We start from the raw sequence: 115343 nt of genomic DNA on the forward strand, positions 1-115343 counted from the left end.
TCCGTCTCTGCCACGGCTAACATGAAGTCGTCTTTGTTGAGCAGCACGTGGGTCAGCATAATCCATGCGATGAGGCGAATGTCTTGTTCCTTATGGAGACGGCATTCACGCCAAGCTTGTTCTACGTTCTCCGGATAAAAGTATTGAGGGGCCGTTTTCTCCAAAGCGGGAATGATTTCATCCTCCTGAAGGTTTCGATGATCGACGACATAGGCACTGCAAAAGCGCTTTAAATCGTTCTTCGTGGAAATGCTGCGGATAACTTTGTTGAATTTCATGGAGGAGATAGATTATTGTTAGAATAATCGTTCGTGCAGCCTCGTCACTCTAAAAATTAATGAATCTCTGTTAGTTCTGCTGGGGGAGGGGGCGATTAGGAGGAGTTCTCGTGTTTTTCTTAAACACATGAGCCAAGAATTTTGAAAGGGGCGTATTTCTTGGTGACCGAGCACCAGGGCGGAGGCTCGGTTTTGAAATGTCAGCTTTTATTCACAATTCGTCTTGCATGTCGGCCGACCTGAGGCATTCTTTTCTGTGAACACGAAGTAAGTTGATCAACAAGCTAATGATTAAGTTTCCAGCCCACTCTCCATTTTCTCCCGAACAGCAGCAGCAACTCTCGGGAATGTTGTCGTCCTTGAACCCGCCACAGGTCGCGTGGCTGGGTGGTTTTCTGTCCGGTGTGCAATCGGATGCCGCAGCGACCGCTCAACCGGTCGCAGCGAAAAAGCTGACGGTGCTTTACGGCACGGAATCCGGGAACTCGGAGGAGTTGGCGGAGCAGGTTTTCAAGACGGCGAAGAAAAAAGGCTTCAAGGCCCAGATCGTCAATATGTCCGAGACCACCGCGTCCGCGCTGAAAGAGGCCGGCAGCTTGCTGGTGGTGGTCAGCACCTGGGGCGACGGCGATCCGCCGGAGGCTGCGGAAGAATTTTACAAGGACCTGATGTCCGCCGATGTCTCGCTGGACGGGGTGGAATTCTCAGTCTGTGCGCTGGGCGACACCGGCTACGATCAATTTTGCGAAACCGGCAAACAAATCGACGCCCGACTGGAAAAGCTCGGTGCCAAGCGCGTGGCGGATCGGGTCGACTGTGATGTCGACTACGAAGAATCCTTCCAGCAGTGGAGTGATTCCGTCTGGAAAGTGCTCGGTGATGCCGCAGCGGCCGCTGCACCGGCGGTGGCTGATTTCGCTGCCCCAGTGGCCCAAGTTTACGACAAAAAGAACCCGTTCCCAGCGGAAGTCATCGATAACCAGCTGCTCAGCGGCGACCACTCGGCGAAGGAAACCATCCACCTGGAATTCTCGCTCGAGGGATCCGGTTTCGATTATGAGCCTGGCGATGTGCTCGCGGTGATTCCGCGCAATGCCAAGGACGTGGTGGATGCCGTGCTCAAGGCCAGTGGACTGGATGCTGATGCCACCGTGGATGTCAAAGGTGTGGGCAACAAGAAGCTTTCCGCCGCCCTCACCGAGGATCTCGATATCACCGGGCTGTCGCGCAAAATCGTCAGTGCCTGGCAGCAGATTTCCGGCTCGGAGGAGCTGGCCAAACTGCTCGACGATGCCGCCAAGGGGGAGTTCAAGGACTGGAGCTACGGTCGGGAGATCATCGATCTGCTGGAAGAGCACCCGGCAAAATCGGTCACCGCACAGCAGTTTGTAGACATCTTGCGCAAGCTGCCGCCGCGCCTGTATTCCATCGCTTCCAGCCCCAAGGCCCACCCGGGCGAAGTGCATCTCACCGTGGCCGCCGTGCGCTACGAGAGTCATGGTAAGTCCCGCAAGGGCGTGGCCTCCACCTACCTGGCAGACGACGCCAAGAAGGGGACCCCGGTTTCTGTCTACGTGCACAAGAACAAGAACTTCCGCCTGCCGGAAAATGGCGACACCCCGATCATCATGGTCGGCCCCGGCACCGGCATCGCGCCCTTCCGCGCCTTCGTCGAAGAGCGCGCGGAAACGCAAGCCAAGGGGGATAGCTGGTTGTTCTTTGGCGATCAGAAATACAACGAGGACTTCCTCTATCAGCTGGAACTGCAAGACCACCTCAAGAACGGCAGCCTCTCGCGTCTCGATGTCGCCTTCTCGCGGGATCAGCCGGAGAAAGTCTACGTGCAGCACAAGATGTTGGAGAATGCCAAGGAGCTTTGGCAGTGGCTGGAAAAGGGTGCGCATTTCTACGTCTGTGGCGATGCCTCCCGCATGGCCAAGGATGTCCACGATGCGCTGCTGGAAATCATCGCCACGGAAGGTGGCAAGTCGCCCGAAGAAGCCGACGCCTACCTGGCCGCACTGAAGAAGGACAAGCGCTACCAGCGCGATGTGTATTAATCTGGGGAAATAGAAAAAGGAACAAGCAAACCACTTGGCTCTGGCGAGCCGAGAACAATTTTTAAGACAATGAGTGAAGAGAAAAAACTTTCGGCCAACGAGCCACTGAAACTGAACAGCGACTACCTGCGTGGCACACTGGCAGAGGAAATTGCGGACACCAGCAACGGTGCCATTTCCGCCGACAGCCAACAGCTGAGCAAGTTCCACGGCATGTATCTGCAGGACGATCGCGATGTGCGTGCTGGTCGTCGTAAGAAGAAGTTGGACAAGGCCTACAGCTTTCTGATCCGGGTGCGTCTGCCCGGTGGGGTGGCCACGCCCGAGCAGTGGCTGGCGATGGATCGGATCGCCGATCAATACGCCAACGGCACCCTGAAAATCACCACCCGCCAGACCTGGCAGCTGCACGGGGTGATCAAGAACAACCTCAAGGCTTCCATCCAAGAAATGGACAAGGTGGCTGTGGACACTATCGCCGCCTGTGGCGATGTTAACCGCAACGTCATCTGCAACGCCAACCCACACCTCAGCGAGGTGCACTCGGAAGCCGTGCAGCTGGCCAACGACATCAGCTCCCACCTGATGCCACGCACCCGTGCCTACCACGAGATTTTCCTCGATGAAGAAAAGGTCATCAGCAGCGAAGAATTCGAAGAACCGCTCTACGGCAAAACTTACCTGCCGCGGAAATTCAAGATCAACATCGCCATCCCACCGCATAACGATACAGACATCTATGCGCAGTGCCTTTCCTTCATTGCCATCGTCGAAGAGGGGGAAATCGTCGGCTACAACGTCACCGTCGGTGGCGGCATGGGCATGACCCACGGGGTGGAAGAAACCTTCCCACGCACTGCCGATCTGATTGGCTTCTGCACGCCGGAGCAGGCGGTGAATGTGGCCGAGAAGGTGATGCTGGTGCAGCGCGACTTCGGACGCCGCGACGACCGCAAATGGGCCCGTCTCAAATACACCGTCGAGCGTATGACCGCCGATGGCTTTCTCGCCAAGCTCAATGAGTATCTGGGCTATGAACTGGAACCCGCCCGCGACTTCAAATTTGAATCCAATGGCGACCAGTTTGGCTGGGTCACCGATGACAAGGGTAATCACCACCTGACGCTCTTCGTGCCTGGTGGTCGGGTGCTCGATACCCCGTCCTGCCCGATGAAAACCGGCATCGCCGAGATCGCCAAGGTGCTCCAGGGCGAGTTCCGCATGACCGCGAACCAGAACTTGGTTATCTCTAACATCACCGACGAGCAAAAGCCCGAGATTGAGGCCTTGTTGGAAAAATACAAGATCCTCAAGACTCACGAACGGACCGCGCTCAGACTGAACTCGATCGCCTGTGTGGCCCTGCCAACCTGTGGTCTGGCGCTGGCCGAGGCCGAACGCTACCTGCCCACCGTCATCACCAACTTGGAAGAGGTGGTGGAAGAGTGCGGACTGCGTCACGATGCCATCACCATCCGCATGACCGGCTGCCCGAACGGCTGTGGCCGGCCTTACCTCGCGGAGATCGGATTTGTCGGCAAGGGGCCTAACAAATACAACGTCTACCTCGGTGCCGGCTTCCATGGGCAGCGCCTGAACAAGCTCTATCGTGAATCCGTTTCCGGCGACGATATCAAAGCTCTGCTGTCGCCCATCATCCGTGACTATGCCAAGAACCGTCAAGAGGGTGAACGCTTCGGCGATTTCACCATCCGCGCCGGATACGTGGCCGAGACCACAGCTGGAAACAATTTCCACAAAAATATCGCGGCAGAAGCTGCGGTCTAACATTCACCATCTCCCAATGAACGCCATGGCAAAACCGATCCTCAAAGAAAGCGAAGTTGATAAAGTCAATGCAGCCTTCAAGCAAATGTCAGCACCTGCCCGCATCAAGTGGCTGCACGCTGAGTTCGGCTCGCGTCTGGTGCTCAGCAGCAGTTTCGGTCTGCAGGCGGCGATCATGCTGCATCTGGTGAGCGAAAACGCCCCTGAGGTCCCGGTGGTGTGGCTGGATACCGGCTATCTTTTCCCGGAAACCTATCAGTATGCCGAGCAGCTGATCGAGACGCTGAACATCGATGTCAAAGTCTATCAGCCAAAGCTAACAGCAGCTCGCCAAGAGGCACTCTACGGCAAGCTCTGGGAGCAGGGGGAGGAGGGGAACAATCGCTACGGCCTGATCAACAAGGTCGAGCCGATGAACCGCGCCTTGCAAGAGCTCGGCACTGACATCTGGATCAGCGGCTTACGCCGATCGCAATCCAGCACCCGGGCTGACCGCCAGTTTGCCGAGCAGCAGAAGCAGACGCTCAAGGTATATCCCATCCTTGATTGGTCGGATCCGCAAGTCTCCGCCTATTTCTACGATCAGAAGCTTCCCAAGCACCCGCTGGAGTCCGAAGGTTACGCCACGATGGGCGATTGGCATTCCACCCAACCTGTAGGCGAAGGCGAATCGGCCGAGAGCTCAAGGTTCGGAGGCACTAAATACGAATGCGGTCTGCACCTCGATTCCGGCGCCCAGGATTTCCAGATTTAAGCGCTCCGAAAGGGAGGGTTTGTGAGGTGAAGTGCACAAAAAAACCTCGCCGACGTAGCAACGTAGCGGCGAGGTAGGGAAGGATGTTCGTTGATCAGTCCCGTCATTTATCTCAGCACCCAGGTGTAGGAGAAATCCACGACGTAATAGAGATCTCCGTTGGAGTTTCTGTATTTAACCGTTTTTTTCGCTCTGGTTTGGCGGCTGGCAGGTGTCGGCACGGTGATGTTGTAACCACCGATTTCGTCGCTGTTCGATCTGTCGCGGTCGAACAGTCCGACGTGCACTCGGCGGTGACGATCAAAGTTCATGGAAGAGCTGTTGACTGTTAGGTAGGTGCTGTTGCGCGGGCTGTGATCATGTCGGGTCACTGAGGTGCCGATGGTGCGTCCGTTGGATTTCAGCACAGCAAAGACATCGGGGTTACGCGTGTTTCCCAAGCTGGGGTCCCATGGGATACTGCCTGATTTTCTTTTGGGCAATTGATAGATACGGATGCCGGTGATGCGGTAGCTATCGATCTCGTATTTTTTGGGAGTGGGGACAATTCCTCCACCAGGAGGTGTGATTCCTCCGCCGGGAGGTGTGCCGCCACCGGGTGGATAGTACGCGCCCGGAGGCATGTAGCAGCTGGAAAGGGTGAAGGATAGTGACGCGGCTCCGAGGAGTGGGGTGTATTTTTTCATAGCGTTGTGTAGGGTTTGTTTTTTGTGCAGGTAGTAGGGGGTGTGAATGCGATGCCTCGCTCGTTCATTGTTCGAGCAAATGGTCATCTGGACGATATGACGCGAGATAAAGAATTCACATTCGATTAGATTGAAAAAAAAGCGTTTAGACAATCTTGAAATGCCTTTTCTTAGTTCATAACTGATTTAGCCTTGGTCTCATGAACGAGGAGCAAGACACGGCATTACTGGTTCTCGGTCATGGATCGAGCAAGCATCCGGACTCGTCGCAATCGGTTCGAATGCATGCTGAGACGCTCGGTTCCAGTGGTCGATACAAGCAAGTTCAGTGTGCCTTTCTCAAGGAGGAACCGTTCATCGATGCCGAACTCTTGGCGGGCTTGAATGCGGAGACGGTTTGCATTGTTCCGGATTTTCTCGCGGAGGGGTATTTCACCCGGCAGGTGATCCCGGTAAAACTGAAGCTGGCGGAGCAGGGAGGGCAGGTGCGCTACTGTCCACCGGTAGGAACGCATCCTCTGATGGTGGAGCTCATGCAAGCGGCGGCGGAGGATGTGTTAGGCGATTGGTCACCGCAGCAGACGAGCCTGTTAGTGATCGGTCACGGTTCCACCAAAAACACCTGCTCTAAACAGACGCTAAAATCCCACCTCGCCGAACTGCGGGCTCAGAGTGCGTGGAGTCAGGTGGCTGACCTGTGGCTGGAGGAGCCTCCGAAGGTGGACGAGTGGGCCTCCGTGGCGAGCTGCCGGCAGGTGGTAATTCTGCCTTTCCTGCTCAATGACGGTCAGCACGGCGGTTGGGATATACCGGCCGACCTCGGCATCGAACCGGGCGTCGCAGTCCATGGTGTGACCCACGAGCTGAGTGGCCGGCAGGTCCGACTCGCACCCGCGCTGGGCACCTCACCTCGCTTTGCCGAGGCGATTGAGGCGATTGTGCGCATCTGGGGGCAATAAAAAACGGACGCCCCATGTGAGGACGTCCGTTGATTTTAAATCTGGAACCGAAGTTTACTTGGCGATGTGCTCGCCGACGGTTTTCTCAAGCGCCTCGCCGCGCAGGTTGGTGGCGACAATCGTGCCGTCCTTACCGATCAAGAAAGTGGCAGGAATGCTGGTGATGCCATATTCGATGGCAAAGCGATTGCCGGACTGTTCTTCTTCGAAGTGCTGGGGCCAAGGCATCTTTCTCTTTTCAATGAAGGCCTCCAGTTTCGCTCTGTCGCTTTTCTTATCGAGGGAAATGCCGATGACCTCGAACCCTTGCTCGTGGTATTTCTCGTAAGTCTTCATCACGTGCGGCAGCTCGGCGATGCATGGGCCGCACCAAGTTGCCCAGAAATCAATGAGCACAACCTTGCCTTTCATCGCGGCCAAGTCGATCTCCTCGCCCTGCACGCTGGTGAACTTCATCGCCATGGTGTCACCTTTGCCCGGTTTGTTGAGTCGACCCTGCAAAGTTTGGAATGCCTGCTTGAGCTGTGCTTCCTTTGGGTTGCCGGTGGCTTTTTCGATCGCTTGCGCCACCACGGCTCCCGCTTCCTTTTTCATGCCAGCTTTCAGCATCAGATTACACAGGCTGTTGGTGGTGCTGTAGAGTGCCATGGTCGGGACCTCGGCGCCTGATCCCAGGGCATCGAATTTCTCTTGGAAAATGCCGATGCTCTTTTGAGTTTCACCAGTGGTGTTGTAGGAGACCAACAGCGCTTGATGGGCGCGGCTTTTATCCTCGGCGTCGGGGTTTTCCTTCAGGTAGGCCTCAAGCTCTGCGGCAGTGGCTTTGGCGTGTTTGTTGACAATGTCTTGGGCGGGGCCGGCGATGAGCAGACTGCTCAAGGCAAGGCCAAGGCTGGCGTAGAATGATGTTCGTTTCATAAATGCTTAACGCCACCCATAACAGACCGGAGGAGGGAAGCGATTATGAAAGGGAGTTTTTGCGAAAACCCAGAGGCATGAAAATGACCTTGCGGAAACTTCGTCACAAACAACTAACTGTGATCCCGTGAAGAGGCGAGTGGGTAAAAAAAACTGAGCCAGTTAGGGCTCAGTGAGTAATTAAATTTCAGACGGCAAATGGTCTGGAAGATGAAGGAGAGAAAAAAATGGTACACCCGAAGGGATTCGAACCCCTGGCCTCCTGATTCGTAGTCAGGCGCTCTATCCAGCTGAGCTACGGGTGCACTGTTTGCGCTTCATCGGCGCGGGCGCAAAAAGCCATAAAGCGGAGTTAAGGTCAAGACATCTCGGTAAAAAACATGCATTTTTTTCAGATCTCTTGAGTTTGGCCTTATTTTACGTCGATCGGTGAGGTGGACACTGCCGGATAATGGAATTTTTTCCCCTCATAATTACGCAAGGTGATGCCTCCATCATCGTGTTTGACCACATAATCCGGGTTGACCGGGATTTTTCCACCGCCTCCTGGACCATCGATGACGTATTGGGGGATGGCGTAGCCGGAAGTGTGGCCACGCAGCCCTTCGATGATATCGATGCCTTTCTGAATGCTGGTGCGCAAATGCGCCGAGCCCTCGATGAGGTCGCACTGATAGAGATAGTAGGGACGCACACGGCACATCAGAAGTTTATGCACCAGATCTTTCTGGTCCTCCACGGAGTCGTTGACGCCATTGAGCAGCACCGACTGATTACCCATGACAATACCGGCGTCAGCCAGTCGGCCCAATCCGTCACGCACCTCGGAGGTTAGTTCCTTCGGATGGTTCGCGTGAATGGAGATGAACAGCGGGTGATACTTCTTCAGCATATCACAGAGCGCGGGTGTGATGCGTTGAGGGAGGAAAATCGGAATGCGTGAACCGATCCGGACAAATTGAATGTGGGGAATGGCATGAAGGCGCTTGAGCAGCCGTTCCAAGCGGGCGTCCGAGAACAGCAGGGCGTCGCCTCCAGAGATCAGCACGTCGCGGACCTCGGGTGTTTTTTCCAAATATTCAAAAGCAGCTTCCCACTGAGTCTCCAACTTCTGCTCGGACACTCCGGAAACCACACGACTGCGGGTGCAGTAGCGGCAGTAGGAGGCGCAGCGATCGGTCACGAGAAACAGCACGCGGTCCGGGTAGCGGTGCACCAGCCCCGGCACCGGCATGTGAGAATCCTCGCCACAGGGGTCCGACATTTCTGCCGGATCGGTCAAGGTTTCCTCGATCCGTGGGATCACCTGGCGGCGGACCGGGCAGGTGGGATCGTCTGGATCGATCAGATTGAAAAAGTGCGGCGTGATGGACATGGCCAGCTTATTACCAGAGAGCAGAACTCCGGCGCGCTCTTCCTCGGTGAGGTTGAGATGTTTCTCCAGGCCCTCGAGAGAGGTCACCCGGTTCTTTAGCTGCCATACGTGATTGTCCCAGTCGTCCTGATCGGCGTCAGGCCAGTATCCTGGCGTGTGTGATTGAAAAGTGATGTCCGACATCTTGCGATGACTTTAAGGGGGATTGGGCGTTTGTCAAAGGACTGCGTTAGAAAAGCCGGTCGTCGAATAATTATCCAAATGAAGATTGGATTAGCGGCGCAGCCTCAGTAGCATTGGGGCGATGTTTCCCCAGGCCCTTCTCGATGTTTGTAAACCCAGTTACCTCGCGATTATTGGCGAGCTGAAACGCTCCGGAGGCTTGGCCATTCCTGAGTTGAGTAAAATGCTGGAAATGAGTTACATGGGCGTGAAGCAACATTGTGTGAAGCTCGAAGAGCTAGGCTATCTGAAGGTCTGGCGGGTGCCGCGGGTGCAGGTGGGTAGGCCGCAGAAGCTCTATAAGCTGACAGCCAAATGCGATCCGCTCTTCCCCGATGGCGGTGGCGCGCTGGTCTTGGACCTGCTTGAAGGAGTGAAAAACTCCTTTGGCGACTCGGCACCGGAAAAGCTTCTCTTCCACTATTTCGAGAAAGAGCGCGACCACTGGCTCTCGGTGGTGAGTGCCGGGCAGTCGCTGGTGGAAAAAGCCACCCGTTTTGCCGATGCTCGCATCAAGGCCGGCCACTTCTGCCACTGTCAGTATTCCCCTGAAGAGGGATTTGTGATCGAGGAATACCACCATCCCTTGCAGCGGATTTTTCAAGCCTATCCGGGCCTCATCACCCTCGAAACCCGTATGATCGAACAAACCTTGGGGAGCAAAGTGGATCGGGTGGAGAAAAAAGGCAGCCAGGGGGTAAAATGCACCGTCTACCGCATCAGCACCCTGGGCTGAGTGGGCTGGGGTCTATTCAGACGCTTTTATGGGTGAGAACAACTTCGTGGTTGAGGTGAGAAATCACTCATACAAAGGCCGTTTTGCACCATGTTCAAGCAGAGTGAATAGTTAAGTTTTCCGAATCGTGTATTTTTTTGAAACGAAAAAGGTTTTTGTGAAATATTAAGTCCGGTTAAATGTCTGTGAATGCCTAGTTTATAAGCGCTTTTTGATTGGCTTGAAGAATTGGCTCGAATCCCCCTAAATCAAAGGTTTACACAAAATATCATAGTTAACTGATGTTATTTGTTACATGTTAATTTAATATTTATGTAAGCGTATTTTCAAAAGAGCAACAATTTAAGGGCTTTGTGAGCATCCAGTTTAGGCCTTCACAGGGAGGGGAAATCGTTAAGGTGAAGTCGTAATTCACCCCTCCCAAACATGAATACCCAAACAACGACTCCACAACGCGCTGGCAAGCTACTAGCCCTTGCGAGCGCCATCCCCTTCGTCGCGCTACCTTTTAGCGCTCAAGCTCAAAGTGCTTCTGAGCATATCTACGTTGAAGTTTCTTTCGATGAAGTTTCCGCAGGTCTTGATCACGGGACGCTCTTCTCCGGTGATGAATATGCCTCATCCGGCGTTACTTTTTCGGTTGATTCTAACGGCCAGCACAATCAGTTGCTGATTTTCGATACAGACGTGAGTTCAACCCGCGACACTGATCTGGAAAATCCATTCATTGGAGGCAACCTGCAAGGCGTTACCGGTCTTGGGAACGCTCTGATCATCGCTGAGAATGTGATCGATCGTAACGGCGACGGCTTGGTCGATAATCCGGACGACGAGGCCCGTGGAGGCACGATCGGTGTGGTATTTGCCAATGAGCAGGTAACTGATGTGGGTTTCAATCTCTACGACACCCCAGAAAACAGCCGCAGCGATGTCAGCATTGTTTTCAAGGATTCCTCCGGAGCTGAGGTGATCTGGAGAGCTGACGACCTCATTGTCAATGGCAGCAACGTTGAGTTTGGTAATCATTACGGTAACTCATTCACCGACATCACGGCTGCTTCCCTCGGCTTGACCAATATCAAATCGATCGATTTCAACATCGAGAGTGGTGCCGTGGATCATCTGCACTTCTGCGCGGTAGTTCCTGAGCCATCTTCTGTCGCTCTGCTTGGACTGGGTGCCCTCGGCATGCTGTTCCGCCGCAAGCGCGCCTAACAATTTTTTGTTTTCATTGTTTATTGTCCGCCCTGTCGCCTCACTGGTGACAGGGCGGTTGCTTTTATGTTGGGGGGGGGCTTTGTGATGGTTCATGGCCTAGAAGAGTCGCCGAATTGGATGGATTTTCGGCATTCTGGTGATTCCACTTTACCAGTCACAGTCAGCAGCTAATGTGAATCGGCCGAGCGATGCCATGAGGTCGATTCGCTCGCATGACGGCTGCAATTTCACATGCGTATTTCTAACGGATCGAACGGGCGCACGAAGGCTCGACTGGACACCCTGCAAAGCATCGAGCTTGCCGAGGGCGTGGAGATTCAGCTGCGTATCGCCGGGCCTTATGTGCGGGTTCTGGCTTATTTGTTGGATTTGCTGATCCGTGCCGGAATCTGTATCGCGGCTTATCTTTTGCTCATGTTTATCGGCATGATCATTGGGTTCACCGTGGCTCAGGGCTTGAGTATGCTGCTGATGTTTTTCCTGACCTTTTTCTACTACATCGTCTTCGAAGCGGGGAAACGGGGGGCATCACCGGGGAAGAGAGCGATGGGCTTACGGGTGGTGGATACCTCGGGGGCGCCTATTTCCTGGGGGCAGGCATTTATTCGCAACATGCTGCGTTTTGCCGACGGGATGCCGTTCTTCAGCTACGGATTCGGCTTGCTCACCACACTACTCACCAAGCGATTTCAGCGCCTTGGCGATCTGTTAGCTAATACCGTGGTTGTTTATGATCGTCAGCCGAAGCTGCATCTCTCATCGCTGCCGCCGGCGATGACCAGTGTGGCTCCCAGTGCGCCGCTGACGCGTGAGGAACAGGCGGCTATTTTAGGATTCAAAGAACGTGGCGGTATGTGGTCGGAAGCCCGACGGGTGGAACTGGCGAATCACGCCAGTGCACTCACCGGGGCGAGCGGAGAGAAGGGAATGACCAAGCTGCTAGGCGTGGCTCAGTGGTTGGGAGATAAACATTAAGCGGAAGGCGATCGAATGCAGGGAAAAGAATTTGAAGAAAAAAATGCCGAACGCTGGGCTGAGTATGATCAGACCCTGAGTCGACTGGAGAAGAAGCGCGACCCATCGATCGATGTCTCCACGCTGCCGACCCGGTTCCGTGAGATCTGCACGGATTTGGCACTGGCGCGTCACCGGATGTATGGCATGCCGATGAACGAGCACCTCAATGAGCTGGTGATCCGTGGTCACAAGATGATTCATCGCAGAGCGGGAGGCACCTGGGAGATGCTGTTGCGCTTCGTAGCGGTGGATTTCCCCGTGGCTGTTAGGAAAGAGTGGCGTCTGCTCATCGTGGCCACGCTGAGCTTTGTGCTGCCGCTGATAGGCGTGGCCTTGGCGGGGTTCTACTGGCCGGATTTTTCATGGATTCAAGCCGTGTTAGGACCGCAGATGATGCAGCAGCTGGACATGATGTATGGCAGCAGCGACGACCAAATTTCCAACCTGCGCGATGAATACGGGTCGAACTTCATGATGTTCTGCCACTACATCTGGAATAACATCGGGATTGATTTTCGAATTTACGCCGGGGGAATCTTGGCCTGTCTGGGGAGTTTGTTTTTCCTGATCTACAATGGCGTGTTTTTTGGTGCGGTGATCGCTTACATTCACACGGCATGTAGCACCAAGGCCTTTTACACCTTCGTGGCCGGGCACTCGTCGTTCGAGCTGATCGCCATGGTGATCGCAGGTATGGCCGGACTGCGCATCGGTCTGGGCTTGCTCCATCCGGGCCGCAAAACCCGCCGCAAGTCGCTGATGGATGCCGGGAAGAAATCGCTGCCTCTGATACTCGGCGCCGCGCTGATGACTTTTGTGGCGGCGGCGATCGAAGGGTTTTGGTCGGCTCAAGCACTGCCGGAGATGCTGAAATACAGCGTCGGTATTGCGCTGTGGTTTGTCTGTGTGCTCTACCTGGCCTTGGCCGGGCGTGGTGCCCGACAGAGCTCCAGCGCAGTCTTTGGTAAAAAAAGCATAGAGGGAGGTCAGGGTGCAGCTTGAGAATGTCACCGCAGAAATCCGGCCGCGGGCGCCGTGGGAATCGATCGATCTCGGTTGCTCATTGGCGCGCAAGCATATCGGAGACATCTGGAAAGCCTGGGCGTTCACCGTGTTACCACTGTGGCTGGTGCTGGCGGTGGTGCTGCGAAATCATCCCTTCGTGCTGATTTTGTGTATCTGGTGGCTCAAGCCACTTTACGATCGAGTGCCGCTGATGGTGGTGAGTCGGGCGCTTTTCGGATCGGCCCCGAGTGTCCGCGAGGTGGTCAAGGCCTGGCCGAAGATGATGTTCCGGCGGATCTGGTTTGCGCTGGTGCTGGGGCGATTTTCTCCTGCGCGCAACCTCACGCTGCCGGTGGCTGAGCTTGAAGGTTTACGCGGTGCCGCTTACCGACAGCGGGTGAATTTGCTCGAGCGCAACGGTGGTGAAGGCGCCACTATGGCCACACTGGCAGGCATTATTTTGGAAATGGTCACCGCCGCTGGATTAGTGATGTTAGTCATGCTGATGGTGCCGGACCACATCGCCACCCGCTGGATGGAAGGCCTGGGTGAGTTTTTCGAACACGATAACCTTTCCGAGTTTTCCGACGGCTTTTTCTGGCTGGCTGCTGGAGTGCAAATGTTTGCCTACATGGTGATGGAGCCGTTTTACGTCAGTGCCGGTTTTGCCCTGTATATTAATAGTCGAACTCTAACCGAAGGGTGGGACATCGAGCTGGCATTCAAGCGCTTGGGGCAGCGGTTGCAGAAACTCCGTTCCGGTGCCGCCCTGTTGCTAGTCGGTTTCGCAACGGCCATGGCCGTGCCCAATGCCAAGGCCGAAAACTCACCATACCGCGAGAGTGCCGAGCAGGTTCTGGCCGATGAAGATTTCACCATCCACCACCGCACAATTGAGGTGCCGGTGGATGACGGCAGTGACGATAACTCGTTCTTCGAGTGGCTGGCCGATGCCCTCGGCGGCTCCGGGATGCCGGGCTTCATGGGGATGTTGGGAACGATTCTTTTCTACGTGATCCTGGCAGCTGTGATCGCGGGGATCATCTATCTGATTGTTAGAAATCGACACGTTTTCAACGCCAGCGGTAAGGTCGGAAATCTGAGCGAAGGACGGGCGAAAATCGAAGCGGTGATGGGCATGGATGTCCGTCCCGAGTCCTTGCCGGACGACGTGGTGGCCGCCGCGAGGGACGCATGGCGCGATGGCGATAGTCACCTGGCGCTGAGCTTGCTTTACCGGGGTGCCATTGCCTGGCTGGTCCATCGCGAGACGCTGCCGATTGAGGAAAGCGATACCGAAGGCGACTGCTTGAGACGCGTCGAGCTGGTCAACAACACCGAATACGGACCCTATTTTAAAACCCTAACATCGACCTGGATCGACGTTGCCTACGGCCAAAAAGAGCCCGATGGCAATCGCATGATTGAACTCTGCGACCGGTGGCCCTTCGATGCCCTGAATCACTCGAAAAAAGGAAGGAGTGCCCGGTGAAATTACTAAGAATGATTCTCGCAGGCCTCACGCTGTGCCTGCTACTGAGCTCCTGCGGTGAGAAGGAAATCAAGCGCCGCACGGTGGGATACAAGGGGAAGGCCAAGTCCAATCCCTTCCTCGCGGCCGAACGCTTTCTCGCGGAGCAGGGCAAGGACGCTGGATCGGAACACGGACTGGGCCGACTCGATGAGGACACTGGCACCCTGTTCCTGCCACCGACCTCCATCAACACCGTCGGCCGCGCGAAACGTCTGCTCGACTGGGTGGCTGAAGGCGGTCATCTCGTCCTGATGTTAGAAGGTGGTGAAATGGGCGGCAACGACTTCAGCATGACTCCCAGCTTCAACTTCGGCGGCGATGAAACGTCGGCTGGGGTGGATTACATTTTGGACGAACTCGAGGTGGGCTATGAAGGTCCGGAAGCGGTGTCGTTTTCCGGCAGCTCGATGGACATCGATGACTGGGAAGCCATGGACGAAAAAGATCGCGTGCTGCTGGACTCGTCGATCAGCCAAGTGGACCTCGGCCACGGCAAGATGGAGCTGCGCTATTGGACGGGGAATGGCTTGGATTACGATTCGCAATACATGGGCGAATACCTCGGAACCTCGGCGAAAAAGGGCGATGACGCGCTGCGCTTCCTGAGTATGCTCTACGGAAATGGTCGGGTCTCCTTGCTCACCGATGCCCGACCGCTGAGAAACCGCTATCTGGCCTACGCCGATCACGCCGAGTTCCTCGCCACCCTCGTGGAACTCTCGCGCGAAGGGAAGGTGGTCTTTTCCTCAGGTGAGGGCGACGGATTTTTTGCCATGGTCTGGCGTCATTTCAAGATGGCAGTGTTAGGCTTGCTGGCCGTCGTGGTGTTCTGGCTTTGGCGGCACCTGCCACGCTACGGTCCGGAGCAGGACATCGGCGAGGGCAATACCCGCGAGTTCTCTGACCAGTTGCGAGGCATTGGTCGCTTTCTCTGGCATCACAAGCGCGACGACACCCTGCTCGGTGCACTGCGCTCCAATGTGAACCGCGAACTCTCGCTGCAACCCGGCATGAGTCACGAGGGGATCTTTGAACAGCTCGCCACGGCCTCAGGCCTTCCGGTGGAATCGGTGATCGAGGCGATGACGCGCGAGCACATCCACGAGCCCAGTGTGATGGTGCGCGTGACCACCAATCTTCAGAAAATTCTCAAACACATCCAATAATCCAAGACATCATGAACGACCATCAACCACCCTCAGTGAACCCCGCGGGCCAAGATCCGGCGCAGCAGCCTCAGGCTTCTTATCAAGCGGCTCCTTCCGTATCGCGTGCGGCGATGCTTACGCAGCAAATCCATGGTGAGCTGCGCAAGGTATTCTTCGGTCAGGACCACGTGGTGAATCAGGTGCTGGCCGCCTTGCTGGCTGGTGGTCATGTTTTGTTAGAAGGTAAACCCGGTCTGGGGAAAACGCACCTGGTGCTGGCTCTGGCACACAGCTTCGGCGGAGATTTTGGTCGGATCCAATTTACTCCGGATCTGATGCCCACGGATGTGACTGGTTTCACCTTGTTCGATATGAAAAGTCAGACCTTTCAAATGCGCCGAGGTCCGGTGTTCACCAACTTGCTCTTGGCCGATGAGATTAACCGGGCCCCCGCTAAAACCCAGGCTTCGTTGTTAGAGGTGATGCAGGAACAGCAGGTGACGATCGATGGCGAAAGCATCAAGCTGGAAGCTCCCTTCATGACCTTGGCCACTCAGAACCCGATTGAGCAGGAAGGCACCTATCCACTGCCGGAAGCGCAGCTGGACCGATTCCTGATGAAGGTGGTGATCGATTACCCGGATCAGGTGAGCGAGGAGCACGTGGTGGGGCAGGTAACGTCCGTGGCATCGGGCCAAGGGCTGAATGCCAAGACGGTGGATCAGGTCTGCGCCCAAAGCGATATCATCGAAGCACAGCGCGAGTGCGCGGCCATTCGTGCCGTGCCGGAGGTGGTGCGCTACGCCGTGAACATCTGTCGGGCCACTCGCGAAGCCCAAGGGATTAGCCTGGGGGCCGGCACGCGGGGGGCGATCAGTCTTGTGCAAGTGGCCAAGGCCTACGCGCTGATGAGCAACCGCGACTTTGTCACTCCCGATGATATTAAATCGGCGGCTCTGCCGGTGCTGCGCCACCGGGTTCAGCTGGCACCAGAGCTCGCCATTAGTGGCCAGAATATCGACGATGCGGTCACCAACATCGTCAACTCCGTCGAGGCACCTCGCATCTAATCTCTGACAGGCCAAGCCTAGCGATCACCGAAATATGCAGCCGACTCAACGCGTCATCCTCCTCGCCATCCTCTGGGCCTTGCTCGGATTTGGTGCCAGCCTGTGGTCACCGCTGGTGCCTTTCTGGCTCTGGGGCGGTGGGGTAGCGGCGGTGTTTCTGCTGGTGGATGCTCTCTGGGGACGCTGGCAGAAGGTGCCTTCGGTCGACCGCTCACTGCCCGGCCGCTTTGCCATTGGCATCGAACAGTTGGTCCCCATGAAGCTGCACAATCCGGGGAATCTCGCGCTCAAAGTCCGCTGCTACGATGGCTTGCCCGGCGATGCGCTGAGTGATGAAATGCCGTGGACTGGAACAATCCCTGCCGGAGGCCACACGGAGATCAAGTATCCAGTGACCATTGCCGAGCGTGGTCTCAAGCAGTTTGCGCCCGTGCATCTGCGCGTGTTCTCGCCGCTGGGGTTTTGGACACGGAGCTGTCGCAGCGGCCAGGACCAATTTACCCGAGTCTATCCGAACTATGAACCGGTGCTACGCTACGCCTTGTTAGCCATGGCGAATCGCGCCGAGCAAATGGGGATCGTGAAGAAAAACCGCACCGGAATGAGTCGGGAATTCCACCAACTGCGCGACTATCAATTAGGCGATCAACTCTCGAAAATTGATTGGAAAGCCAGCTCGAAGCGACTCTCTCTGATCACTCGCGATTACCAGGAACAGCGCGACCAGACGGTGATTTTAGCGGTCGACTGTGGCAGGCGCATGCGTGCCCTCGATGGCGGCGTGCCCCAGTTCGATCATTGCCTGAATGCCATGCTACTCCTCGCATACACCGCACTGCGGCAGGGAGATCATGTTGGGATTCTCGGTGTCGGTGGCTCCGACCGCTGGCTGCCACCGGTCAAGGGTGTGCAGGCGATGACCACCATTTTAAACCACCTCTACGATTACGAAACCTCTACCTCACCGAGTGATTTTTCCGAAGCGGCGGAGCACCTGTTGACCCGGCAGCGTCGACGCTCCTTGGTGGTGATGCTCAGCAACATCCGCGGTGAAGATGGTCACCAGCTGGTCGAACCATTGCGGATGATTCGCCGGCGCCACGTCACCATTCTCGCCAACCTACGTGAAGCCTCGGTGACTCGACGCATGGAAACCCCGGCCGCTGTGTTAGATGATGCCCTCGAGGTGGGAGCAACTGCCATTTACCTTGAGGAGAGGGCGAGAGTGCTCGGGGAGCTCAGGCAGCACGGCATTTTCACGGTGGATAGCCTCGCCAAAGAGCTTCCGATCGCGCTGGCCAATGCCTACCTCAATGCCCGCGAGCAGGTTTAAGCCACTTCCATCATGAACTTACTGAAGACATTCCACTGGTCAAAACTCACCGTCACCCTGGCGGCGCTGGTGGTGGCGATTTTGGTGAAATCCACACCGGTGATGATTGTCTCGGCCTGTTTTCTCGGCCTGATCGCCTTTGAGCGTCGGCTCGATATTCTGGTGCCACGGGGCCTGGCCTTGGCCTTCATGATTTTCTGCATCTGCTCGCTGGTGCTCGGAAGCTACTACAACTTCTATGAAAAATTCAGCTGGTGGGACGACATGCTGCACGCCTTTTACGGCGGCGCCTTCGCGCTGATCGGTTTCCTTTTCATCCAATACCTTTCCTACAAGCGGGGCGTGGAGAATGATGTCCTGATCATCTGCATGTTTTCCTTCTGCTTCTCGGTCACCTTCGGTGCTATCTGGGAGATCTATGAATACAGCTACGACATCCTCACGGGCGGCAACATGCAGCGCACCGAGGTCGGGCGCGGGGTTGATGATACCATGCACGATATCATCCTCGAGAGCAGCTCCGCGCTGGTGCTGAATATTTTCATCTACATTTACCTCCGAAGCGGCGCACACAATGTGGTGGGGCGCGTTTGGGAATCGTTTCTGGAGCTCAACCCACCTCGTCGTGTGATCCGCGATGAAATCAAGCGGCTGAGGGAGCGCAAGCAGATGAAAAAATCCTACCGAGGACTGCGCTCCGGCCGCAACTCGCGGCGTGGGGATTAGCCGGATATCGGTGTTGCGCGATGGGCTCGTGATGTTCAGACTGCGGGCGGAAATGAACAGCTTTTACAACGCATTCGACCACGAACGGCTTTCTAACTGGGAAGCAAGTGGCGACTTTCGCACGCCTTTTCAAATGGACCGCGATCGGGTGCTGCATACGCCTGCATTTCGTCGGATGCAGAGCAAGACCCAGGTGTTCTGGAGTGGCGAGTATGATTTCTACCGCACCCGCCTGACCCACTCGCTGGAAGTGGCGCAGATTGGTCGATCGATCTGCCACTGGCTGAAACAAGACTCCGAACTGCTGCGCGACGACCACTTCATTGACCCCGAGTTGGTCGAGGTGATCTGCCTGTCGCACGATCTCGGGCATCCACCCTTCGGCCACGCCGGCGAGCGGAGCCTCAATTTCCTGATGAAGGATTACGGCGGCTTCGAGGGCAACGCGCAGACGCTCCGACTGCTCACCGAGCGCATCTTTTCCGTCAAACGAAGCGGCATGGATCCAACCCGCGCCTTTCTCGATGGCGTGCTGAAATACAAAACCCTGTGGAGTGAGTTGAACAAGCAGGGCGAGGCACCCGAAAACCACTTTATCTACGACAGCCAGGCGGCGTATCTCGATTGGGCCATCGGCGGCAATGATTTCCCGGTGGAATACACACCGGGGGACGAGCGCGACAAGTTCAAGTCGATCGAGTGCCAGGTGATGGACTGGGCTGACGACACCGCCTATTCGCTCAACGACCTTGCCGATAGTGTCAGGGCCGGCTTTTTGTCGATCCACCGCATCGAACAATGGGCGGAAAAAACCGGAAACTCCTGCGGTGAGGGATCGCCGCTGGGGGATTTGATCAAGGCGATTCGCGGCAACCGAGTGGAACCGTTTGCTGGGAAAAGAATTGGGAAATACATTCAGTCGGCCCGCCTGGTCGAGGACACGAACTGCATGAGCGCCTTGACCAACCGCTATCGCTATCGACTGGAGGTCGATGCAGATATTCGCGCGGAGTCCGAGGTGTTCAAGAAGCTGGCATTTCAGGTCGTCTTCCTCTCGCCGGAACTGAAGCAACTGGAGCACAAGGGGAACTTCATGTTAGAACGACTCTGGGAGGTGCTGAAAACGCGCTACATCGACGGCCTAAGCATCGGCGGTCAAAATTTTCAAATCCTCCCCAAAGATGATGCCGAGGAAATTGAAGCCCAGGACGACGTCAACGAACGCGCCCGCTTGGTGTGCGATTTTCTGGCCGGCATGACTGATAGCTCGGCGGTGCGTTTGTACAAGCGCCTGTTCATTCCCGACTTCGGCTCGATCGGCGATCTAGTCGGTTAGGGATGGTGGTTAGTTGTTAGTATTCACCAGTGATAAAGAGCACTGGTGGGCGATACATTGCGTGGGTAGATCTAACGTTGATTTCGTAATGTATTGATTATTACTGGGTTCGGTGTTATGGTGCAATGTGAGAGATGTACAATGCACTAGTTGGACAGTGCGTCTGTGGATCTTTCATCCCCGCAGACAATGAACCAGATTTTCAAAGCTACCCGAAGCATGCCCGCACCCCATGTGGTGCGAGCCGAGGGAGTGCGGTTTTTGAAAAATGCTTGGGAGAAGGTTAAGCAGTTTAGTCTCATCGAGCCCACCATCGAGACTCGGCCTCCTCGTATTGGCATTGCTCTCTCATCTGGAGGTGCCAAAAGCTTGGCCCACGTCGGAGTGATCCAGGTGTTAGAGGAGAACGGGATTGAGGTGCACGCCGTTGCTGGCTCGAGCATGGGGGCCTATGTCGGCGCTCTATGGGCCGCAGGCTGCGATGGCGCGCAGCTGTTCAAGCTCGCTGCCGAAATGCAGGACCGCACCGTGCTCAAGCAGCTGGCCGACCCAGCACCGCCCTTTCTCAAGGGCTTTCTGAAAGGGGAGAAAGCCAGAGATCATCTGGGGGCAAGCATCGGGGATGTGTCGTTTGATCAGCTACAGAAACAGCTCATCATCGTGGCCGCCGACCTCGATAGCTACGAACGCATTGTCTTCCGCCACGGTTCCGTTCTTGATGCGGTGCATGCCAGCTGCGCCATGCCCGGCGTGGTGGTTCCGGTCACCGTGGATGGAAAACGCTGCACCGATGGCGGTGTGGTCGAGCCGGTGCCGGTGTCCTCTATGCGGAAATTTTGCGACGTCGATCTCGTCATCGCGGTGAGCACCCTGCCTGATTTCACCCAACTGAACCACAAACGCGAAAGTGAGGACGCGGAAATTCAGCAGGAGATCTCTAGCAGCCTGTGGGGGCGCATGGCCAAGACCATCACCGGGAGTATCAGTCTTACCGCCGAGGGGAACACCATCGACACCCTGCGACGCAGCATCCGCATCGGCCAGATCCGGATCGCCCACGATGCCTGCAAGAATGCGGACGTCGTGATGCATGCCCACACCCACCAGGAGAGTCGCTGGCACGATTATCATAACTTTGAACATTTCATCGAAGTCGGCCGACACGCCGCAGAAGCCCAGCTCCACACCATCCGCGAGCTCATCGAAAACTACCAACCAGAAACTTCTCAACATGAATCTAAAGTTCAAAAATTGGTGGGATAAGGCCTCCCCGGAAGAGGTCGAACGTCATCAGTCGAAGCTCCTGCAAAAACTGATCACCACCCGCGTTGCCCCGTTTTCCAAATATTACCGCGAGATGTTTGAGCGCGAGGGGATCGACCCGGCATCGATCCAGTCCACCGATGATCTGGTGCGACTGCCGTTCACCTTCAAGCGCGACCTCGGCGAGACCAAGGACTTTGTCATCGTGCCGGAAAAAGAGGTGCTGCAAAGACAGTCGGGCACCTTTCTCAAAATGCTGCGTCACGGTCCTCGTGGGGTGAAAAAGGTGCTCGAGGACGAACTGCGTCCCATTTTCATGACCAGCACCACCGGTCGATCTTCCGCGCCCGTGCCCTTCCTTTACACCCAACAAGACATCGCCATTCTCGAAGAGAGCGGACGTCGGCTGATGGAAATGTGTGGCGCCACGCCGGATTTTAAAATCGTCAACGCCTTTCCCTTTGCTCCCCACCTGGCTTTCTGGCAGGCACACTACGCTGGCACCGGAGATAATAAATTCACCCTCTCCACCGGAGGCGGTAAGGTGATGGGGACCTCCGGCAATGTGGAGGTGATTGCCAAAATCCAACCCGACGCCATCATCGCGATGCCGACGTTTTTGTATCACTTGCTGCAAAAAGCCGCCGAGGGGAAGCAGCGCTGGCCGAACTTGAAACGCCTGGTGTTAGGTGGCGAAAAAGTCCCCGAGGGCATGCGCCGCAAGCTGCGCACTTTCTGCGCGGAACTCGGTGCGGACAAGGTGGATATTCTCTCCACCTACGCGTTCACCGAAGCCAAGATGGCCTGGGCGGAATGCGCCGCAGCCGAAGGTGAGGAGTCGGCCGGTTTCCATCTCTATCCCGACCTGAGCATCATCGAAGTGGTCGACCCCAACACGGGCGAACGGGTGCCTGACGGTCACCCCGGTGAGATTGTCTACACGCCACTGCAGAGTCGTGGCTCGATCGTGCTGCGCTACCGCACCGGCGACCTGATCGAGGGCGGCATCGTGCGCGACCTCTGTCCGATCTGTGGTCGCACCTGCCCGCGCTTGGTGGGAAAAATTTCCCGAGTCTCGGATATCCACCGACTGAATATCGGCAAGCTGAAAGGCACCTTGGTCGATTTCAATCAGCTGGAAAACCTGCTCGACGATACCGAAGGCCTGGGTGCCTGGCAGTTGGAGCTGCGTAAGGAGAATGATGATCCGTTAGATCTCGATGAAATCATTATCCACGCGGTGCCAATGGACTGCAAGCAGGCCACCCTGGCGGAAAACATCCGGCAAAAACTCAAGAATGCCACCGAACTGAGCCCGAACGACATCCGTTTCTACGATTGGAAAACCATGCGCAAAATGCAGGGGGTCGGTAAGGAGCTGAAGGAGAAGAAAGTCATCGATAATCGCCCGAAATAATCACCCGAACCCATGACATCATGCAAATCTTAGCCGCCACCCGCACCCCGTTCACTCGCATGGGATCCAGCCTCTCTGCCCTGAGCGCCGCGGAGCTGGGTCGACACGCAGCGTCCGCTCTACTCACCGAGATCGGCATTGACCCCGCCACATTGGACGAGGTGATCATCGGCTGCGTGTGTCAGCCGGTGGACGCTGCCAACATCGCCCGAGTGATCGCGCTGAAATCCGGAGTCCCCATGGCCGTGCCCGCGGTCACCGTGCACCGAAATTGCGCCTCGGGGATGGAGTCCATCACGACGGCGGCCGAACGCATTGCCGCTGGCAGAGGGGGGCTTTATCTGGTCGGTGGCGTCGATAGCATGAGCAACGTGCCTCTGCTCTACCGCAAGTCGGCGGTGCAAAAGTTCACCCGGCTCTCGAAGGCCAAGACCTTCGACCAGCGACTCGGTGTCTTCACTTCGTTTCGGCCTGCGGATTTCTCACCGGTGATCGGATTAAAACTGGGCCTCAGCGATCCGGTTTCCGGACTGAACATGGGGGAGACCGCCGAGCTGCTGGCGCGTGAATTCAACATCAGCCGGGAGGAGCAGGATGCCTTCGCCGTTGCGTCCCAACACAAAGCATCTGCCGGGCGAGAGTTTTTAAATGAGGAAATCTCACCCGCCCATATCCGCGGCCAAGTGGTCGATACCGATGATGGCATCCGCGATGACAGCTCGGTGGAGAAATTGGCCAAGCTGAAGCCGGTGTTTAATCGCACCACCGGCACGGTCACTGCCGGAAATTCATCGCAGATCACCGATGGCGCCGTGATGATGTTAGTGGCGACGGATGAAAAGGCGGCGGAGTTGGGAATCGAGCCGCTGGGTCGACTCACAGGATACGCTTACACCGGCTGCGATCCGAAACGCATGGGTCTTGGGCCCGTCAAAGCCATTGCCGAGGCTAACCGCCTCACCGGATTGAGCCTGGGGGATGCCGATACGATTGAGATCAACGAGGCCTTCGCGGCCCAGGTGTTAGCCTGCTGCAAGGCACTGTCAGACCCCGGCTATGCGTCACGTGCAGGCCTGGAAAATCCCCTCGGTGAGATCCCGGCGGAAAAGCTCAACCCGCACGGTGGCGCCATTGCCTTGGGACATCCGGTCGGGGCGACCGGATCGCGTCTGGTCTACACCGCCTTGCATCAACTTCAGAAAAACGGAGGCAAGCGCGCTCTGACATCTCTCTGCGTCGGCGGAGGGCAGGGGGCTGCACTCTGGTTGGAAACCAATTAACCACTCACCATCATGGCTAACATAAAAAGATCCACCGAAGACCATATCGCCATTCTCACTTTCGACCGGGAGAACAGTGGTGCGAATATTTTTGATCGTGATGTGTTGTTAGAACTCGATGACCACATTGCCACGATCGAGCAAGACTCGGCATTGCAGGGCTTGCTCATCAACTCGGCCAAACGATCCATCTTTATTGCCGGAGCGGACATCAAGACCTTATTCAGTGCCCCGAAGGATGAGTTGGCGCAGTTGTTGGAGCTGGGGCAGCGTGTGTTTGATCGTCTGGCGGCGCTGAAAATCACCACCGTCGCGGCGATTCACGGTGCCTGCGCCGGAGGTGGCTGTGAGCTGGCCTTAGCCTGCGATTGGCGCGTGCTCTCGGATGCGTCCGCCACCCGGATAGGTCTGCCGGAGACGCAGTTGGGGATTTTACCGGCTTGGGGTGGCTCGACCCGGCTCCCGAACATGATCGGGCTACCTGACGCTCTCGGCCTGATCCTTGCCGGTAAACTGCTCAAAGCCGGTGCCGCCAAACACAAGGGGCTGGCTGATGCTGTCTGTCCACCCGAGGACCTCAAAGATTACGCCAAAACATTTCTGCAACGAGGGAAACGGAAATACGATTCCCACTCCATGCTGCACAACCGCCTCAGCGTTTCGATGATTCGGAAGAAGGCCGAGGCCAATGTGATGAAGAAAACGCGCGGACTGTATCCCGCCGCGCTGAAGGCCTTGGAGGTCGTCTCTGGGGCGGTGAACTGCAGTCATCACGACAGCTTGGGGAATGAGCGCGCGGCCTTCTTGGAGCTGGCCGAACTCCCGCAGACCAAGCGGCTGATCGGTTTGTTTTTCCTCAATGAACGCTTCAAAAAACTCAAGCCTAACGATGTTGGTCCAGCACCGGTCGAGACCGTGGCGACCATTGGCGCCGGCGTCATGGGCTCTGGCATTGCTTACTGGCTGAGCACCCGTGGCAAGAAGGTCATTCTCCAAGATATCAACGACGAAGCCATCGCCAAAGGTCTGGCTGGCATTGAAAAGCTCTATCAGGGGTCGGTGAAAAAACGGGTGATGTCCAAGGTGGAGGCCGTCCGTGGTTTCGACCTCATTCATGCCTCGGCCAATCGTGTGCCACTGCAGCTCTGCGATATGGTGATCGAGGCCGCTTCGGAGAATCTGGAGATTAAAAAGAAGATCTTCGCGGATCTCAGTGAGCGCACGAGTGCAAAGACGATCTTAGCCACCAACACCTCGGCCCTGCCGATCCATGAGCTGGCTCCTGTCATCAGCCACCCGGAACGACTCGTGGGGCTGCACTTTTTCAACCCGGTGCATCGCATGAAACTGGTCGAGGTGGTGCAAACGGAAAGCACCTCTCCGGAGACGCTGGCAACCGCCGTGGCTTTTGTGCAGAAAATTGGCAAGCTGCCGGTGGTGGTGAAAGATCGACCTGGCTTCCTGGTGAATCGGATTTTACTGCCGTATCTGGTGGAGGCAGGGGAGATGTTCTCCCGAGGCGGCGACCCCCGGGAGATCGATCGGGCGATGCTCGATTTTGGCATGCCCATGGGGCCGATCAGGCTGCTGGATGAGGTTGGACTCGATGTCGGGATCCACGTCGCCAAAACCTTGGCCGCCGCCTTTCCAGATCGCATGAAGGTGCCGGAGATCCTCACTGAGATGGTTGAGCAAGGGTTCTTGGGTAAGAAAACGGGGCAAGGGTTCTATCTCTATCAGGGCAGTGGCGAGCTAGTGCCGAACCCAGAGGTGTTAGCCATGCGAACTGGGCATGAAGCGCCTGAGGACATTGCCGCAAAGCTGGCCGGCATGATGACGGATGAAGCCATTCTCTGCCTGGACGAAGGTGTCGCCTCGGCGCCCGAGGATATCGATTTCGCCATGGTCATGGGCACCGGTTTCGCACCCTTCCGTGGTGGTCCGCTGCGCTACAGTGACGATAACGATCTGCACAAGCGCAAGTTTTACCAACAATCACCCAGCCCCTAACAACTATATAAAACCATGAGCGAAGAATACAAATCTACCATCGATACCTCAAGCATGTCCGAGGGCCAGCGCGCCGCTCTGGAAATGGCGGAAGAGTCGCGCGATACCCGCGCGGCATCCGGTTTTGCCTCCAGCTTGTTCATGGGCGTGCCGGATTTTTCCAAGATCACTCCCTTCACTCGACAGAGTCCGGAGGATCAGCAAGCGGGGGACGAGTTCATCGCCCAACTGGATGCGTATTTGAAAAATCATACCGACCCGGATGCGATCGATCGCGAAGGTGAGATCCCCGACGAAGTCTTCAAGGGACTCGCTGAGCTGGGGTCATTCGGCATCAAAATCCCGAAGGAATACGGCGGTCTCGGGCTCTCGCAAACGAATTACTCGCGTGCCGCGATGCTGTTGGGAACCTGGTGTGGCAACATGACCGCGCTCCTATCCGCGCACCAGTCCATCGGGGTGCCTCAGCCGCTGATTGTTTTTGGCACCGAGGAGCAGAAGAAAAAATACCTGCCGCACTGCGCTGCCGGTGGTGTGTCCGCTTTTGCTCTCACAGAGGTCGGCGTGGGGTCTGACCCCGCCCGGATGAAAACCACCGCCACCAAGAGCGAGGACGGATCGCATTTTCTGCTCACCGGCGAGAAACTGTGGTGCACGAACTTGCTGAAATCACGCTACATCATCGTGATGGCCAAGACGCCGACCGAGGCGAAACCACATTCCACCACCGCTTTTTTAGTCGATACCGAAGCCGAAGGGGTGAAAATTGTTAGGCGCTGCCACTTCATGGGGCTAAAGGCGCTCTACAATGGGGTAGTGAAGTTCACCAATGTTAGAATCCCGAAGGAGGATGTGGTGCATGAGGAAGGCAAGGGCTTGAAGGTGGCGCTGACGACGCTGAACACGGGTCGCCTAACACTTCCTGCCGCGTGCAGCGGTCTGATGCGCGAGTGCATCGATATCTGCCTACGCTGGTGCCGCGAGCGCGAGCAGTGGGGGGCACCGATTGGCAAACACGCCGCCATCGCTGGCAAGCTAGCCGATATGGCGGCCGATGCCTTTGCCACCGAGGCGATGGTTTACTACGTCTCTGCCTTGGTGGATGCCGATAAAAAAGCCGACATCCGCATCGAGGCCGCGATGGCCAAGCTCTGGGGAACCGAAGCCGGTTGGCACACGGTGGACGAAACTATGCAGATTCGTTCCGGCCGTGGTTACGAAACGGCCGACTCTCTGCGCGCCCGTGGGGAGTCGCCTGATCCGGTCGAGCGCATGTTTCGTGATTGTCGAATCAATACCATTTTCGAAGGCTCGAGCGAGATCATGCGCTTGTTCATCGCCCGTGAAGCGCTCGACCCCCATCTGCGCCGCGGCGCTGCCGCCATCGATACCCGCTTACCGATGGGTGACCGGCTGTCTGCCGGTGCCAAAGCCGGCATGCACTACGCTTTTTGGTATCCTGCTCGATTCCTGCCACGTGGAGCGGGTATCCCTGATGAGATGCACCCGACCTTGCGAAAACACATGAGTGCGATTAACCGGCTCAGTGCCAAGTTGGCGCGGAGTCTGTTCATGGCGATGGTTTTCAATGGCCCGAAATTGGAAAAACTTCAGCTTCTGTTAGGTCGCTACGTCGACATCGCCACCGAGCTCTTCGCGATGTCTTGTGCCTGCTCTCGGGCACAAGCTGAGATCAAGCGTCAGGCGAAGGATGTGTTAGGAAATAATGCGCTGCAAACGTCGGACTACATCTGTCGCCGTGGCTGTCGTCGGATCGCTACTTGGTTCACCGAAGCTGGCAAGGCCCCGGACGCCGAAGGCTACAAACTCGCTCAGAAATTGATGCAGCACGAAGACTAAAAGACCGCAGGTCGGTAGGGATGATTGGCCTCAATCATCCGGACCGAAGCGATTGATGTCGGTTACAAGAATGCGCTTTCAATGGCTTCGATCTGAATGTGTTCGAGGATCAATGATCGATGATGCCATCCGGAAGATTGAGGCCAATCTTCCCTACCGCTACGCCCGAGAAAAAACCGACAGTTTGATGCTGAAATGCATTGACCCTGGTTGGGGCTGGGATTACTGACGACGGCAATTCGTATGCTTGCCGTATCGACACCTTGGATGAGCTCCTTCCGCCACAGAGTGGTTGAAGGGATCCGTGTCGGTTTGATCTTTTTGCTGACGCTGCTGATTAGCGGTCTGCTACCGATGTTGATCCAAACTTACGGCTATTACGACATGGCGCAGAAGTCAGGCGGCATCGAAAACATCGTCGAAGTGGTCACCGAGGCACCGGCCTGTGAGTTCTGTATCGCCGCGCAGGAGCTACAGAATAAGTCGGAGCCCGACAAGCAAGCGCCGGTGAACGAAGACCGGGTGGAAATTGTTAAAAGCCACGCGATTTTCCACGATCAAGATTTTTTCAGAGCCCCACCTGTCGGCCCATTTGAGGCAGGCCGGAAATCTCGCTCTGGTGATGAATTGGCACCCGACAGTTGGGTGCTGGCTCCGGTGACACCACCGCCGGAAGTTTTTGGATAATACACAGCATGTCGCCCCCATGTGTGAGGGCGCTATTTGATGACTCGATTTCCCCGGCCACGCTTCTGAGTGGTAGGAAATCCCGCCTTGTCCGTGCGCGGTAAAACCATGCGGACACCAACCATTACTTATTATTATCCAAAATGAATTCTTTTAAAAAATCGATGATCCTCGGCGCGGCCGCAGGACTTACTTCAGGTCTGGCCCTCGCCGGAGAAGCCACTGGCAGCCTGACTACTCCAACCACCTCAGACTACGATGCCCACCGTGTCGACGCCCACGCGCCCATCGGTGTCATGGGGGATCACACCCACGAAGTCGGCGAGTGGATGCTTTCCTACCGCTACATGTTCATGAGCATGGACGGCCAACGCGCCGGCACGAACTCGCTTTCCAGCCAGCAGGTATTTGGTCGTGGCTACATGATGGCCGCCACCGAGATGGACATGGAAATGCACATGTTCGGGCTGATGTATGCGCCCAGCGAGCGCCTCACTCTGATGGCGATGGCCAATTACGTGCGCAAGGACATGACCATGGAAATGATGTCCGGCATGGAACACAGCCACTCCAGTGAGGGACTCGGTGATGTGACTGTGGGTGCTCTCTTGAGCGTCTACGATCGTGGTGCGCACCGTGTGCACCTCAACCTCGGCTTGGTGCTTCCTACCGCGGAGGTGGACGTGAAAGATAGCGGTGTCTATCAGCCCTATGGTATGCAGCTCGGTAGTGGCACTTGGGACGCTCAGTTCGGGGTGACATACACCGGGCAAAGCGAGAACTGGTCATGGGGCGCCCAGCTGCTGGGACGGGTCGGACTGGAAGACGAAAACGAGAGCGGTTTCTCCTACGGGGACTCCCTGACCGCGACCACTTGGTTGGCGAGAAAGCTGACCGATTCCGTTAGTTTGTCCGCTCGTCTGGCATACGTTACCCAGGATCGTGTCGATGGCCACTATGACGGTCCGCACAGCCACCACGCACCTTCCCATTTCCAAGAAAACTACGGGGGGGATGTTCTTGAGGCGGGGCTTGGAGTCAACTTCCTGTTCCAGAACGGTGTTCTCAAAGGTCACCGTCTGGCCGCTGAAGTATTGGTTCCCATCTATCAGGACGCCAATGGTGTCGGCATGGATCGTGACTACACCTTCACCCTCGGCTGGCAGAAAGCATTCTAAGAAATCCTTCTAGCAATACAGCCCCATTCGGTGAGAACCGGATGGGGCTTTTTGGTGGATGGATCGGTCTGTTCTCCGGTAGGTTCTATATGGCCTTAGATCAACTTGCGACGCGGCTAGCTGATGGCTCTGCACAAATCTCCCGGAGATTGTCTCTTGCTTCGGCAGCCGAAGGAATGGATATTTCCTCTATCATGATGCGCCCGCTACTGCTATTGCTCCCAGGAATGTTGATGCTGTTCTCGCTGATGGCTTGCTCGAATGACGTGCGCGATTGGCAAATGCATGATCCGAACAAAAACGCGACCCTCGCCAGCGATCTCAGCCATCCACGCTACTACAACAGCGAGACCTCGACCACCGAACGTCGCGCACTGGAAGGTTGGGAAGAGCGGGGGACTTCCGGTGAAAGTAGCACCCGCCTGAGTGGCGAACTTTCCTTGGGCGTGTCGGCCGGTTTTTAAGGCGGCCCCAGGGTCAGGTCGTGGCTTTCAGAATGGACTTCACCAGCGGTGGCCCGTGGTAAATGAAGCCGGTGTAAAGCTGCACCAATTTGGCTCCCGCCTTGAGCTTGGCCTGGGCGTCCTCCGCTGTCATGATGCCGCCCACTCCGATGATGGGAACCTGTTCGCCAAGATGACTGTGGAACTCGGCAATGACATCGGTCGCGCGCGGAGTGAGTGGCGCTCCCGAGAGGCCTCCCGCCTGAGATTCAAAATCACAACCGGCCACTTCCTTGCGGCTGATCGTTGTGTTCGTTGCAATGAGACCGTCGAGGCCTCCATTGAGGAACACCTTCGCCAGATCCGCAATGTGCTGCGGTTCCAGATCGGGGGCGACCTTGAGAGCGATGGGCACTCTGCGGCCGCTCGTAGCAGTGAGCCTTTCTTGTTCCTGCTTGAGTGTTTCTAACAATTTAGCTGTTTCGTCGGCCGCTTGAAGGTCGCGCAGACCGGGGGTGTTAGGCGAGGAAAGGTTGACGGTGATGTAGTCGGCGACGTCCCACGCACCGCGCAGGCAGGCGAGGTAGTCGTCGACCGCGTGCTCGTTCGGCGTCACCTTGTTTTTGCCGATGTTAAATCCGACCACGCCACCTTGTTTGCGGAAGCTGTGGGAGGCGGCGACGTTGGCCACACCGGCGTCGATGCCTGGGTTGTTGAAGCCCATGCGGTTAATGATCGCTTCTTTTTCAACGATGCGGAACAGGCGCGGCTGCGGGTTTCCTTCTTGGGGACGCGGGGTGATGGTGCCAATTTCGACCGATCCAAAACCGAGCCGACCGAGGGCATCGATGCAGTTGCCCTCCTTATCCAGTCCGGCGGCGAGGCCTACACAGTTAGGAAAGGTGATGCCCATGCATTCCACGGGAGTCGCCTTGGGCGCGGCACCGCTGAGTGCTGCGAGCAGGTGAGTTTTTTCCAGCCAGCGAAGGCTATCGAGCGAGACATGGTGTGCCTTTTCGGCATCGAGACGGAAGAGAAGGTTACGGGCAAAGCGATACTGGCTGGGAGACATTAGAAATCGGTGATGGGTGGAGACTTAGTAGAGTGTGGTGCGCGGTTTGTCAGCTTCTTCCTCTTCTTTCATGAGTTCGAAATCTCCTTCTTCACAGCAGCGGACGAATCCCTCGGCAAAGCTTTTCAGCTTGTCCCAGCAGTGACGGATTTCCTCGGCTTCATCCGAGGTGATGGAGTTGTCGAGCGCGGCTTGAGAGATACGCGTGAGCAGGCCGGAGAACTGGCCCACGATCTCATTGGTCGCAGGCAGCACTTCGTAACCTTGGTCGCATTGGCTGTGTGGGTTTCTAACAAAGTATCCGCCGCTCTGTTCGCAGAGCCATTCGATCAGGCTGTAATCCTCGGTGAGGTTGTGAATTTCCAGCACGCGGTCCAGTGGGTTACGGCTGCCGGATCCTGCCTCGGATTGCTCCTGAGCCCATTTGTAGACGAGCGACAATGACACGCCCAGCTCGGCGGCAATGGCTTTTGGGCTGCTAGCCTCAAAAGACTTCTTCAGAACCTCATGGGATTTCATGACCGATACGCTAGTGAGCTTTGCGGTCACTGGCAAGCCCCAGCTTTATCTCAGCCACGTCATTTTTTGATGATGCCACTGAGCCAGGCGATGGTCAGCAGGAAATCTCCCAGCACGCGGCGCAGCGTGCCGTGCCGGAATCGGCGGGCGTCGCTGATGACGGGGGAATCGATCACCGTCCAGCGGCCGTGGGCTTTGGCGCGGATGGCAAGATCGAGATCCTCGAACCTTGGCAGTCGCTGATAGCCGCCGAGAGCTTGGAAAATATCGCGCCGAATGAAGATCGCCTGATCGCCATATGCCCAGAAGGTTTTCCGCACCCTCCAGCCGGCCCAGGCGCTGGTGATCTTGAGCAGTGGATGGTCGCCACTGAACTCGCGATCAAAGCAACCCATGGAAAACCCGGACTCAATCCGATCGATCACCGCCCTGCAGCCGTCGTCCGGCAGCAGGGTGTCGGCATGTAAAAAAAGAAGCGTCTGCCCGCGTGCGACCCGGGCGCCCGCATTCATCTGGCGTGCCCGGCCGGGGGGGGAGTGAACGATGGTCAGAGGGAACTTTTGCGCGACCTCCAGCGTGCCATCATGGCTGCCTCCGTCACAGAGAATGATCTCGATCTCAGGGCCGGTGACGTGCTCCGCAGTGAGCTGGGTCAAACACGCGCGAAGCCCTGCAGAATCGTTCAACACGGGGATGATGACACTTAATTTTGGCAACGGTGTAGTCACTTTCATTTTTATGAATAATAATCGAATGATTCCATTGCCTGAGCGTCTGACTGGGAGTATGCTGCTCTGCGCCTAGGAAGACCATGTTCCTACAGCAGGTCAACACAAACCATTCCTGCCTCAACCTCGATCTCTATACCCCTGTGACATCCAAACCTGGAGAAGCTTATAAAGTCATGCTGTTGCTCGCATCGGCAGTCTTAATCGTAACGGGGCTGAAGTTGGCGCAGACATTTTTCATCCCCGTCTGCCTGGCCTTTTTCATCGCTGCGGTGAGCTTTCCTATCACCAACTGGCTGCGCGAGCACAAGGTGCCCCGGTTCTTTGCCGTGTTCATCACCGTGCTAGTGGTATTTGCCTTCCTGACCGGGGTCATCGTGGTCAGCTCCATGCTCGTCAATGACCTCGCATCGGGTGACCGACTGCAGCAATACGGGAACAAAATGTATGAAGTCGCCCTGAACGCGGGCGCCCAGCTGGAGGAGTGGAAAATCGAGGGGGCTCAGGAGGAAATTAAAAAGTTCCTGACCGCCGAGAAAATTGGCGACTTCTTCAAAGACAACATCGCCTCATTCCTGGCCAAGATTTTGGACATCGTGAAGGTTTCCTTCATTGTGCTCATCCTGTTAGTTTTCATGCTCAGTGAAGCCCGCTTGTTCGGTCGACGTTTCGAATCGATCGTGGAAGCCAAGGGACCCAACCTGCAGCGCATGCTCACCGCCACGCGCGACATCCAAAAGTATCTTGGAATCAAAACCATGATCAGCATCGCCACCGGAGGCTTGGCCGGCTTGCTCTGCTGGGCGGCGGAGATCGATTTTCCTCTGCTCTGGGCGATCCTTGCCTTTGGCCTGAACTACGTGCCGGCAGTGGGCTCGATCATCGCGGGGATTCCTCCTGTGTTGCTCGCTTTGCTCACTCATGATGCGCGCCATGCGGTTGCCGTGGCCTGTGGGTATCTCGTGATCAATGGTTTCCTTGGAAACTTCATGGAGCCTGCCTTGCTAGGTCGCCGTTTCGGACTTTCCACCGTGGTGGTGGTGATCTCCGTGCTCTTCTGGGGCTATGTCTGGGGGCCAGTGGGAATGCTGCTCGCAGTGCCGCTGACCATGCTGGTCAAGGTGGCCATGGACAGCAGTTACGAACTCCGCTGGCTGGGCGTCGCCATCAGCCAGGGAAAGATGGCGAACCACGAACAAGAACGCCGGATCATCAACGAGTCCGCCAAGGCTGGCAATTCCGGCGATCAAGCGAAGTCGGAGAAAAAAACCAAGGAGCCTGCCGCCGAGGTGTCTCAGCCGCCAGTGGTCACTCCCGAAGGCTTGTAAGCCGCAAAAACCGGCAGCAAAAGCTACTCCGCTTTTTCCAAGGCCGCCAAGGTGTCAGTGAGGTGCAGGGAACAGCGCTCGGCGAAGACTTCCACGGAAACTTCACGACCACATTCGCTCTCCACACTGGTCATGGAGACCCCCGCGATACCACAGGGGGTGATGGAGAGGAAGCCAGTGAGCGATTCCTTGGTGATGTTAATGGCAAAGCCGTGCATGCTGATCCATCGGCGCACTCCGACACCGATCGAGGCCAGTTTGCGGTTTTCCACCCACACGCCGGTCAACCCGTCGCGTCTTCCCGCCGGCACATCATACTCGGCACAGGTGATGATCAGAGCTTCTTCGATCGCGCGGATGTAGGCATGGAGGTCACGCCCGAGCGGTTGCAGGTTTAAAATCGGATAGCCGGTGAGCTGGCCAGGTCCGTGGTAGGTCGCTTGGCCACCACGGTTGATCTCTACCACCGGATGGGGGAGCATGGCGGTGTTTTCACCGAGCGATGTCTGATCGCGGGTGCGACCGATGGTATACACGGGCGCGTGCTCCAGGGAGAGCATCTGGTTGCCGCTGGTGCCATCGAGGATTTGCTGCACGATGGCCTGCTGCTTTTCCAGTCCTTCTTGATAATCCACGCCCTGTCCCAGCCAGTGATGCTCCAATTGCATGGCGCAGTGCTAAGGCCTGACGGCGGGGGAGACAAGTGGCAATCCGACGCATTGTGCTCTTTTTCCATCGCAGCGATTCCTTGCTTCCATCAGCGATGCAGCCTCCGGCTCGCTAATTATTTCGTATCTCTTAACTAACGGAAAGCACTACATATGGAGCAATTCCCTAGAAAACACACCATATAAGCGATTTTTGCCGTATTTCACTTGGTGTCAATGAGATCGCCTTTATATTGCGTTGACCGTGCGGAAGGCCTCGCGCCCGTGCAGGTCTCGCTCGCTCAAACCCCGTTCTCCGAACTGCCATGTATTTAAAATCTCTCGAACTCCACGGTTTCAAATCCTTCGCGGACAAGACCAAGTTTGAATTTCATCCCAACGGCGTCACCGGCATTGTCGGTCCGAACGGCTGTGGTAAATCCAATGTGGTGGATGCCATCCGCTGGGTGCTCGGTGAAACTTCCGCCAAGGCACTGCGTGGTGGGGAAATGGCCGACGTGATTTTCAACGGCACCGATAAAAGTGGCACCAGCCGCGCCCGCGCCGCTCTAGGTATGGCCGAGGTGACCATGACTCTGGCCGACTGTGAAGAAACCCTGAGTGTGGATTACAACGAGGTGGCAATCACCCGTCGGGTGTTCCGCGATGGCAAATCGGAATACCGCATCAACGGCACACTCTGCCGCCTGCGCGATATTCACGAGCTGTTCATGGATACGGGCATTGGCCGGACCTCCTACTCGATCATGGAGCAGGGAAAAATCGACATGCTGTTGTCGTCGAAACCCGAAGACCGCCGCACCGTGTTCGAGGAAGCCGCGGGCATCACCAAGTTTAAGAAGGAGAAGAAAGAGGCGCTGCGTAAATTGGAATACACCGAGGCGAACCTGCTGCGTGTTTCCGATGTCCTCGCCGAGCAGGAACGCCGGATGAACTCGCTCAAGCGCCAAGTCGCCAAGGCCCGCCGCTATCAGGAACTCGCCAAGGATGTGCGCATCCTCGATACCCATCTCGCGCATCGCAAGTTCACCGAATACACCGCGGAGCTTTCGGAGTTGGAGAACTCGATCCACTCGCTCGAAGTGCGCGAGACCGAACTCGAAGTCGGCCTTCCGCAGAAGGAGTCCGCCGTGATCGAGGCCCGCGACGCCGCCCAGAGCCTGGAGTCCGAACTATCCGAGATCCGCCAGCAGCTGAATCACCACACTAACTCCGCCAGCGCCGCCGAGAGCCGGATCGCTTTCAACAAAGAGCGTCAAAGCGAGCTGGAGGCGCGCGTCAGCCAGAACCAGAGCGATATCTTGGAGGCTCAGAATAAACTTGAGCAGCAGCAGTTTGATTACGCCGAGGCCGAGAAAACCCTGGAGGAGCTGAGCCATCGTATCGAGTCCCAACAGACGCAGTTGGCCGAACATGAATCCCGCGCCGCCGTCCAGCGGGCCGAGCGTGAGGAAAAAGAAGCCGTGCTCCGCAGCCTGCGCAACGAGGCGAACAGCACCCAGAGCGTGATCGCCGCCAGCCAAGCGAAGATTGAAAGCGCGCTGTCCCAGATGGAGAACAGTCGCGAGCGCTCAAGGAAGCTGAGCGAGGAACACGATCGCCTCCAGGCCGAGCACGAACAAGCGGTGATGGAGCAGGAGAAAATCTCCGCAGAACTGAATGGTCGCCGCGATAAACTGGCCACTTTCGAAGAGGAAAAAGACACCACCGAGCGTGCCTTCCAACACTCCCGCGGAGGTCTTGATGCCGCCCGTGAAGCGGCTTCGGTAGCCCACAAGGAGCTGGCGAAAACTTCCTCCCGCCTCGATGTCATCAAGCAACTCGTCGACAGTGGCGAGGGATTCCAGAAAGGCACCCAGGCGGTGCTCAAAGGCCTCGATGAGCCAGAGTTTTTCAACAACGGTGTGAAGGGCGTCCTCGCCGGCCTGATTGAGGTGCAGCCGGAATATGCCGTGGCGGTGGAGGCCGCTTTGGGTAGCCATTTGCAGTCGGTGTTGGTCACCGATTCTAACTATGCCCAAGCGATCATTGATCGCCTCACCGAGAAAAAACTTGGCGAAGCCGCCATCATTCCTGCCGATTTTGTGGCACCGACGGCCAGTGGTCAGATGATGACCGTGCCGGATGGCGCCGAGACCTGGGCCATGGACCGGGTCAAAGCCGATGCCAAAATTGCTTCGGTGATTGAGAATTTGTTAGGCAAGGTGTTGATCGTCAGCGATCTCACCACCGCTCTGGAAATGCGCAAGTCGCTGCCGGATGTCACCCTGGTCACGATGCGCGGTGATGTCTGTTCGCCGGAAGGCACCGTCAAGGGCGGCATCAGCACCGGCAAGCAGAATTCCGTGTTGGAGCGCCAGAATGAAGTGCGTAGCCTGGAACTCGAGGTCGCCGAACTGGAAAAGGCCGAGGAGCAGGCTCGCAATCACTTGGTGACCTTGGAAAATCAAGTGTCCGAGCAGCGTGAAGCCGCCGAGGCCGCCCGCGATCGTCTCCAGCAGGCGCGCGTTGAGGAATCGACCCTTCAAGGTCAGCTCACCTTGGCGAATCGTGAGGTGGAATCGCTGGAAAGCAAGATCTCCAGCGTCGCTTGGGAGCGCAACGATATCAAGGAACGTGAGGACAATGCCTTTTCCGGCAGGGAGGCCTTGGAAGCCGACCTCAGTGCCGCCCGCGCTCGCCAAGAGCAGTTGGAAGCTGATCAGGTCAAGCTCGCTGGAGAGCTGGAGGAAGCCAGTCGTCGTGAAAACGAAGCCGTTTCCCAACTTCAGGAGTTCCGCACCAGCCTGGCCGTTGAACGCCAGGCATTGGAGGCCGCCGAGCAGCAACGCTCGCCAATGGCTGCCCGACTCGAAGAGCTGCGCCAGATCAGCACGCGCCGCGACGAGGAAATTGCCAGTTTCAAAGAGCGCATGGAAACCGCCCTCAAGGAGAACGCGGAACTTTCCGAAACCATCGAAATGCACCGTGCGGAAGCGCGCGATCTTGAGCAGTTGTTAGAAGAGACCTCCGCCAGCCGGGGTGGCCTGCATCAGGCGATTGAAAGCTCCGAGAAGGAACTCTCCGAGCTGCGCCGCGAATGCTCGAAAATCACTGAGCAAAAAGGTCGCGAGGAAGTGGCAGCCACCAAGATCGGTCTGCGTCTCGAGAACCTCAATGAGATGGTCATGGAGCGCCATCAGCTGGAGCTGAAACATTTCCGTCCGGACGCACACGCTCTGCTTTCCTGCCTGCAGGAACGTGCGAAACAATACGATCGCCAACAGCAGCGCCGTGCCGACAACGAGCAGGACGCAAGCGAAACATCGACAAGCGACGAAGTGGCCGATCTTCCTGGCGACTCCGGTCCGGACTGGAGCCTGGTGGAAACCATCGTCACCGACCTCAAACGTAAGGTCGATTCCATGGGGCCGGTCAACGTCGACGCCATCGAGGAATACGACGAGCTCGAAGACCTGCACAACAACCTGCGTAACCAGCACGATGACCTGGTCAACTCCAAGACCGAGCTGGTCGAGGTGATCGAGCGGATCAACATCGAAACCAAAAAGCGTTTCACCGCAACCTTCAACCAAGTCGCCGCCAACTTCAAAGAGATGTTCAAGGTCCTCTTTGGCGACAAGGCCATTGCCAACCTGGTGCTGGTGGACGAGGACGACCCGCTGGAAAGTGGCATCGATATCATCGCCAAGCCTCCGGGTAAAAAACTTCAGTCGATCACCCTGCTCTCAGGCGGTGAGCGCTCGATGACCGCTGTGGCACTGCTGTTCTCCATCTATCAGATCAAACCCAGCCCATTCTGTGTGCTGGACGAGCTGGACGCGCCACTCGACGAGGCGAACATCAACCGTTTCCTCAAGGTGCTGGACAAGTTCATCAATAACTCCCAGTTCATCATCGTCACCCACAGCAAGCGCACCATGGCCCGAGCCGATGTCATCTACGGGGTCACCATGGAGGACTTTGGTGTTTCCAAGCCGGTGGGCATGCGCCTCACCGACTCCGAAACCGCCAACAAAACCGAAGCCAAAACCGCCGCCCAAAAAGCCGCGCTGGAGCTGGATGCGTGATCGCTCGTTTCCGGTCATGAGCGGATGATCGGTGTGTCGTCCGAGGGAGACCTCCGCCGCCAGATGCAGCTGAGGCAGTGCGCCGCATGACAAAGAAAAACCACACTCTGCAGCTGCAAAGTGTGGTTGAAAAGAAGAGGACGATGTCCCAATTTACTTCCTGCGACGAAGAATCAGAGCCAATCCTCCCAGGCCGAGCAGAGCGGCAGAGGAGGGCTCGGGGACTACTTCGAGGGTGACACTTTCGTAAACCCCGTAGGACTCCGAATCTTGAAAGTAACCTTCAAAGCGGTATTCCTGGGTGAAGTCGAAAGCACTGGCGAGGGTGCCGCTTTGGCTTACACCGTCAACGGAGTAAGTGTAATCCAGCCCATTGGCAGCGACGGAGATCACAATGTCCTGAAAGCCTGCGGTGCTATCTACGTTCAGTGAGTTGTCCACATTGGTTCCTTCGAAAGAGAGACCTGTGTCCGAGCTGCCGTGGACCGCCGTAAAGGCAATGGTATCGCTGCCTGTGAATACACTGGAATTGCGCGCTTGTGCAACAGTCGAAGGCACGAGACCGAACATGGAATGCGAAGCATTGCCACTTACAATGGCTCCCGAAAGAAGATCGTAGCTGACTGTGAGTGTGAAGCCGCCAGTTAAATCATAGCTGTCGGTCGTGAAGAAGTTCCCTCGGTCGTTGTGCCCTGAGGACGGAACTGTGAGGTTACCGTCATCTGTCATACTCAGACCCGTAGCGCCACCACTGCCATTTCCGGCAACGATTTGCGACAGTCCTCCGCCGATGCCGGTATTGGTAGCCAAGCCGTCGTTGTCGAAATTATCTTGCTAGACAACGGTGGCCGATGCCGATCCTGCGCTTGCTAATGCGGCTAAAGCCCATAGCGTTTTTGTTTTTAGTTTCATAATTAGTGTGTGTTCTTATTTGAGGGGATGTCAGCATGAGGAAATACCAAGCCGATTTGTCGAAGCCGACGATGGTATCCGAACATAAACAATAACTGATCATCTATTAGCACACACAGAGAATGGTGGGATGTGTCAAAGTATCTAGTTGCGGTTACCTGGGTTAGTGATTGATCTTGAGTTAGTTGTGAAGGTGGGGGCGAGTCCATCGCCAATTGGGATGGCAGATCCAAAGGATTGGATAAGCTGGGAAATGCCCGTTGTGCTTGTGAGGCTGGATCATATTTTGCCTGGGACGCATTCCTTGGTTTTTTGAAAGTTGTCTTTTCGGCGCTTGGTATCAATGATCTTCAAGCACCAAGTAGGCAATGAATTACAATCTAACAAAAACTCTCCTGACGATGACGGCGTTTCTCTCCCTCGCGTCTGTGCAAGCGGAGCAGCCGAACATTCTTTGGCTTACCTTTGAGGATACCAGCGCGTATGAATTTGCGTGCTATGGGAACCCTGACGTCGCTACTCCCAACGTGGACAAACTGGCAGAGACAGGCATCCAGTTTATGCAGGCCAGCTCGACAGCTCCGCATTGTTCTCCGGCACGCTCCACCTTGATCACAGGCTGTTATGCCACCACCTTTGGCATGGATAACCATCGTCGCCGCTGGAACACACCAGCAGGGATTTTTTACCCGGAGATCATGCGTAAGGCTGGTTACTTCTGCACCAATAATTACAAAACCGATTACAATACCACGCGCAATCATAAGGCGATCTGGGACGAGTGCGGGAGAAGTGCGACGTATAACAGTCCCAAGCGGAAAAAGGATCAGCCGTTCTTCGCTGTGTTCAATGCGAACATCACCCACATGAGTCGACTCACCAGTGTGACCCTGGAAGGCCGACGCGATTTCGCGGCAAAGGGGCTCGATCCCGCAAAGCTAAAACTGCCACCTCATGTGCCGGACCTCAAGGAGACCCGCTCCGACTACGCCTTTCACCTGGAAGGGGTGCAGGATGTGGATCGATGGATCGGGAGTTTTCTCAAGGATTTGGAACAACGTGGATTGTTAGAAAACACGATCATCCTGGTCAATTCCGACCACGGTGGCTGTTCGCCCCGAGGGAAAGGCTTCCCTTTTGAATCTGGATTGCGCGTGCCGATGGTGCTGCGTTTGCCCGCGAAGTATCAGCACTTGTCGAAGCTTAAGCCTGGCAGTCAAACGGATCGCTTGGTCGGTTTTGTCGATGTCGCCCCGACCTTGCTCAGCTTGATGGGGCTGAAGCCACCGGCAGCGATGCAGGGGAAGGCATTCATGGGGCCCTACGAAGAGGCTCCTCGGAAATGGCAGTTCGGTTTTCGCACGAATCAGGAAAAACATTACGATCCATGTCGATCGGTCTCGGACGGGCGGTGGAAATACATCCGTTCTTATCTGCCGATGAAGCCGTTTAATTTGCGCAATGCGTTTCAGTGGCAAATGCCATCGAACTTGGCTTGGGATGCGTATGCGCTCAAGCATCAGAGCCCCGAGGCCGGCGAGCCCAATCCGGCATGGATGCAACCTTATCAAATGAAGCCGGCTGAAATGTTGTTCGACCTCAGCAAGGACCCCTTCGAGTTGAACAACCTGGCCGGCGATGATCGCTATGCGGACATCTTGACGAAAATGCGCAGCGCGGTTTCCAAGCATGTGCGCGAGACTCGCGATCTGGGGTTTTTCCCACCGACCACGAAAGAGAAGAAAAAGGGCGTCGCCTTGTATGACTGGGTTCGGGACACCGGGTATGATTTGGAGCCATTGTTCGCCGCTGCGGAGCTCGCCTCGCTGCCGGATGCCTCGAGTCGCGATCAGTTGATCTCCTACGTTGGCGCCGCAGAACCTGAAGTTCGCTTCTGGGGAGCGTATGGTCTGGGGCTGCTTGCCGAACGAGGTGAGCTAACCGAGTGTCCCGCGCCACTGCGCAAGGCCGTGAGCGATTCCGATAGCTCCGTGGCCGCCGCCGCCGCGCTGGCCTGCTGTCTGGCCGGCGAAACGAAGATTGGCATGGATGCGTTGATCCAGGGGCTCGCAACTCATCGTGGGGAGGCCAAAGATCCCTTCTATTCCGCTTTGGAAACCTTGTCGTGGATGCCATCCCAGCAGGCCACGCTCCGGGCGTATCTGGAGCCGATCCAGAAGACCGGTGGGTTTCCGGCCAAATCGATCAGTATCAACCTCGGCGATCAGTCTCTCGAGAGCATGTTTGGTCAGAAGGCCCGCAAGAAGGGGATCTTGGTCAACAAGGACCTACGCGATCAGCAACCGATGCCATAAGGGGGGTGCGCTGGGAACGATCGAGCTGCGCGACCCAGCCAGCCTCATCGAGTAAGGAAGACATGGTTTTCGCTCGTCTTGTCAAAGGGTGCGTTTAGTTTGACTCGACCCCTGCGAGTGTCTCTCGCCATCTACCTATGAATCCACATCAAGTCCTTCGTCGTTTTCTCTCCGGCATAGCGCCCATCGTTGCTCTGCTCGTTGGCTCATTCACCTCAGTTGTCGCGAAGGAGTCGCCCCATGCGGTGCTCATTGCTGGCACCCACCATTACTCGCCGCATGTGTCGATGCCGAAATTTGCCGCCGAGTTGGATCGCTTGGGGTTTACGACCACGGTGGTGAATCCAGACTGGGATCCGGAGAAAGACAAGCGCGGCCTGCCTGGGCTGGAAGCTCTGGAACGTGCCGACGTGGCGGTGTTTTTTATCCGCTTCCTCAAGCTGGAAGAAGCGCAGCTCAAACACATCATGGATTACGTCCGGGCGGGGAAACCGGTAGTTTGCCTGAGAACCAGCACGCATGGCTTCAACTACCAGAAAGATCACCCTCGACAGGACCTCAATATGTCCTTTGGGCGCGACGTGTTTGGCACACCCTATCAGATTCACTTGAAGGGCGGAACGACCATTCAAGTGGCCAAGGGCGCCGAGAAACATCCGATCCTAACCGGCGTGGATTTGGCAAATTGGAAGTCGCCCGGCACCTTGTATCTGGTGAAGCCACAGCCGGGGATCACGCCTTTGCTCATGGGCACCGGGCGGTCAGGGAAGGTGGGGAAAAAAAGCAATCAGTTCGGTTCGTTTGACCTCAAGGAGGAGATGACCGATGTGGTGGCCTGGACCTGGAAAAACAAGTGGAACGGTCGGACTTTTACCACCTCGTTGGGGCACATGGGCGACTTCGCCGTGGCGCAGTCGATGCGGGTCATGGTCAACGGCGTCTTCTGGGCGGCGGGAGAACAGGCGCCTGCCGCGGAGACAGAAATCCGCACCCTCCAGTTCAAAGGCGCTAAGCAGAAGAAAAAGCCGGCACGCTAGCGCTGAACCATGTAGCGGCAGTCGGACCGATACACAAAAAAATGGGCCGAAGATGACTCCGGCCCATTCGTGAATGATTGGATGTGAAAAATCTTAAGCGCTGGCTTTGACCAGGCCTCGGCTCGCCAGCAGCGGGCGGAACTTTCCAAGATGGGGGAGCAGGTTGACAATGGCGACCACCATGACGGCGATGGCGATGTAAACCAGAGGCATTTTCACCTCAGTTCTGAGGAAAAACTCGGACAGGAGGGCTCCGGTCATGGCGCCGATGGCGTAGAGGTTATTGGCGGCAAACCACAGCAGCCCTTTACCCTCGCGCTGCTTGCGCAAAGCGATCAAGACGACGTTGGTGAAGAATGCCAGGGTGGCGAATCCGATGATGAAGCCGGTGCCGATTCTGAACATGGTGGGGTCGATCCCCAAAGGTTTGGCCATGTCCTCAAAGGCCGCCACAGAGACTGGCCACGCGGCGAACTTGGAGATCGTGAACCGCGTCAGGATAAGGCCAGCGAGGAGGTTGAAGAGGATGGATAGGTATTTCATGTTCAGTGTTTTGGATTGTCCTCATGTGAGCATCTCGCGGGAGATTCTATTCCACGAATGTGTGTTTTTTTATTCACGGAGCGATGGAGTGTTGAAGGGGAGAGTGATTTTTTCGCCCGATTGCAAATAAAATGAAAGATTTCTCAAAAAACTTCGTGGTTGCGATTTTTCAATCTGGTAGCATGCTGATGGAAGCCCTCTTTACCCCATGATGAAACGCTCTATTCTGTTCTTACTCAGCCTGTGCGCACCTTGTGCGCTCATCTCGAACGTCTCCGCTCAGACTACGGCGAAGGATGCCGGGGAGAGCCTGAAGAAAAGTGAAACCGCGAATCTGCTGGACGATTCTTCAGGAAATTTGTCCAAGTTTGCTCAGTTACTGCTGGGTAAAAACGGGGGGAACCGACTGTTCTATTTTCCTACCCGAGACGAACCCTACACCCCGGCGAAATACGGCTACCAATACGAGGACGTGAACTTTAACTCGGCCGATGGCACCGAGCTGCATGGCTGGTTCCTACCTGCCACGGTGGGCACTAAAAAGGCGAAGGGCACCGTGGTCTTCTCCCATGGAAATGCCGGCTCGATCGCGCACCATTTTGGTTTTGTCGATTGGTTGGTGCGCGCAAACTATAATGTGCTTCTCTACGATTACCGAGGCTTCGGTAAGTCCAAGGGCGTCATCACAAGGAAAGGTGTGATCGAGGATGTGCAGGCGGCTTTTTCCTATATTCGGACGCGCAAAGATGTCGATGTGAACAAACTGATCTCGTTCTCCCACAGCCTCGGAGGGGCGAAATCCGTGACCGCTCTGGCGTTGAAGCCGGTGAAAGGATTGTGCGGGGTCATTGTCGATGGCGGCTTTGCTTCCTACCAGGACATGGCGCGTCAGAAGGCCGGGCAGTTTGGCGTGAACATCACCACCGATGAACTTTCCGCAGTGGACTACGTCGATCAAATTGCGCCAGTGCCTCTGTTGATTGTTCACGGCAGCAACGATACGATGGTGCCCATTTCCCAGGGTGAAAAACTCTTTGCCAAGGCGAAGCAGCCGAAAACGTTCTTCCGCGTCGCCGGTGGCAGCCACACCAATGCGCTCGGCCGCAACCACGGCGAATACCGTCAGAAAATGCTCGCGTGGATGGAAAAGGCTCTGCGGTGAGCTGGGCGAAACGTGGGGGCGAGTGGTCAATCCGTGAGCACACGAACTCGGCAAAGCCATCGCTACGAGTCAGCTATGCCGCCTAACACGTCCCTTGTAATGATGTCATCGAACAAGCCTGGGCGACTCGCGGATTTCCTCCATCAGCTTGGGCGATCGTGTGGTCCGCCGCACTTGGATGCCCGCTGCGCGTAGTAAGTTGGCTGTCCAGATGTTGCAGGTTTGTGGGTAGAAGTATTTCGATCGGCTGCGGTAGTAGCTGCTGTTGGGTTTCAATCCCGGCCCGAGATCGATCAGTCTGAGCTTTCCCTGGCCGTCTTTGCTGCGGGCGAAGGATCGGCTTAAGTGCGTGACCAGTCGGTCGGCTTCTTCTTCGGTGAGGTCGAACGTTTCCAGTTGGCTGTAAGGATAGTGCTGGTAGGGCGATTCGTCAAAGCGCTCAATATGCATCACCGCAGCGGTCGGCCAGAACAGGCCTCGAACGATCATTGGAGTATTTAGTCCCTCGGTGCGGTAAAATTCCTCAGACCCCCAGCCAAGTTCCACATATTGGTTCTGAGCGATCTGCAAATCCTCGGTCCAGGCATGACGCCGTAAAGCGCTTGCCGGGAGAACTAGCCCTGCATGCCAGCCGTGGCTGTAAACTTGAATCCGGACGCGATCCTCAGCCATCTGCGTCGCAGGAGCCTGGTGCGGCGCTGCAGGGCGGGGTGTTTTGATGTAGCTCGTGATGCTGCACGAGGTGGATAAGAGGGTGAGCGCGAGCAGAAAACTGTCTCCCTTCATGTGCTGGAAAATTAGCATGTGGGAAATCTGACCACTGCCCTGATTTTGCGCAAGAAGAAACAAGTGAATGAGTCCTTGACCTCAGCCGTGCGGTGGCCCATAGAGCGCCTGTCTGCGGGATGGTATCCTTCAGACAGCGGGCTTCACACCCGCACCGGTCGCTACCTGGATGAGTTTACTCAAAGAGGTAGCGGCTATTTTTTTGTCGAGCTGGCCGCAGGTAACAAGGGCCGGACTGCTATGGCCACATGCTTGGCGATGATGGTATTTCCTGCGGGGCTAGGGTGCACGCCGTCTTTGTGCATCCATTGCTTGTCGCCTAACAAAAGTTGGTGAAGTTCAACCACAGGGACTTTATTTTTACTGGCGACTTCGCCCGCGGCGAGGCTGTATTGCGTGAGCAAATGGGAGAGGCCGCCGGCGTCATCGTAGATTTTTTGGTCGTGGCGCTTGAAATAGGCCGCGGTATCAATCGGCGGAGGTGTGCACAGCACCACCTTGGCGCCCTGCTTCTGGCAGCGATTGATGATTTCCTGAAGGTTCTTGCGATAATCATCCAGTTTGACGTGCTTTTTGGCATCCACCCGGATGTCGTTGGTGCCGAAGAATACCACCACGATGTCAGGGTTTTTCGCTAGCACATCGCGGTTCATCCGGTGCAGGCCTTGGGCCGAGGTATTGCCGGCCACCCCTGCGTTGATGGTTTCCACATCGAGCATGGTTGCGAGCTCAGCTGGGAAGCCGCGTTTGGTGATGCTGTCGCCCAGGCAGGCGACTTTGGTTTTTTCCGCCAAAAGCTGGCCGGCGGAGAGTAGAGAGAGGGTGAGTAGGAGGAGGGGGCGGAGTGTTGATTTCATGGGATGTGAGAGGGGGACTCGATCATCGGGCCATCGATGGCCAAAGGGGGGAATTGGCGGAGAGGGAAGGAATTGAACCAACCGGAGACCGTGACAGCCTCCCAACGGTTTTGAAGACCGCGGCGACCACCAGGCACGCTTCACTCTCCTTGTTACGATGAACAGGCTGAATCTATCCGGAGGTGGAATGTTGTCAAACTATAGCGACCCATGGTTTCTCAAAATCGCGGTTGCATTCAGCTGGCGATTAAGACAGGTTAAATATCGTCAAACGGTGATCCCAAGCCGTTTACAGCCTCATTTTTTACAAATTCCTCCCCGAATTGACCCATGGCAGAATACACAGAAGCAGACATTAAGAGTCTCGATTGGAAAGAGCACATCCGCATGCGCCCGGGCATGTACATCGGCAAGTTAGGCGATGGTAAAAGTGCAGACGACGGCATCTACATCCTGCTCAAAGAGGCCTTGGATAACTCCATCGATGAATACGTCATGGGCTACGGCTCGGAAATCAAGGTGACCATCGATGACGATAGTCGCGTGGAAGTCCGCGATTACGGTCGGGGCATTCCGTTAGGGAAGCTCATGGACTGCGCCGCCAAGATCAACACCGGGGCGAAGTATGACAGCGAAGCATTTAAAAAATCCGTCGGCCTGAACGGCGTGGGGATCAAGGCGGTGAACGCCTTGTCGACGTTCTTCGAAATCCAAGCTTGGCGCGAGGGCGAAACCAAAGCGATCGAGTTCAGCAAAGGGGAGGTGGTCGAGGAAATGGCCAAGCCGCGCAAGGATGCGGGGCAAAACGGCACCCGTCTGGCCTTCGATGTCGATCGCACGATCTTCCCAGCCAAGACCCGCTTCCGCGCGGGTTATGTGGAGAAAATGTGCCGCTACTATTCCTATCTCAACCCCGGCTTGGCTGTCATTTTCAATGGCAAGAAATTCAAGTCCAAGAATGGTTTGTTAGACTTGTTGAAGGAGGAGATGGATAGCGAACCGCTCTATGCGCCGATCCACCTTCGGGAGAAAGATATCGAAATTGTTTTCACCCACAGCGAGGAGAGCGGCGAGGAATATTACTCCTTCGTCAATGGCCAGAACACCACCCAGGGGGGCACCCACCTGGCGGCATTCCGTGAGGCGATTGTGCAGGTTTTGCGCGGCTTCTATAAAAAACAATACAACCCGGCGGACATCCGTAGCGGCCTGGAAGCTGCGGTGCTGGTGCGCATCGAGGACCCCGTCTTCGAGAGTCAGACCAAGACCAAGTTGGGTAGCATGACAGTCTCTGAAAAAGGGGAAACCATCCGCACCTTTGTCAGCAATTTCCTCAAGGAGCATCTCGATAATTACCTGCACAAGAACCCCAAGGTTGCCGAGGCATTGCAGAAACGGATCCTCGCGGCCGAGCGCGAACGTAAGGAGCTTTCCGGCGTGAAAAAGATCGCCAGAGAGCGTGCTCGCAAGGCGAAGGTGCATAATAAAAAACTCCGAGATTGCCGGGCACACTTTGCCAGCAAACACAAGCGTCGTGAGGAATCCACCGTGTTCATCACCGAGGGCGACTCCGCCAGTGGCTCGATTACCAAGAGCCGTGATGTTGAGACCCAGGCGGTCTTCTCTCTGCGAGGGAAACCTCTGAACTCCTTTGGTCTGAAGCGAAACGTCGTTTATGAAAACGAGGAGTTCAACCTGCTCCAGCACGCGCTTGATATCGAAGAGAACCTCGAGACTCTGCGCTACAACCGGGTGGTGATTGCTACCGATGCCGATGTCGATGGCATGCACATTCGCTTGCTGCTGCTGACCTTTTTCCTGCAGTTCTTCCCTGAGCTTGTTAGGAACGGGCACCTCTACATTTTGCAAACTCCTCTGTTCCGGGTGCGGAATAAAAAGGAGACCCGCTACTGCTACGATGATGATGAACGCGTCGCCGCGATGAAAGCTCTGGGCAAGGCTGCCGAGATCACTCGCTTCAAAGGTTTGGGGGAGATCTCGCCGGACGAATTCAAGTTCATGATCGGCCCTGACATGCGTCTCGACCCGGTGCTGATGGAAGAAGGTAAGGGGATCAAAGAAATGCTCACGTTCTACATGGGCAAGAATACCCCCGATCGCCAAGAATTCATCATCGAGAACCTTCGCGAAGACGTCGATGCGGCCTAGCTGAGGAATCGACGGGCACTGCGCTGACTCACTTGTCTCCCGTCTTGCTGGGGACAAGGCGCAGTGGACTGTCGCTGTTTCGAGCGATTATCTCAGATGCTTTTGCTGGTCGATAAATGGACTCCAGGCACTGGGGAAAACACCTTCAGCAGCGGCACCCAGCCCCTTTTTCCAATCGTTCTCTGTTAGTTCGTTGATTTGCTTCTCACCGCCTCGACCACTTGGGTAGAACTTGCTGCGCAGCTCTACTAGTTTCTTGTAGACGATTTCAGGAGCATCCGCCAGATGCGTTGCGGTCCACGATTCCGAGTGAATGCGAACAATGAGCGACGAATCATACAGGTAGAAACAGGCGTCCGCTTCATTGAAGAGGGCCGTTCCGTTGGTCGAGAAAAACCGCTTCACGCCAGCGATGGGTTCAGAAGGAATGAACTCGATATGATCTGCTCCCATGTGATGCTCACCACAAAACTCCACTGAAATGGCTTTGCCAAAAGACGAAGTAATCGTGCTCTGGTGAATGATGGGCAGGGACATGTGAATTATCTTAGGGGTTTTTTGCAGTGCTATGCACACCTGTTGTCGGCTTGCTCTGTGCTACTTGTCTTGGGTGGTGTAGACGAACAAACGTCTCGGGAGTCGCCCCTCGTTTGTCGCAATATAGGAAGCCTGAATGGGGCCGTTTTGGCGACTGAAAGAGCCTCCGACCGCACAACCACCTGATCCCCCGTCGGATCCTTCAATACGGACAAATCCACCGGCTTCTGACAAATCGAATAGATCATCGATGTAATAACCGCCCGAACTTGAGGCTGCCGCAGAAGCGACAGGAGCCTTTTTCCTGATTATCACTTAGGTTTTCTCGTCACCTTGACTGATCGATTCCGGCGGGTGAGCGGATTGGTTTGCGCGGGCTTGTTAGGCGCTGATTGTCATCCGCAAGAGAGATGGGTATTCGCTTTCAGCGGTTGCGGCGTGCCAATAATACTAAAAATCCTAGGCCCAAAAGAACGCTTCCGGATGGCTCAGGAACGGCTGCAGTGGCAAGGAATCGATAAGCTTCATTATTCGCACCTTGTAGAGCATTCCAAGTGAAGGTTTGCACCCCGCTGATCGTGAATGAACCCCAATCCTCATTGGCTCGCGGAGCTCCCGACGAGTGATCGCCACCATCGGTGATTTTATTTGTGGTGATTGTACTACCCGAGATCACATACCAAGGGGAAGGGTCGCTTACCAAACTGGAAGTCAGAGTCCCTGCGGTGAAACTCCAAGATCCGGTATCGCCAACAAAAGTATTATTAGGACTCGTGTTACTAAACACAGCGGTCGTATTTGAAAGATGAGGTGCAATAGTCAAGTCAACTGGAGCCGTGAACGTAATCGTGATTGTATTGTTCTCGGCTGTATTGATACCTTCGTTCTTTATGGTGATCTCCTCGGTGCTAGTGACGGTATAGGTCGTAGAGGTGCCCAGAATGGTGCCCGAAGTTGAATCGATCACAGTAAGTGCTGAGAATCCGGTGCTAGTCATCAACAGGAGACACAACGGAACGAGATTGATTTTTTTAAGTGTCATATAATTTAACAAAAATTAACAGCTTGTTGATCTTGATTACAATGAAAAACAGAAGGTTAGAGAGGTCAAAATTTGGTGATGATGTTTACAAATAGCTCACAAATTTTTCCAAAGAAGACTCACTCCGTAAACTTGTCACAAGCTGTCCGAGAGCGTTTTTCGACTTCTGGGTTGAACTTTGGATGAGTATCGTATTTTTGGTTTGGGGATATGTTTGTTCACTATCAATGCATTATGCATTTCTTTGCCGATCGAATGAGCTCTTCTTAATCGTCACAGCGCATGATGGGACTGGCACGCATAGCCTTGTTCAGATTTTTTTGAGTGACTGGACGAATTGAGCTGGAAGTGCACGAAGCAGCTTTGATGGTATTGAACCGGAGTCTTTAATTTCACTGATGCTGTCTTGGTATGTTTTGGGTTTCACCGTTCTGAATGTGTATTTCCAAAGGCGGGAGTCTCCGTCGAACATCCAAATTTCATTTCTACCTTCTATCCAGAATCTCCAAGGTTTTCCTGGCTGCAATACGCCGGCTTTTGGTCCAATCGTTTTCTTTCGGTCTGGACCATCGAGTGAGATCGAAAATTGAAGTCGATTGTTCTTCTCTTCAATAGAAACAATACGCTCAGAATTCGACCATTGATATTCGCCGGTGGTTTCAATGAATGATTCAATCGGCTTCGGTTCACTAAGGGCATGCGTGAGTGTGGTTAGAGTGATCAATAAGATTAGGGGGATCATTGTGTATTTCATTCTATTTCTGAACAGGGGTATTGGTGGACTCGGGTAGTAAAAAAACTCAGATGCTCTGCGACAATGAAGCATAAAGTTGATACCTAGTTTCTTATGTGATTCTACTCTGTTAGTTTGAGAGCCGATAAGAGAAATACATGGTCGCGTATCGAGTCTGCGACTGACGCGATGGGGGAGTAACTTTCTGGTTATTTGGGGGACGAAGGTTGGTGGTGATCACAAAAAAAAAGCTGACACCGTGGAGGTGTCAGCTTTTGAAAGAGGGAGGCTCGCGAGTCCTGAGGGACTAGGTCGGCTTCTCGCTGCGGGCCATGACGACCTTGCCGGTGCGCACGGTCTCGATGATCTCAAACTGGGAGAACATGGCGAGGGAGGCATCGATCTTGGAGGACTCACCGTTGATCATGGCGATCATGGAGGTCGGGGTGAGGTCGACGGTTTTGCCATCGTAGTGATCGATGATTTGCAGCGCTTCCGTGCGGTCTTCCTTGTCGACCAGGAACTTGACCAGCAGCAGCTCCTTGACCACGGAGTGATCGCTATCGTGTTCGACGCAGTGGATCACGTCCACCAGTTTGGTCACCTGCAGAATGATCTGCTCCAGGCCGGCGGGGTCGCCACTGATGCCGATGGTCATGCGGGAGAATTGTTTGTCGCGTCCTTGGGACACGACCAGGGAATCGATGTTGTAGCCGCGGCGTGCGAACACCTGACAGATGCGCATGAGCACACCAGCCTTGTTGTTCACCAGCACGGAGAGGGTGTGCACGGGAGCTTCGGAGATGAAAAATTCAGGTGGATTGTCTGTTGTTACGAGAGACATAATAAATGGATGATTGAAGGTTGAGCATTCAGGATGTTGATCAGGAATGGATTCCTAGGTGGATCCTGTGGGTTTGGCCATTTTGTGTTTCGGTGGCTCGGTGAGCATGTCCTCGAGAGCGGCTCCAGCCGGGATCATGGGGAAGACGTTGTCGGTCTTGACACACTCGGCGTGGATCAGCACGGGGCCGTCTTTCACCGCAAAGGCTTTCTCCAACTGCTTGCGCACATCGGCCGGGCGCTTGATGTTGAATGACGGGATGCCGTAGGCCGCTGCGAGTTTGCAGAAGTCCGGGTTGCCCTCGAGATCGACGCCGGATTTCCGGTCTTCGAAGAACAGCTCTTGCCACTGACGCACCATGCCGAGGTAGTGGTTGTTCAGCACCACAATCTTGACCGGCAGCTTGTGCAGGGCGGCGGTGGCGAGCTCGAACAAGGTCATCTGGAAACCTCCGTCTCCGGAGATGGAGATCACGGTTTCGTCCGGGCAGGCGAGCTGGGCACCGATGGCGGCGGGGAAGCCGAAGCCCATGGTGCCGGCACCTCCCGAGGAGATCCACTTCCATGAAGCATTGGTTTTGTAGAACTGGGCGGCCCACATCTGGTGCTGGCCGACGTCGGTGGTGACGATGGCATCGCCACCGGCCACTTGATACATTTCATCGATCACTTGCTGCATGCGCAGTCCACCTTGCTTGCGGTAGCTGAGTGGGAACTTCTTCTTCCAGCTTTCGATTTGCGCGAGCCATGGCTCGGTATCGAGGCCGGAGATGCGTTTGTTGATCTCGGCGAGTGCCGATTTGGCGTCGGAAACGATGCGCACGTCTGGTGTGATCATCTTGTTCATTTCGGACGGGTCGATATCGATGTGAATGATCTTGGCACCGGCGCAGAACTTATCGGCTTGGCCGATGATGCGATCGTCAAAGCGTGAACCGACGTTGATCAGCAGGTCACAGTCGCAGACGGCCTTGTTGGCATAGGCTGTGCCGTGCATACCTAACATTCCGACAGAAAGTTCGTGCTCCTCGGGGAACACACCTTTGCCCAACAAGGTGGATGTCACCGGGCAGCGCAGCGTTTCCGCCAGCTCCTTGAGCTCGGCATCCGCACCGGAGATCATCGCACCGTGACCGGCGAGGATGAGAGGTTTGCTGGCCTTGTGGATCAGCTGCAGGGCGTGATCGATATCGGAGGCGTCCACGGAGTAGAACTTCTCAGGCTGGTAGCCTGGGAGATCAAACTCAGGGTCCATGTCGCCCGTGAACGGGCCTTGGGTGATGTCCTTGGGAAGGTCGATGAGGACGGGGCCGGGGCGGCCAGATGTGGCAATGTGGTGTGCCTCGCGAGCTACGCGGGGGATTTCATTGGTGTCCTTCACCAGGTAGTTGTGTTTCACCACAGGCATGGTGATGCCGAAGATATCGGCTTCTTGGAAAGCGTCTTTGCCGAGCATCCAGGTCACTTGCTGACCGCAGAGGATGATCATTGGCACGGAGTCCATCTGGGCGGTCATGATGCCGGTGATGGTATTTCCCGCACCAGGGCCGGAGGTGACGAGCACCACGGCTGGTTTGCCGGTGGCACGGGCATAGCCGTCCGCCATGTGGCAGCAACCTTGCTCGTGGCGAGCGAGGATGAATTTGATATTGCTCTTGACGGTGACGAGAGCATCGAAAATTGGAATCGCGGCTCCGCCTGAGTATCCGAAGATATATTCCACCCCTAGATTATCCAGGGTCTTGATAAGAGCTTGTGCTCCGTCTATTTCTTGAGTGTCCATAGCTTGGTTGTCTGAAAATTAACTTCTCGCGGTCGAGTTAGGCTAGATTGCGAGGTTTGTAAAATGAAAAACGGGCTGTTTATAGGAAAATAGCCCGTTAGTTGAATTTTTTCTTATTGAAATCGCTGTTTTTCGGCGAAAATCAGCGATTATCCAAGAAGGTCTTCGATCAACTTTTCAAGTTTCACAATATCAGCGGAGAATCCGCGAATCCCTTGAGCCGTCTTCTCGGTAGCCATGGCGTCTTCGTTGAACATGAAGCGGAAGGCTTTTTCGTCGAGGCTGATTTTTTCCTCGTCGCAAGACTCGGCAGTGGCCGGGTTAAGTTTCTCTTCCAGCTCACCCTCGGTGTTCTGGAGTTCTTCAAGCAGGCCGGGGCTGATGGTGAGGAGATCGCAGCCTGCGAGCTCGGTGATCTGGCCGGTGTTGCGGAACGAGGCACCCATGACTTCGGTTTTGTAGCCGAATTTCTTGTAGTAGTTGTAGATCTTGGTGACGGAGAGCACACCTGGATCCTCGGCGCCTTTGTAGTCGATGCCGGTGTCGTTTTTATACCAATCGTAAATACGGCCGACGAAGGGGGAGATCAGCTGGACCTTGGCTTCGGCGCATGCCACGGCTTGGGCAAAGGCGAACAGCAGGGTGAGGTTACAGTGGATGCCTTCACGCTCGAGCTCTTCAGCGGCGCGAATGCCTTCCCATGTGGAAGCGATCTTGATCAGGATGCGATCGCGGCTGATGCCTTCTTTTTCATACATGGCAATCAGCTGGCGTGCTTTGGCCACGGTGCTTGCTGTATCGAAGGAAAGACGGGCGTCGACCTCGGTGGAGACACGACCGGGGACAATCTTGAGGATTTCCAGTCCGAAGAGGATCAGGATGCGGTCGATGATGCTTTCAACGAGCGCGTTGCCCTCCAGATCGGAGTCCTTGTGCTCGTTGACGGCTTGCTCAACGAGGTGCTTGTATTCAGGCTTGTTGGCGGCCTGGAGGATGAGAGATGGGTTGGTGGTGGCATCCTGGGGTTGGTATTCCTGCATGGATGCGAAATCGCCGGTATCTGCGACGACGGTAGTGTATTTCTTAAGTTGCTCGAGGTGATTGGTTGCACTCATGGGTGGGATTGATAGACAATGGTCGGTGCGATGCAAGGAGGATATTTGGCATCTATCGAATAATAAGGGGATCGATGGGTGGATGATGTGAAAATGAGCTGGGCCGCAGAGGTTGCGTGGTGCGAGCGTGTCGATTCCGTTCGATACTCAATGGCCATGCCGCCTGGATGCCGAGAATGCAGAGGCGCAAAAAAGTCACATTTTTTCACCGGCTCTGAACCGGGCCGCACGAGGGGACTCTAGACCTTGGTGGGGCAAGGTTCAAAACACAATATCAACGAGTTATGTCGTTGGTTTTCATGGCTTGGATAAGCTGTGGCTACGAGAAAAGTATTGCCAAACTTTCAGCTGCGGAGTAAAAAACGCCACGGAAGTTACTTTATTTAGGTTAATTATAAGCTTAATCAAACCATTGATTGCGGCCCAAGCCTAAACTCTGTCGGCTCTCTGTTGGTTTACCCTAACGTGGCAATTCATCCAGACAACGATTGCTCTTACTTAAGACGAAAAACTATAGCCCCCATTCACAATATTACCCACCGTTATGCTTAAACACACTATTCTACTCGGACTCGGCGGACTTTCCCTTTTTGCACTCAGCAGCTGTTCCTCCAGCCTCTCCAGTGCTCCTTCCACTCTGAGCAAAAGCCGAGCTGAAGCCATTGCCCGTGGTTCCGACAGTTCTCTGCCACAGGCGCCATCCTCTTCGGTAGTTCATCGTGCAGCTTCACTTCCTAAGGATAAACACGGCATGCCAAGTTACCGTCCGATGACTGATCGCACGCGCTACGTCCGCACCACAGCCTACTCGCACATGGAAATGGAGCCCGGTGCTCCCGGTCGCATGAATGCCGCTGGTGGTATTTTGAAATACGGCACCGTTCGCAGTGCCGCCGCTGATTGGTCGGTTTACCCGCTGGGCACCACCTTCCGCATCAAAGGTCAGCCCTACACCTATGTGGTGGACGACTACGGTTCAGCATTGGTGGGAACCAACACCATCGACATTTTCAAACCTTCACTCAGTTCCATGCGCTACTGGGGAACTCGCAAGGCGGAGATCACTGTGATCCAGTGGGGCTCCTTCGAGCGCAGCCTGCGTCTGCTGAAAGGCCGCACCAAGTATCCGCACTGCCGCCAGATGTATCTTGGCTGCCTGCGCCATCACGGCTCGAACATGGCAAGCACCCGCGGGGCTGGGAATGCCAACTCTCTCTAATTCGAGTGATTCCTTTTTCGGCGATTACTTTTTGATTACCTTTTTCAATCGGCGCGTTAATGTTTCGGAGTGACGAAACAAGAACGCGCCGATTATATTGTACAGCGACTCGAAGAGCTGTATCCCGAGACCCCGATCCCTCTCGATCATACCGATCCCTACACCTTGCTGGTGGCGGTGCTTCTCTCCGCCCAATGCACGGATTTACGAGTCAATCAGGTGACGCCTGCGCTGTTTGAGCTGGCGAACACACCGGAAGCGATGATGCAGGTTCCGGTGGAGGATATCCAAGCCATCATCCGCCCCTGCGGGCTCTCTCCGAGAAAATCCCAAGCGATCTCCGACCTGTCGAAAATCCTGGTGGAACAGCACGGTGGTGAAGTGCCTCAGGACTTTGACGCTCTGGAAGCCTTGCCGGGCGTAGGGCATAAAACGGCCTCTGTGGTAATGGCTCAGGCCTTTGGTGTGCCCGCCTTTCCGGTAGACACTCACATCCACCGCCTGGCCAAGCGCTGGCGACTCTGCCCGGGGAAGAATGTGGTGGAGACCGAGCGCTATTGTAAGCGTCTCTTTGCCAAAGAGAAATGGAACAAGCTGCACCTGCAGATCATCTTTTACGGTCGGGAGCACTGCAGCGCGCGAGGCTGCGATGGCAAAACCTGCGAAATCTGCACGACGGTGAACAGCAAGTAAGTTCTTGGGAAACATCGAAAAGCTTTAGAAAATGGGAGACCTCAGCATGACCGATCGATTGAACTCGCGGAGAAGCTTCATGCGGCAATTCTCGTTCGGCTCCACCGCCTTGTTGTTGGGGCTGAATCGAGCGGGGGCCGAAAGTGGCTCTGCTGTGGCGCCAGCACCGGAGTTTTTGCAAGCTGGAAGCAAGGGCTATGCGGAAGCCTGCCAGCTTTTCAATAGTCGACTCAAACTCCGTCCGTCAATGGTTGCTCGCTGTAGGACGGAACAGGATGTGGCCGCTGCGGTGTCGCGTGCTGCGGCGAAGCGTCTGCAGATCACGGTGAAAAGCGGGGGGCATAGTTTTGAGGGCTTCAGCTCGAACAACGGCGGCATGATGCTCGATCTCTCAGAGATGAAGGCGCTGTCCTACGATGCGGAGCGTGACCTGCTGACCGCTCAGCCGGGCTGTCGACTCGGCGAGGTGGGCGATTTCCTCTTTCCCAAAGGCCGCCTTTTGCCCTCCGGCTCCTGCGCCGGTGTGGGCATCGCGGGACTGACCCTCGGCGGTGGTTACGGATTGTTTTCCCGCAAGTTTGGCCTGACCTGTGATCATCTGACCGGCCTGCGCATGGTGGACGGGGCTGGGAAGGTTCACGACAGCGATCAGCACCCGGAGCTGCTGAAGACCTGTCGGGGCGGCGGCAATGGCAACTTCGGCATCGTCACCGAGCTGCGCTTCCGCACCGTCGTGGCGCCGAAGACGTTCCGCAGTCAGCGCATCCGCTATCGGCGATTATCTCCCGCACGAGCTGCGGAGCTTTGTTCCGCCTGGTTCATCGCCACCCAGAAGCTCCCCGGTGATGTTTTTTCCGCCTTTGTGCTGAATGGCAGTAGCTTGACGATCCTGGTCACCTTTTTCGAGTCGGGCAGTCAGGCGATGGTGAAAAAAGCCTTCGCCACCTTGTCGAAGCAGGCTTGGAAAGCTGAACCAGTGCACATTGCGCCGACGCAGCAGGCCATCCGGAGGTATTACGGTCGGCCCGGTCCGCTGCCGTTCAAGAACGCATCGGCCGGCTATTACAAAAGCTACCAAGACATCGCATCCGTCATGCCCAAGCTGGCCGCCCAGGTGGCGAAGGTTTCCGGCACCGTCTGGCAGGTGAACACGCTGGGCGGCAGGATCAATCGTCGCGACTACGCGGCGGAATCCGTCTATCCGCACCGCAGCTACCCGTGGCTGGGTGAGATTCAAGGATATTGGCAGCAAGCGAGTCGGGCTGCGGCTTGCATCAAAAACGTGCAAGCGGTGCAGAGCATTCTCGCCGATGCCGGTATCGACAAGCACTACCGAAATTACCCGGACATCGACTTTGCCAACTGGGAGAGTGCCTATTACAGCGAGGAAAGCTTGCGGATGATCCGCGAAATGAAGCGGCGCTACGATCCGGAAAACGTCATCCGCCACCCGCAGAGTCCGCGTCTTGCGGAGGCAAGCGAGTAGCGCATTTCTCTTGCTTCCCGCGTGCGGAGTATCGAGGGTCGGCGCCATGGAAATGCGCGAAGCGGCAGAGCGGTTATTGTTTTCTTCATCACTGGAAGAAAAGCTGGCGCTGGGGCCGGAATCCGCCACCGACGATTCACCGGGGCCGCAGATCTTGCTGCCGGACGCTCCTGGTCGACCTGATGAGCTGCGCATCCAGGCCAAGGGCGTGCGCGCCGAGTTCCCCGGGGTCAACAAGCTCGATGACGACCGCGAACGCGGGAAGATGCTGCATTTTCTCGCCAACCACGAACTCCTCGCCGCCGAGTTGATGGCGCTGGTGCTGCTGCGTTTCCCCACTGCTCCCAAAGCCTACCGCGCCGGTGTTTACGAAGCGATGCGTGAGGAGCAGATGCACACGCTGATGTATTTGCGCCGGATGAAAGACTGCGGCATCCACTTCGGCGAGCTGCCGTTGAATGATTATTTCTGGCGTCTGATCGCGCCGATGGAGACGCCCATGGACTTCGTCACTCGCCTGAATCTCACCTTCGAACAGGCGAACCTCGATTTTTCCAAACACTACGCCGGCCTGTTCCGTCAGGTGGGCGATACCGGCACTGCCGCGGTGCTGGAAAAGATTTACCTCGATGAAATTGGCCACGTCGGCCACGGGGTGAAGTGGTTCCGCAAATGGAAGGCCGAGGGGGAGACCGACTGGCAGGCCTTCGGCAAATCGCTGACCTTTCCGCTAGCTCCGGCCAAGGCCAAGGGGATTGCTCCTTTCAATGCGGAGGGGAGGCGCTTGGCGGGCTTCGACGATGATTTTATCGCTCATTTGGAAGTCTGCGAGCAGTCGCGCGGACGCACGCCGGTGCTGCACTGGTTCAATGCCAATGCCGAATCTCAGGTGGCGGCGGCGGTGAGCGGCAAGCGCTTCGATGGAAACAAAATGGAGCGTGCTCTGGAGGCGGATTTGGAAATGCTGACCTTTGCCTGGTGTCGGCGTGACGACATCGTGCTGCTCCGTCAGCAACCGGGGAAAGAGCATCTGGCGCGCCTGCAGGAAGCGGGGATCAGGCTGCCGGAGGTGGTGACGATCGATGCCATGGAGCACGAGGATTTTGCCGGTCGCAAGCTGGGGGGCGTTCGGCCCTGGGCGTGGTCGCCTGACGCATCGGCGCAATTGGCCACGGTCGCCGATCGAATTTCCAACAATGTCCCATGGCAATGGCGCAAGCCGCTGCCGCCGATCTGTTTTAGCAAGGAGCTGGGGAACCGACTGGAGCTGCAGCTGGAGCAAGAGGGCGCTGTGCAGGTCGGTGGTGTGTTCTGTTTATCGGTCGATGCCGTCGTTGAGGCGCTGGTCGCCGCGCAGCAGAATGGCAATGTGCTGCTCAAAGCCGCCCACGCCTGCGCAGGGCGGGGGCATCGCAAGGTGCTGCAGAACGATCCGTTGGAAGAGCACCAAGCATGGATCGAGAAAATGCTGCGGCATCACGGTGGTCTGGTGGTGGAGCCATGGCTCGATCGGGTGCTCGATTTTTCCAGTCTCTACGAAATCAATGCCGAGGGCAAGGTGCAGCACGTTGGCATGACGCGGATGGAAAACGATCGTCAAGGTCGCTTCCTCGGCACCGTGGTGCATCACAAATGGGGCAGCGATCTCGAGCCGGACCTGCGTGAATTTCTCTTCCGGGAGTCCAAGGTAATGCCCTTTTACCGACAGGAAATCCCCGCGGCATTGACGCAATTATTCAGTGAGATCGCACCCGATTATTCTGGTCCGGTGGGGGTGGATGCGATGGTTTTCCGGCACCCGGATGGTCGGCTCGGGCTGCGTCATGTGGTGGAGTTGAATGTGCGCATGACCATGGGCAGGGTGGCCTTGGAATTGTTCCGCAAGCTGCACCTCAAGAAAGAGCAATCCTGTCCCGGGCGCTTCCGGATTTTGCGCAAAAACAAGCTGCCGGCCGATGCTTTCCTCACAGGTCATTCACAGCTTATTCACAATCGCAGGGTGGTGCTCAACGACCCAAATACTGCCCAAGCCTTCATTGCGGTTTGGGAGTATTTGGATTAAATCAAACGCGTGCAAATAGACGCGTTAAACTCATCGTTAGCTAATTGAGTTATTTTAAAAACCTACGTTTCAAGTGGTCGAGGTGGAACCGTGGGTTGGTTCCTTCTCCGGTGGCGGCCTTCATGAGATCCTGAGGGAAGAGAACGCTGCCCTGCTGGTGGATATTTTCGCGCATCCATTGCAGCAGCGCTTGGTAGTTCGCCTGCTCGCAGCCCGAGGCCACTTGCTGATCCTGCATTGCGCTGTGATACAGCTGGGCAGCATTGAAATTCCCCAGGGTGTAGGTGGAGAAATACCCCAGTCCACCCATCGACCAGTGAATGTCCTGAAGGCAGCCATGGGTGTCGTCCGGAGGAGTCATGGCGAACAGCTTTTCGAAACTCTCATTCCACGCCGCCGGCACGTCTGCCACCTCGATTTCCCGGTTGAGCATTTTGCGTTCGAGACCGAAGCGCAGCAGGATGTGGAGATCGTAGGTCGCCTCGTCAGCCTCCACCCGGATGAAGGTTTTCTCCGCCCGATTGATAGCAGTCAGAAAGGTGTCGAGATCGAGCTTCGCCAGGTTGGGGAAGATTTCCTGTGCCCGTGGCAGCCACTTGGTCCAGAACGCCCGCGAGCGCCCGACGTGATTTTCCCACAGTCGTGATTGTGATTCGTGGATGCCGAGTGAGACCGCATTGCCTGCCGGCAGACCGTGTTGGTCTTTGGGCAGCCCCTGGTTGTATAGTCCGTGGCCCGCCTCGTGCAGCACTCCGAACAGAGAGGAGGTGAAATTGTCCTCCAGGTAGCGGGTGGTCAGTCGGGTGTCGCCAGGTCCAAGACCGGTGCAAAATGGGTGCGTGGTGGTATCGATCCGTCCACCGTCGAAATCAAAGCCGACGTCCTCGGCAATCTCGCGGTTGAGGGTTTGCTGGTCGGCAATGGGGTAGTGGCCGCTGAGAATATCGCTTGGCTGGGACAGTGATCGTTCACAGGCCTCTTGGGCGGTGGCGGCGAGTTCATCATCCACGGCATCGAAAATGGCGGCCACCTGCGAGGTCTTGGCTCCGCGCTCGAAACCTTCCAGTAAGGCATCGTAAGGTTCCTCCTCGTAGCCCCAGAGCTCTGCTTTCTGCCGGGCAATATCCAAGAGCGTGGATAGGTGAGGGGCGAAGAGGGAGAAGTCTGATTTCTGGCGAGCCTCTGCCCAGGCGGCCTTGCCGAGCGAGGTGGCTTCACTGCTTTTTTCCACCAGCTCACGCGGCAGTTTGGTCGAGCGGTCATAGCTGTGCCGGATCTCGCGCACGTTGGCCTGTTGCGTCGCATCGCCCTCTTCCTGCTCAGCCCCTTCGAGCGCCTCGCGGAAGTCGTCCGAGGTGCCGAGCTCGTGGATTTTTCCAGAGAGCCACGACAGTTGCTTGGCCCGATACGCCACGCCATTTTTCGGCATATAAGTTTCTTGGTCCCAGCCCAGCACGCCGGCGGTGTTTCCTAGAAGTGAAATTTCACGGCTTTTGGCACAGAGGGAATCGTATTGAGATGAATCGGATGACATACCCTAATTTCCACATTTGAAGCGTATGGAGCCAGCGAAAAAACGCCGCGAAAGAGGTCAAAGTTATTCAGTGGAATATGATTTGCACCTTGAAAATCGGTCACCGTTAGGGTAAGTGAGCTTCACTTGTTGAATTGCGCCTATGATCAATATTCTGAATCTCAATGTCTTGGTCCTCAATAAGGTGTGGCAGCCGATCCAAACGTGCTCGGTGCGGCGAGCCATGAAACTTCTCTGCCGGGGTCATGCGCATGTGGTCGAGGCGGAGGGCGAAATGAAATACCAGACTCACGATCTGGGGTCTTGGCTGGAGCGATCGAGTGAGGCCTCTGAACCTGTGTCCGAGAAAGTCATCCGCACTGTTAGCTACGCGATCAAGATCCCCAAGGTGATTGTCCTCGCGGTCTATGATCAACTGCCTAGCAGAGAGCTGAATTTCACTCGCCACAATGTGTTTCTACGCGACCACCACACCTGTCAATACTGCCACCAAGTGTTCCCCGAGCGCGAGCTGAACCTCGATCATGTGGTGCCACGCGACAAGGGAGGGGGGACCAGCTGGGAGAACATTGTGACCTCCTGTTTCAGCTGCAATAACCGTAAAGCAAATAAACTTCCGCAGGAGGCCCAGATGTTTCCCAAAGTCCCACCGCGAGCACCCGCGTGGCGGCCCCTGTTCGGTTATCGGCGTCGAGGGGCCATTGACGACAGCTGGCAGAGTTTCCTGTAAACGCAAACTGCTTAAGCTTTCGTGAATATATGCATTGCTTGAAGGGGGAGCTTCAAGCAATGGATCTATCATGTTTCAGCCTAGGCGAGTATCGGCATGGTTTGGCAATTTTTGATTTTCCAGATATAGCTAACGAGTTATGTCATGTCGTCTGCGTCTCGTCATTCATCAGCTCACGGCGCTTGGGCTAGTGGTGATGCTGGCAGGGCTTTCTGCGTGTCGGCAGAGTGAGGTTGATGACTCCGGAGCATCGGGTAGGGCCTTGTTGGATGCGGTGAAATTGGGTGACGATTCCCAAGTGGCCAATCTATTGGAAGAGGGGGTTTATACCGAGGTGCGCGATTCCCGGGGCTACACGCCGCTGCTGTATGCGGTGAAAATTGGCAACGTTGATTTGGTGCGTGTGCTGTTGAAAAACGATGCCAAGGTTGATGTCCGCTCAAGTAATGGCAAAGGCCCGTTGGAACTGGCTCTGGATGCTGGTAGTCACGACATGTTGCAGTGCTTGTTAGAGGGGGGCATTTCACCTAATGGGATGGCCCGCGATAACAACCCACTATTGCTCAAGGCGGTGCAACTCCATGATGATTCCGCGGTCAGGTTGTTCTTGGAAAAGGACGCGGATGTCAACGCCGCAGGCAAGGATGGCTCCACGCCCTTACACGTCGCGTCACGTCAGGGCTTGCCCAAGAGCATTGAGATTCTGCTGGATGCTGGAGCGAACCCCGACTTGAAGGACGACCTTGGGGCGACTGCTCTGTGGTATGCCATCAGCCACGGCTCGGATGCCAAATGGTCGCCGCAGAAGCGACAACAAGCTGAGCTCTGTCTGGCCAAGCTTCTCAAAGCCGGAGCCGACCCCTCCGCCACCGGACCAGAGCAGATGCCCTTGCTCTGTGAGGCTGTGCGGCACGATTCCTCTTCGGATGCTCTGCAGTTGATCATTCACGGTGCCGATGTCGATCAGGCGAATGCTCGAAATGGTCTCACACCGCTGGCCTTGGCGGCGCAATCTTCGTCGGTGGACCTGGTGGCCTTGCTGCTTTCCAGAGGGGCGGACGCATCCAGTTTATTCTATCAATCGGTGAAATCCAAGGACGTCCCCATGCTTAGATTGCTGCTCGCTTTGGGCATGCCCTTGGACGCCTGGGAAGGACCGGAAAAGGACTCCTTGGTGGCCCACAGTGTGCGTGAAGGGGATGTGGAAATGGCTGAGCTTGTTCTCCGCTACGGCGCTGACCCCAATGCCAAAGGTCAGGAGGGACAGCCGCCGCTGCACATGGCGATTGCTCTGAGAGACACCGACCTGGTTCACAGTCTACTGAATCATGGAGCCGACCCCAATGTGCAATTCGCCCGGCCTGCTTCGAAGGAGTTCTTGGACCTGACCAAGAAGGAATCGATGCAGTGGTTTCTGAAAAACGAACGCCGCCTGACACCCTTGATGATGGCGGCGAACAATGGCGATTTGGCCATGATCAAGGCACTGCTGCATCATCGCGCCAAGAAATATATCTGGTCGGGGCGGCACCGGTTTTACCCGCTGAACTTCGCTTCCCGCCGTAGTGACGTGAAGGCGATGCAGGTGATGTTAGGGCAGGATCCGGAGAAGGAGAAATACCACGCCGTGCTGGATCTTTCGGAGCAGCGCGTTCGGCTCTACAATGCCAAACGCGAGGTGGTCTTTAGTAGTAGGGTCTCCACTGGGAAAAAAGGCTTTCGCACGCCCACCGGCACCTTTGTGATCACTGACAAACATCGTCAGCACAACTCGACCATCTACGGCTCGAGTATGCCGTATTTTCAACGTTTCAGTTGCTCGGCCATCGGTTTTCATGCGGGTAGTTGCCCTGGCTACCCAGCCTCACACGGCTGCATCCGAATGCCTTACAGTTCTGCGAAAAAACTCTTTTCAATCACCCCGCCGGGCACCCGGGTCACGATCCAAAGGTAGGAAGGCTTCAGAGGAGGAGGTGACGACTCCCTAAGAGGAGCCAGCAGCAGAATCGACGCTTCTGCGTGTGCGATGAAACAAAAAGGCCAAGCTTAGATCGGCGGAGCCATATCGTTGCGGTCGTCCTGCACTTCTTTCCAGGCCACGGCCATCTGCATCAGACAGATACCGGCCATGCCTGCGATCAGGCGAGTTTTGGCGAGGTCAAAGCTTTGGAAGGCTTCATACTGATAGATGCGCACTGCGGCGGAGATGACTCCGAGCAGGGCGATGATCACGCCGCCGTAGAGGCCGTGCCGATAGTGCTGTCGGCCAAATGCCAGGCAAATCAGCAGGGCGCCGCCAAAGAAGACCGGCATTAGCATTTCCGCCGGGTTTCCCTCGGCCCCCATTTTTTCCCAGCCCAGAAAGCCGGCGAGGCCCAAGGCGATCAAACAAATGGAGTTCAGAACCGTTAAAAGCATGGAGCTAATTATCCCCAGAGCCTCAAGGATGCAAGAAATGATTAAGAGGTTGAGCGATCAGTCGCGATCCCTATCATGCCGCCATGAGCAGCGATTCCCATCATCCACATTCCAGCCGTCGCCGTGGTGCCCGCCGCAGTCAGCGCAAGTGGCTCAAGCTGCTGGCGGTGGTGCTAGCGCTTGCCATCGTGTTACCCGTGGTGGCGATGGTCGCGGTGAAAACCTACATCAACGAGGAGTTTGTGGTGAACGAAATCGAGGCGGCGATCAACAGCGAGGTGGAGATCGGAGAGCTCGATCTCGCCTTGCTCAGTTTTCCCACCCGGCTGAAGCTGTCCGATGTGGCGCTGCGATCCAAATCCGAGCGCGATTCTTCAGGGAGTGTGAAAATGGCCTCCCTCGAGCTGGAAGTGAACTTCTGGAAGCTGGTGAAACGCCATATCGAAGTTTCCAAGATCACCATCGATCGAGCGGAGATTACGTCCACATTTTTTGAAGACGGCAGCACCTCGCTGGAGGAAATGTTCCGTTCGCCAGAGGACGAGCCATCTGCTCACGACTCAGAGGACGGCGGCGTCTCCGCGTCTGAGGGAGGGTTCAACGCCTTCGAGCAGCAGGACTTCGTGACCTCGCTTGGTGGTCTGGAGATCAAGGATTCACGCGTGGATATCACCCTGGAGAAAACCGGCCTGCGGATTCGCTGCGAGGATGTGCATATGGAGCTCAGCTCAATCACCGTCGACCCCAACAATTTGCACCAAACCAACACCGCCCAGCTCAAGATCAGCAGCATGGTGCGACTGCATTCCACCAAAGGCTGGCACTACGGAGATCTCGATCTCTCAGGCGAAGCTAAGGCCCGCATTTTCAACCCGGAGACCGGCGACACCGAACCGAACGTCGAAGGTCGCTTTGACCTTGCGGACTCGTCTTGGCTGAACACTCGCGTGCCGGTGATCACCAAGGCGTGGAAAACCTTGTCCGTGTTAGAAAAGGTGGGTGTCAAGGTGGCGCCGCTGCCCGAGCGGGCTACCTTTGGTCGCAGCAATGCCGTGGCCGCGCATTACCATCTGGGGAAGGTCACTGTGCGCGAGCCTTTGTCGATCTGGGTGGGCGATTGGGAGCTCGCGGCTCTCGATGGCTCTTGGTTGCAAACCGAGACCGATCAGCACGAAATCAATGCGGAGTTGGTGGCCTCAGTGAAATCCAGCGAACGCTTCCTTGGGCTGATTGGTGCCGTGGTGAGACTGGTGCCGCAACGCTTGGCCGATGCCTTGATCGAAGATGTCAAAGATCGACTGTATCGCGACGATCGTCTGCTGGTGAAAATCCAATCCACCGGTGAGTTCTCCGATCCGAAAATCCGCCCAGTCGACGGGGTGCCGGACCTTTACGAAAATGCCAAGAAGGCAGGCGAGGACATGCTCAAGGAAAAGGCGGCCGGTCTGCTTCGTGGTCTGTTAGGTGGCGATGACGATTGATCACCGGCTCCGTTTCCACTCGCTAACAAAATCTACCAGCTCGGGCATATAGGCATGGAAATGCCGTTCGAACTTGCCGTAGTGACGCGTAAAATCTTCGATGCCCGCGGCAATGCCGCCGACACGTGGTGACCTGCGCGAGACTCGCTCGAGGGTGAGTTCGATGCCGTCTACGGTGGCGTAGGTCATCAGCCAGTTTTCCTGTTTCATCAGCGGCCAGGCGTCGTGGAGTCGGCCCGCCCGCCATTCCGGATGTCGCTCAAAGGCCGCGTAAACTTGCTGGCAGAAGGACTCGAGGGGCGTGTCACAGTAATCGGTCCAACACTGGCAGAGGAAGTGATCGAAAAAGATATCCACCACCACTCCGGCAAAGCGCCGCCGCTCTGGCGCCAACAGTCCCCGGCATTCCTTGAAAACTGGGTGTGAGTCGGTGAAGCGATCCACCGCGCGGTGCATCGCTATCCCCGTCATCACCTCCGGTGGAAACACCTTGGCGAGTTCATCCAAGGAGCCCTTGGTGAAGTCGCCTAACAGGTTCCCAATGCGCGAGGCATCCGTATCGTCGGCAAGCAGAAGATGGGCGAGGTAGTTCAATGCGGGGGCAGTCGGATCAGGTGGCGGAACTCAGCGTCTTGGTCTCGGCGCCGAGGCTTTGCTCCCACTTGTTGATCCTGTTAGAAAGGAATTTGATCCAGCTTGGATGCGCATTCATGCAGGGCACCAGAGTCAGCGATTCCCCACCGGTGGAGGTGAATTCCTCCACGCCGCGCATGCCAATTTCCTCGAGGGTCTCAAGGCAGTCGGAAACGAAGGCGGGGCACATGACCTTGATTTTTTTCACCCCTTCTTTGCCAAATCGTTTCAGCTCAAAGTCGGTGTATGGTCCTAGCCATGGATCGCGCAACAGGCGGGACTGGAAGGAGATGGCAGTCTTTGATTGATCGATGCCGATCTTGTCAATGAATGCCTTGGTGGTGGCGAGGCATTGATGTTTGTAGCAAGTGGCGTGGCAGGGGTGGGGGGTGACGCAGCAGTCATCGCGCACCAGGCAGTGGGCGTGGGAGGGATCGGATTTCTGCACATGCCGCTCCGGGATGCCGTGGTAGCTGAACAGTAGCAGGTCATCGTCGTCTTCGAGGTGTGGCTTGGCACTGTCGACCAAGGCCTCAATGTAGTCGTCGTCCTGATAGAATGGCTGCAGCAGGTTGGTCTTCATGCTCGGCTTGAGCTTGTTGATCTCATCCATGGCCGCCACCACGGCGGTCTCGTAGCTCGACATCGCATAGTGCGGATAGAGCGGCATGATGAACAGGTCGGTGACGCCGTCGTCGACAATCTGTTTGACGATGTCGGCGGTGGAAGGGTTGCCGTAACGCATCGCCAGGTAAACCGGCATATCACACTGCTCGGAGACCAGTTTTTGCTGCTCAAAGCTGGTAACGATCAGGGGCGATCCTTCATCGGTCCATACCTCGGAGTAGGCTTCGGCAGACTCGGCTGGACGCTTCGGCAGGATGAAAAGCTTGAGGATGAGCGATCGTTTCCAAGCGGGAATGTCGAGGACGCGGTCGTCGCTCAGGAATTCTTCAAGATAACGTCTAACGTCTGGAATGGAGGTGCTGTCGGGGGAACCTAGGTTGAGTAGTAAAGCGGCTGGCTTGGACATGGTGAATAATCTGATGATCTGGTGCGCGCAGCATACCGAGGAATCAGTGCTTGTCCACACTTGGGCAGGATATGATATGAAATTGACAATTGATGGGCGATAAGCGATGCGAGGTCATGCGCGCGCGATTGACCAAGGACTTCTGTTTTGAAGCCGCCCACCACCTGCCCAGTTTGCCGGAAGGCCACAAGTGCATCCAGATGCACGGCCATAGCTTCAAGGTGGAGGTCAGCATTGAAGGGGAGGTCGATCCGAAAATTGGCTGGATCTACGATCACAAGTGCATTTCTGACGCGATGAAACCCTTGCTCGATCAGCTCGATCACGCGGTGTTAAACGACGTCGAAGGGCTGGAAAGCCCCACCATCGAGGTGATGTGTGCCTGGTTCTGGCGCAAGCTTGAGCCCGATCTTCCGGGGCTCGCCGAGATCACGATCTTCGAGACCCCCACGGCCCGCTGCTCCTTCCGGGGAGAATTTTAAGCACCCCACAATTTCTGGGTTTACTGCCGGGCCACTTGTGGCTCAATGGGAGCTATGAACAACGTGTTGTGTCGCCCTCTCCTCAGCGCCGTCATGCTGTCGCTGCTCCTTCCTTCGTGCGGCTTGTTCAAGCGGAAGAAAAAAATCGAGGTGGCAGCCAAGCCGGAAGTGCGCCTGGCCGGCCGGATTCAATCGGTCAATATGGATTCCAAATTCGTCCTCATCCGTCGCTACGGCGGCTGGCATGTCGATGAAGGAGAAATCGTGGAAAGTCGGGGCGGCAATCGCACCGCTAACTTGAGGCCGACCGGCGAAAAACTTGGGGAGCACATTGCCGCCGATATTCGCAGTGGCGATGCTGCGGTGGGTGATGCGGTCTATATCCGGCGGATTGCGGAGAAGAAAGAGCCGAGCCTTTTGACGGCGGATTCGACACCGAGTGCTCCAGCCTTGATCGTTCCTGCTCCTGCTGCGTCACCAAGCGCCCCGAAGGTGATGGAGCCCATCCCCGTGCCCCCAGCGCTACCTCAAAAAAACACCGACAAAGATAAAAATTTACAGGTCGAGGAAGATCAGTTGTAAAATTTTTTACTAGCTTATATGGACCTTTAACGGACTTGTTAAGCAATCTTTATAAAAAAATAGCGAGTAAACGCCTTTATTTTATATCTTTATTTTAAAAAAGGTCTTGCGGCAGCTTGATAGTTTGTGTATCCCTGACTTCGCAACTGTGTTCACATTGGTCGAAAATAAACAACTAATGTACACTAATAAAATGAAAACTAGTCCCTCCACCACTAGCCCGATTGATACGGACCGCCTTGCAGACTTCGTGTTGTTCACACAACGCTCCTGCATTCTCAACCTGTCCAGCGAACTGAGCCGCGGAAACATCTCGTTTCCACAGTTCTTCCTGCTGGCCTACCTTTCTAGCGAAGAATATCTGACCATGTCAGACATCGCCAAGAAAATGGGGCACTCTACTGCAGCCGCCACCGGCCTGGTAGATCGCCTTGAAAAGTTGAGCTATGTTGAGCGTGTGCACGCCGCTGAAGATCGCCGCAAGATCATGGTTCGCATCACCCAAAAGGGAACCGAGCTAGTGGCACGTATGCGCCGCGAGATCGCAACAAACCTCTCTGACGTCATGTCCGAGATGGATGAAGAAGAAGCTGATACCGTGGATCACGCAAATCGCGCCCTTTCCGGCCGATCACTGTAAAGAACTAGGTCGAGCCTCTTCGGAGGCTTGGCAATGCAAGGCGCTTGCGTTATGCCTCAGGGCAATGACGCAAGCGCCTTTATATTTGCAACCGATCCATGCTCAGCCTGGGTTCTACGCCGACTTTATCGGTAGGATTCCCGGCGTGTCGGTTGATACGGATCGCGAAGCCACCGTGAATCGACTGCAACCCGCTCACGAAGCCCGTGTGCGCGAGTTGGGTTTCGATTGGTCACAGCTGCACCGTGCCGAGCAAATCCACAGCGCCGAGATCGCGGTCATTGGCCAAGGGGATGCTGCCCCCACCTGGCCCCAGGTCGACGGGCTCATCACTGACCAATCGGATGTTTTGCTGGGGATCTACGTCGCCGACTGCGGAGCGGTCTACATCTCGGATCCGGTGAAGCGGGTCGTCGCGCTTTTGCACTCGGGGAAAAAGGGGAGTGAAGAAAATATCACCGGTAAGGCGATCCTGATTATGAAAGAACGCTTCGGATGCCGACCCGCCGATCTGCAAGTGGCCTTGGCTCCCTGCATTCGTCCACCGGCTTACGAGGTGGACTTTGCTGCCGAAATTCAGAATCAGGCACTGGCCGCTGGTGTTCCGGTCGAGCAATTCACCGACTGCCATATCTGCACCACTTCGGATCTGGAGCAATATTACAGCTATCGCGTGGAAAAGGGCAGCACGGGCCGCATGCTGGCGCTGTTGGGAATGAACCAGGAAAATGGTGAAGCCTGAATGTTTGCCCGGCAGCATTGTTAAAACCACCCTCAGAAAGCATGAAAGAAGCCAACTACGCCAAGGATAAAAACGCTCTCATTCACATCGCTCTCTCCGCTCTGATCATGGCGGGGATGATCTATGTGGGGATCAAAAACGGTCATCTGTCGGTCGGGCGGGGGATTTTTTACCTGGCGGTGCCGGCGAGCTGCATTTGGTTTCCCGATGCGATAGCTACGCTGAAGGAGGATGTCATCAGTCCGCGCACGATTCGCATCGGTGGCTGGTGTCTCATGGCCATCATGCTGCTGTTTCCGGTGTTTTTGAAGTCGCTCACCAGCTGATTCGTGACATTTGGGCTTCTGGCTGGTCTTTTCTGGAGCAGGCATAGATGATGGAGAGGATGATCGATCCCTACCAAACTCCGTCGGCCGAAGATCCGGCTTCTGCTGCTGTCGAAGTGGCGAAAAACGAGGAACGGGTGCTTGTCGGGCCACCTTGTCCGTCCTGTGGTAGCACGAATACCACAAGTGATTCGGTGCTGAGATCGCGACCCAACTTGCTCGCGGTGATGCTATTCGGCTGGATCTTTATGTTGGCACGAGGAGCCTTCGCGATGCGGAACTCGCTGTGTATGGACTGCGGAGAGACCCATCGTTACAAATCGCTGGGCTCCTGGATTGCACTGCTGATTTTTCTCGGAATCATCGGCCTGGTGGTGGCCGGGGTGCTGATTGATCCCGGAGCTTAAGAAAGCCGGGACAGGGAAGTGGGAAATGCGGCGACCGCCGACAAGATTCCGCGCTATCATTGATGGGGCGGTTCTTGGCGATGGCTCATGACGTTGCCGCTTTGGCTGACGATCCAACGGATCGTTGAACTGCTGTCTCATTCCTCGGGGCGCACCCAGGTGATCATCACCGTGCCGCCGTCACGTGAACGGCTGATTGTGGGATTGCGCATTGAGTCTCTGAATTCTTCCAGCTCCTGGCTTTCCTGTGCGTTGCGGGGTGCCCGGTTGATCACGATCTTGTGCAGCTCCAAGCCGGCGAGGTCGTTCCAAAAGCGCGCTGGGATTTTGATCTCCTTGTTGTCGATGGTGACGGTGAAGCTGCGGATCAAGGTGGGTCTCCGCCAGAGCACTCCGGAGGGGACTTGGCGATCGCCGACCCAGGCTTCGGGGGCTTGGTTACGGCCTTTGTTGACTTGGCGAATCTGCGATCGATCAAGGTGTTCCAGGGTGACACTTAATTGACTGGTTTTATCGGGCGACTGCACCGTCAGTTGCTTGGTCGCTTCGCTTTCGAAGGCTCCCACATCAGCCTGCGCGAGTGTTTGGCTCAGCATGGCTGCGATGGCCACGGAGGCCAAGGGAGTGAAACGAAATGGGGAGTTCATCGCGACAGAAGTATGGAGATTACGTGGAAGATACCACGTCTCCAGACGATCGTCACGGTCTCTTTTTTCGTGGATCCAGCTAAGCGAGTAGGCTTGGGATCTGATCGAGGGAATCGACACAGTGTGCGGCCTCCTGCACCACCTTGTCGCGGGCGGCGTAGCGGGTGAAGCCGATGAAGAGATCGACCTCACTTTGAGTTTCCAGATCGGAGATGCCGTCGCCCACCATGACGCTGCGTTCGGGATTCATTTCCTTTTTAAAACCGGCGATCAACTCTGGTTTGCCGCCATTTCTGGTTGGTGGGGCATCGGCGTCGAATCCGGCGTAGCTGCCGTCGGCATTGAATTTCAGTGGCACTGCCTCGATCCGCTCGATCCCGAGTTCGGCAGCCAGTGGCTCAATCACCTGGGTGAACCCGCCGGAGACGATGACAATTTCCCAGCCTTCGGCCCGCAGTTGTTTGATCGTCGCCTTGGCGGTGGGTTCGATATGCTCGATGTAGAGCTGACCCACTTTGTCCACGAAGTCGCGGCTGGGCTGGATGATGTCGAGTCGGCGGGCGAAAATTTCATCGATCGGCACCTCACCGTCCATGGCGGCATTGGTGAGAGCTTCGATTTCAGCGAAGGTGTCGTCACCACGCAGGCGCGCCAGCTCGTCAATGCCTTCGATGGCAGAGAGGGTGGAGTCGCAGTCGAATACGATGAGTTTCATAAAGGGGGCAGGGGGTGGCTAAAGATTTACTTACCGTAGACTGCGGCAGGGTCGAAGGTGCGGTCGGCGTCGTTGAAGCTCAGCGCGGTGGGGTCGGTGCCTTTTTCCACGTCCACCACTCGGTAGAAGCAGCTGTTGCGGCCGGTGTGACAGGCTCCGGCACCATGTTGCTCGACGTAAACAATCAGGGCGTCCTGGTCGCAGTCGGTGCGGATTTCCTTCACCTTCTGCACGTGGCCGGAAGTGGCGCCCTTGTGCCAGATTTCCTGACGGCTGCGGGAGTAGTAAACGGCCTCGCCGAGCTCGAGGGTTTTCTTCAGAGATTCTTCATTCATGTAAGCGAGCATCAGCGGCTCTTTGCTCTCGGCATCCATGGCCACGGCGGGAATCAGGCCGTTGGCATCGAATTTTGGAGCGAATACGGGGTTTTCTTCGAGCGCTTTTTTATCGTCGCGGGCACCAAAGGTGATAGCTGCGTTTTCCATAAGCGGGGTGTAGCATCTCAGCGGAGGGTGTCGAGTCCTTGTCTTTGTCATTTCAGATTACCCACGGGAAATTCAGGGAAATGGGTCGACAAAGTAGCATTTTAGGGCGAGTCTACCGCACGCCCTTACATTAAAAAGGGCGATTACTACCGAGCGTATTTTCATATGAAGAAACATTCCCTTCTCAAAGTTCTTTCCAGCGGCCTTTTGATTACCATGACCTGCGTTTCATGTGCTGTGGCAAAGACCGATTTCAACGAGGTTGGCAAGCAGATGCTGATCATGCTGCGTAATAGCCACTACGAACGTTTCGATTTCGATGCCAAGCTTGGTGAGCGCTTTTTTGATTCCTACATCAACGAACTTGATCCGAATAAGCAGTTCTTCCTCGCCGGAGACGTCACCAATTTCCGTAACAAGTATGGCAAAAACATGCACCAACTGTTGCTCGAGGGAAAATCGATGGAGGCGGCCCAAGAAATCCACTCCGTCTATCGCGCACGAGCCAAGGATCGCATCAAGTATGCCCAAGATCTGCTCAAGAATGAAGATCAGTTCACCTTCGATACGCATCGCACCGTGATGATTTCACGCAAGGATGCGCAGTGGCCCCAAACCGAAGAGGAAGCCAAGCAGGTCTGGCGCGACCAAGTCGAGCAAGGATTGCTTAGCGAGGTCCTGCGCCGCGAGACCATCACCGAGATGGCCAAGAAACAAGGGAAGGAAGATCCGCAGAAGGATAAGAATTCTCCCGGAAAGAAAATTTCCCTCCGCTTCGAGCGCATTCTCCACGGAATCGAATCGTCCAACGAGGAGGAAATCGCCGACAGCTTCCTCAGCGCCGTGGCGAAAAGTTATGATCCTCACACCGACTATTTCAGCATGTCTGAGATGGAACGTTTCATGGCCGGAATGCAGAACTCCTTGGTCGGCATCGGTGCGATGCTTCAGGCTGAAGACGACGGAGCCACCAAGATCACCGGTATCGTGGTGGGTGGTCCGGCGGACAAAGGAGGTGAGCTGAAGTTGAACGACCGGATTGTCGGCGTCGACACTCTGAACGTTGGCACTGACGAAGCAATGGTCGATATCATGTTTGAAAAGCTCGACCGTGTGGTCGATCTAATCCGCGGAAAAGAAGGCACCGAGGTCCGACTCAAGGTCGAACCTGCCGCTGGTGCCGCCGGTGATGTCAAATTCATCGTGATCAAACGAGGCAAGGTGGAACTCAAGGATGAGCTCGCCAAGGCGGAGGTGATCGAAATGACCCGTGAGGACGGAAGTGTCCACCGGATGGGATGGCTTTCACTGCCAGCATTCTATGCCGATTTTAAAAATTGGGAAACCCGCTGCTCCGTGGACGTTCGCAAACTGGTCGAGCGCATGAAGTCGGAAAATATCGAGGGCCTGATCTTTGACCTGCGTGGTAACGGTGGCGGATCTCTCGAGGAAGTTCGCCGCATCACCGGCTTCTTCACCGGTCGTGGACCCGTGGTTCAGGTGAAAAATACGCTGGGCCGGATCGAGGTGAAAAACTCCTCCAACCCGAAACCTATTTACGACGGACCGATGGTGGTCCTGATCGATAAGACCAGTGCCTCTGCCAGTGAGATTCTGGCTGGCGCCCTTCAAGATTACAACCGCGCCGTGATCGTGGGGGATTCCTCCACCTTCGGAAAAGGCACGGTGCAGCAGCCGATGGAAATCCGCAAGATGATGCCCTTCATGGTGGATGCCCGCCGCGCCGGGGTGCTGAAGCCAACGATCCAGAAGTTTTACCGTGTTGCCGGCAGCACTACCCAGCTGAAGGGCGTGGAGTCCGACATCGTGTTGCCTTCCCTGATGGACGCGTTTGAGATCGGTGAGAAATACCTCGATCACGCTATGGCGCACGACAACATCCGCCGCGCTGCCGGTTTCAACCCTCTGAACCGTGGTAATCTGTTCCTGCCTATTCTCAACGAGAAAAGCCACGGACGCGTGGAGGACTCCCGTGACTTCTCCTACATCGCAGAGGATGCCAAGCGCATGATCGAACGCCGCGAGCGCAACCGGATTTCCCTCAACAAGGAGGAGCGTAAGAAGGAACTTGCCGAGAGCGATGCCCGCAGCACCAAGCGCAACGAAGAGCGCCGCGAGCGCTTTGCCAAAGTCGCTGCCAAGGATGCCAAAACGCTGCGCTTTTTCCGCCTTAACCTCGAAGATGTGCAGCTGGAGAAGCTGGCAGAAATCGATCGGGCCAAGGACAAGGAAAGTTACATGCGCGAGGCCGAGGATGGCATTGCCGATCTCGACGACACCCCAGAGTGGCCGAGCTCGCTCGATCCAGTGAAGCGCGAGGGGATCAAGATCCTTTCCGACCTGGTGGAAGTCACCGAGCGTGCACGCATGGCGGGTGCTCTGCAGAACAACAACGGATAGAACAACCGATCAGATGGCTGATAGCATCGCCGACAATTTGTTGGAAGTTCGGCAGCGGGTGGAACAAGCCGCTGCGAAGGCAGGCCGCAAGAGCGACGACTGCGAACTGCTCGTGGTCTCGAAAACTTGGCCGGCCGACAAAGTCGCCGAAGTGGCAAACGCCGGTCAGCTGAGTTTTGGCGAGAACAAGGTGCAGGAAGCCGAGGGTAAAGTCCCGGCCCTGCCTGATAATCTGTGCTGGCATTTGATCGGGCATTTGCAGCGCAACAAAGTTCGCAAGGCGCTGCCTCTTTTCGATGTCATCCACAGTATCGACTCCCTGAAATTGGCTCGTTACACCTCTAACATTGCGACCGAGCTCAAGCTGAAACCCCAAGTTTACCTGCAGGTCAACATTGCTGGCGAAGAAAGCAAGAATGGCTACAGCGTGGAAGATCTACGACGTGATTACGACGATTTGTTAGGCCTGCAAGGACTGCAGATTCAGGGCCTGATGTGCATCCCACCAGCCGCGAAAACTCCCGAAGACGCCCGTCCTTGGTTCGCTGCACTGCGCGAGCTACGCGATGAACTGGAACAACGGGGCGGTCACACGCTGCCCGGTCTGAGCATGGGCATGAGTGGCGATTATCCAGTGGCCATCGAAGAAGGATCCACCATCGTGCGGGTCGGTTCCGCCATTTTCGGTCACAGGAACTACCACTAGGGCAGCTGCTTGTTTGCTGTCTCTTAACAGAATTGAATTGATGTCTGCCATTACCCTCACCAATCACGCGCTCATTGGAAATGAACTGGCCCTGTCATGGGGCGACGGTCAGGAGAACTTTATTTCCCTGAAAAAATTACGCGAACACTGCCCATGTGCGGTCTGCCAAGGGGAGCCGGATGCGCTGGGCCGTGTGGTCAAACCCACGGTGCACCACACCGAGCGAAGTTTTAAACTGATTCGCCTGCAACAGGTTGGTGGCTACGCTCTGCAGCTGTTCTGGGCGGATGGTCATAACAGCGGGATCTACACCTTTGATCTGCTGCGTCAGATGTAATGAGAGGCTGGGAAAAAAAAGCTAATTTTCCCTAAGAAAAAAGAGGGCCCGCGCATTCTATTGCCGATGAAGTATCCGATTTACTTACTAATGTTAGGAGGGCTCCCGGCCCTCGCCGCCGATGAACTCCCGGAAACGGTCATTTCCGCCAGTAAAACCGAGGAGCTGCTCAAGGATACTCCCTATTCCGTTTCGGTTTTGGGTCAGGATGATTTGGTGAACCACGCCGTGCGGACACTGCCGGAAGCGCTTCGAAATGTGCCGGGTGTGTTCATTCAGAAAACCGCCTATGGTCATGGCTCGCCCTACATCCGCGGCTTCACCGGTCGGCAGAACCTGTTATTGGTCGATGGTATCCGCATCAACAACTCCAGCTTCCGCAGCGGTCCGGTGCAATACTGGAATACGGTCGATAGCAGTGCTATTGAGCGGCTTGAGCTAGTCAAAGGACCCGGCGCTGTATTGCACGGCTCGGATGCCATTGGTGGCACCCTGAACACGCTCACCAAGTCCTCAAACTTCCGAGACCATGCCGAGGGATGGTTTAATGAAAATTCACTTTCCTACCGCTATGATACCAATAGCAGCAGCCATGTCAGTCGACTCGAAAGTGCCTTCGGTGTAGGCGGTCAATGGGGTATCTTGTTAGGTGCCTCAGTGAAAGACTTCGGCGATATCAAAGACTCCGCCGTGGGTCGGATGGAGAACACCGGCTACGAAGAAATGGACTTTGATTTCCGTTTGGACTTTGCCCTGTCCGAGACCACGACGCTGACCATGGCGCATCATCGCATTGATCAAGATGACGTCTGGCGCTGGCATTCCACTACCTTCAACTCAGGCTGGGAACACGACGGGCATGAAGCTGCCGCAGGCACCTACAATGCGCGGATCTACGACCAAGAACGCACGCTTTCTTATCTCAAAATCGCAGGTGAAGAAAGCGGCAGTTGGCTGAACAAGTGGTCGGCCACACTGTCCTACCAAACGTCCCAAGACTCGCAGTATCAAGACCGCTCGGCCACAGACATCCGCACCGACAACATTGACCTCATCACCTGGGGGCTCGGTGTGAATCTGGAGTCCGATCTCGGCCCAGGATCGCTGGTCTATGGTTTTGATTATTATCACGATGAAGTCGATTCCAGCGGCACACGCACGGGACGCGATCCTCGCACCCAACGACCTATCGCCGACGACTCTACTTACGATTTGTTAGGCCTCTTCGCTCAGTATCGCTGGCAACCGCTGGCTTCCGACAAATTGGAGCTCACCTTGGGCGCGCGTTACACCTACGCCGATGCTCATTTGGGGAAGGTCTACGATTCCAGCCTGGGCGAAGACATCAGCACGGATGCGGACTGGGATAATCTGGTGTTCAGTGGTCGGGCACTTTATCGGGCCAACGATTGCTGGAACATCTTTGCGGGAATCTCCCAGGGCTTCCGCGCACCTAACCTGAACGACCTGAGTGGCAACACGACATCTCGTTCGGGGCTGACATCTCTCGGATCTCTGGATGTTGAACCTGAAGAATTTTTGACCTATGAAATTGGCACCCGTTTTGTGGGCGAGACCGTTAGCTTTGGTGCTTCGGTTTACTACACCGACATCGAAAGCATGGTCACCAGCGTTCCTGCCACCAGCGGGAGCAGCACAACCGTGACAACCAATGGTCAGGACGGTGAAGTCTACGGTGTGGAGGTGGATGCCAGCTGGAAGTTCGCACCACAATGGCAGGTGTTAGCTCAAACTTCTTGGCAAGATGGCCAGACTGAAACACTGACTTACATCGGTGGCCCGGCGACAGAAGACTACATTTCCCGCCTAGCACCACTGATGGGATCCGTGTCCTTACGATGGACGGCAGCGAGTGAGAAATACTGGATCGAAGGACGGGTGTCTGCTGCAGCCAAGGCTGACCACCTCTCCAATGGCGATGAGAGCGATACCCAACGGATTCCCACTGGTGGCACTCCATCTTATGTCGTGGGGTCGATCTACGCCGGTTGGCAAGCTCGCGAGAACCTCGAGCTTAACCTTGGCTTGGAAAATGTGACCGATGAAAACTACCGGATTCATGGGTCCGGGCAGAACGAGCCTGGCTTCAATGTCATCATGGGCGCCAAGCTGGTATTCTAAGTTTATTTTACCCGCTTTTCTGCATTAGAGGGAAGTAGGCATAACATTGAAAAATAAAAACCTGGTGTCAGCAGAAGCTGACACCAGGTTTTTTAGGTGATGAATCGGTGCATATCGATGCCCGATCCTGGCACTAGGCCAAGTAACTGTTGAGCATCCAGATGGTTTTTTCGTGCACCTGAATGCGGGCGATGCAGAGGTCTTCACTCTGTGAATCTCCAACCTCACCAGCAAGGTCACGAGCGGATGTCAGACTTTCCACCACCTTGCGGTTGGCTTCGGACAGGTGCTGCACCATTTCCTTTTCATTGGCATCCTCCTTGAGCTCGGGCATGCCCGACATTTTGGCGAGATTGCCGAGTCCACCAGGAGCGAGTGAGCCCAGCGCGCGGATGCGTTCGGCCACTTCATCGATGGCGGTAAAGAGTTCGGTGTATTGTTCTTCAAAGGCGACGTGTAGGGCGAAAAATCCAGGTCCGCGGACGTTCCAGTGGCACAGGTGGGTTTGGCCTAACAGAGCGTAGCTATCGGCTACGACTTGACGCAGGGCATTGACGACATCTTGTTGGGTGTTATCTGACATAAGATTAATCTAACGAGCTTTTGGATATTCTCAACTGATCAAAAATAAAAAAATCCGCCATGCTCGCAGTGGAGACATGGCGGATGGGGAGGGAGTTTAGGAAAGCGGGCCTATTTCCACTGTTTGAGATATTCAACGAGGTCGGCTACGTCCTGGGCCTTGAGCCCGAGCTGATCGGCGGAGAGCATCAGTGAGTGCTTCATGCGTTTAACATCTTTGACGCGATCCTTGGGGATCATTTGGGTGACGCCGCCTGTGGACTTGATGATCACCGGATCCGCATTGCTAATGACCAGGCCGTCCACTTTTTTACCATCTTTCAGGGTGACGGTGTAGCCATCGAATCCGTGAGCAATGTCTGCGGAAGGATCGATGATGCTGCGGGCGATCACGTCCTTGGTCTGGGTCTGACCCCAGCCCTTGAGGAAGGGGCCGTAGTTGGCGCCGTTGCCGTCGACTTGGTGGCACATGATGCAGCGCATGAGAGTGGCTTTACCTTTGGCGGCATCACCTTCGAGAGCAAGCACGTCAGCCGGGCTGAACGAGGGCTTCTGGGTCGGCTTCGGCGCGGAGACAGGGGTGACCACGATTTTCTCCGGATCGTAAATACCACGTTTTTTCAGTTCGGGCATGAGGTTGAATTTCTTCCAAACGCCGGTGCCGAGACGGAACAACCAGTAGCCAGCTTCTGCCTTCACGGGAGAATCTCCAGCGGCGAGGTCGAGCATGGCCTCGGCTGCGGATGCATCGTCGATGAAGGCCAGCGACTCGACGGCAAAGACCTGTTGCGGGTGGCTCAACTTGCTGCTGGTGGCACGGGCCTTGAGGTCGGCCACGGCGGCCGATGGCCACAGGCGCCAGGTCAGGCGGGCAAAGCTGTCGCTCCACTCGTCCGGATTGTCTGAGCCGAGTTCTTTTTTCATCGCGAGCCAGATGGCGTTCTCTTGGCTCTCGGCAGCGAGGCCGATGGATTCGATGTAGTTCTTATCGTTGCCGTTGTAATCCTTCTCCACATAGCTCTTGGCTAGGGTCGTGAGGATGGACGCGGACTGGGCGGCGGGAACACCACGCAGGGAAAGAGCGACATCGCGGCGGACGGCGCGGGACTCATCGGAGGCCAGTTTCATGGCGTAGTCGAGGTAGTCCTTATCGGCCCGTTGCAGGGCGCGGAATGCGGTCAGACGGATTTCCGGGTTCTGGTCGTCAAGCAGGCTGACGCACTTGGCCAAGCCGGCCTCGCCGAGATGGGGGAGCACCCAGATGGCACGCGCGGCCACCCACTTGTTCGGGTGGTTCATCAGTTTTTCCACGGCATCGAGCGACTTGGCTCCACCGGCCACCAGACCTTTAAAGCCAGAGTAGCGGACGTTGATCGCCGGGCTGGAAAGCGCAGTGATTTGGCCTTCGGTGGTGTTGAAGTTCACGGCCGGGATGCTTGGCTTAAATCCTTTCGGGGCGATGCGGTAGATGGCTCCCGAGCAGGAGCTGTCGCGATCGCCGTGACCACCGACTCGACCATCGAACCAGTCCGAGATGTAGATCGCGCCGTCGGGGCCGACAGCGACATCGGAGGGGCGGAACTGGGTGGGCGCTTCCTTGCCTTTCCAGTTCTTGTGGCGATCGGTTTTTTCATTGCGGAGAATGAAATCCGAACCGGCGAACTGGCCTTCCGGGTTGGTGGTGCAGAAATCGTTGCGATCCAGCTTGAAGGTGGCGCCGTTAGGCTCTGGCTGGTATCCGAAGATGACGTTTTTGCCGGCTTCGGCTGAGAGCAACAGACCGTTCCACTTCTCGCCGAGGGCTCCATTTTCGTAGAATGCCACACCGGTGGGCGAGCCGCCGCCGTAGACGTCACCGTAATCGAATGTGCCGGGGTCGTCCTGTCTCCAGTGGGCGCGGGCGTGGTCCTGGCCGGGGCGCTTATCTTGTTTCCAGCTGCGGGTGCCGAAGCGATTGAAGTAACCGGCGGAGCTGTAGGGCAGCACGTAGGAAACACGACACGCTGGAGGGTCATCGTTGTCGTTTTGGAACAGGTCGCCGAGTGAGGTGTTGATGTGTTCGTAAGAGTTGCGGTATCCGTGACCGATGATTTCAGCCTCGGTGCCGTCCGGGTTCATGCGCACGGAGAAACCGGCGGTCCAGACGAAGCCATCGTCGCTTTTCTTACCGGCTTGCTTGCGGTGATCGACATACCAGTCGCCGCCGCCGCTCTTGTAATAGGTGCCGCCCATGCGGAATGTTTTTCCTGACTTGTCGGTGAAAATAGCACCGCAGTTGCCGTTGTTGAAATACCACTTGCCGTCCGGACCGGAGGTCATGGAGTGCAGTGAGTGATCGTGGTTACCAGCATTGAATCCGGTGAGCAGCACTTCACGTTTGTCCACTTTCGGGTCGAACTTCAGGTTGCGGTCGACATCGGTGTAAACCAGCATGTGCGGCGGCTGGGCCACCACCACAACGTTATCAAACACCGCCACACCGAGTGGGGCGATCAGTTCCTTCTCTTGCACGAAGGTGTGTGACTTGTCGGCCACGCCGTCACCATCGCTATCTTCGATGACCACGATGCGGTCGCCACCGGGACGACGACCTTTGTGGCGACGGTAGTTCACCCCTTCGGCGGCCCAGATGCGGCCTTTTTGGTCGATATCGATATTGGTGGGGTTGTAGAGCAGGGGCGAGCTGGCCCAGCGGGTGACTTCCAGTCCTTCGGGGACTTTGAAATACTCGAGGTCCACATTGCGTGGTGCCTCATTCGGCTCCCAAGGGGCGTTCGGGTCGCGTGGTTTCTTGACGAAGAACCGGACCGCAGCGGTGGATGGTTTGCCATCGCGGATAACTCCTCCGTCGTCCAGACCCACAAGGGCGGTGAACTGAGTTGCTCCCTGGGGAACGTTCACCGTGATGGACGACTTGGCGTGGGTGCCGAGTCCTTGGGTGTAGGTTTTACCTCCGATACTGAGCGGACTGCCTGCGGCATTTTTTCCGTGCTGCAGCGTTCTCCATGCTTGGGTGGATTTGGCGACGTGATCCGCGGTGAGCGGTGTGCGTTTGCCGTCTTTGTCGATGAAGGTAGGCTCAATCCAGTTGGCCCAGTCGTTGGCTTTGTCGCCGAGGTCGTCGATCAGTAGTTCCAGCTCCTTGAGTCCGGTCACATCGACGCTGACTTGCTGCGTGCGTTGGGGATCGGACGCCTTCATGACAGGGCTTTGGAAAAGCACGCTGCTGGTGGGGGCTTGGGCCTTCTTACGGGGAGCTTTCTTCTTTTTCTCGGCCTTCTTTTTCTTTCTTGGTGCAGGCATTTTCATCGGCTTCTGCTTCAGCAAGGCCTCTGTGGGCAGGAGCACCGGTTTGCCTGGGACGGGACGATCCAAGTTTTCGTTCAATTGCTCTTGGGTGATCGGTTTGGAGGGGACGCCGTCTTTCGGCACCTCGCTGCGAGCGAGCCAAACAATGGCGTTCAGCACCAGCTGGCGAAACTCGTCGATCGCCCAGTTCCGGTGGTAGTGGCCGCCGACAAAGCCGACGCCGCGAGCTCCGGTTTCAGGGTCGCGGCACCACATCAGTGCCTGAGGTTTATTCATTGTGGCAACGCCGTGTTCGTTCCAGAGATTGATGTAGCGGACGATTTTTTCCGGTGTCGGAGTGGCGGTGGCCAGTGCGTGGCAGCAATCGCATTCCTGCTTGGTGGGGAAGCGCATGTTCCAGTAAAACTCATCGTAGGCGGTGATTTTGTCCTGAATGCCATTGCCGACCGGGTGACCGGCCTTGGGGGTCATGTCGGCAATCCAGTGCGGGTTCACCGACCAGCCGGTTTCCATGTATCCGCCAATCCATGGGGTGAAGTATTTCTGGCCGATTTCCTTGGGCGGGTGCACGCCGTAGTGCATGAACATGATCCCCATGCCGGCTTTCACTTTCTCATCGAGCACGGCGTATTTGTCGCCAAAACGACCACCGGCATCGGCGTAAATCACGCAGGCGTCCACGCCGTCGAAGATGGATTCGTCTTTCGGCCAGCCGTAGTAGTGAACCTTGGCTTCCACATCCAGACCGCTTTCGTTCAGTGCCTTGGCGAGCAACATGCAACCGGCGCGGAACTCATGCTCGCCATTGCCGTGGCTGGGTTTTCCTGCGATGAACAGGATCTTTTTCTTCGCTTCGGCGAAGGAGGCGGAAACGATCAATACCGTCAGGATCGTGAGGATGGCTTTGCTCCACAGAAGGGGAGTCAAGAGGCGAGGGTGTCTGGATTTCATAGATGATTGCAATTGATGATTTCGATAAGATACGAAGATAGGGGCGCAAAGTTAATGGGATATTTTCGCCAAAAAATTGACTATTTCCGTCAATCTCCTAACTTGCCATGGCTGCCCTCCAACAGGGAATGCGCATTCATGGCATACCAGAATTTTCATGCAACCATCAATGAAACCCAGTGATTTTTTCGATCAACTGCACCCGGGGCAAATCTCGACCGTGCTGATGGATCTGCTGCCCGATATCATCACCTACATCAAGGATCTCGACGGACGCTACGTGCATGTCAACCGTGCCTTTGCCGAGACCTTGCAGCGTGGAGCCGATGAAATTGTGGGGAAAACCGATGCCGAACTGTTCGTGGCCGAACTGGCGACCAATTACATTCAGGACGACACCACCGTCTGCCAATCCGGCGTGCCCATCATGGAAAAGGCGGAGCTGGTGACGCATCGGCCGGGTATCGTGCGTTGGTATATCACCAACAAAATCCCCCTGCATCAGCGCGATGGTCAGGTGATCGGTATGGCCGGATTATCCCGCCCCTCCAATGCTCACCAACGTGTCAGTGGCCCGATAGCTTCGGTAAGCAAGGCGGTGGACTACATCTACGAACATCTCGACGAAAGTTTGGGGGTGGATCAGCTGGCCGACGCCTGCGGGCTCTCGATTAGCAGCCTGGAGCGGCATTTTAAAAAACACTTCGGCTGCACGCCGGGGCGCTTTATCAGTCAGGTCAAAATCTCCGCAGCCTGTCGGATGTTAGCAGACACCAGCTATTCGATCGCCTCCGTGGGCGAGCAACTGGGCTATCCGGACCCCGTGGTGTTCAGCAGGGCATTCAAACGGGAAATGAAGATGACTCCGAGTGTTTATCGGAAATCCCTGCTCGCCTGAAGCGCGGCTCCAGTCCGTCTTTACTCCTCATCGTCATCACCCCATGCGCGGGATTCGAAGCGCATGATTTCCTTGATGAAGGTCAGGGGGACGTCGCCGGTAGGACCGTTACGGTTCTTGGCAATGACCAGCTGGGCCTTGCCGTCTTCCTCGTCGCGGTCTTCCTGGTTATCGGCGTAGTAGGCGGAACGATAAAGCAGCCCGACCATATCCGCATCCTGCTCAATCGAGCCGGATTCACGAAGGTCGGACATCCGGGGCTTACCGCCGCCGCCGCTGTTACCGACACGACTTTCAGGGCCACGGTTCAGCTGCGCCAGCACGATGATTGGAATCTCGAGCTCCTTGGCGAGGGCTTTCAAACCGGCGGAAATTTCGGCCACCTCACGTTCACGGGAGTTTTGCGCCTGCTTCGAGTTCGAGCGCATCAGCTGGAGGTAATCGATGGCGATCACTTTGATGTCACCTTCCTTTTTCTTCCGTCGGGCCTTGGCGCGGAGTTCGTTGATACTGATCGACGGGGTGTCATCGATGTAGAGCTTGCAGTTCTTGATCTCTTCGGCCGCTTTTTTGATATTGAGGAGGTCTGCCTTCACCGGTTTGTAGCCTTTCATCAGGCTGGATTTGGCAAAGCGGGAGCGGGCGTAGAGCAAACGCTCAACCAGCTGGGTGGCGCTCATCTCCAGCGAGAACACCATGGAAGGCAGGCCCTGATCGAGACACATGTGCTCCACCAGGTTCATCGCAAACGAGGTTTTACCCATCGAGGGACGGGCGGCGATAATGAACATCTCACCGGCTTTCAGGCCACTCGACATCTTGTCAATGTCCGGGTAGCCGGTGGGGATGCCGTTGCCTTGGCTCTTGCCGGCTAAGAAATCCTGCAGTTGGTCGAGCACTTGGGCAACCGAGCTCTCCACGGTGACTTCGGTGTTTTTCTCGGCACCCTCACGGATGGCCAGCACCTGCTGCTCGACGTTGTCCAGCAGCGCTTCCACTTCTTCCTGCTCATCGTAGGCGCGGGTGATGGCTTCTGTGCACTGACTGATCACCGAGCGCAGCACGTATTTGTCCTTAACAATGTCAAGGTGGTGGGCGAAGTGAGCGTGAGTGGGCGCGTAGGTGTAAATCTCGGTGATCGCGGCAGGGCCACCGACCGATGGCAGCAGCGAGCGATCCATCAGGGTCTGGGTCAGTGAGACCAGCTCGATCGGGAGGTTCTGCTCGAAAAATTCCAGCAGAATGGTGAACAGGGCGCCGTGCGCCGGGTGGTAGAAATGCTGGTCGGTCAGCTTGTTTTCAATCGCCGCAGCGACGTATTCCTGTGGGTCTTGAAACATCGACGACAGGATGCTTTTTTCCGGACCAATGGCGTGAGGTAGGGCGCGCTCAGACGAGCTGTGATCAGCTTCTTGAGGACCTTTTTGCAGCGCAGGTCCGCCTTTCATTTTGGATTTGGTGGATTGGGTATCAGTGGCCATGGACAGAGCTGTCTTAGAGCAATCACCTCTGGCGGTCAATCTGGGTAATGAGAGAAATTGTGGTGATAAGTATGAGCGCCGAGGTCGACACGATGTAGATCAAATCTGGAAAAAGTCGCTGTGAATAAAATGTGGATAAGTCGTGAATAAGAAATTACCGCATCTAGGAAAGTGTCTCTGTTTGAGGTGTCTGGGTCCATTGTTGAAAATAGCAACATGTGAACAAGCTGTGAATAAGTGCGTTTTCCGGTCGATGGAACTGTGATGTTTTTTTCATCCCCACTTCATCAAATTTTCACAAAGCCACGATAGTTTGCAGGCCTTATGAATGAAACCAGCTCCGAAAAGATCACCATCCAGCTCCCTCACTCCGTTTATCACGCATTGCGGAATCAGGCGAAGAAGCAGAACCTCTCTCTGCCCGAGATGGTGCAGCAAAAAATCGTCCTCGAGCCAGCGGAGCCCGGGAGTTTGGAACGCTTGGCGAAGTTGCCACTGCGTGAAATCTTGGCACGCACCGCTCCGGTGGGTATGGACCCCGACGACCGATTGGATTTCTTCGCTTAGTCCTCGCTTAGAAAACCCGCTGGATGGGGGCATGGGGCAGCGCCTTAGCGGTCGGCTCCGAAGCCGTAATGCGCGATGCTCATGCCCACGAGCATCAGGGGCACAAAGACCAACGCCTCACTTCGCAGGGCGGCGAGATTGGCCAGTGCCGGACCGGGGCAAAATCCCGCCAAGGCCCAGCCGATACCGAACAGGGCCGACCCGATCAGCAAGCGACGGTTTAGCGGTTCGGAATCGCCGCAGGGCAGATCGGTCTGATCCATGCCTTTGCCGCCGCGCACTTTATGCGTGATGAACATGCATAGGGCGTAGGTTCCGAGGGCTCCACCCATGACGAAGATCAGCGAAGGGTCCCAAGCCCCGGCGACATCGAGGAAGGCGATGACCCGCGTAGGATCGGTCATGCCACTGACTGCGAGACCGAGTCCGAACAGCAGGCCGGCTAGAAATGTTAGAAAAAGACGGCTCATGCGATCAGGTGGTGAGTGAGGTAAACAGTGAGGATGCCGAAGGCCATGAAGGTGCAGGTCGCGATCAGCGAGTCCTTGGCTCCCAGGCCAATGCCGCAGACGCCGTGACCGCTGGTGCAGCCACCACCAACACGGGTGCCAATGCCGACCAGCAAAGCGGCGAGCGCGGTGACCCAAACAGAAGATTGGGGGCGATAGATAGCCGCTGCACTCAGTGAGGAAAAAGCGATGCCAGCCCCGGCAATCAAGCCTATCATAAAGGTGAGGCGCCATAGCTTGTCGGGCGTGGCGGGGATGAGTAAGCGAGCGCAAACGCCAGAGATGCCGGGGATTTTTCCTGTGACGAAGCTGGCGAGAAAACTGGCCAGACCGATCAGAACTCCGCCAGCGAGCGCGTGGTAAATTGTGTAAGGTCCATCAAGCACAGGGATAAACTAAGGCGGAACTCAAAGGAGTCAAGATGCCCGAGGATGAACTGGTCAAAGCGGGTCCGAGCACCTAACTTTCGCACCGTGGCCACTGAAATTGAGCGCAAATTTTTACTGCATGGTGAGTTCCCCCGTGAAAATGGGGTGGAAATGGTGCAGGGGTATCTCTGCAAGGACATCGATCGCACCGTCCGCATCCGACTGGAGGGTGAGCGTGCTGTGCTGACAATCAAAGGCAGGACCTCGGGAATTTCCAGACCTGAGTATGAATATGAAATTCCTGCCGACGAAGCTCAGGAGCTGTTGGGTATGGCGGTGGGACCTCTCGTGGAAAAGACCCGCTATTACCATCGGCGTGGCGGTCACGTTTGGGAAATCGACGTCTTCAAAGGAGACAATGCCGGCCTCGCGGTGGCAGAAATCGAGCTTGGCTCCGAAGATGAACCTTTCGAAAAACCCGCATGGGTGGGGAACGAGGTCAGCGGTGATTCACGCTATGCGAACTCCGCGCTGAGTGTGCGTCCATTTACGCAGTGGTAAGCGGCCGGTAGCACCGTGGCGAGCTCCGGCGTGAGTTCGGTAAATTTGTGTGGATTGGAGAATTGTCACGATCCCTTTTTCACATAGTCTGGACGGCAATCCATTGTTTATGAAAACCCATCCATTCTGCATCGCGCTGGTATCCTTGTTAGCCATCCAAGCCCCGGCTCCCGCCGCCACCGGAGATAAACTCAACGTGCTCATCCTCTATGCCGATGACATGGGCTACGGTGACTTGATTTCAAACAACCCCAACTCGAAGATCCCCACGCCGAACCTCGACCGACTGGCCGCGGAGGGGCTTTCCTTTTCCGACGGTCACTCGTCGTCTGGCATCTGCACGCCATCGCGCTACGCCTTGCTGACCGGGCGTTACCACTGGCGCGATTTCCACGGCATTGCGCAGTCGTTTGGTCCCAGTGTATTTAAGAAAAACCAGCTGACCATTCCGAAGCTGCTGCAAAGCCATGGCTACAACACGGCGGCGATCGGCAAGTGGCATCTGGGCATGGGTTACAGTGCGATCCGGAACCAATCGGTGGAACTCTCTAAGGTGAAACCGAAAAAGGGACGGGCGAAAACCCACTACCCAGCGAATGCCTTTGATTGGTCGAAGCCGATTCCCGACGGTCCGCTATCGATAGGTTTCGACCACTACTTCGGCGATGACGTGATCAACTTTCCTCCTTACGCATGGATTGAAGATGACAAGCTGGTGAAGGCTCCCGACACTCAGATGGACCCCGCCAAATGGCCCAAGATCAAGGAGGGAAATTGGGAGTGTCGCCCCGGCCCCATGGTCACGGGGTGGAATCCCTACGAGGTGCTGCCGACGCTCGGTAAAAAAGGGGCGGAATACATCACGGCACAGGCCAAGGAGAATCAGCCCTTCTTTCTCTACTTCGCCTTTCCATCGCCGCACGCACCGATCATTCCCAACGATGAGTTTGACGGGAAATCTAAGGCCGGGCCATATGGTGACTTTGTTTACGAGACCGACCACATCGTTGGCAAGCTGCTCACCGCCCTTGAGGAATCGGGTCAAGCCGACAACACCCTGGTGATTTTCACCGCCGACAACGGCTCCGAGCACTATGCTTACCCCCGCGACGCGAAGTATGACCATTGGTCGTCAGCTCCTTTCCGTGGTGCCAAGCGTGACCTCTACGAAGGTGGGCATCACGTGCCATTCATTGTCAAACTGCCGAGTGTCACCCAGCCGGGCAGCCGCACCGAGGCGCTGGCGTCTCAGGTGGATCTTTTTGCCACCATCGCGGAGGCCACCGGCATCAAGCTTCCGGCCGACCGCGGGGCTGAGGATTCCTTTTCCCTGATGCCGGTTTTGAAGGGCGGGGAAAGTTCGGGGAGAGATGCCATCGTGCACAATACCAGAGCTGGTGCCTACGCGCTGCGAAAAGGTGATTGGGTTCTGATCGATACCGGCAATGGCCATCACAACAGGGTGACGTCGCAGTGGTATAAGAAACACGGGGTGAAACCTGAGAAGGCTCCCGTCTATTTGTATAATTTGGAAGAGGACGTCATCCAGTCGGACAATCTCTATCAAAAGAACCCTGAGAAACTCAAAGAACTCAAGGAGGAGCTGAAATTGCTGCGCGATTCCAAGCACACAGCACCGCGATTGAGTGACTAGTTAGTTTCTAACAAGTTGACCCGTGTCATGGCTGCCATGACACGGACTAAGGAGAAGGCTATTTCGCAGCCTTCTCTTTTTTCGCTTTGTTTCTCTTCTTTTTCGCCTTGGTCTCGATCGGTTCAATCCCGTCTTGGGGTTGGTTGGAGAAGCGATAGGGATCGTCGTGCTGGCGCATTTGAGCTAACAGAAGATCCTCCATTTCCTTAAGTTTGTCAGCGTGTTGAGGATCGGTGGCGAGGTTGGTTTGTGTCGCCTTGGGTTTCACTCCGGTGAGAGCCGTGACTTCGGGAGCTTGGTGCGCAGCAATCAGTTCATGTGGGTTCTCGGCGAGGTTGAACAGCTGGGTGTGGCTGGATTTGCCTTTGGCATCTTCATACTTGATGAGTTTCCAGTCGCCCTGCTTCACCGTGCGGATGCCAGGTTTGGCACCACCTGCGTAGACGCCGTAAAGGGTGTCACGACCCTCCACCTTGGCTTTCTCACCTTTCAAAACGGGAGCCAAGCTGACCCCTTCAGCCGTGGCGGGGCGGGGCACTCCGGTGAGATCGCAGAGGGTGGGGAGAATGTCTAACAAATACATGTTCTGCTCACTGCGGACACCGTATTGAATACCGGGCCCTTTGACAATGAAGGGCACGCGCCAGGTGTGCTCGTAGAGGTTCTGTTTTCCTTGCAGCCCATGTCGACCGATCGCCATGCCGTGATCGGAGGTGTAGATGATGTAGGTGTTATTCAGCTCACCCATGGTTTTGAGCTTGTCGAGCACGCGTCCCAGTTGGATGTCGATATTCTCGCTGCAGGCGAACTCTCGGCCGAGCTCATTGCGGATGGTGCGTTCGTCGCGGTTTTTCCAGACTCCGGAGACCTTGGTCTCATCGCGAACGTTCAGGTGGCTGTTGTCGAAGGGATGTTTCGGCAGATAGTTGGCTGGGAGTTGGGGCTGTTTGGGGTCGGCCTTCGGCAGTGCATTTTCGTCGCGATGGTTGCTGGCTCCGTATTTGGCGAGCAACTCAGGTTTGCCATCGCGGATGTCGTGTGGGTGGGAGAATCCGAAGTAGATCATGAACGGGGCGCTTTTCTCATCGCGCGTGCCGAGGTAGTTCAGCACCTGTTCGGCGTGCCAGGCGCTGCCGGTTTCGTCGGTGCCGCCGCGTTTGGTGGCATCGTGGACGATGGTGAATTGCTCGTTGGCGGCGGCATAGCTGTTGCCCTTCTTGCAGGTGCGCATGGTGTCGTAGCCGGCTTTGTTAAAGACCGCAGCGAGGGTGGTTTTGGCCAGATTTGGCGGCACCAGTTTATCGTTGCCGGTGTGTGGGTTTTGCTTTTTCGACTTACCGGGGATGTGCCAGACAGTGCGGCCCGACATGATCATGTGGCGCGACGGCGTGCAGACCGCCCCGCTCCACGCTCCCATGTGGTAGGCAGCGTCGAAGACAATGCCCTCAGCGGCCAGTTGGGAAATGCGCGGCGTCTCCAACTTCGAGTCAGGCTGATAGACGTTGAGGTCGAATGGCGATTGATCATCGACCACGACAAAGAGAACGTTCGGCCGCTTGTCGGCGGCATGACTGAGTGGCGCGGAAATGGCCAAGGCTGAGAGCAGCAGGCCGAAGTTGAATGGGGAATTCATGAAGATTGATAAGTAGAATGTGAAGTGACCCTTTCAGTCTAAGCTGTATTCACATCCAAAAGGGGGAGCTCATTGCGTCATACTTGGCGCTCGTGGATGACGTTGGTGTTTTTTCTGATTGCCGTAGGTCCCGCGAAGGTGGAAACAAAGACGCGATGGATGTCGACTTTTTGATTATCGGACAAGGACTGGCCGGCAGCACGCTGGCGATGTCTCTGCTGGCTCGTGGGCAGCGACTACTGGTGGTGGACCGGCAGGACGCTGGGTCATCGTCGCGGGTGGCGGCCGGATTGGTCACTCCGGTCACAGGAAAAGGTCTGAATCCAGCATGGCGACAGCATGAGTATCTTCCTGCGGCTGTGGACTTCTATCAAAAATTGGAAAAGAAGACTGGTGAGAAGTTTTATCACCCCATGGACGTGGTCCGGATCTTTGGCTCCGAAAAAGAACAAACGAAGTGGAGAGGCAAGGCTGACGAACACCAACGCTGGGGCAGCGAGACCGATCTGAGCAAGTGCCAACTCACCGCTGAGCACGGAGGGGTGCGCATGCATGACGGTGCTTGGCTGGACACTCGAAAATTTCTCGATGTGGTTAGAAATCGGCTGATCACGGAGGACGCATGGCGTGAGGCTGAATTTTCAGAAAAGGATGTCCGTTTTTCAGAAGGAAGCATCAGCTGGCAGGATGTGACTGCAAAGAAAATCATCCTCTGTCAAGGTGCCTACGGACTGGGGCAAGGGGGATGGTTTGGCAACGTGCCGCATCGGAGTGCCAAGGGGGAGATTCTGACGCTCAATGTCGACGGCCTCGACTCCGATAAACGCTACCATGCTAACGGCTGGTTAGCACCGCGAGGCGACGGCACTTGGAAAGCTGGAGCCACTTATGAATGGAATCGTCTCGACTCTGAACCCACTGCCGGGGGGCGCGAGGAGGTGATGGAGAAAATTTCCAGCTGGTGTCCTGCGGATCTGAAGGTAGTTGGTCACGAAGCGGGTGTTAGGCCAATCATCCGCAATAGCCGGCCAGTGATCGGGTTTCATGCCGAGCACAAGCAGGTGGGCTTTTTCAATGGTCTTGGCTCCAAAGGCTCGCTGATGGCTCCAGCGGTGGCGACACATTTTGCTGAGGTATTAACTAGTGAATGTGAAATCGATCCAGAGTTGGTATTTCCTACCGCGAATCATTCTCAGCATTTGATAAGTGGGAGCTTAATCGCCTCAGCGCATGCAGCTGTTAGGGAGTGTGTGAGCGATGGCGATACCGTGATCGATGCAACTGTAGGAAATGGGCACGATACCCTGTTTCTGGCTAAAACGGTGGGGGCTGGCGGTCAGGTGATCGGGTTTGATATTCAGCAGCAAGCGATTGAGTCCGCCCGCATTCGTCTAACTGAAGGCGGTGTCGGCGACGACGTTGTGCAGCTTCATGTTAGATCGCATGCAGAGATGGAGGACGTGGTGCAAGGCGAGGTCTCCTGTGTGATGTTTAATCTCGGTTACCTACCAGGCGCCGACAAATCGCTGATCACCAAGGAGGACAGCACACTCCGAGCATTGTCTCAGGCGGTGGCGTTGCTGAAAAGCGGGGGCTTGCTGAGCGTGATGTGCTACCCAGGCCACGCCGGAGGGGATACCGAGGCGGCGCAGGTGAAACGTTGGCTGTTAGGGCTACCAGAGGAGCAATACGAGATGCACCTCTACCAGCGATCTGGCTATCGCAGCAGCACTCCATTTCTCCTTCTGGCACGAAAGAAATAAGCGCTCCTCCACCGCCGCTGGGAGAGATCGGAGGAAAGAGAGACTTCGATTATAACAGTCGAAGAGCTGTGGTGGCGGTAATCTGTGTCTAAGTAATTGAACACCGCCATGGAACCGCTCTTCGACATGATGAAAAAACGCCGCCCTTCTTTGAACGACTGCGGAGTGAAACCATTGGCCAAAGAAGTGCACCATTTCCTGCTGAGTTCCTATCTCATGTGGCCAGTGATTGTGGCCTTTGGTCATTTCAGCACCAATACGACAGTCGCCGTGTCGATCATCGCCATGTTTATGGTGCTCGGTTTTTTATTCTACAACCTCTTGGTGGCTATGGTGCAGATGTCCCATCATCCAAAAAAGCGACTGAGGATCAGTCAGTGGATTTTCTACGTCAGCTTGACCGTGATGGTGCTGCGCATCGTGCCTTACCTGTAATTACGGCCCCTCGCTTACTCCTTGATCATGGGGTGCCCATCGACTGGGAAATCGGTGGGTTCGAGGGTGAAGGACAAGTCTCGATCGCCGTCGCTGCCATCGACGTAAATCACGGTTTTGTAGTGGTTCGAGCGAATGAAATATTTTGACTCATACGACTCTGAAGTGAGCCCTTGGAAATAGAGCCAGTTTCCGCCCACCTGCGGCTGAAGGTGATCGAGTGAGCCGACGTATCCTTCCGTGACCAGTTGGCTTAGTCGGTCTGGGAACTTGCCGTGGTCGGTTTCGTATTTGATAACGAGTGCGTAAATTTCTTTTCCTCGGCGGATTTCCTCGGTGATGTCCGCTGCCTTCTTGGCCTCAGCGGCGTTGTGGCTCACGATCATGCTGGTGATGATGGCTGCGACCAATAGCAGACTGGCATAACCGCAGATCAGGCCGGCGAGCGCCATTTTTTTACCGACCAGTTTGCCCTCCGATTTTTTAATTTTCGACCTCGCCACATGCCCGAGAATGATGGCGATGGGGCTGGGGAGCGCAAAAAAGAATAAGGAGACAATGCCGCAAACCATGCTGCCAATGGCGAGCCCAGAGGTGCGGCGCATGTGGGGTCCTGGAGGGGGCTGGCCGTTCATAAATTACGGTGCGTTTTGTGATCTCAATGCCGCTTGGTAAGAAGCGTCCTGCAGAACCTGAACGGAGCCATCAATGCGGAGAATTACCCACTTATCCGTGTGTTGCTGCTGCCATGATAATAAGAAAGCGCCACTGTTATCCGAGTTGCTTAGAGTGTCGCCGTGATAGATCCATTCGCCGCGATGGGGTTGAAGCTCGTCGAGGTCGATAGACTTATTCGCTGCAGCGAGGGCTTCGAGAGATTCTGGGAATTGCCCATAATCGTCATCGTATTCGATCAGGTGGAGAAAGATCTGCTTCGCTGCTGAGGTGGTTTGCACCTGTTCCGCTTTACGTTTCTGCTTCATGATCACCGGAGTGGCCAAGGCAGATAAGAAGGCGATGACGAAGATCATTCCAAAGGAAACATAGCCGCAGATGAGGCCGGCGGTGGCTTTGCCTGAGCCTGTGAGTGCTCCGCCAGATTTCTTGATCTTGCTCTTGGCCATGTGACCGCAGATCACGGCGGGGATTCCGGTAATGATCCAGGTGAAAAAAGCGCAGATACCGAGGACCAGACTGACCGTTGCCAGTGGGCACGTTTCCGGCTGTCGCGACTCAGTCGGTTGGGGGACTGGGGGCTGGTATGGCTGAGGGGGTGGGTTGCTCATGATGAGTCTGTGGTTACTCCACCTCCACGATCATGTTGATCTCCACGGAGACATTGAGCGGCAGTGCTGCGGCTCCGAGTGCTGTGCGGGAGTGGATGCCCTTGTCGCCGAAAATTTCCACTAACAGGTCCGAGCAGCCATTGATCACAGCCGGGTGCTGATAGAAGTCCGGCTCCGAGTTGACAAAGCCACCGACGTTGACGATGCGGACGACTTTATCGAGATCGCCGATTTCATCTTTCACCACCGCGAGGCGGTTCAGAGTGATCAGACGGGCCGCCTCCTGAGCAGTTTCCAGCGAGGTGTCGGTGGGGACTTTTCCGAGATAGGTGTCGTCATCCAGCGGTGGGATGCCACCGGCGAGGAACAGCTGGTTGCCGGAGCGAACGCAGTTCACATAAGAACCCGCAGGGGCTGGAGCTTCGGGGAGCGTGTAGCCGAGGGAGGAGATTTTTTCTTCGATCGTCATGGTCGTGGTGAAGTAAGAAGTGAAATGTTAGGCTTCGTTTTTCGCGGCCAGAGACGCGGCGACAAAACCGGAGAACAGGGGATGCGGATGATTGGGTTTCGATTGGAATTCCGGGTGGAACTGGGCACCGATGAAAAACGGGTGCTCGGGGATCTCGACAATTTCCACCAGCCCTTGATCGGCTGAGACGGAGCTGATTTTCATGCCGGCATTCTCAACCTGCTCGCGGTAGCTCGGGTTGAACTCGTAGCGGTGGCGGTGGCGCTCGCTGATGGTTTCCGCTCCGTAGAGTTCGGCCGCTTTGGTGTCGGGGTAGACCACGGAATCGCTGGCGCCGAGTCGCATGGTGGCGCCGAGATCTTCGATCCCTTGCTGTTCTTCTTGTAGGGAGATGACCGGGTGCTCGGTGTCTTTGTCGAACTCGGTGGAGTTCGCGGTGGTGAGACCGCAGACGTTGCGGGCGAACTCGATGGTGGCGATCTGCATACCGAGACAGATGCCGAAGTAGGGGATGTTGTTCTCGCGGGCAAACTTGGCCGTGAGGATCTTGCCTTCGGTGCCACGATCGCCAAAGCCACCGGGGATGAGGATACCGTTCACTTCGGAAAGGTGTTTCACCGCGCCATCTTCCTCGATGGCCTCGGCTTCCACCCGCACGAGGTTGATCCGGGTATCATGGGCGGCACCGGCGTGGGTGAGGGATTCGTAGATCGACTTGTAGGCGTCCTGAAGCTCGATGTATTTCCCGACCACCGCGATGTTGACTTCGTGGGTCGGGTTGATGATGCGATCGACAAATTCGCGCCACTCCTTGAGGTCGGGCGTTTCCGATTCGATACCGAGTTTATCGCTGACGAGGCGGTCTAACTTATCGCGACGGAGGTCCAGCGGGCACTCGTAGATGGTGTGATCGACATCGCGGAAGGCCACCACATTGCCGGGCTCGACGTTGCAGAACATGGCGATCTTTTTCTTGTTTTCCTCATCGAGATCGTGCTCGGTGCGGCAGACGATGATGTCCGGCATGATGCCGATCTCGCGCAGTTTGGCCACTGACTGTTGGGTCGGCTTGGTCTTGATTTCACCCGCCGCACGGATGCGTGGCAGCAGGGTGACGTGGACGAAGCAAACGTTGTCGCGGCCGACTTCGAGAGAAAACTGGCGCAGCGCCTCGAGGAAGAGGTGGCCTTCGATATCGCCGACGGTGCCACCGATTTCAGTGATGATGACATCGGCGTCTGAGCGCAGGGTAACGTCATTGATGCGGGCCTTGATCTCATCGGTGCAATGCGGAATGAACTGCACGGTTTTTCCCAGATACTCACCTTTGCGCTCCTTGCGGATGACGTTTTCAAAGACCTGACCTGAGGTGAGGTTGTTGAAGCGGGTCAGGGTGCAGTTGGTGAAGCGCTCGTAGTGGCCGAGATCCAGATCGGTCTCCGCACCATCGTCGAGCACGTAAACCTCACCGTGCTGGTAGGGCGACATCGTGCCTGGGTCCACATTCAGGTAGGGGTCAAACTTCTGCAGGATGACGGAAAGTCCGCGGTGTTCGAGCAGGGTGCCGAGCGAGGCGGCGGCAAGTCCCTTACCGAGTGAGGAAACAACTCCTCCGGTGACGAAAATGTATTTAGTAGGCTGAGGCATGGCTGTGGAGTGGTGGTAGGTGAGTGTGGTGTTAGCGCAGCAGGGCTTCGATCTGTTGCGCCTGTTCGAGGGTGTCGACGCCGGGGGATTCGTCGTCAGTGATCAGGACTTTAATGCGGGCACTGTTTTCCAGCGCGCGGAGTTGTTCGAGAGATTCCGCAAGCTCTAGCGGTGAGGGCTCCCAGGTGACGAATTGTTCCAGAAAATCGCGTCGGTAAGCGTAGATCCCTTTGTGCCGATAGAGCTGGAGCGCTGGACTCTCGGACCGGCGGTAGGGCAGCGGGCTGCGGGAGAAATAGAGGGCGTCGCCGTTGTGGGCAAGCACCACCTTGACCACGTTCGGGTCGTCCATCAGAGCGTCGTCGGTGATGGGGGTGGCCGCGGTGGCCATTGAGATGCCTGAGTCGGCGAGCAAAGATTCGCCCAGCTGGTCAATCAGTGCCGGATCGATTAGCGGCTCGTCGCCTTGAATGTTGATCACGTGGGTGGCGTTGGGTAGCGCGGCGGCGGCCTCGGCGATGCGATCGGTGCCGGTCGGGTGCTCGGCGGAGGTCATGACTACTTTGGCTCCAAAAGACTTGGCGGCTTCCTCAATGCGTGAGTCGTCGGTGGCGATGACCACGTCGTCCAAGATCGAACATTGCTGGCAGCGTTCCCAAACGTGCTGCACGAGCGGCTTTCCGGCGATCAGATGAAGCGGTTTCCCAGGGAAGCGCGTCGAGGCCCAGCGAGCTGGGATGATGCCAATAAGATGATGTTTTCCAGAACTAGCCACGTTGCTCAAATCTGGAAGTGAGTTATGATCGACCCAGCTGAAACGACAAGACTCTTTTGGAAATTGTTTCAAGTTTTTGGATTGTAGATTGATCGAATGAGCACCTCTGCTAGCCTCCGCGCTCATGGAGAAAGAGGTTCACGAATTTTTTACCCTATTGGACTGGGCTGTTGTGGTGGTTTACATGCTGCTGACCACCTGGCTCGGGCACAAACTCTCCGGCAAGCAGGCCAGCATTAAAGATTTCTTTCTCGGTGGCAAAACCATCCCGTGGTGGGCGGTGAGCGGATCGATGATCGCCACCGAAATCAGTGCACTGACATTCATCGGGGTGCCGGGCGGCGTCTATGCGCTATCGGGCGACTGGACTTACTTGCAATGGGGCATAGGCTCCATTATCGCGCGCTTGGCCGTGGCTTACTGGCTGGTGCCTCTTTATTACGAGAAGGAAATTTACAGCCCGTATGATTTCATGGGGAACCGACTGGGTGAGGGGGCTCGCCGTCTAGTGACCGGATTATTTTCCCTCGGTGCCATCCTCGGGCAGAGTGTGCGCGTGCTGGTCACGGCGATTATTTTGAAAGTGGTCACCGGCATGGATGTCAGTGTATGCATCATGGTGATTGGTCTGGTTGCCGTGATCTGGACTTTCATGGGAGGGATGCAGACAGTGATCTGGACCGATGTCATGCAGTTCTGCCTGTTTATTTTTGGCGGGCTTCTTGCCTTCGGTATCCTCGCCGGGCAGCTCGGCTGGGGGCAGATCTCGGTGCTGAACCAGGTGGTGATCGATGGCGAACATGTGAACAAGTTGCGCTGGATCGATCTCACCACGCCCTTCCAAGATCCCACCTTGAAATACACCATGTGGGTCGCCTTGTTGGCCATGCCGTTCCAGAACTTTGCCGCCTTCGGGGTGGACCAACTGAATACCCAGCGGATGTTCTGCTGCGGTAATATTAAGGACGCCCGCAAGGCCATGGCCTGGAGTAGCGTGTCCATCCTCATCACCATCCTTATGCTGGCGGTGGGGGCGGGTCTGTTCGCCTGGTATCAGGTGCACATTCCTGGCGGGCAGCTGGCCGAAAGTTTCAAGGCCAATCCCAACTACGTCTTCCCCACTTGGATCACTCTGGAGGTGCCAGCTGGTGTCAGCGGATTGATCCTCGCCGGTGCCTTTGCCGCGGCAATTTCCAGTCTCGATTCCATCCTCGCTGCGCTGAGTCAGACCAGCCTCTCCGTGATCTACGGAAGGGAGCGGTTAGAAGAAGAAGGGAAGGGGGAGGAAATGGTTCGTTTGTCACGAATCGTGGTCTGTATCTGGGGTGTGATTCTGACCGCTGCGGCGCTGCTCCTGTGGGTGGTCTATCAGCGGAATCCGGACAGCGATTTGATTGGCCTGGCCTTCGGGATGGTGGCTTACACCTATGGCCCACTTCTGGGTGTTTTGCTCGCCGCCATTATTCCGCTGCGCAGCCATGTTGTCGGTTTGGTGATCGGAACCATGGCTTCGGTTTTGTTGGTCTCTTGGTTCCGTCCGGAGTTGCCAATGCTGTTAGATGTGGCCGGTTTAAAGGATCTGAGTGAGGCAGTTATCGGCTCCCGACCTAGCCTCGCATCCGAGTGGTTTTTCCCTGTGAATGCGAGTCTGACTCTGGTGTGCGGATTGCTCAGTGGTTTGTTTGTTAGAAAATAAGTGAATCGCCGTAAACCCCCGTAGAATGGGGGTTTGTAGGTTTCATCTGTTTGGGGTGCTTGTGGCTCTAAAGTGGCCAATGTATATGCAATAGACGTCGATATTTTGGCGTTGCTTATTAAATTTTGAGTCAAGTTTTTAAAAACTTTTGTGTGGAACCATTGTGGAAACGGGGATCTTTCTCGGTGGCTCGGCGATGATGCTAAAAAGTTTTGCGCTAAAGCCCGGAACGGACTTTGATGGGCGTGTTGCACGTCACCAGCTAACCGCACCAGCGAGGCGGTGACGAAAGACTAGCTACCGCTAACGTATTAACTTTTTATTTCTGCTCTCAAACTTATGAAGAAAACCGCCGCTGCTCGTGATCTCCCCGTCGATGGAGATGTTGCTCTTACCAATGGAGAAATGATGACCGAAATGGTCGATGAACCGAAGCTGTGGAATAAGGTTTCTGAGTTGCTGCAAGAGCTGGTGAGTGGGGATGCTTTTCACCGTTGGTTCGAGTCCGCTCGCTTGACCTCTGTCAGCGAAACGGAAGCAGTGTTAGCTGTGGCTAGTGACATGCACCAGGTGTGGATCGAAACCAACTACCTGCCCGAAGTTCAAACAGCCTTTTCCCAAGCCTCACGATTGCCCTGCAAGGTGAAGATTGTCGTCGATGACATGACCACAGAGTCGGCTTCTAACAATGGTTTGGATACTGCTGAAAATGGAACCGCATCAAACGCTGTTTCAAAGTCGTCTAACAAAAACTCCGGAGTGGCAGCTTCGTCACCCAAAAATAGCAGCATCCAGTTCGGGAAAAATGCTAAGGTTAAAGATGAGCCTGCCATTGGGCGTAAGTTGAAACTGGCGGGCTTGAACCCACAGTTCAGTTTCGATCGCTTTGTGGTCGGCCAGAACAACGAGTTTGCTCACGCGGCCTGCATGGCGGTGGCATCCGCAGCCAAGGCCGTTTACAACCCACTTTTCATCCACGGTGATTCCGGTCTTGGAAAAACTCACTTGATGCAAGCCATCGGGCAGAAGCTCATGGAGCAGGACCCAAGTGCGAAAGTGGTTTATCTCACCTGTGAGAAATTCACCAACGAGTTCATCGACATGGTGCGCAAGGGCTCCCTCGAGAAGTTCCGCCGGAAATACCGCCGCGCCGATATTCTCCTGATCGATGACATTCAGTTTCTGGCCGGAAAAGAACGCTCGCAGGAAGAATTCTTCCACACCTTCAACGAGCTTCTCGATTTGCAGAGCCAGGTGGTGTTGACCTCAGACCGCCCCGCTTCGGAGTTGAAAAATGTCGAGCCACGTTTGGTTTCCCGATTTGAAAGTGGCCTAACTGTGGAGCTGCAGCCTCCCGGGATCGAAACCCGACTCGCGATTCTGCGTCGCAAGATGGAGGACTGGGATGTGAAACTGGGGGACGATATTCTCAATATGCTGGCCGAACGGATCCAGAGCAACGTGCGCCGTCTTGAAGGTGGTTTGGTTCGCATCGCGACCTACGCCTCTCTCGGAACCGAGCAGATCACCATCGAGCGCACTGAGTTTTTGCTGAAGGACATTCTTCGTGAGGAGGGTCAGAAGCGGGTCACGATCGATTCCATTCAAAAAGCAGTTAGCGAACATTTCGATCTGCGAGTGGCCGATATGACCAGCCGTCGCCGTCCTACCAATATTGCCTTTCCTCGTCAGATCGCGATGTATCTGAGTCGGAGTCTAACACAGTGCTCTCTGGTGGAAATTGGCGAGGCCTTTGGTGGTCGGGATCACGGCACTGTTATCTACGCCTGCCGCAAGGTTCAGGAGCGTGTGACGGATGAGCCTATGGTGCGTGATGCTGTGGATATCTTGACCACGGTGCTGAAGCGGAAATAGCCAGAGCTTCAGCAGAGCAAGCCCTGCGAGCGATGGCGGGCGGGGCGATTGAGGGAGAACGAGCACGACAGGCTTTGTCGTGCAGAGGAGGAATTGTGTACTGAAAAATGCTCTGGAATTGTTAATGAATGCTTGCCATGGAGCGAGAATCCTCCAAAGTCATCTCGATCTTGAAATGAAGATTCGAACAGCTGACCACTATATAGGACGGCGTTCATCGAAATTCCATACATCACAACAACACACATCGCTTAGAGCGTCCCCCCAGATGCCCTATCTAACCGTCCTCCCTTATAAGCCATCCCACATCTCATATGAAATTCTCAATCAGCAAGGAAGCGTTCCTCGATGCTCTGCAACAAGTGCAACACGTCGTCAGTAACCGGGCCACATTACCCATCCTTTCTAACGTCCTTATCGAAGCCGCAGATGGCAAGTTGAAGCTTACCACCACCGATCTTGATGTGGGTGTCAGCGGTAGCGTGGAAGCGAACATTGAAAAAGAAGGCACCACCACGCTGCCCGTAAAACGTCTGGTGAGCATTATTCGTGAGCTGCCAGCCAGCGAAGTGGAAGTTTCCGTGGACGGCAAGAACCACGCATCGATCAAGTGTGGTCCTAGTTTCTTCAAAATCATCGGTCTGGGTGAAGACGAGTTCCCGCCGCTTCCTAAATTCGAGGACTCCACCGAGTTCAAGATCGCCCAGAGTGTGCTGCACGATGCGATTAAGAAAACTTCCTACGCCATCTCCACCGATGAAACCCGCTACGTGCTGAACGGTATCTACGTTTCTTTCCGCGAAGGGAAAATGACCTTCGTCGCCACCGATGGTCGTCGTCTGGCCATGGTGGAAAACGAACTGGAATACCCGGCCAGCAACGAGACCGATATCATCGTGCCATCCAAGGCCGTGGGTGAGCTGCAACGCATGCTCGGCGGTGAAGGGGACGCTTTGGTTCGCCTCAGCGGCAATCAGATTTCCTTTGAAATCGGCGACAGCATCATCGTCAGCAAACTCATCGAGGGCAACTACCCAAACTACAAGCAGGTGATCCCCGGCGAGCGCAAAGAGCGCATCACCATCAACCGCGAAGAGTTCCTCAACACCGTCCGCCGTATCTCACTGCTGACTTCCGAAAGCTCGAACTCCGTGAAGCTGACCTTCAGCAAGGGCAGCATCGACGTGCAGGCTAACTCGAAAGACATCGGTGAAGCGAAAGAACCCATCGTGGCCGACTACGATGGTGACGAGTTCGCCATCGCCTTCAACCCGGAGTTTCTCATGGCGCCGCTGAAAAACCTCGGCGAAGAAAGTGTCTACCTCGACCTGATCGACGGCATGAGCCCCGGTGTGATCCGCATCGACAGCTCGTTCCTCTATGTCATCATGCCCATGCGCGTGAGTGCCTAAGGGTCTCGACCATTTTCCCATCCACCTCGTTGGCCGATCATGGCCAGCGAGGTTTTTTTGTCTTTCCGCTGATGTTTTTCGATGAAAAGGCCTGTTCATTGCTAGGCTTGTCATTCAACTTCAAGCCATGCACACAGCTCTTTCCACGCTCACCCTGGCGGCGGCCACTCTCTGGCTTGCTGCTTGTTCCGACTCCACCACGCCCGCCAGCCCATCTCTGGCGACAGCTACTACGCCGGTGAAAACTGCCCCCGTTCGAAGTGAAGTCGCCAAACCGGTCGTGGCCGTGCCGAAGACTCAAAAACCCGTCAAACCTGGAGCGGTGACGAGCATTGCCATCGACCAGTTGTTCAGCATGAAGGCAGCCGGAACGGCCGTGGTCTACGATGTCCGGCCTCCTCTGTTCTATCGCCTCGGCCACATCGATGGCGCCGAAAGCATGCCGCTGATCAAGTATGATAAAATCATCGCCGAAAAACGCCCGCAGCTTGATGCCGCTATCAAGGCAGGAAAACTCATCATTCTCTACTGCCAAAACTCCAACTGTCCGGATGCCCACAGCACCGCCGTCCGCCTCTCGAAACTAGGCTACTCCACCTCCATCTACCGCGACGGCTGGGAAGGTTGGAAACAGGCCGGCCTCGAGTAATCAACCACCTTCCGTGAATTCCGTCCTTTCCGTGGTTCCAAAAAAAATAATCAACCTCAGCAAAATTCGCCCAATTCGTAATTAAGAGAAGCGCTTCACAAAATCCGGCACTGTCTCACTGGCCTTGCCAATGAGGTGCTCGTCAAAAAGAGGCGACTGCTCGGTGCCTTCCAGATTGATCTCAATCGTCTTCGCCCCGTGGTTCTTCGCCACCTCGGCAAATCCAGCTGCCGGATAGACCACGCCTGATGTGCCGATCGCGATGAACACGTCCGCCGCAATCAGCTTGGCCTGAATTTCCTCCATGCACAGTGGCATTTCTCCAAACCAGACGATGTGAGGTCGCATCCGGCCCATGCTGCCGCAAGCGGTGCAGGTGCAGTCGTGGGTGAGGTCGCCTGTGCAAGGGCTGATCATCTGACAGGAGGCGCAGCGTTTTTTCAGTAGCTCGCCGTGCATGTGAATGACATCGTGACAGCCGGCTCGCTCGTGCAGATCGTCGACATTCTGGGTCACCAGAGTGAGGTGATCACCGAGCTTCGACTGAAGTTCGGCTAAGGCCCTGTGCGCGGCATTGGGTTCCACTTCGCGGAGTTGGGCGCGGCGTTGGTTGTAAAAATGATGCACCAGGTCAGGGTCCACTGCGAAGGCTCCGGGGGTCGCCACTTCTTCCACCTTGTGGCCTTCCCAGAGACCTCCGGCATCGCGGAAGGTTTTCAGTCCGGATTCCGCCGAAATACCGGCGCCGGTGAGGATGAAAATCTCTTGATTCATCGTGGCTCGACTTAAAAATGCAGGCGGTGTTTCTGCGCAATTTCTGCGCTCCAGGCACGGTCGATCCCCGCGTCACTGGCGAACATAGGCCAGCGACTGACCACTTCGATCACTTCATGCACAATCGTCTCAGCACGTCCTCGTTTCATCACCGCGACCTTAGCGCACTCCTTGAAGTCCTCCATGGAAAAATACTCCTGTTTGCCATTCATGCTCATCTGGTGGCTGGAGGTCCAGCGGCCTGTGGGGTTGTAGCTGTAGGTGATGTCGTAGGCGGGGGAGAGGATCCATTTTCCACGTTGGTCCATGAGAAAGGCGATGTTCTTGACGTGATCATCCTGGTTCCTGGCGACGATGTTGAACGCCATTCTGCGGAATTGCTGCTCGATTTCCTCCATGGTCAATCCCAGCTGGCGCATCACCAGAAAACATTGCTCGTAGGAATGATGCCCCGCCATGTTGAAATCGTAGTGCGCCATGGCACAGAGGCTCTGCATGTGGATTTTTCGGCCATCTTCCGCCCGGTCAAAGCGTTTGGTGAGAAAATGCCGACGGTCATTTTCCTCTAGCAACCGACACGGCATCATAGTGATTCCCGCCGTGGTGGCCATCTGGGCGTAGGCGTATTCGGTGGCAGTGAAGCCTTTGGGATCGTTGAGTTCTTTGTCGCGGTTCGATGCCACACCGTCAAACTTCAGCAGCCAGTGTTCGAAACCGGACGCAGGATCGATCTGGCCTGACCTCACCTCATTGGTCAGCGGATTCCACGCGATCACCGCCTTGGCCCGCGCGCCACCTGCCGAGGTGCCCACTTTGAGAATATCGCCCAAGGCTGCTGCGTCATCTTCGCCAAATTGGGTCTGCAAATGATCGCGATGACTCAAAACCTCCGAGGCCAAGGCCACCAGCTGGTCCATTTGCAGGGCCTGGCTGTTCTGCGACACCGGATTGCTCGCTGGCTCGAACTCCAGCGCTCCCATGCCGCGCCGACCGGTATAGCACAGACGCTCGATGACGTTAAACGAATCAGGAGTCCGACCTTGTGTGGCCAACCAGGCGTCGATCAGTGCGTTACCGAATTTATCCGGTAACGAATCGGCCAGCAATCCAGGCAATCCGTAAAACGTGGCAGGGGAGAGCTCTGGGAATCGGTAGACCTCTGCGGATAGAGGCATCACCAGCGGAGCGACCTCGATGCCGCTGTCTTGGAAATCCGCAGCATATTCGAAGGCGCAGACACCACGATCGTCCAGGCTCGCCGCGCCAATGGTGCGGTTCCAAAGTTTGATTTCTGCAATGAGGCTCATGAGTCAGTGGTCAGTGGGGGGGGCGCCCCATTGCCATGGGGTTTCTTTGTTCTCGTTCGGGGCGGTCTTTTTGCTCGATGCTCGAAGGCGTTTTTTGGGATTGTAGCTGCCTTTTTTTTCTCTCATCAGCATCTCCATGGGAGTGGCTTCATATTCAGGGATGAGCTCCATCAGTGGGGTCAATTGCCCCAGCGCACGCAGCACGCGCATGAAGCTGGTCAGCTGGACCGAGGCCCCATTTTCAAAGCGTTCAATGGTGCGTTTGGCTACCCCCGATTGCTTCGCCAGTTGGGTCTGCGTCAGGTTTTTCCTCAGCCGAAGCTGCTTGGCCCGCTCACCCAGCAACGCCATGACGGCATCGTCTGTTAACAGGTTATTGTCATTATTAGTCGTCATAAGTGCCGATAAATCGTGTTTGAATACATTAAATCGTCAAAAACGGCAAATAGCAATAATATTCGTTTAAGGTATGGTTTTAATGTGGTCAAATTTGACGAATTACAGGATAGAATAGAGTCATTTCGTCAAATATGACGATATGGTGGTGTTTGGTAGGGCGGAATGGCCTCATTCCGCCGGGCTACGGCATTCACGTATCCGCCGATCAAACGGGTGGATCAACGTCATTGGCTGCATGTTCAGGTGTCCGGAAGGTCAATGGCTTCGATCCGGATGATTGAGGCCAATCATCCCTACCGTGCTGGGTCACGGGGGATGGCATGCGGTAGGGCGGAATGGCCTCATTCCGCCGGCGGCGACATTCACGCATCTGCCGGTCAAACGGGTGGATCAACGCCATTGGTTGCATGTTCAGGCGACCGGAAGGTCAATGGCTTCAGTCCGGATGATTGAGGCCAATCATCCCTACCGTGCCGGGGCACGGTGGATGGCATGCGGTAGGGCGGAATGGCCTCATTCCGCCGGGCGGTGGCATTCACGTATCCGCCGATCAAACGGGTGGATCAACGCCATTAGCCGAACGTTCAGGCGTCCGGAAGGTCAATGGCTTCGGTCCGGATGATTGAGGCCAATCATCCCTACCGTGCTCGGTCACGGGCGATGGCATGCGGTAGGGCGGAATGGCCTCATTCCGCCGGGCGGCGACATTCACGTATCCGCTGATCAAACGGGTGGATCAACGCCATTAGCCGAATGTTCAGGCGTCCGGAAGGTCAATGGCTCCGATCCGGATGATTGAGGCCAATCATCCCTACCGTGGCAGGCTAAACGTTGATGGTGTGTCTTGGCCCGTGGTGATCCATTTGGTGGCACCTGGTTTATTTCTTAATCGCTTCCTTGGCTTTCACGCCTTTGCCTTTGCTGCGGCGGAGTTGTTCGTATTGGCTGGCGTTGTCTTTGTTTAGCTGCTGCTGCTTTTTCATCAGGTTGCCCTTGAAGTCAGGTTTGGCTTTTGGGGCTGGTAGGGCGTTTTGCCTTGCGGCGACGGGACTGTAGTTCGCCTGACTGCGGTAGAAGGCGTAGCGGCCTTGTTCATCGCGGGCGATCACGGTGGGGCGACTGGTGATATTTTCGGCTTTCCAGATGCCTCGCAGGTCGGTCTCGCCGGATTTGAACTTGCTGTCGCGCACACCGATGGCTTTGACGTGCACGTTATCGAGGTATTTGCCGCTGCCTTGATCGCTGATGTTGACCCGCAGGGAGCGGGCGGCGAGGTTCTCCTGCACCTCCATTTTCAGCGAGGTGATAAGCACCAGGCCGGAGGTGTAGAGGTAGTCGCCACGGCAGATCACCAGGTAGGCACCATCGTCTTTCACCGGCAGGGTGACCCGCTTTTCGCGGTCTTGGAAATCCTGGCCGTCGCCCAGCTGAATGGTCATCTCGTGTTTCGGCGCGATGCCGGCGAGGTTGACGTTGGCGACATTACTGAGGCTTTTTTCACGCAGGTAGAGCTTCATCAGATCGACCCGGTAAATCTGCAGGTGGGCCTCTTTGATGTTGCGGTAGTGCAGCTTGATCTCGGCTTTTTCACCGCTTTTGAGGAGCTTGGCTTCATCGAGACGCACGCTTTTTTGCTCGAAATACGCGATCGATTCCTGAGCGTCCGGATAGATGCCCTTGACGCGCTCATACCACCGGGCGGCCTCGAGCGGCTGACCTTTGGCGTGGTAAATCTGGGCGGTGATGTAGGCGGCGAGATTTTTGTCTTCAGACGATCCCTGAGCCACTTCGGAGGCTGCTTTCAGCGCGGCATCGTAGTCGCGCAGCCAGAAACTACCGAGCGCTTCCATGTAGCGGAAACTGCCGGCGTGTTTGCTCTTCGGATAGCGGTCGACACAGGCGTGGGCGTGCTCGACGACTCCTTTGAACTGCTTCAGCGAGAACAGCACGTTGGCCAGGGTGAACGCGGCATCGTCCGCCAGCGGGCTATCGGGTGTGGCCAGCAGGAAGGAGTTCAGAATATCGCCGGACTCTTCGATGAGCTGCAGCTCGGTGGGAGCTTTCTCCGTGCCTCGGCGCGGCTGCATGCTGGTGGCTTTCGGTGCCATCTGGAACAGCTGCTGGGCAAGGGCGAACCAGGCATTGGCGATGGCGCCTTCGTCGGGGTAGAGCCGCCAGAGTTGCTTTTGGTAATCGACCGCATCCAGAAAGCGACCCTGATCCTCCAGAGCCACCCCCACATAGGTGTCCTTGGCAAATCCGGCTTCGATGGTGGCGGTGAACACCTCGAGGCCTCGCTCAAATTCCTTCAGCTGCTGATAAGCCTTGCCGACTTTCAGGATTTTCTCGAAGGGGATCACCAAGTCCGGTGAGCGCTCGTTGAGGATTTCAAACGACTCCACCAGCAGACGGGCGTCCGGCTGATAGCTGGCGGTCTCGATCCACAGCAGCATCCGTGAGTTCTCGACATTTTCCCAATCCGGCCGCTCCTTGCGGATGGCCATGATCTCGGCGCGGGCGGCGGGGAACTTGTTCTGTTCGAAGTGCAGCTTGGCGAGTTCACTGCGCTCGGAGTAGTTTTTGACATAAACGTCCGGGTTTTTCTCCTTCGGTCCGATCACTGTGAGGCTGCCGGGTTTTCCGTGCACGCCATCGGCCGGGTTCCGAAGCGGCAGCATCAGGGTGGGGGGCTGACGCCAGATGCCGGGGTGACGGGCGATGATGTTGTAAGAAATGAAACGATGTTTGACCCGACCGTCAAAGGTGACCACCAAGTGATCGTTCTCGACTCTAGCACCGCTGTGCTGACCGCTCAGGCTGCCTTTTTCATAAACAAAGCCAGCCGGAATGCGCTCGATGACCACCACTTCACGCTCGTTGTTGCGCTGATGGTGGACAAACAAATCCACTCTCACACGCTCACCCTGGTTCACAGTTTTGGCCGGTGAGGTGCCGCGGGCTCTCAGGGGTTTGCCTTGGAAACTGAGTCCTTCACGGGCGTAGCGATGGCGGGTGATTTCGAAGTTGGGATCGATCTTGTGTTCCTCCGGCAGTGGGGCAAATCCGGTGATGGTGGCTCCGGCAACGAGTCGGCCAGTTCCTTCCATGGCAAAGGACAGCGTGTTCTCTCCCTCGACCAATAACTTGGAATCGACCGTGATGTTGGCCATTTCCTTCGGTTGATCGGTGTTGATCTCTGCGAGTTTTTTACCATTCAAGCTGATGCTGACTCGGGCGTCGGCAGGGTCGGCTTGCTGTTCGAATTTTGCCAAAGTGACCAGTGCCGCGCCTCGATCGAGGTCCGAGGTGAAGCCATCTGCGCCGGAGTTCATCAGCACCACATCACGCAGCGTGGTAGTGAGTGCCGACTTCGGCTGGACGGCGACCGCGGCACTGAGAGCACGGGCGGCGACGAAGGTTTCCGTGGCGAGGATGCGGGTGCTTTTGCTCTGCCACTTGTCTTTTCCGGCCATGGCGGCGAGTAGGGTCTTGGCGGTGTCGGGACGGTCCAGATTGACAAAGGCGGCGGCTAACAGCGCCTTGCCGACATCGCCCAACTTGCCACGTTCACGGAACAGGCGGTTGCAGGTGGAGAAATCGGCGGCGTCTGCGCAGGACAGGGCGTATTGCACCGTGGCCCGGGCATCGACATCGCTGGAGGCAATGCTCGATTGCTGTTTCTCCAGCCACAGGCGAGCCGTGGTCAGCGTCGGTTGATCCACGGTGAGTTGGAGTTTTTTCGCCAGAGTCAGGGCTTCGAAGGCCATGGCGCTGTGGTCGAGATCGCCAGCGCTGCGACCTTTCACCGCCGGCCAGCTACCGTCCTTATTCTTCGTCACGGCGAGTTCTGCGGCGAGCTGGTTGGCGCGGGTTATCAGATCGGCCATCTGGGCATCGGGCAGACCACGATCGCGGTGGTAGCTGATCACTGCGGCCACGGCGAGGAGCTTACCGGACGCGTGAGATTGGCGGAAAGGGATACGGGTGCCGCACCACGATGCTTGGGGCGCGAGGGCCAGCTGGCGCAGGGCCGTGTGCATGCCGGGGAGAATCTGCAACTTCAGCTCCTGCTGTCGCACCTTGGCGGGGAGCTTCAGTGTGAGGCTTTGTTTTCCGGCTTTGAGCACCGCACTTGCCCGATCCGCCACCGGCAGCCCCCATGGGCGAATGGTGACTTGGCGAGCGATTCTCAGCTTGTTCTCGCCAGTGAGGAGGAAATCCAAGGTCGGTGCCTTGGGAACCTCGATCGCCTTGGGTGAAATCCGCTGGGTGGACTCTCCGGCGGCGAAATTCAGGGTATGTTTCGTCTGCATCAGCCGCTTGGTGCCGGCCTTGACTCTGAGGTTCAGGGTGATGCTTTCCGCGGCATCGGTGTTACGACGCGTGAGCACGATCTCGGGTGCGAGCTGGTCTCCCTCGATCAGCACGGAGGGGTGGTTCAGGTGGAGATCGTAGGGGAGACGCGTGTGCAAGGTATCTACTTTCTGCCCCAGCACACCACCGGCAGTGGATGCGTGGCTGAGAAGTTTCCATGAGCCGGATGTTTCAGGCAGGGGGATCTCCAAGTCCCGACCGCTCTTGGGGATGGCCTGCTGCGCCATCGCCCAGATCAACGTAGGCTGGTGGCTGTGATGGCTGAGAGTGAGCAGTGAGGGGGCTGCGATGTAGCCGTCGGCTACTCCTTGCTGCTCTTTGCCAGCGAGGCGGTAATTGTAGGTCTTCCAGTTGGCATTGTATGAATTGTTGGAAAATCCTCGGCCATTGCGGTTGTCCAGCTCGGCGTCGATGCTGTTTCTGTTGGGATTGTTGAGAATGGCATCGATGTTATTTTGCGAGAAGGCAAAATCACCTGAGCGCAGGCCGCCGGTTGCGATGTTGCTGGCAGGGCGAGCTCTCTGGATGTTCCCGCCATTAGCACCCCCGCCACTGCCTCCGCCGAATGCGTCTGCTCTTTGGCTTTCCCCGGCGACTTCCCATGCTCGTTCCACTTGGCTGAGAAGTTGGGCGCGGGTCTGATCGTAGGCGGAGCGGTAGTAGTCGGATTGTGTGGAGGCGATGCGTTCGAGCCAGCGCCGTGCGGCTTTGTTGTATTTGTCTACCTTCAACACGCTTTGGAACATGGCGGTGGCCTGATCGTATTGGCCGAGATTGAAATAGCCTTCGCCCATGTAGAGCTGCTTGCGGACTTGCTGCACCGCTTGCGCATGATGCTGGGAGAGTGCTGTGTTTTGCCGTGCGAGGGGTCGGTTCGCCATGTTCATGGCACGTCGTTCCTCGGCGCGGGCGACCATATCAACCGCCTTCTGCGAGCCTTGATGACGGAGTCCGCAGCTGGTTCCCATGGCGAAATTAGGCAGTCGCTGACTGCGGCTGAAGTCTTGGTGATTGATCGCGCTGTGGGCGTCGCGTTGATCGATCAGGGAAAGGGAAACCTCCGCGTCCTGCGGCTGGTCATTGCCGTCCAGCACTTTGACGTTCACCTTCAGCTTGCCGCCGGGTGCGATGGTGTTGTCGGCATCGAGCCCCTCGATTTGCGTGACGACTTTCAGCTCTCGGTCCACCGGCAGGATTTCATCGCTGGAGTAGAACTTGCGCTGGTGCATGGCCATCATCGCCGCCCGAAAGACAGGAGCGTGACGTTCGTTCAGCTTCAGGGTGATCGGAGTCTTGCCGGGGGCGAGTTTCACCACCCGATATTCCACCAACTTATCCGCCTCAATGCTGAGCAAGGCGTGGGTGGGGGAGTCGAGCCGCGACCAGGCATCGATCTTCGCCTCACCGCCGCTGTGGAGTTTGTTTTTATCCACTAACAGACGGATTTTCTGCTGGCTGTCCTCGCCGTAGATTTCGATGAACGACTCGGCATAAACCAATCGACCACGCGCGTCCTTGCCTCGGATTCGGAGGATAAAGCGACCACCTTCATCGAGGGTGATGGCCTGCTTGGCGAGGCCGGTTTCGGCATCGGTGGTCAGGGTGTGAGTCTGCACGATTGTTTCGCGCATTGGAGTGGCGGGAATGACCTGGCGTGATTGCACGGCGTTGGGGAGCTCTGCTGGCGTATCGCGACCGAGGATGGGGTCGGCCTTTTTGACCTCCTGTTTCACCACTTCCAGGGTGATTTCACGGGTCGCCGCTTTGCCATCGGGTAGCAAGGTTTTGGCAATCACTTCGAAGGCTTCGCCGGAGGCGATGGTGGCGTGTGAGAGCTCGGCCTCGATGCCGAAACCCAAGGGGTCGATATCAATGATCTTCCGCACCAGATTCGCCGATTCCGACGGCATGCTCACGCTGAAGCTGGCAACGCTGCCGGAGGCCAGCAGGCTGGTGTCGTAATCAAAGGTCGCTACGCCCTCGGCATTGGTGGTGGTTTTTAGTTTAAGGTTGTTAGGCAGCTTGACGGTTACTTCGCGGTCCGCCACGGGCGCTCCCCAGTGGTATTTGGCGGTCACTGTGCCGGTGACTTTCTCGCCGAGTGCGGTCCATGTTTTGGGAAAGTCCAAGGAAAGAACCACCCGATTGCGCGGCTGGTTTTTCACCGTGATCAGGGTGTGGAAATCGAGACTCTTATCGCCCTCGGTCCGACTCAGGGTAGCGGTGATCCGGGCCTGACTCAGCCCCTTGGGGATGGTGAAGCTGGTGCTGAAGCTACCGTGATCATTGAGGGTGATGGCCGTCTGGTGGATGAGTTTTCCTCCGTTCATATCGACACAACGCAACGTCCACTGTCGGTGCTCCTTGGCGGGGATCTGATAGAGTCCGTTCGCAGGAGTGCGGAGCAGGCCGGAGAGCTGCACGCTTTCGCCGGGGCGATACCATTGCTGCGGGGTGTTGAACCAAGCACGTTCTAACAATATGGGGACGGGCACGAGTCGGCTGAGGTCGAGATCGCAGGTTGCGGCACCGGCGCTGGACAGAGCCAGCACGCGCAGGTCGTTGATTTCCGCGAGCTTCTCCGATTTCAAATGCAGCACGCCATCGGCTCCGGTTTCACCCGTGGCGACGATCTTGCCGCCATCGGCCACGAGCAGTTTCACCCCGGCGGTGGGCGCTCCCTCACGGCGCCAGTTGGTGGCAAAGGCGAGCAGCTCATCCTTGCTGGAGCGTACCGCGATATCGATGTCGCTGCGGACGATCACGGTGGTGGAGAGAAAACCTTCGCCTTCGACTTTCACCACGCAGACGCCTGGCTTGTTCGGCTCGAAGGGGACGGGGATTTGTTTCTCGATGGGGATGTATTTCTTGAAGCCATCGATGGCGACGTCCCACTGCTTGTCCGGCTCGACCAGATCGACATCGAGCTCGCTGATGTTGCCCAGCTTGCGGGCCTTGCGGAAGTAGGATTCGAGATCGAGCCAATACTGTCGGATGGTGACCTTCTCAACGTTGCGCAGGCTGAGGGAAACGGTCGGGTCTTCGTCTGTGCGGAAGACTTTCGGGCTGGAGGCGATCAAGCGCTTCGAGGTGAGCAGCTGTCGACGTTGCGCCGCCATGGGGCTCTTGGTTTGGCGGTAGATCGTGAGCGCTTTTTCAAGATCGCCCAAGCGTTGTTCGTAGATCAGGCCGATCAGTTCGCGGGCGTCGGTGGCGTGTTGGGTTTTGGGATACTTCGAGAGCAGCTCGTCCCAGACGGCGATCGATTTTTTAAATAAGGCAACCTGGGCCTCGCGCTGTTCCGGAGTGAGGTTTTTCTCCTCGTCCATCTCGATGGCGAGCTGGTGGGGGATGCGTCCTAACAGAAAAAGAACCTGCGGTGCGTGCTCGGACAGTGGGTGCTTGGTCAGAAACGACTGCAGCAGGGCGGTGGCTTTCTCGGCGGCCGCCGGTGGGTCGTCGGCTTGGTGGGTCTGGCGGATGGCTTGCAGTGCCTCGGTGTAATCGATGGTCACCAGTCCCTTCTGGCTATCGGCCCAGCGAGTGCCATTGGGGAAGTCCACCGTGGTTTGGTTCCACGCTTGGCGTGCTTGATCGAACTGGTGCAGCTGCAGGTGAAGTTGCCCGATCTGATAGCTGGCTTCTTCACGTTTCCGGGCGGCATTTTCCTGACGTTTGAGAAATGCGTCACGGCTTTCCTTTTCCAGCGTGACCGGATTTTCAGCCACCGTGACCGGGTTTTTCAAGAGATCCTGATAGGCGCTGATCGCTTGTTCCGGCTTGCCGTGGCTGGCGAGCATCGAGGGAATCATGAATGCGGTCGAGTTGGCGTGCAGATGCCGCGGGTGCTTTTGCAAATACTCCTTCGCCGTTTCCACCCAGAGCTCGACGTCGCTGCTGCGGCCTCCCTGCGCACGCATAGCCATCAGCTTCAGCCAAGCGGCATCGGCGGTGAGGCCGGGGCTGGATTCCAGCTCTCCTTTTTCCATCATGCTCAGCAGCTCATCGAGGTAGCGGACGGCGAGCGGGCGTTGATTGCTGCGGTGCAAGGCCTCGGCCATGCGATAACGCACCTCGGAGCGATGCTCGCCGGGCTCCTTGGAGCTGGTGTTTTTCTGAAAGGTGAGTCGCTGCTGATTCTGCATCTCGCCGCGCCAGCTGGGATCGAAGACTTGGAGGTAGGAAACGGCATCCTTCACCACTGTCGGCCACTGTTGCAGGTGGCCCGCCATCCGGATCATCGAATAGTGCGCCAGCTCCCGCAGCTTGAGCGAGCACTGTAGGTCGAGCACTTCCTTGTAGAGGTGGTAGGCTTTTTGGAAATCAGGCTTCGGGGCCTCGAGGTCCTCGGGCGCTGGGATCTTGGCGAAGAGATCGGCGAACTCCAACAGGCTCTTGGCGACCTCGTCCTTGCGCTTTTCGGAGAAAAGCCGACCGCTCTCCGCCTCGTAAATCGCCAGTGCGGCCTGGTATTGACCGCGGGCGGCGAGGCTGTGGGCTTTCAGGAAGGAGGCTTTGTGGCGCCAGTCGCTGTCAGGAAACTTTTGCTTCAACGCATCGCAGACATTTTCGGCATCGGCGTGTTTTTTATCGAGATGCAGAGCGCGCGCTTTCAGAAGCATCAACTGGTCTTCGGTGAAGTTGGCGTCCTGCTTGGCCATGGCAGCGAGGTCACCGTTGAGAATTTTCAGCGCAGCGGGGTATTGTTTAGCCCGTATCCGCTCGGCGGCATCCGCTGCCTGGGCAAGGAGAGGGCAGACGCTGAGCAGCAGGGAGGTCAGACCGAAAAAGATGGTTTTCATAAGGCGTGGTGGGGTTAGCTTGAGCATGACGATGCCGAGATATTAGGCTCATGCCGAGAGGTTTTTGTGTAAATCCTATGTAAAAGATGAGGGTGGACGACAGCCAGACGGGATTTTCCCCACCGGCAGCCCCTGACGCCAGACTTGCCAATCCAGGAGACTCTTGCTAAGGGATCGACGCAATGTATCTCAATGATCCTAAGAAGAAAGAGGCCAAGTTCCACTGGCAGCACCTGTTGGCGTGGTTGGCGGGGATCGTTTCCGCGATGGTTCCCTTTATCGGATCTTGGGAAATTGGCACCATGCAGATTCCGGTGCGCTTCGGCCCGGGGAACTTTGGTTTCAATCTGCTGATCGCCACCGGACTGTGCACCTTGGGTGGTGTCGTCGGTGGTTACTGGTGGCGGTTTTGTAAGTGGTTGCTGGGGCGCAATGACCTGGTGCTCACCTTGCTCACCGTGGCTCTGGCAACGGTCGCCTTGCTAGCCTGCGTCTCGGAGGTGCTGCACGATTTCTTTTTCTACCTGATCGGCGGCCTGCTGCTGGCGGGGCTGGTGATGGCTTTTGTGAAAAAAGACCGAAGCTTCCGTCGCTGGAGAGGCTGGCATGGATTGCTCGATTGGTTAGGCGAACGCAGCCGACTGAATGCCGTCTTTTTCCTGCTGCTTTTCCTCGTGCTCGCCGTCAATAACTCGCTGCTGATCTTCGGTCTGGATGTCACGGTGG

The 115343-nt window shown here is 56.1% G+C and carries 96 protein-coding genes and 2 tRNA genes (2 of these 98 cut by a window edge); 56 read left to right on the forward strand and 42 right to left on the reverse strand.

Going from position 1 to position 115343, the window contains the following annotated elements; all coding sequences use genetic code 11:
* On the reverse strand, positions 1 to 278 hold the 5' end (the start) of the coding sequence (locus JO972_RS13220) for a hypothetical protein (protein WP_309490541.1). Its footprint begins 1255 nt before the window's first position; 278 of the gene's 1533 nt are visible here — the first part of the coding sequence; its start codon is at positions 276 to 278; the stop codon falls past the left edge of the window.
* 287 nt (positions 279 to 565) lie between these two features.
* Here JO972_RS13220 and JO972_RS13225 point away from each other — a divergent pair, with 287 nt between their 5' ends.
* The 3 genes from JO972_RS13225 to JO972_RS13235 all read left to right on the forward strand — a co-directional run bounded on the left by JO972_RS13225 (position 566) and on the right by JO972_RS13235 (position 4880).
* Positions 566 to 2338, forward strand: a complete 1773-nt coding sequence (locus JO972_RS13225) for an assimilatory sulfite reductase (NADPH) flavoprotein subunit (protein ID WP_309490542.1) — start codon at positions 566 to 568, stop codon at positions 2336 to 2338.
* 69 nt (positions 2339 to 2407) lie between these two features.
* Positions 2408 to 4126 (forward strand): NADPH-dependent assimilatory sulfite reductase hemoprotein subunit, encoded by a 1719-nt coding sequence (locus tag JO972_RS13230; RefSeq protein ID WP_309490543.1) that lies wholly within the window; start codon positions 2408 to 2410, stop codon positions 4124 to 4126.
* A gap of 25 nt (positions 4127 to 4151) precedes the next feature.
* Positions 4152 to 4880, forward strand: a complete 729-nt coding sequence (locus tag JO972_RS13235; protein ID WP_309490544.1) for a phosphoadenylyl-sulfate reductase — start codon at positions 4152 to 4154, stop codon at positions 4878 to 4880.
* 107 nt (positions 4881 to 4987) lie between these two features.
* On the opposite strand, the gene JO972_RS13240 is transcribed toward JO972_RS13235, so the two are convergent.
* The gene (locus JO972_RS13240; RefSeq protein WP_309490545.1) at positions 4988 to 5566 is read right to left on the reverse strand and encodes a hypothetical protein; all 579 of its coding nucleotides are present in this window, start codon (positions 5564 to 5566) and stop codon (positions 4988 to 4990) included.
* A 200-nt stretch (positions 5567 to 5766) separates the two neighbouring features.
* Here JO972_RS13240 and JO972_RS13245 point away from each other — a divergent pair, with 200 nt between their 5' ends.
* Positions 5767 to 6525, forward strand: a complete 759-nt coding sequence (locus JO972_RS13245; protein ID WP_309490546.1) for a CbiX/SirB N-terminal domain-containing protein — start codon at positions 5767 to 5769, stop codon at positions 6523 to 6525.
* A 54-nt stretch (positions 6526 to 6579) separates the two neighbouring features.
* Here the strand turns inward: JO972_RS13245 and JO972_RS13250 are convergent, their stop codons facing one another.
* From JO972_RS13250 to JO972_RS13260, 3 genes are all read right to left on the reverse strand, one after another.
* A complete protein-coding gene (locus JO972_RS13250) occupies positions 6580 to 7443 on the reverse strand; it encodes a TlpA family protein disulfide reductase (RefSeq protein WP_309490547.1) in 864 nt (287 codons plus the stop codon).
* A 228-nt stretch (positions 7444 to 7671) separates the two neighbouring features.
* Positions 7672 to 7748: transfer RNA gene (locus tag JO972_RS13255), tRNA-Arg, on the reverse strand.
* Positions 7749 to 7855: 107 nt separating this feature from the next.
* Entirely contained in the window at positions 7856 to 9001 is a 1146-nt protein-coding gene (locus tag JO972_RS13260; protein ID WP_309490548.1) for a KamA family radical SAM protein, read from the reverse strand.
* Between the two features lie 121 nt (positions 9002 to 9122).
* On the opposite strand from JO972_RS13260, the gene JO972_RS13265 reads away from it, so the two are divergent.
* From JO972_RS13265 to JO972_RS13350, 18 genes are all read left to right on the forward strand, one after another.
* Complete coding sequence (locus JO972_RS13265; protein WP_309490549.1) at positions 9123 to 9776, forward strand: helix-turn-helix transcriptional regulator; 654 nt, start codon at positions 9123 to 9125, stop codon at positions 9774 to 9776.
* 426 nt (positions 9777 to 10202) lie between these two features.
* Positions 10203 to 10991: a PEP-CTERM sorting domain-containing protein gene (locus JO972_RS13270; RefSeq protein WP_309490550.1), complete on the forward strand. Its 789-nt coding sequence runs from the start codon at positions 10203 to 10205 to the stop codon at positions 10989 to 10991.
* A gap of 234 nt (positions 10992 to 11225) precedes the next feature.
* Positions 11226 to 11969 carry an RDD family protein gene (locus JO972_RS13275; RefSeq protein WP_309490551.1) on the forward strand — a complete coding sequence of 248 codons (744 nt, stop codon included), beginning with the start codon at positions 11226 to 11228 and terminating at the stop codon, positions 11967 to 11969.
* A gap of 15 nt (positions 11970 to 11984) precedes the next feature.
* Positions 11985 to 13013: a stage II sporulation protein M gene (locus JO972_RS13280; protein ID WP_309490552.1), complete on the forward strand. Its 1029-nt coding sequence runs from the start codon at positions 11985 to 11987 to the stop codon at positions 13011 to 13013.
* Positions 13003 to 14508 (forward strand): DUF4129 domain-containing protein, encoded by a 1506-nt coding sequence (locus JO972_RS13285; protein ID WP_309490553.1) that lies wholly within the window; start codon positions 13003 to 13005, stop codon positions 14506 to 14508. Before JO972_RS13280 ends, JO972_RS13285 begins: the two co-directional genes overlap by 11 nt.
* Complete coding sequence (locus JO972_RS13290; protein ID WP_309490554.1) at positions 14505 to 15716, forward strand: DUF4350 domain-containing protein; 1212 nt, start codon at positions 14505 to 14507, stop codon at positions 15714 to 15716. The genes JO972_RS13285 and JO972_RS13290 overlap by 4 nt, the downstream gene beginning before the upstream one ends.
* Before the next feature lie 11 nt (positions 15717 to 15727).
* Positions 15728 to 16768: an AAA family ATPase gene (locus tag JO972_RS13295; RefSeq protein ID WP_309490555.1), complete on the forward strand. Its 1041-nt coding sequence runs from the start codon at positions 15728 to 15730 to the stop codon at positions 16766 to 16768.
* Positions 16769 to 16802: 34 nt separating this feature from the next.
* Complete coding sequence (locus tag JO972_RS13300) at positions 16803 to 18101, forward strand: DUF58 domain-containing protein (protein WP_309490556.1); 1299 nt, start codon at positions 16803 to 16805, stop codon at positions 18099 to 18101.
* A gap of 12 nt (positions 18102 to 18113) precedes the next feature.
* A complete protein-coding gene (locus tag JO972_RS13305; RefSeq protein ID WP_309490557.1) occupies positions 18114 to 18827 on the forward strand; it encodes a DUF2238 domain-containing protein in 714 nt (237 codons plus the stop codon).
* Positions 18828 to 18858: 31 nt separating this feature from the next.
* Positions 18859 to 20163, forward strand: coding sequence for a dGTP triphosphohydrolase (gene dgt, locus JO972_RS13310; RefSeq protein WP_309490671.1), 1305 nt, complete (start codon positions 18859 to 18861; stop codon positions 20161 to 20163).
* Positions 20164 to 20382: 219 nt separating this feature from the next.
* Positions 20383 to 21426, forward strand: a complete 1044-nt coding sequence (locus JO972_RS13315; RefSeq protein ID WP_309490558.1) for a patatin-like phospholipase family protein — start codon at positions 20383 to 20385, stop codon at positions 21424 to 21426.
* A complete protein-coding gene (locus JO972_RS13320) occupies positions 21395 to 22843 on the forward strand; it encodes a phenylacetate--CoA ligase family protein (RefSeq protein ID WP_309490559.1) in 1449 nt (482 codons plus the stop codon). Before JO972_RS13315 ends, JO972_RS13320 begins: the two co-directional genes overlap by 32 nt.
* Positions 22844 to 22863: 20 nt before the next feature.
* Positions 22864 to 24123: a thiolase family protein gene (locus tag JO972_RS13325; RefSeq protein ID WP_309490560.1), complete on the forward strand. Its 1260-nt coding sequence runs from the start codon at positions 22864 to 22866 to the stop codon at positions 24121 to 24123.
* A gap of 12 nt (positions 24124 to 24135) precedes the next feature.
* Entirely contained in the window at positions 24136 to 26133 is a 1998-nt protein-coding gene (locus JO972_RS13330) for a 3-hydroxyacyl-CoA dehydrogenase NAD-binding domain-containing protein (RefSeq protein WP_309490561.1), read from the forward strand.
* Between the two features lie 15 nt (positions 26134 to 26148).
* On the forward strand, positions 26149 to 27993 hold the full coding sequence (locus JO972_RS13335; protein WP_309490562.1) for an acyl-CoA dehydrogenase family protein: 1845 nt from the start codon (positions 26149 to 26151) through the stop codon (positions 27991 to 27993).
* A 243-nt stretch (positions 27994 to 28236) separates the two neighbouring features.
* Positions 28237 to 28680: a hypothetical protein gene (locus tag JO972_RS13340; RefSeq protein WP_309490563.1), complete on the forward strand. Its 444-nt coding sequence runs from the start codon at positions 28237 to 28239 to the stop codon at positions 28678 to 28680.
* Positions 28681 to 28823: 143 nt separating this feature from the next.
* Entirely contained in the window at positions 28824 to 29858 is a 1035-nt protein-coding gene (locus tag JO972_RS13345; RefSeq protein ID WP_309490564.1) for a transporter, read from the forward strand.
* Positions 29859 to 30052: 194 nt separating this feature from the next.
* Positions 30053 to 30322, forward strand: coding sequence for a hypothetical protein (locus JO972_RS13350; protein ID WP_309490565.1), 270 nt, complete (start codon positions 30053 to 30055; stop codon positions 30320 to 30322).
* Positions 30323 to 30335: 13 nt separating this feature from the next.
* Here the strand turns inward: JO972_RS13350 and JO972_RS13355 are convergent, their stop codons facing one another.
* The 3 genes from JO972_RS13355 to JO972_RS13365 are packed head-to-tail and all read right to left on the reverse strand — an operon-like array spanning position 30336 to position 32626.
* Complete coding sequence (locus tag JO972_RS13355; protein WP_309490566.1) at positions 30336 to 31373, reverse strand: quinone-dependent dihydroorotate dehydrogenase; 1038 nt, start codon at positions 31371 to 31373, stop codon at positions 30336 to 30338.
* Between the two features lie 24 nt (positions 31374 to 31397).
* Positions 31398 to 31892, reverse strand: coding sequence for a phage regulatory CII family protein (locus JO972_RS13360; protein WP_309490567.1), 495 nt, complete (start codon positions 31890 to 31892; stop codon positions 31398 to 31400).
* A 59-nt stretch (positions 31893 to 31951) separates the two neighbouring features.
* The gene (locus JO972_RS13365; RefSeq protein ID WP_309490568.1) at positions 31952 to 32626 is read right to left on the reverse strand and encodes a TIGR04283 family arsenosugar biosynthesis glycosyltransferase; all 675 of its coding nucleotides are present in this window, start codon (positions 32624 to 32626) and stop codon (positions 31952 to 31954) included.
* A 77-nt stretch (positions 32627 to 32703) separates the two neighbouring features.
* Here JO972_RS13365 and JO972_RS13370 point away from each other — a divergent pair, with 77 nt between their 5' ends.
* Positions 32704 to 33948 (forward strand): AI-2E family transporter, encoded by a 1245-nt coding sequence (locus tag JO972_RS13370; protein WP_309490569.1) that lies wholly within the window; start codon positions 32704 to 32706, stop codon positions 33946 to 33948.
* A gap of 23 nt (positions 33949 to 33971) precedes the next feature.
* Here the strand turns inward: JO972_RS13370 and lipB are convergent, their stop codons facing one another.
* Positions 33972 to 34616, reverse strand: coding sequence for a lipoyl(octanoyl) transferase LipB (gene lipB / locus JO972_RS13375; RefSeq protein WP_309490570.1), 645 nt, complete (start codon positions 34614 to 34616; stop codon positions 33972 to 33974).
* A 305-nt stretch (positions 34617 to 34921) separates the two neighbouring features.
* Between lipB and smc the strand changes: the two genes are divergently transcribed.
* Positions 34922 to 38686 (forward strand): chromosome segregation protein SMC, encoded by a 3765-nt coding sequence (smc, locus tag JO972_RS13380; RefSeq protein WP_309490571.1) that lies wholly within the window; start codon positions 34922 to 34924, stop codon positions 38684 to 38686.
* 153 nt (positions 38687 to 38839) lie between these two features.
* Here smc and JO972_RS13385 read toward each other — a convergent pair whose 3' ends face one another.
* Positions 38840 to 39496, reverse strand: a complete 657-nt coding sequence (locus JO972_RS13385; RefSeq protein WP_309490572.1) for a PEP-CTERM sorting domain-containing protein — start codon at positions 39494 to 39496, stop codon at positions 38840 to 38842.
* 470 nt (positions 39497 to 39966) lie between these two features.
* On the opposite strand from JO972_RS13385, the gene JO972_RS13390 reads away from it, so the two are divergent.
* Together JO972_RS13390 and JO972_RS13395 are read left to right on the forward strand one after the other, a co-directional pair.
* On the forward strand, positions 39967 to 41913 hold the full coding sequence (locus tag JO972_RS13390; RefSeq protein WP_309490573.1) for a sulfatase family protein: 1947 nt from the start codon (positions 39967 to 39969) through the stop codon (positions 41911 to 41913).
* Between the two features lie 137 nt (positions 41914 to 42050).
* Entirely contained in the window at positions 42051 to 42950 is a 900-nt protein-coding gene (locus JO972_RS13395; protein WP_309490574.1) for a ThuA domain-containing protein, read from the forward strand.
* 93 nt (positions 42951 to 43043) lie between these two features.
* Here JO972_RS13395 and JO972_RS13400 read toward each other — a convergent pair whose 3' ends face one another.
* A complete protein-coding gene (locus JO972_RS13400; RefSeq protein WP_309490575.1) occupies positions 43044 to 43493 on the reverse strand; it encodes a hypothetical protein in 450 nt (149 codons plus the stop codon).
* A 208-nt stretch (positions 43494 to 43701) separates the two neighbouring features.
* Here JO972_RS13400 and JO972_RS13405 point away from each other — a divergent pair, with 208 nt between their 5' ends.
* Positions 43702 to 44655 carry an alpha/beta hydrolase gene (locus JO972_RS13405; protein ID WP_309490576.1) on the forward strand — a complete coding sequence of 318 codons (954 nt, stop codon included), beginning with the start codon at positions 43702 to 43704 and terminating at the stop codon, positions 44653 to 44655.
* A 105-nt stretch (positions 44656 to 44760) separates the two neighbouring features.
* On the opposite strand, the gene JO972_RS13410 is transcribed toward JO972_RS13405, so the two are convergent.
* The 3 genes from JO972_RS13410 to JO972_RS13420 form a co-directional block, all read right to left on the reverse strand.
* Positions 44761 to 45441 carry a DUF2459 domain-containing protein gene (locus tag JO972_RS13410; protein WP_309490577.1) on the reverse strand — a complete coding sequence of 227 codons (681 nt, stop codon included), beginning with the start codon at positions 45439 to 45441 and terminating at the stop codon, positions 44761 to 44763.
* Between the two features lie 194 nt (positions 45442 to 45635).
* Positions 45636 to 46298, reverse strand: a complete 663-nt coding sequence (locus JO972_RS13415; RefSeq protein ID WP_309490578.1) for an SGNH/GDSL hydrolase family protein — start codon at positions 46296 to 46298, stop codon at positions 45636 to 45638.
* Positions 46299 to 46352: 54 nt separating this feature from the next.
* A tRNA-Sec gene (locus JO972_RS13420) sits at positions 46353 to 46447 on the reverse strand.
* Between the two features lie 181 nt (positions 46448 to 46628).
* On the opposite strand from JO972_RS13420, the gene JO972_RS13425 reads away from it, so the two are divergent.
* Positions 46629 to 48467 (forward strand): DNA topoisomerase IV subunit B, encoded by a 1839-nt coding sequence (locus JO972_RS13425; protein ID WP_309490579.1) that lies wholly within the window; start codon positions 46629 to 46631, stop codon positions 48465 to 48467.
* An 87-nt stretch (positions 48468 to 48554) separates the two neighbouring features.
* Here the strand turns inward: JO972_RS13425 and JO972_RS13430 are convergent, their stop codons facing one another.
* From JO972_RS13430 to tal, 6 genes are all read right to left on the reverse strand, one after another.
* Positions 48555 to 49004: a hypothetical protein gene (locus tag JO972_RS13430; protein ID WP_309490580.1), complete on the reverse strand. Its 450-nt coding sequence runs from the start codon at positions 49002 to 49004 to the stop codon at positions 48555 to 48557.
* A gap of 424 nt (positions 49005 to 49428) precedes the next feature.
* Positions 49429 to 50046, reverse strand: coding sequence for a PEP-CTERM sorting domain-containing protein (locus JO972_RS13435; protein WP_309490581.1), 618 nt, complete (start codon positions 50044 to 50046; stop codon positions 49429 to 49431).
* Positions 50047 to 50356: 310 nt separating this feature from the next.
* Positions 50357 to 50800, reverse strand: a complete 444-nt coding sequence (locus JO972_RS13440; RefSeq protein WP_309490582.1) for a hypothetical protein — start codon at positions 50798 to 50800, stop codon at positions 50357 to 50359.
* Between the two features lie 286 nt (positions 50801 to 51086).
* Positions 51087 to 51623, reverse strand: coding sequence for an acetolactate synthase small subunit (gene ilvN / locus JO972_RS13445; protein ID WP_309490583.1), 537 nt, complete (start codon positions 51621 to 51623; stop codon positions 51087 to 51089).
* 54 nt (positions 51624 to 51677) lie between these two features.
* A complete protein-coding gene (gene ilvB, locus JO972_RS13450) occupies positions 51678 to 53405 on the reverse strand; it encodes a biosynthetic-type acetolactate synthase large subunit (protein WP_309490584.1) in 1728 nt (575 codons plus the stop codon).
* A gap of 149 nt (positions 53406 to 53554) precedes the next feature.
* Positions 53555 to 54520 (reverse strand): transaldolase, encoded by a 966-nt coding sequence (gene tal / locus JO972_RS13455; protein WP_309490585.1) that lies wholly within the window; start codon positions 54518 to 54520, stop codon positions 53555 to 53557.
* Positions 54521 to 55064: 544 nt separating this feature from the next.
* Here tal and JO972_RS13460 point away from each other — a divergent pair.
* The 4 genes from JO972_RS13460 to JO972_RS13475 all read left to right on the forward strand — a co-directional run bounded on the left by JO972_RS13460 (position 55065) and on the right by JO972_RS13475 (position 59980).
* Entirely contained in the window at positions 55065 to 55739 is a 675-nt protein-coding gene (locus JO972_RS13460) for a 3D domain-containing protein (protein ID WP_309490586.1), read from the forward strand.
* Between the two features lie 69 nt (positions 55740 to 55808).
* Positions 55809 to 56432, forward strand: a complete 624-nt coding sequence (gene nth, locus JO972_RS13465) for an endonuclease III (RefSeq protein ID WP_309490587.1) — start codon at positions 55809 to 55811, stop codon at positions 56430 to 56432.
* 46 nt (positions 56433 to 56478) lie between these two features.
* Positions 56479 to 57918, forward strand: a complete 1440-nt coding sequence (locus JO972_RS13470; protein ID WP_309490588.1) for an FAD-binding oxidoreductase — start codon at positions 56479 to 56481, stop codon at positions 57916 to 57918.
* A gap of 46 nt (positions 57919 to 57964) precedes the next feature.
* Positions 57965 to 59980: a DUF455 family protein gene (locus JO972_RS13475; protein WP_309490589.1), complete on the forward strand. Its 2016-nt coding sequence runs from the start codon at positions 57965 to 57967 to the stop codon at positions 59978 to 59980.
* A gap of 49 nt (positions 59981 to 60029) precedes the next feature.
* Here the strand turns inward: JO972_RS13475 and JO972_RS13480 are convergent, their stop codons facing one another.
* On the reverse strand, positions 60030 to 61514 hold the full coding sequence (locus tag JO972_RS13480) for a carboxypeptidase M32 (protein ID WP_309490590.1): 1485 nt from the start codon (positions 61512 to 61514) through the stop codon (positions 60030 to 60032).
* A gap of 223 nt (positions 61515 to 61737) precedes the next feature.
* Between JO972_RS13480 and JO972_RS13485 the strand changes: the two genes are divergently transcribed.
* Together JO972_RS13485 and JO972_RS13490 are read left to right on the forward strand one after the other, a co-directional pair.
* A complete protein-coding gene (locus JO972_RS13485; RefSeq protein WP_309490591.1) occupies positions 61738 to 62244 on the forward strand; it encodes an HNH endonuclease in 507 nt (168 codons plus the stop codon).
* Positions 62245 to 62383: 139 nt separating this feature from the next.
* The gene (locus tag JO972_RS13490) at positions 62384 to 64198 is read left to right on the forward strand and encodes an ankyrin repeat domain-containing protein (RefSeq protein WP_309490592.1); all 1815 of its coding nucleotides are present in this window, start codon (positions 62384 to 62386) and stop codon (positions 64196 to 64198) included.
* A gap of 92 nt (positions 64199 to 64290) precedes the next feature.
* Here the strand turns inward: JO972_RS13490 and JO972_RS13495 are convergent, their stop codons facing one another.
* The gene (locus JO972_RS13495; protein WP_309490593.1) at positions 64291 to 64662 is read right to left on the reverse strand and encodes a hypothetical protein; all 372 of its coding nucleotides are present in this window, start codon (positions 64660 to 64662) and stop codon (positions 64291 to 64293) included.
* A gap of 83 nt (positions 64663 to 64745) precedes the next feature.
* Here JO972_RS13495 and JO972_RS13500 point away from each other — a divergent pair, with 83 nt between their 5' ends.
* A complete protein-coding gene (locus tag JO972_RS13500; RefSeq protein WP_309490594.1) occupies positions 64746 to 66143 on the forward strand; it encodes an AsmA family protein in 1398 nt (465 codons plus the stop codon).
* On the opposite strand, the gene JO972_RS13505 is transcribed toward JO972_RS13500, so the two are convergent.
* Both JO972_RS13505 and hemH read right to left on the reverse strand, forming a co-directional pair.
* Positions 66144 to 66737: an acyl carrier protein phosphodiesterase gene (locus tag JO972_RS13505; RefSeq protein WP_309490595.1), complete on the reverse strand. Its 594-nt coding sequence runs from the start codon at positions 66735 to 66737 to the stop codon at positions 66144 to 66146.
* Positions 66738 to 66753: 16 nt separating this feature from the next.
* A complete protein-coding gene (gene hemH / locus JO972_RS13510) occupies positions 66754 to 67809 on the reverse strand; it encodes a ferrochelatase (protein ID WP_309490596.1) in 1056 nt (351 codons plus the stop codon).
* Positions 67810 to 67925: 116 nt separating this feature from the next.
* On the opposite strand from hemH, the gene queD reads away from it, so the two are divergent.
* The 6 genes from queD (at position 67926) to JO972_RS13540 (ending at position 70988) form a co-directional block, all read left to right on the forward strand.
* Entirely contained in the window at positions 67926 to 68291 is a 366-nt protein-coding gene (queD, locus tag JO972_RS13515; RefSeq protein WP_309490597.1) for a 6-carboxytetrahydropterin synthase QueD, read from the forward strand.
* Positions 68292 to 68354: 63 nt separating this feature from the next.
* Positions 68355 to 68873 carry a hypothetical protein gene (locus JO972_RS13520; protein WP_309490598.1) on the forward strand — a complete coding sequence of 173 codons (519 nt, stop codon included), beginning with the start codon at positions 68355 to 68357 and terminating at the stop codon, positions 68871 to 68873.
* Between the two features lie 193 nt (positions 68874 to 69066).
* Complete coding sequence (locus JO972_RS13525) at positions 69067 to 69513, forward strand: MarR family winged helix-turn-helix transcriptional regulator (protein ID WP_309490599.1); 447 nt, start codon at positions 69067 to 69069, stop codon at positions 69511 to 69513.
* A gap of 145 nt (positions 69514 to 69658) precedes the next feature.
* Positions 69659 to 70255: a purine nucleoside phosphorylase YfiH/LACC1 family protein gene (locus tag JO972_RS13530; RefSeq protein WP_309490600.1), complete on the forward strand. Its 597-nt coding sequence runs from the start codon at positions 69659 to 69661 to the stop codon at positions 70253 to 70255.
* Positions 70256 to 70296: 41 nt separating this feature from the next.
* Entirely contained in the window at positions 70297 to 70581 is a 285-nt protein-coding gene (locus tag JO972_RS13535) for a hypothetical protein (protein WP_309490601.1), read from the forward strand.
* A gap of 47 nt (positions 70582 to 70628) precedes the next feature.
* Positions 70629 to 70988, forward strand: a complete 360-nt coding sequence (locus tag JO972_RS13540; RefSeq protein WP_309490602.1) for a hypothetical protein — start codon at positions 70629 to 70631, stop codon at positions 70986 to 70988.
* A gap of 137 nt (positions 70989 to 71125) precedes the next feature.
* Here the strand turns inward: JO972_RS13540 and JO972_RS13545 are convergent, their stop codons facing one another.
* From JO972_RS13545 to hisI, 3 genes are all read right to left on the reverse strand, one after another.
* Positions 71126 to 71635: a hypothetical protein gene (locus tag JO972_RS13545; RefSeq protein WP_309490603.1), complete on the reverse strand. Its 510-nt coding sequence runs from the start codon at positions 71633 to 71635 to the stop codon at positions 71126 to 71128.
* Between the two features lie 79 nt (positions 71636 to 71714).
* On the reverse strand, positions 71715 to 72350 hold the full coding sequence (locus JO972_RS13550; RefSeq protein WP_309490604.1) for an HAD-IB family phosphatase: 636 nt from the start codon (positions 72348 to 72350) through the stop codon (positions 71715 to 71717).
* A 26-nt stretch (positions 72351 to 72376) separates the two neighbouring features.
* Positions 72377 to 72835: a phosphoribosyl-AMP cyclohydrolase gene (hisI, locus tag JO972_RS13555; RefSeq protein ID WP_309490605.1), complete on the reverse strand. Its 459-nt coding sequence runs from the start codon at positions 72833 to 72835 to the stop codon at positions 72377 to 72379.
* A gap of 216 nt (positions 72836 to 73051) precedes the next feature.
* Here hisI and JO972_RS13560 point away from each other — a divergent pair, with 216 nt between their 5' ends.
* From JO972_RS13560 to JO972_RS13575, 4 genes are all read left to right on the forward strand, one after another.
* Entirely contained in the window at positions 73052 to 75256 is a 2205-nt protein-coding gene (locus tag JO972_RS13560) for a carboxy terminal-processing peptidase (protein WP_309490606.1), read from the forward strand.
* A 13-nt stretch (positions 75257 to 75269) separates the two neighbouring features.
* A complete protein-coding gene (locus tag JO972_RS13565; RefSeq protein ID WP_309490607.1) occupies positions 75270 to 75962 on the forward strand; it encodes a YggS family pyridoxal phosphate-dependent enzyme in 693 nt (230 codons plus the stop codon).
* A gap of 40 nt (positions 75963 to 76002) precedes the next feature.
* A complete protein-coding gene (locus JO972_RS13570) occupies positions 76003 to 76299 on the forward strand; it encodes a DUF971 domain-containing protein (RefSeq protein ID WP_309490608.1) in 297 nt (98 codons plus the stop codon).
* A 66-nt stretch (positions 76300 to 76365) separates the two neighbouring features.
* Positions 76366 to 78441, forward strand: coding sequence for a TonB-dependent receptor plug domain-containing protein (locus JO972_RS13575; RefSeq protein ID WP_309490609.1), 2076 nt, complete (start codon positions 76366 to 76368; stop codon positions 78439 to 78441).
* Between the two features lie 133 nt (positions 78442 to 78574).
* On the opposite strand, the gene JO972_RS13580 is transcribed toward JO972_RS13575, so the two are convergent.
* Positions 78575 to 79024: a Dps family protein gene (locus JO972_RS13580; RefSeq protein WP_309490610.1), complete on the reverse strand. Its 450-nt coding sequence runs from the start codon at positions 79022 to 79024 to the stop codon at positions 78575 to 78577.
* Between the two features lie 110 nt (positions 79025 to 79134).
* Positions 79135 to 83283 carry a PVC-type heme-binding CxxCH protein gene (locus JO972_RS13585; RefSeq protein WP_309490611.1) on the reverse strand — a complete coding sequence of 1383 codons (4149 nt, stop codon included), beginning with the start codon at positions 83281 to 83283 and terminating at the stop codon, positions 79135 to 79137.
* Positions 83284 to 83452: 169 nt separating this feature from the next.
* Here JO972_RS13585 and JO972_RS13590 point away from each other — a divergent pair, with 169 nt between their 5' ends.
* A complete protein-coding gene (locus JO972_RS13590) occupies positions 83453 to 84181 on the forward strand; it encodes an AraC family transcriptional regulator (RefSeq protein ID WP_309490612.1) in 729 nt (242 codons plus the stop codon).
* A 20-nt stretch (positions 84182 to 84201) separates the two neighbouring features.
* On the opposite strand, the gene dnaB is transcribed toward JO972_RS13590, so the two are convergent.
* Positions 84202 to 85662, reverse strand: coding sequence for a replicative DNA helicase (gene dnaB / locus JO972_RS13595; RefSeq protein ID WP_309490613.1), 1461 nt, complete (start codon positions 85660 to 85662; stop codon positions 84202 to 84204).
* A gap of 324 nt (positions 85663 to 85986) precedes the next feature.
* Between dnaB and JO972_RS13600 the strand changes: the two genes are divergently transcribed.
* Positions 85987 to 86229, forward strand: coding sequence for a hypothetical protein (locus JO972_RS13600; protein ID WP_309490614.1), 243 nt, complete (start codon positions 85987 to 85989; stop codon positions 86227 to 86229).
* A 44-nt stretch (positions 86230 to 86273) separates the two neighbouring features.
* On the opposite strand, the gene JO972_RS13605 is transcribed toward JO972_RS13600, so the two are convergent.
* Both JO972_RS13605 and JO972_RS13610 read right to left on the reverse strand, forming a co-directional pair.
* On the reverse strand, positions 86274 to 86699 hold the full coding sequence (locus tag JO972_RS13605; protein ID WP_309490615.1) for a DUF6691 family protein: 426 nt from the start codon (positions 86697 to 86699) through the stop codon (positions 86274 to 86276).
* Positions 86696 to 87124 (reverse strand): YeeE/YedE family protein, encoded by a 429-nt coding sequence (locus tag JO972_RS13610; RefSeq protein WP_309490616.1) that lies wholly within the window; start codon positions 87122 to 87124, stop codon positions 86696 to 86698. The genes JO972_RS13605 and JO972_RS13610 overlap by 4 nt, the downstream gene beginning before the upstream one ends.
* Positions 87125 to 87211: 87 nt before the next feature.
* On the opposite strand from JO972_RS13610, the gene JO972_RS13615 reads away from it, so the two are divergent.
* Both JO972_RS13615 and JO972_RS13620 read left to right on the forward strand, forming a co-directional pair.
* Positions 87212 to 87667, forward strand: a complete 456-nt coding sequence (locus JO972_RS13615; RefSeq protein WP_309490617.1) for a CYTH domain-containing protein — start codon at positions 87212 to 87214, stop codon at positions 87665 to 87667.
* Positions 87668 to 87776: 109 nt separating this feature from the next.
* The gene (locus tag JO972_RS13620; protein ID WP_309490618.1) at positions 87777 to 89321 is read left to right on the forward strand and encodes a sulfatase family protein; all 1545 of its coding nucleotides are present in this window, start codon (positions 87777 to 87779) and stop codon (positions 89319 to 89321) included.
* Positions 89322 to 89379: 58 nt separating this feature from the next.
* On the opposite strand, the gene JO972_RS13625 is transcribed toward JO972_RS13620, so the two are convergent.
* Positions 89380 to 90954, reverse strand: a complete 1575-nt coding sequence (locus JO972_RS13625; RefSeq protein ID WP_309490619.1) for a sulfatase family protein — start codon at positions 90952 to 90954, stop codon at positions 89380 to 89382.
* 170 nt (positions 90955 to 91124) lie between these two features.
* Here JO972_RS13625 and mnmM point away from each other — a divergent pair, with 170 nt between their 5' ends.
* Both mnmM and JO972_RS13635 read left to right on the forward strand, forming a co-directional pair.
* Positions 91125 to 92717 (forward strand): tRNA 5-(aminomethyl)-2-thiouridylate-methyltransferase MnmM, encoded by a 1593-nt coding sequence (gene mnmM, locus JO972_RS13630; RefSeq protein ID WP_309490620.1) that lies wholly within the window; start codon positions 91125 to 91127, stop codon positions 92715 to 92717.
* 108 nt (positions 92718 to 92825) lie between these two features.
* Positions 92826 to 93152 carry a hypothetical protein gene (locus JO972_RS13635; protein ID WP_309490621.1) on the forward strand — a complete coding sequence of 109 codons (327 nt, stop codon included), beginning with the start codon at positions 92826 to 92828 and terminating at the stop codon, positions 93150 to 93152.
* A gap of 14 nt (positions 93153 to 93166) precedes the next feature.
* Here the strand turns inward: JO972_RS13635 and JO972_RS13640 are convergent, their stop codons facing one another.
* The 5 genes from JO972_RS13640 to kdsB are packed head-to-tail and all read right to left on the reverse strand — an operon-like array spanning position 93167 to position 97401.
* Positions 93167 to 93757 carry a DUF4190 domain-containing protein gene (locus JO972_RS13640; protein ID WP_309490622.1) on the reverse strand — a complete coding sequence of 197 codons (591 nt, stop codon included), beginning with the start codon at positions 93755 to 93757 and terminating at the stop codon, positions 93167 to 93169.
* A 33-nt stretch (positions 93758 to 93790) separates the two neighbouring features.
* Positions 93791 to 94438, reverse strand: coding sequence for a DUF4190 domain-containing protein (locus tag JO972_RS13645; RefSeq protein WP_309490623.1), 648 nt, complete (start codon positions 94436 to 94438; stop codon positions 93791 to 93793).
* 13 nt (positions 94439 to 94451) lie between these two features.
* Complete coding sequence (locus JO972_RS13650; RefSeq protein ID WP_309490624.1) at positions 94452 to 94907, reverse strand: RidA family protein; 456 nt, start codon at positions 94905 to 94907, stop codon at positions 94452 to 94454.
* A 27-nt stretch (positions 94908 to 94934) separates the two neighbouring features.
* Positions 94935 to 96554, reverse strand: coding sequence for a CTP synthase (pyrG, locus tag JO972_RS13655; RefSeq protein WP_309490625.1), 1620 nt, complete (start codon positions 96552 to 96554; stop codon positions 94935 to 94937).
* A gap of 31 nt (positions 96555 to 96585) precedes the next feature.
* On the reverse strand, positions 96586 to 97401 hold the full coding sequence (kdsB, locus tag JO972_RS13660) for a 3-deoxy-manno-octulosonate cytidylyltransferase (protein WP_309490626.1): 816 nt from the start codon (positions 97399 to 97401) through the stop codon (positions 96586 to 96588).
* A gap of 52 nt (positions 97402 to 97453) precedes the next feature.
* On the opposite strand from kdsB, the gene JO972_RS13665 reads away from it, so the two are divergent.
* From JO972_RS13665 to JO972_RS13680, 4 genes are all read left to right on the forward strand, one after another.
* Entirely contained in the window at positions 97454 to 99025 is a 1572-nt protein-coding gene (locus JO972_RS13665) for a sodium:solute symporter family transporter (protein WP_309490627.1), read from the forward strand.
* Positions 99026 to 99364: 339 nt separating this feature from the next.
* Entirely contained in the window at positions 99365 to 100900 is a 1536-nt protein-coding gene (gene dnaA, locus JO972_RS13670; RefSeq protein ID WP_309490628.1) for a chromosomal replication initiator protein DnaA, read from the forward strand.
* 314 nt (positions 100901 to 101214) lie between these two features.
* The gene (gene dnaN / locus JO972_RS13675; protein ID WP_309490629.1) at positions 101215 to 102312 is read left to right on the forward strand and encodes a DNA polymerase III subunit beta; all 1098 of its coding nucleotides are present in this window, start codon (positions 101215 to 101217) and stop codon (positions 102310 to 102312) included.
* Between the two features lie 127 nt (positions 102313 to 102439).
* Positions 102440 to 102961: a rhodanese-like domain-containing protein gene (locus JO972_RS13680; protein WP_309490630.1), complete on the forward strand. Its 522-nt coding sequence runs from the start codon at positions 102440 to 102442 to the stop codon at positions 102959 to 102961.
* A gap of 81 nt (positions 102962 to 103042) precedes the next feature.
* Here JO972_RS13680 and JO972_RS13685 read toward each other — a convergent pair whose 3' ends face one another.
* The 4 genes from JO972_RS13685 to JO972_RS13700 form a co-directional block, all read right to left on the reverse strand.
* Positions 103043 to 103735 carry an NAD-dependent deacylase gene (locus tag JO972_RS13685; protein ID WP_309490631.1) on the reverse strand — a complete coding sequence of 231 codons (693 nt, stop codon included), beginning with the start codon at positions 103733 to 103735 and terminating at the stop codon, positions 103043 to 103045.
* An 11-nt stretch (positions 103736 to 103746) separates the two neighbouring features.
* Positions 103747 to 105042, reverse strand: a complete 1296-nt coding sequence (locus JO972_RS13690; protein WP_309490632.1) for a type II toxin-antitoxin system HipA family toxin — start codon at positions 105040 to 105042, stop codon at positions 103747 to 103749.
* A 3-nt stretch (positions 105043 to 105045) separates the two neighbouring features.
* Entirely contained in the window at positions 105046 to 105438 is a 393-nt protein-coding gene (locus tag JO972_RS13695) for a helix-turn-helix domain-containing protein (protein WP_309490633.1), read from the reverse strand.
* A gap of 881 nt (positions 105439 to 106319) precedes the next feature.
* Positions 106320 to 114617, reverse strand: coding sequence for a tetratricopeptide repeat protein (locus JO972_RS13700; RefSeq protein WP_309490634.1), 8298 nt, complete (start codon positions 114615 to 114617; stop codon positions 106320 to 106322).
* 182 nt (positions 114618 to 114799) lie between these two features.
* Between JO972_RS13700 and JO972_RS13705 the strand changes: the two genes are divergently transcribed.
* Positions 114800 to 115343, forward strand: the beginning of a protein-coding gene (locus JO972_RS13705; RefSeq protein ID WP_309490635.1) for a sulfatase-like hydrolase/transferase. Its footprint extends 1811 nt past the window's final position; the window shows 544 of its 2355 coding nt (coding positions 1-544); the start codon lies at positions 114800 to 114802; its stop codon lies off the right edge, out of view.

Origin of the sequence: Oceaniferula flava (assembly GCF_016811075.1) — a bacterium.
Taxonomy (GTDB): Bacteria; Verrucomicrobiota; Verrucomicrobiia; order Verrucomicrobiales; family Akkermansiaceae; genus Oceaniferula; species Oceaniferula flava.

What these genes read in the sequence shown, in the direction of transcription:
- JO972_RS13225 (WP_309490542.1), top strand. Translation starts at nt 566, where the DNA reads ATGATTAAGTTTCCAGCCCACTCTCCATTTTCTCCCGAACAGCAGCAG.
- JO972_RS13230 (WP_309490543.1), top strand. Translation starts at nt 2,408, where the DNA reads ATGAGTGAAGAGAAAAAACTTTCGGCCAACGAGCCACTGAAACTGAAC.
- JO972_RS13235 (WP_309490544.1), top strand. Translation starts at nt 4,152, where the DNA reads ATGGCAAAACCGATCCTCAAAGAAAGCGAAGTTGATAAAGTCAATGCA.
- JO972_RS13240 (WP_309490545.1), bottom strand. Translation starts at nt 5,566, where the DNA reads ATGAAAAAATACACCCCACTCCTCGGAGCCGCGTCACTATCCTTCACC.
- JO972_RS13245 (WP_309490546.1), top strand. Translation starts at nt 5,767, where the DNA reads ATGAACGAGGAGCAAGACACGGCATTACTGGTTCTCGGTCATGGATCG.
- JO972_RS13250 (WP_309490547.1), bottom strand. Translation starts at nt 7,443, where the DNA reads ATGAAACGAACATCATTCTACGCCAGCCTTGGCCTTGCCTTGAGCAGT.
- JO972_RS13260 (WP_309490548.1), bottom strand. Translation starts at nt 9,001, where the DNA reads ATGTCGGACATCACTTTTCAATCACACACGCCAGGATACTGGCCTGAC.
- JO972_RS13265 (WP_309490549.1), top strand. Translation starts at nt 9,123, where the DNA reads ATGTTTCCCCAGGCCCTTCTCGATGTTTGTAAACCCAGTTACCTCGCG.
- JO972_RS13270 (WP_309490550.1), top strand. Translation starts at nt 10,203, where the DNA reads ATGAATACCCAAACAACGACTCCACAACGCGCTGGCAAGCTACTAGCC.
- JO972_RS13275 (WP_309490551.1), top strand. Translation starts at nt 11,226, where the DNA reads ATGCGTATTTCTAACGGATCGAACGGGCGCACGAAGGCTCGACTGGAC.
- JO972_RS13280 (WP_309490552.1), top strand. Translation starts at nt 11,985, where the DNA reads ATGCAGGGAAAAGAATTTGAAGAAAAAAATGCCGAACGCTGGGCTGAG.
- JO972_RS13295 (WP_309490555.1), top strand. Translation starts at nt 15,728, where the DNA reads ATGAACGACCATCAACCACCCTCAGTGAACCCCGCGGGCCAAGATCCG.
- JO972_RS13300 (WP_309490556.1), top strand. Translation starts at nt 16,803, where the DNA reads ATGCAGCCGACTCAACGCGTCATCCTCCTCGCCATCCTCTGGGCCTTG.
- JO972_RS13305 (WP_309490557.1), top strand. Translation starts at nt 18,114, where the DNA reads ATGAACTTACTGAAGACATTCCACTGGTCAAAACTCACCGTCACCCTG.
- dgt (WP_309490671.1), top strand. Translation starts at nt 18,859, where the DNA reads ATGTTCAGACTGCGGGCGGAAATGAACAGCTTTTACAACGCATTCGAC.
- JO972_RS13315 (WP_309490558.1), top strand. Translation starts at nt 20,383, where the DNA reads ATGCCCGCACCCCATGTGGTGCGAGCCGAGGGAGTGCGGTTTTTGAAA.
- JO972_RS13320 (WP_309490559.1), top strand. Translation starts at nt 21,395, where the DNA reads ATGAATCTAAAGTTCAAAAATTGGTGGGATAAGGCCTCCCCGGAAGAG.
- JO972_RS13325 (WP_309490560.1), top strand. Translation starts at nt 22,864, where the DNA reads ATGCAAATCTTAGCCGCCACCCGCACCCCGTTCACTCGCATGGGATCC.
- JO972_RS13330 (WP_309490561.1), top strand. Translation starts at nt 24,136, where the DNA reads ATGGCTAACATAAAAAGATCCACCGAAGACCATATCGCCATTCTCACT.
- JO972_RS13335 (WP_309490562.1), top strand. Translation starts at nt 26,149, where the DNA reads ATGAGCGAAGAATACAAATCTACCATCGATACCTCAAGCATGTCCGAG.
- JO972_RS13340 (WP_309490563.1), top strand. Translation starts at nt 28,237, where the DNA reads ATGCTTGCCGTATCGACACCTTGGATGAGCTCCTTCCGCCACAGAGTG.
- JO972_RS13345 (WP_309490564.1), top strand. Translation starts at nt 28,824, where the DNA reads ATGAATTCTTTTAAAAAATCGATGATCCTCGGCGCGGCCGCAGGACTT.
- JO972_RS13350 (WP_309490565.1), top strand. Translation starts at nt 30,053, where the DNA reads ATGATGCGCCCGCTACTGCTATTGCTCCCAGGAATGTTGATGCTGTTC.
- JO972_RS13355 (WP_309490566.1), bottom strand. Translation starts at nt 31,373, where the DNA reads ATGTCTCCCAGCCAGTATCGCTTTGCCCGTAACCTTCTCTTCCGTCTC.
- JO972_RS13360 (WP_309490567.1), bottom strand. Translation starts at nt 31,892, where the DNA reads ATGAAATCCCATGAGGTTCTGAAGAAGTCTTTTGAGGCTAGCAGCCCA.
- JO972_RS13365 (WP_309490568.1), bottom strand. Translation starts at nt 32,626, where the DNA reads ATGAAAGTGACTACACCGTTGCCAAAATTAAGTGTCATCATCCCCGTG.
- JO972_RS13370 (WP_309490569.1), top strand. Translation starts at nt 32,704, where the DNA reads ATGTTCCTACAGCAGGTCAACACAAACCATTCCTGCCTCAACCTCGAT.
- lipB (WP_309490570.1), bottom strand. Translation starts at nt 34,616, where the DNA reads ATGCAATTGGAGCATCACTGGCTGGGACAGGGCGTGGATTATCAAGAA.
- smc (WP_309490571.1), top strand. Translation starts at nt 34,922, where the DNA reads ATGTATTTAAAATCTCTCGAACTCCACGGTTTCAAATCCTTCGCGGAC.
- JO972_RS13390 (WP_309490573.1), top strand. Translation starts at nt 39,967, where the DNA reads ATGAATTACAATCTAACAAAAACTCTCCTGACGATGACGGCGTTTCTC.
- JO972_RS13395 (WP_309490574.1), top strand. Translation starts at nt 42,051, where the DNA reads ATGAATCCACATCAAGTCCTTCGTCGTTTTCTCTCCGGCATAGCGCCC.
- JO972_RS13400 (WP_309490575.1), bottom strand. Translation starts at nt 43,493, where the DNA reads ATGAAATACCTATCCATCCTCTTCAACCTCCTCGCTGGCCTTATCCTG.
- JO972_RS13405 (WP_309490576.1), top strand. Translation starts at nt 43,702, where the DNA reads ATGATGAAACGCTCTATTCTGTTCTTACTCAGCCTGTGCGCACCTTGT.
- JO972_RS13410 (WP_309490577.1), bottom strand. Translation starts at nt 45,441, where the DNA reads ATGAAGGGAGACAGTTTTCTGCTCGCGCTCACCCTCTTATCCACCTCG.
- JO972_RS13415 (WP_309490578.1), bottom strand. Translation starts at nt 46,298, where the DNA reads ATGAAATCAACACTCCGCCCCCTCCTCCTACTCACCCTCTCTCTACTC.
- JO972_RS13425 (WP_309490579.1), top strand. Translation starts at nt 46,629, where the DNA reads ATGGCAGAATACACAGAAGCAGACATTAAGAGTCTCGATTGGAAAGAG.
- JO972_RS13430 (WP_309490580.1), bottom strand. Translation starts at nt 49,004, where the DNA reads ATGTCCCTGCCCATCATTCACCAGAGCACGATTACTTCGTCTTTTGGC.
- JO972_RS13435 (WP_309490581.1), bottom strand. Translation starts at nt 50,046, where the DNA reads ATGACACTTAAAAAAATCAATCTCGTTCCGTTGTGTCTCCTGTTGATG.
- JO972_RS13440 (WP_309490582.1), bottom strand. Translation starts at nt 50,800, where the DNA reads ATGAAATACACAATGATCCCCCTAATCTTATTGATCACTCTAACCACA.
- ilvN (WP_309490583.1), bottom strand. Translation starts at nt 51,623, where the DNA reads ATGTCTCTCGTAACAACAGACAATCCACCTGAATTTTTCATCTCCGAA.
- ilvB (WP_309490584.1), bottom strand. Translation starts at nt 53,405, where the DNA reads ATGGACACTCAAGAAATAGACGGAGCACAAGCTCTTATCAAGACCCTG.
- tal (WP_309490585.1), bottom strand. Translation starts at nt 54,520, where the DNA reads ATGAGTGCAACCAATCACCTCGAGCAACTTAAGAAATACACTACCGTC.
- JO972_RS13460 (WP_309490586.1), top strand. Translation starts at nt 55,065, where the DNA reads ATGCTTAAACACACTATTCTACTCGGACTCGGCGGACTTTCCCTTTTT.
- JO972_RS13470 (WP_309490588.1), top strand. Translation starts at nt 56,479, where the DNA reads ATGACCGATCGATTGAACTCGCGGAGAAGCTTCATGCGGCAATTCTCG.
- JO972_RS13475 (WP_309490589.1), top strand. Translation starts at nt 57,965, where the DNA reads ATGGAAATGCGCGAAGCGGCAGAGCGGTTATTGTTTTCTTCATCACTG.
- JO972_RS13480 (WP_309490590.1), bottom strand. Translation starts at nt 61,514, where the DNA reads ATGTCATCCGATTCATCTCAATACGATTCCCTCTGTGCCAAAAGCCGT.
- JO972_RS13485 (WP_309490591.1), top strand. Translation starts at nt 61,738, where the DNA reads ATGAAACTTCTCTGCCGGGGTCATGCGCATGTGGTCGAGGCGGAGGGC.
- JO972_RS13490 (WP_309490592.1), top strand. Translation starts at nt 62,384, where the DNA reads ATGTCATGTCGTCTGCGTCTCGTCATTCATCAGCTCACGGCGCTTGGG.
- JO972_RS13495 (WP_309490593.1), bottom strand. Translation starts at nt 64,662, where the DNA reads ATGCTTTTAACGGTTCTGAACTCCATTTGTTTGATCGCCTTGGGCCTC.
- JO972_RS13500 (WP_309490594.1), top strand. Translation starts at nt 64,746, where the DNA reads ATGAGCAGCGATTCCCATCATCCACATTCCAGCCGTCGCCGTGGTGCC.
- hemH (WP_309490596.1), bottom strand. Translation starts at nt 67,809, where the DNA reads ATGTCCAAGCCAGCCGCTTTACTACTCAACCTAGGTTCCCCCGACAGC.
- queD (WP_309490597.1), top strand. Translation starts at nt 67,926, where the DNA reads ATGCGCGCGCGATTGACCAAGGACTTCTGTTTTGAAGCCGCCCACCAC.
- JO972_RS13525 (WP_309490599.1), top strand. Translation starts at nt 69,067, where the DNA reads ATGAAAACTAGTCCCTCCACCACTAGCCCGATTGATACGGACCGCCTT.
- JO972_RS13535 (WP_309490601.1), top strand. Translation starts at nt 70,297, where the DNA reads ATGAAAGAAGCCAACTACGCCAAGGATAAAAACGCTCTCATTCACATC.
- JO972_RS13540 (WP_309490602.1), top strand. Translation starts at nt 70,629, where the DNA reads ATGATGGAGAGGATGATCGATCCCTACCAAACTCCGTCGGCCGAAGAT.
- JO972_RS13545 (WP_309490603.1), bottom strand. Translation starts at nt 71,635, where the DNA reads ATGAACTCCCCATTTCGTTTCACTCCCTTGGCCTCCGTGGCCATCGCA.
- JO972_RS13550 (WP_309490604.1), bottom strand. Translation starts at nt 72,350, where the DNA reads ATGAAACTCATCGTATTCGACTGCGACTCCACCCTCTCTGCCATCGAA.
- hisI (WP_309490605.1), bottom strand. Translation starts at nt 72,835, where the DNA reads ATGGAAAACGCAGCTATCACCTTTGGTGCCCGCGACGATAAAAAAGCG.
- JO972_RS13560 (WP_309490606.1), top strand. Translation starts at nt 73,052, where the DNA reads ATGACCTGCGTTTCATGTGCTGTGGCAAAGACCGATTTCAACGAGGTT.
- JO972_RS13565 (WP_309490607.1), top strand. Translation starts at nt 75,270, where the DNA reads ATGGCTGATAGCATCGCCGACAATTTGTTGGAAGTTCGGCAGCGGGTG.
- JO972_RS13570 (WP_309490608.1), top strand. Translation starts at nt 76,003, where the DNA reads ATGTCTGCCATTACCCTCACCAATCACGCGCTCATTGGAAATGAACTG.
- JO972_RS13575 (WP_309490609.1), top strand. Translation starts at nt 76,366, where the DNA reads ATGAAGTATCCGATTTACTTACTAATGTTAGGAGGGCTCCCGGCCCTC.
- JO972_RS13580 (WP_309490610.1), bottom strand. Translation starts at nt 79,024, where the DNA reads ATGTCAGATAACACCCAACAAGATGTCGTCAATGCCCTGCGTCAAGTC.
- JO972_RS13585 (WP_309490611.1), bottom strand. Translation starts at nt 83,283, where the DNA reads ATGAAATCCAGACACCCTCGCCTCTTGACTCCCCTTCTGTGGAGCAAA.
- JO972_RS13590 (WP_309490612.1), top strand. Translation starts at nt 83,453, where the DNA reads ATGAAACCCAGTGATTTTTTCGATCAACTGCACCCGGGGCAAATCTCG.
- dnaB (WP_309490613.1), bottom strand. Translation starts at nt 85,662, where the DNA reads ATGGCCACTGATACCCAATCCACCAAATCCAAAATGAAAGGCGGACCT.
- JO972_RS13600 (WP_309490614.1), top strand. Translation starts at nt 85,987, where the DNA reads ATGAATGAAACCAGCTCCGAAAAGATCACCATCCAGCTCCCTCACTCC.
- JO972_RS13605 (WP_309490615.1), bottom strand. Translation starts at nt 86,699, where the DNA reads ATGAGCCGTCTTTTTCTAACATTTCTAGCCGGCCTGCTGTTCGGACTC.
- JO972_RS13620 (WP_309490618.1), top strand. Translation starts at nt 87,777, where the DNA reads ATGAAAACCCATCCATTCTGCATCGCGCTGGTATCCTTGTTAGCCATC.
- JO972_RS13625 (WP_309490619.1), bottom strand. Translation starts at nt 90,954, where the DNA reads ATGAATTCCCCATTCAACTTCGGCCTGCTGCTCTCAGCCTTGGCCATT.
- JO972_RS13635 (WP_309490621.1), top strand. Translation starts at nt 92,826, where the DNA reads ATGGAACCGCTCTTCGACATGATGAAAAAACGCCGCCCTTCTTTGAAC.
- JO972_RS13640 (WP_309490622.1), bottom strand. Translation starts at nt 93,757, where the DNA reads ATGCGCCGCACCTCTGGGCTCGCCATTGGCAGCATGGTTTGCGGCATT.
- JO972_RS13645 (WP_309490623.1), bottom strand. Translation starts at nt 94,438, where the DNA reads ATGAGCAACCCACCCCCTCAGCCATACCAGCCCCCAGTCCCCCAACCG.
- JO972_RS13650 (WP_309490624.1), bottom strand. Translation starts at nt 94,907, where the DNA reads ATGACGATCGAAGAAAAAATCTCCTCCCTCGGCTACACGCTCCCCGAA.
- pyrG (WP_309490625.1), bottom strand. Translation starts at nt 96,554, where the DNA reads ATGCCTCAGCCTACTAAATACATTTTCGTCACCGGAGGAGTTGTTTCC.
- JO972_RS13665 (WP_309490627.1), top strand. Translation starts at nt 97,454, where the DNA reads ATGGAGAAAGAGGTTCACGAATTTTTTACCCTATTGGACTGGGCTGTT.
- dnaA (WP_309490628.1), top strand. Translation starts at nt 99,365, where the DNA reads ATGAAGAAAACCGCCGCTGCTCGTGATCTCCCCGTCGATGGAGATGTT.
- dnaN (WP_309490629.1), top strand. Translation starts at nt 101,215, where the DNA reads ATGAAATTCTCAATCAGCAAGGAAGCGTTCCTCGATGCTCTGCAACAA.
- JO972_RS13680 (WP_309490630.1), top strand. Translation starts at nt 102,440, where the DNA reads ATGCACACAGCTCTTTCCACGCTCACCCTGGCGGCGGCCACTCTCTGG.
- JO972_RS13685 (WP_309490631.1), bottom strand. Translation starts at nt 103,735, where the DNA reads ATGAATCAAGAGATTTTCATCCTCACCGGCGCCGGTATTTCGGCGGAA.
- JO972_RS13690 (WP_309490632.1), bottom strand. Translation starts at nt 105,042, where the DNA reads ATGAGCCTCATTGCAGAAATCAAACTTTGGAACCGCACCATTGGCGCG.
- JO972_RS13695 (WP_309490633.1), bottom strand. Translation starts at nt 105,438, where the DNA reads ATGACGACTAATAATGACAATAACCTGTTAACAGACGATGCCGTCATG.
- JO972_RS13700 (WP_309490634.1), bottom strand. Translation starts at nt 114,617, where the DNA reads ATGAAAACCATCTTTTTCGGTCTGACCTCCCTGCTGCTCAGCGTCTGC.